This window comes from Pseudescherichia sp. (genome assembly GCF_031987975.1).
Taxonomy (GTDB): Bacteria; Pseudomonadota; Gammaproteobacteria; order Enterobacterales; family Enterobacteriaceae; genus Pseudescherichia.
In genome coordinates this window covers 303247-418589 of record NZ_DALZYX010000002.1, presented here as the reverse complement: position 1 = coordinate 418589, position 115343 = coordinate 303247, and the positions used below count along the sequence as shown (strand labels likewise).

The following is a 115343-nucleotide window of genomic DNA, read 5'->3' as shown; positions in this document are numbered from 1 at the left end:
TTAAAAAAGATGGGCTTTTTAACCATTATTCAAAGAGATATATAACTAAAAATTAATTTCCCGCATATTTTGTAATATAAATATTTTTAATGTAATTTTGTAATGTGTGCTTATTTTCGGGAAGAATTACTGTGCACTTTTATTGCTTGGGGCTTATAAGGTTAAGGCAGTAATGTTGCTGCCAATTATTAAGTTTTTTATATGTCAAATTATTATGTATATGCTGTGCGTTATAATTCGAATCATTCGCATATTGATGTACTTAGAGTTTCTCAAGGTGGAGGTGTTTCCGTTGATCTTAGAAGGCAAGAGGTTGTGTCCAGGATTTTTAATGAAACAGATGTATTTATCACGGCAATACAAAGGAGTGATGGTCAGTATTATCAGGGAGCTAGAGTAATTATTGATCCTGTCGGTGGCAATTTTTATTTAAAAACCGTAGCTGATGGGATCGCGAGGGATAACCTCGAACAACTACCGCAGTTCTAATCCAAAGGGCCGCAGATGCGGCCTTTTTGATGGATACTAAAAATCATATGCACCCCTCTATTAATCAAGGCCGTCGCGAATCCTGCCTAAGCGGAAATATCCGCGTATTGATAATCGCGATATTCACCTCGCAGGGCGTCCCATCATCAAGAAACACCGTTTCCGTAAGCTCGATAACCGCATCATTCTCCTTTAATTTTAATAAGGAGAGCACATCCGCATCGGTCAAATTGATTGCCTCCAGGTTCTGGTCCCGGCGCTGGATCTTCTTACCGGTAATTTGCTCGATATAGGAGAATTTCGACATCTCCAGCCTGCTGAACTCCATGGTGCTAAACATGCTCACCGGCAGGTGGCTATGCTCCAGCGCAACGGGAATATCATCGAAGCACATCAGACGCAGAATTTTATAGACCTTGTCGCTGTTCTTAATACGTAACGCCTGCGCCATATCAGGGGAGGGAACGCGGATAATACTGGCAGAGATAACCTTTCGCACGCCCTTATAGCCATGCTTCTGGGCTTGATAATCGAAAGGTGAGAGCGCATGAAATCGTCCAGAGTGGTTGCTTACCCCAGTTGACCCTACATACAAACCCGAGCCTTTAACCCGGTAAATCCTCTGCTGCTCTATTAAAATGCGCGTGGCTTCGCGCACGGTAGCGCGGGTGATACCAATATTTTTGGCAATGGCAATTTCAGTATCGAGCTTATCGCCAGGCAACAGGCCGTCATCCTTAATTTTCTTCAGGATGTAATCGACTACCTCTCTCTGCTTCTCTGTTATGCCATCAACCATCGATATTCTTCCCGATAAGTGTGAAAGAGCGACTCCCCTGAGCCTGTCTATACATGTATGCCTGATATTCTTCGCTTAGCACCACTTGAGTGGTGTAGAGATGTGATCGGCTTAACGAATTTGCATCCAAATCCCGCGAGTTCGCCGCAATGTGACCGTTACATATTGTATCTGCCCAGATCCCGGTCCACTATCTAGATGACTATACATCTTAAAGATGTCTATACGTATCAAGCAGCCTGAAACAGAGAAACGCGTTTTTTTAGATCAGGGAGAAAAATATGTCGCATCTGGCAACGTGGTTAAATAACGAGAAAATACAGTACGTTGAGAGCGTAGCGGACTGGAAAGAGGCCATCCAGATCGCCGGGCTTCCTCTCCTCAATGAAGGAGCAATATCTCAAAGCTATATCGAGGCTATTATCCGCCTGAAAGAGGAGGTCGGCCCTTACTTCGTTATCGCTCCGCGGATTGCTATGCCGCACGCCCGTCCGGAAGAGGGCGCTCAGGCGCTGGGCTTATCGGTTGTAAAGCTGGCTAAACCCGTAGTGTTTAACGCTGATGAGAACGATCCGGTGGATACCCTTTTCATGTTTGCCGCGCCGGACAGCAACAGCCACATAGAGATGATCTCTCAGTTGGCTGAGCTGCTCTCTGATGAAAGCGAAATGGAAAAGGTCTTCAACGCCCGCAGCAAAGAAGAACTGAATGCAATTTTATTGGCCGATAACGGTATCGCCCAGTAGACGAATAGTGATCAATGATTAATGAGGTGAGTTATGAAAATGATGGCGGTGTGTGGTTCAGGTCTGGGCAGCAGCTTCATGATGGAAATGAATATCAAAAAGGTGCTGAAAACTCTTAACGTGGTCGCGGATGTTGAACACTCCGACCTGGGATCGGTAACCCCCGATGTGGCTGACGTTTTTGTAATGGCGAAGGATATTGCCTATAGCGCCAACCTGCCTGAGGGCAAGATTATCATCATCAATAACATTATCGATCTGAAAGAGATCGAGCAAAAAATACGCGAGTATTTTGAGAAAAATAACGCTTAAACAGAGATGAACATCTTCCCGTAGAGGTTAATATGTTTATTCAAAACCTTTTGCAGTTTGTCGTCGATGTGCTGAAGGTGCCTTCCATCCTTGTTGGACTGGTGGCGCTGTTCGGGCTGGTGGCACAGAAAAAACCTTTCCCTGATGTGATTAAGGGGACGGTAAAAACCATTCTTGGCTTCTTAGTTTTGGCTGGCGGTGCCTCTGTTCTGGTCAGCTCATTAACCCCGCTGGGCGATATTTTTAAAGAAGCATTCGACGTTCAGGGGATCATCCCGAACAACGAAGCGATGGTCTCTATTGCCCTCGCCAAGTACGGTGCACCGACCACGCTGATTATGGCGTTTGGCATGGTGGCTAATATTGTGGTCGCCAGGTTTACTCGCCTGAAATATATCTACCTTTCAGGGCACGTAACCTTCTACATGGCCTGCATGGTAGCGATTATCCTCTCGGTAGCCGGTTTTGAAGGTGTTCAGCTTATCTATACCGGATCGTTAGCGCTGGGTATTTTGATGGCGGCGTTCCCGGCGCTGGCTCAGCCCTATATGCGTAAAATCGTCGGCGGCGATCAGGTTGCTTTAGCGCATACGGGCACGATTGGCTATGTTCTCTCAGGCTGGATTGGTACCCTGGTCGGTAAAGGATCGAAATCCACCGAAGAGATGAACATGCCGAAAAACCTCAGTTTTCTGCGTGACAGCACCATCTCTATTTCCCTGACCATGATGGTTATTTACCTCATCCTGTCAGTATCGGCAGGTAAAGAGTATGTTGAGGCTAACTTCAGCGGCGGTCAAAACTATCTGGTCTACTCGTTTATCCAGGCGATTACCTTTGCGGCGGGCGTATTTATTATCCTGCAAGGGGTGCGCTTAATCCTCGCGGAGATCGTCCCGGCCTTTACCGGTTTCTCTGAGAAGCTGGTGCCTAACGCCGTACCAGCTCTGGACTGCCCGATTGTCTTCCCATACGCGCCCAACGCGGTGCTGGTTGGGTTTATCTCCAGCTTTATTGGTGGACTGGTAGGGCTGTTCATTCTGGGGCAGCTGCACTGGGTGCTGATCCTACCCGGTGTCGTACCGCACTTCTTCTGCGGTGCTACAGCGGGCGTTTTCGGTAATGCTACCGGCGGTAAACGTGGGGCTATCTGCGGGGCGTTTGCCCACGGGATCTTGATCACCTTCCTGCCTGTTGCGCTGCTGCCGGTTCTGGGGGCGATTGGCCTCACCAACACCACCTTCTCCGATACCGATTTCGGCGTAGTGGGGATTATCCTCGGCAATATGGCGCAATTTATGGATAAGGGGATGATTACCCTGACCATCACCGGCATCTTTGCGCTGCTGGTTATCTATAACTTCACGGCTAAAAAGAAAGTGCCGGTGGAAGAGGGTGCAGGTCAGTAAAGCAGGGTCAAGAGGAGCAGAGGGATGATTCCCTCTGCTCTTTTATTTGTATTCGATATATAACAATCGCTACAGCTCCAGCATCTGGAGCCAGCCCCTTGCGCGGGTGGCTGGCTGCGCGACTGCCCTGGCGATGGCCGCACCGATCTCCGCGCAGGCGGTGATGCCCTGCACAAACGGCTGATCATGCATCAGATAGGGAATTGCGCCAAAAGCAATGCGTCCGCGCACGCTGGCTGGCTCATGGAGCGTGTAGTCATCCCCAACGGCGGGGAACTCCTCTCCACTGGCGGCGAGCTGCTGGCGTAGCGTTGGGAATGGTAAATCTGCCGTCTTCAGCGGCTTTTGCCCGCGCGCATCGATAAAGACATCGTACTGATAGCGCTCGCCCTCAGCGAAGATGGTCGTCTGCTGCTCGCCGATCTCCATCTCGTAGTTCGAGCCGAGTGCGAGAACGCTCAGGATCCCAGCCTCGCGCAGAGCTAGCAGGCGGCGAATCGACTGGGAAGGCACGGCGGCATAGTTATCGATAAAGATCCGGGCGAGGCCCGACTCGAAGCGTGCGCTGTCATGCTCGTCAAGCCACGGGACAATAGGTTGGATGGCTTCATGCAGGCGCAGGATCGTATAGCGCCACGGCACCGTCCGCCTGTCGCGCTTGTTACGCTCGACCTCATTCAGGTTGGTCTCTGCCCAGCGGAAGGGATCCTGTTTCTTACGGTCGGCAAACCAGGCTGCGAAAAAGCTGTCGGCATCCAGCGTGCTAAGAGCGATCTGCTCACTCCAGAGCGGATCCGCCAGCGTCAGCTCTTTGACCATCAGCGCAAAAACGCGGTCGAGCAGGCCATCCGGCCCGGCGGCAATCTCTTTTTCAATCGCGCTCTCCGTTACTATGGATAACGGCTCGTAAGGAATAGGGCAGTAGAAGTCCGCTTCTGGCAGGATGCCCGACCGCGACATCAGTACGATCTGTAACGCCTTGCTGTCGGCGTCGAGGTTGAAATGCAGACGCTTATCCTCGGTCTCAAAGAAGGTGCCGTGCTGAATAGCCACGGCCATTGCGGCGTCGATGCCGCTCAGGGAGGTGCCCATCACGCCGACGTTGCAGGCCGGAATGTGTGCCTCCATCAGCCCGGACCAAGGGCTGGGAAAATAGGTGCGCGTTGCGCTGCTCTCTTCCGGCCAGACGTGCCCGGTAGCAACAACGGCAAGATCGAACCGCTCCGCAGCCAGTGTGTTTTCTGTCCACAGCCGAACGCCCTCTGGCGTGGCTTCAATATCGGTCACCCGACAGGACTCATGCACCTCTATCTCAAAGCCGAGCTGTCTCGCCTGCACCACCAGCGCCAGGAACTGGGCGCGGTAATATTCGCCGAGTAGAATACGCGGCAGAAACTGACGGACATGCAGAGAGGAGGCCTGTACGCCGTAGCGGGCCAGATGTTCTTCGCTCAGGCTGCGCAGCCAGTCGATATAGGTTGAGAAAATGGGCGGGATCTCAATACTGGCGATATTGGCCAGCATCATTCTTGAGTTCTCTTCGCTGCTGTAAGGCATGCCGACGCCTGCCTCACTGGACTGCTCATAGATGGAAATGGAGAGTGGTGTGCTGTTTTTCAGCAGGGAAAAAAAGGTATAGATACCCGTCGGTCCTGCGCCGATGATTGCGATTTTTTTCATTTTTGTTCACCCGCTATTCTTGTTTTACCGCCTGTCCGTATGCCAGTCGGGCTGCATAAAACTAGTGTAGACCACGGGGTGGGAACATGAGGCCGGGTAAGCGAAGCAGCTTCCCGGCGCTATGCGGAATTAGAAGCGGTAGCCGACGCCGACGTTAAAGCCGTTAATGGAGCGGCTGCCGTCGATATCGACGTTAGTGCCTTCGTAACCAACGTTAATCGCCAGCTGCTCGGTCGGGTTGAACTGCACGCCCGCACCCCATGCGAAATCGGTCGATTTCTCAGAAATGCTTTCACGCCCGACGTAGTAATCGCCTGCGTTTACCCAGGTGGTATCGCCGTCGGCTTTGGTATGAGCAATGCCGCCCAGCGCATAGAGGGAAACATACTCGTTAATGCGGTATGCCGGGCCGACCATCAGGGAGTAATATTTCACGTCGATGCTGTTATGCACTGCATCGGAGGCCACGTAGTAATCCTGATCGTCATCACCGCTCATGTAAGTGAAAGAGCCGAGCACGCTGAGGGGAGAGTCCAGCTCATAGCGGTATTGCACGTTCACGCCACGAATATCCTTAAACCCTTCCACATCGCTCTGCGCATAGCCAATAGAGAGCGTATTGCTCTCTGCCATTGCTGCGCCGCTTATCAGGCTGGCCACCACTAACATCCCCAGAGTAATTTTTTTCATTTTCCTGTTCCATTTGCCATCAATTACGGTGGCAGAATTGTTGGTTTTTTTAGCAGGGGTTGAAAGGGGGAATAATCTTAAAGCTTTGATAATATGAGTAAATAATACCCCCTAATTTGGTAGTTGCGCATACGTTATCTTCATGAGGCAACCTTCATATCGAAAAAATCGCACTTAACTAAAATCGCTCAAAAAAACTACTGGATATTTGAACAGGGATTAGTATAATAATTACACAACCCAGTCGGGTGCTATAGTAAGTGAGTGGTGAAGCCTATGATGATTCCATTTGAAAGCCTTAATTCTCTGGATCAATCGGCAACGATGAGTAGCCGTGAAATCGCTGCGTTGACAGGCATAACCCACGGTGAAGTAAAACGTATTGTTAAAAGCCTCGAAACGGCGCAGCGTTTATCAGAGCCGGTACGGGTGGCAATGTTTGAGCGGGATGGCGAGAGCTATCAGGAGTTTTTGCTGAACAAGCGCGACTCTCTGCTGGCCGTAGCGCGTTTGTCGCCAGGCTTTACCGCTGCTGCACTGGATCGCTGGCAGGAGCGCGAAAACAAGACCGCGCTGCCCGATTTCACCAACCCGGCGGCGGCGGCTCGCGCCTGGGCCGAGCAGTATGAGCAGCGCCAGAGAGCCGAGCAGCAGCTGGCGCTCTCCGTACCCAAGGCGGAGTTTTTCGACCGTTTCGTGGAGGTGCAGGACTCGCTGGGTTTTCGCCAGCTCTGCAAGATGCTGAAGGTGAAAGAACCGGAGTTCCGTCAGTTCCTGCTGGAGCGCAACATCATGTACCGCGTTAATGGCACGCTGACGCCGCAGCTGCATCATCAGCAGGCGGGCTACTTCACCATGCGATCCGGGGTAGGTGAAAACCAGCACACTTTCTCCCAGGCGCGTTTTACCGCCAAAGGGGTGAAGTGGGTGGCGGGTCTCTGGGCCGGACATATCGCCACGCAGCCAAAGGGTGCGGCAGCGGCATAAGCCTGCGCTAGCCCTTCCAGCCCTTCGTCAGCACGCTGGCGGAGGGCTTTTTTTTTCCAGCCGCATCATCCCTGAATGTGCCTTTTCTGTTCATCTTCTTAGATCTCTTCCCACGTCCAGCCAACCTCGTTACTCCTCTTCAGGCAGATCTGTGGCATAACCCTGTAAAAAGTGACAACGATTCCTAAAGGCAGGGCCATAACAATACGATAACCTGTCTGTGGCAGATGAAGAGAGTGGTTAAGGTGGCTTATAATAACCGGCGGAAAATGAGAATTTCATGCTTTGGCATTATTGTCATTATTAAAAATAACCGTCCTCGGCTAAAGGCAGGCCCAATGTTAAGTAACCCGATCCCTTTTAGCGGGGACAACGTTAGTACTAATCATGAATGATAATAAAAAGCCATCCGATTCCGGCAATGTCGATACACAGCATCTTATTGATCTCCTTGATAACAACTCTGACTGGGTCTGGGAAGTTGATGCCCAGGGGCGCTACACCTGGTCCTCAAAAGTAGTAACCAGCCTGCTGGGCGTCTCACCGGAAGAGGTGATCGGTTGCACCCCTTTTGACTTTATGCTGCCCGGTGAAGCCGAGCGCGTCGGACGCGCTTTTGGCGAAATCGTTGCTAAGCGTATTCCATTCTCCGGGCTGGTTAACCGCAACCGCCGCGCCGATGGTCGGATCGTGGTGCTCGAAACCAGCGGCGTTCCGCTGTTTGATGAGCAGGGTGAATTGCGCGGCTACCGGGGCATCGATCGCAATATCTCAACGCTCGGCGAGCGCGTTATGCAGCTGGAGACTATCTACGACTCGACTCCGGTTGCACTCTGTATGATTGACCGTACGGGGCGTCTGGTGATGTCGAACAAGGCAATGGCCCAGCTGATGGATAACGCCGCTAACGATCCCGCTGAGAGCCATATTGCTGAACAGATGCCCGGCTGCTGGCAACAGTTTCAGGCCGCTTTTGCCCTGGCCGATACCGGTGCGGAGATCCCCTGCCGGGAGATTGTCTGGCGCAAGCGCTGCTACGATACCCACTCCGTACCGGTGCATGATGCCTCTGGTAACGTGGTGGGGCTGTCGGTGACCTGGGTGGACATTACCGAGCGCCGTCGCGCGGAGCAGAAACTGGCTAGTGCCAATGCGATCCTGCAGCAGCATGCCCAGCACGACCATCTCACCGGCCTGTTCAACCGTCGCTATATGGACGAGTGTCTCTCTAACGTCATCACCAACGCCCTTGAGGAGCAGTTTCCGCTTTCGGTCTGCCTGGCTGACATTGACTATTTTAAGCGCTATAACGATACCTACGGCCACCAGGCGGGGGATGAGTGCCTGCGCAGGGTAGCCGACGCACTGGTGGCAGCGCGTCGCCAGTCCGAAGATAATGTCAGCCGCTACGGCGGAGAGGAGTTTTTAGTGATCCTGCCGCGCACCGACAGCGCAGGGGCACTGGCGATGGCAGAAAGAATGCGTGAAAGCATCAATGCGTTACGCATTCCTCTGTCTGCCAGCCCAACCGGCTACCTGACCATCAGCATCGGCATCGCGACCCTTAGCGAATGCAGCATGGTGACCGAAAACCGGCCGCTTCATCTTATCGCCAGCGGCGTCATCCATCAGGCCGATACCGCGCTCTATGCTGCAAAACGGCGGGGACGCAACGGTGTCGTGGCGGCAGCGGCGATGCAGCGGGCGTAGATGCGTTTCGCGATTTAATGTTCAGGGCGGCTATCAGGCATATAGCCCAGCTTGAAGAGCAGTGCGACGATGGCATATTTTACTGCCTGCGCCAGGACTTCGGTACACTCGCCCTCAAAATGCTGAAGAGCTGAATCAACCCTATTACCCGGCAGCGCCCAGCCAAACCAGACGGAGCCGGCAGGCGTGCCGTCTTCGCCGCCGTCCGGGCCGCCGTAGCCGCTAACGGCAATGCCGACATCTTCACCTGATACCCTGACCGCACCTGTTGCCATCTCCTCCACCGTGGCTTTACTGACGGCGGTATGTTTGGCAAGTGTTTCCGGGTTCACATTTAGCAGCGTCATCTTCGCTTCATCCGTAAAGGTTATAAATCCGCTGCCGAAAAAAGAAGGTGTGTCCTTCGCTGCGCACAACGTGGAGCCGAGCAGGCCCCCGGTGCAGGACTCCGCCGTTGTCAGGCGCAGTTTTTTGCTCGTTAAAAGATCACCCAGTTCATTTGCCAGAAAATCCAACGGTTTTTCCATGAATTGCTGGCAAAATTGTTGCTCTGTTGTCATTGTTGGCTATTCCTTCTGTGCATCTTGAATGGAACAAATCTTCTTAAGTATTGCAGCAAAATGTCGGGCCGGTTTTCAGGGCGAGAGAATACCGATTTTTCTGTAAGAAGAGTGCTGTAATGAAGGGCACAGAGAGAGGCGTAAAGCCTTCACCGCAAGGTATACTGATTGCGTCACCTGCCGTAAAGGACCTGAACATTATGATTTCTACACTGATTTACCGGAGCCGCCTGAGTCCCGACTTTGATGCGTCAAAGTTAGGCGATCTGGTATGCCGGGCGCAGAGACGCAACGCAGAGCTGCAGATCTCCGGTATTTTACTTTTCGACGGGACCCATTTTCTTCAGGTGCTTGAAGGTCCGCTGGCGGATGTGAATACCCTGTATGCCAAAATCAATGGTGATCCGCGGCACGATAGCGTAGTTGAGCTGATGCGCGACTATGCCCCCAAGCGGCATTTTGAAGATCCCGGCATGTCGCTGTTCGATCTCCGTTATGACAGCCCACGATCGGTGCTGCGCTCGGTAATTATTGCTGGAGCGCTAAAGTTTAATCTCGCCTGCGACGGGCGAGTCTATAAGTTTATCAAATCATTCCTGCGCGGTAGCTGGCGCGAACAGTATCCCGGGCGGAATGAACCTGAACGCTGGGCCTTTGTGCCCGTCGAGCCGCCGCTGGCGCAAACTTTACCGTTCCTGTTCCCCGATCAGCCGTGCCAGTTCGCCATCCAGCCCATCGTAGAACCGCTGCGTGGGCAGATTAGCTCTTTTGAGGCGCTGATCCGTAGCCCAAACGGCGGTTCACCCCAGGACTACTTTGCCTCTATTCCGCCGGACAAAATTCACGAGGCCGATCTCCTGTCAAAGGAGTGGGCGTTTGCGCTGGCGAAACAGATCGGCATCGGCAGCCATAAGCTCTCTATTAACCTGCTGCCCATGTCGCTGGTCAATATTCCTGGCGCGGTGGATATTTTGTTGGCGCAGATCACCCGGCACGGGTTGGTTCCTGAGCAGGTGATTGTCGAGGTGACGGAGGACGAGGTGATCTCCGGCTACGACGAGTTTACCACCGCGATTATGCAGCTACGTTCGGCAGGTATTGGGTTGGCCATTGACGACTTCGGCGCAGGTTTTGCCGGGCTGTCGCTGCTTACCAAATTTCAGCCGGGCGAACTAAAGATTGACCGCAGCATTGTGACCGATATTCACCTGCATGGCCCAAAGCAGGCGATTGTTAACGCCATCGTCAAGTGTTGCGCCGAGCTGGAAATCAGCGTCGTGGCGGAAGGGGTTGAGCGGGTAGAGGAGTGGTGCTGGCTGGAGGCGGCGGGTATCAAGCACTTCCAGGGCTACCTGTTTGCTAAACCGGCCCTCAACGGCGTCGCGCCGGTCTGCTGGCCGGTAAAGCAGGCGAAACCATCATCTTGACTCAGGCATTGACGCGGAAATTCGCGGCTTAACCCGCCCATGCAGCGCCGGGTTATCACTCTCATCTTTTAGCTTAACGCCGGTCAGGCGGCGTAAAAAGGCCTGCTCCAGCAGCCAGGCAAGCTTAAACGCAGCGGCCTCGTAGCTCAGGCCCTCCGGGCGGATGTTAGAGATGCAGTTGCGCTCTGAGTCCATACGGGCGCGCGCCGGCTGCCAGGTCAGGTAAACGCCCAGGCTGTCCGGGGACGACAGCCCCGGACGTTCGCCAATCAGCATCGCTACCGCTCTACTTTTCAGCGTCTCGCCAATCTCATCCCCCAGCGCCACGCGCGCCTGGTGCGCCAGCACCACCGGCCCGATGTTCAGCCCCAGCGTCCGAAGGTAGGGCAGCAGGGCCGTAATCAGCGCCACCGCCTGGCGGTGCACCGCATGGGAAGATAGCCCGTCGCCAATCACCAGCAGCAGATCGTGGGCGGGTACCCGGCTGGCCTGAAGGATCTCGCGACTTTCGTCGCTCAGCCTGCGCCCCAGATCCGGACGGTTCAGGTAAATATGCCGATCCGCCGCGGCACTGTGGGCGGTCAAGGTTTGCTGGCCCAGCGCCATAAGCTGCTGCGCCAGCCGCTCGCTGTCAAAAGGCTGGTGGACCGCGTCGCGAGCCTGGGCGTGAGCCAGGCCGAAGCTGAGCACCTCCCGGGTTGGCAGGCTTGCACCGCTGCGCCCCAGGGCGATACGAGCATCGGTAAACTCGCGCAGCAGCGACCAGGCGTCAGGATGATTCATACGTTTACCCCCTCAGGCGGCAGCACGCTCAGCAGCGGATGATTGGCTCCGGTGAGCCGCAGCTGGCCGGCGCTATCGATAATCTGCATTTTCGTCAGCCACTCGCTAAACTCCGGGGCATGCTTCAGCCCCAGCAGACGCCGGGCATACAGCGCATCGTGAAAGGAGGTGCTCTGGTAATTGAGCATGATGTCATCCGCTCCGGGGACGCCAATCAGGAAGGTCAGCCCGGCGTTGCATAGCAGCGTCAGCAGGCTATCCATATCATCCTGATCCGCCTCCGCGTGGTTGGTATAGCAGACGTCGCAGCCGATCGGCAGACCCATCAGCTTGCCGCAGAAGTGATCCTCTAGCCCGGCGCGGATAATCTGCTTGCCGTCGTAGAGATACTCCGGGCCGATAAATCCCACCACCGTATTGACCAGCAGCGGATCGAAGTGGCGCGCCACGGCATAGGCCCGCGCCTCGCAGGTCTGCTGATCGACATCATGATGGGCGTTGGCGGAGAGGCAGCTGCCCTGGCCGGTCTCAAAATACATTACGTTGTTGCCCAGCGTGCCGCGCCCAAGGCTCAGGGCGGCTTCCCGGGCCTCCGCCAGCAGCGCCAGGTTAATGCCGAAGCCGCTGTTTGCCGCCTCGGTGCCTGCCACCGACTGGAACACCAGATCGACGGGGGCACCGCGCTCTATCAGCGCCAGGGTATTGGTGACGTGCGTCAGCACGCAGGACTGGGTGGGAATAGCAAAGCGGCTAATGATGTCATCCATCATATGGTTCAGCCGCTCCAGCACCGGCAGGCTGTCGCTGGCGGGATTGATGCCGACCACCGCATCCCCTGCGCCATAGAGTAGGCCGTCGAGCATGCTGGCGGCGATGCCTTTCAGATCGTCGGTAGGGTGGTTAGGTTGCAGACGCACACTCAGGTGGCCCGGCAGGCCAATCGTGTTGCGAAAGCGAGTAACGACCCGGCAACGGCTGGCAGCGAGGATCAGATCCTGGTTGCGCATCAGCTTGCTAACGGCAGCGGCCATCTCCGGCGTAATGGCACGCGCCACACGGCTTAGGGTAAGGGGATCGGTGGCGTCGTCCAGCAGCCAGTCGCGAAAGTCGCCTATCGTCAGATGGCTAATGGTGGAAAACGCGTCGCGATCGTGAGTATCAATAATCAGCCGGGTAACCTCATCCGCTTCGTAAGGGATAAGCGGATTGGCCAGGATCTCGCGCAGCGGCACCTCGGCCAGCGCCATCTTCGCCGCCATGCGCTCTTCGGCAGAGTCGGCGCTGATGCCTGCCAGCACATCCCCGGAGCGGGCCGGGGAGGCTTTCGCTAGCAGCGTTTTCAGGCTGGCGAACCGGTAGGTGCGGTGCGCCAGAGTGGTTTTATACATGTCGCCTCCTCAAGAGAGGGCGCGCAGCTGTGGATCCAGCCCGGCGCGCTCGCGGGCCGTGGCCGTGCTGCGGAACCACAGGTAACCAGCCAGCATCATCGCCGCAAAAATCAGCGCCAGCAGCGGATTGAACCAGACCATCGCTACCAGGCAGAGCACCGCCATGCCGAGGGCAAACGCCGGTGCATAGGGAAATAGCGGTGCTTTAAAGGGGCGGATTAAGTTCGGCTCGCTGCGGCGCAGTTTGAACAGCGCGGCCATCGAGGTGATATACATAACAATAGCGCCGAACACCGACATCGTCACGATGCAGGCGGTGAGCGGCATACCGCTGATGGTAATTACCGAGTCCGAGAAGATAGCCGCGATGCCCACCACGCCTCCTGCCAGAATCGCCAGGTGCGGCGTACGGGTCTTATGGTTCAATGTCGCCAGGCTGGCTGGCAGATAGCCCGCTCGTGCCAGGGCGTAGATCTGCCGTGAGTAGCCCATGATGATGCCGTGGAATGACGCTACAAGGCCAAACAGCCCCAGCCAGACCAGCATATGCAGCCAGCCGCTGTTGTTACCGACAATGACCTTCATCGCCTGCGGCAGCGGATCGTTGATGTTGGCGAGGTTACGCCAGTCGCCGACGCCGCCGGCAAAGATCATCACCCCAACCGCCAGCACGGTAAGGGTCAGAATACCGCCGCCCAGCGCGCGTGGAATGGTGCGCTGGGGATCCTTCGCCTCCTCGGCTGCCATCGACGCGCCCTCAATGGCGAGGAAAAACCAGATAGCAAACGGAATGGCGGCAAACATGCCGGAGAGGGCGAGGCCGCTAAAGCTCTCTGCGCCTGCCCAGCCGTTAGCGGTGAAGTTATCCCATGAGAAGCCCGGCGCGACCACGCCCATAAACACCAGCAGCTCGAAAATCGCCAGCAGGGTGACGATCAGCTCGAAGGTGGCCGCAATGCCGACGCCGAGAATGTTCAGCGTCATAAAGATGACGTACGCGGCGCAGGCGATCCATTTTGCATCCAGCGCCGGAAACTGCACGTTCAGGTAGGCTCCAATGGCCATCGCAATCGCCGGTGGGGCAAAGACAAACTCGATCAGGGTGGCAAACCCGGCAATAAACCCGCCGGTTGGCCCAAAGGCGCGATAGGCGTAGGCAAAGGGACCGCCGGCGTGGGGAATGGCGGTCGTCAGCTCGGTAAAGCTAAAGATAAAGGCGCAGTACATCGCCGCAATGGCCAGCGCCACGACAAGAAAGCCCATCGTGCCCGCCTGCGACCAGCCGTAGCTCCAGCCAAAATACTCGCCGGAGATCACCAAGCCAACGGCAATCCCCCAGAGACGGAAGCTGCCGAGCGTTCTTTTCAGAGTAGTTGTTTGTGTCGTCATCATTTGCTGCCTCGCCGTTACACAGTTAACCGGGAGCCTGCAAAGGCGGTGCCAAAAATTAACCTTAGTTATTTCAATGATATGAAAAGATCACGCTAAAAGCAGTGCACCGAAACGCACGGGGCGATGGTGCAGCCTGCCCCGGCGCGGTGAAAAAGAACTAGTTCGCTTTCGTCAGATGCGCACCGATATAGCGCGCATAGCGCTGGCTTTTTAGATGGGTGAGATCCACCAGCACCAGGCCGTCCACGCAGTGGTTGAAGTCCGGATCGCTACCAAAGTCGATAAACTGGACGCCGCCCGGCGTGCACAGCTCTGAATACTGCTTGTAGAGCGGGGGAATGCCGCAGCCCAGGTTGCCGAGCAGCGACTTCAGGCGGGTAAGATCCTCGGTGTAATCGTCGCCGGTAAACTGGGCCAGCACCTCTGGGAGCGAGGCTGGCCAGGGGCGACGGGAGACGGCCAGCGGATGGATCGGCGGGAACCAAAGGCGGTAGAAGGCCACCAGCAGATCCCGCGCCGCCGGAGGCAGGCCACCAGAGATCGACACCGGGCCGAAGAGATAGCGGTACTGGGGGTAGCGCGCCAGGTAGGCACCAATGCCTGACCAGAGATAGTCCAGCCCGCGACGGCCCCAGTAGCGTGGCTGAATAAAGCTGCGTCCCAGCTCAATGCCCTGCTGTAAAATGTCGTCCATTTTATCGTCATAGTGAAACAGGCTGTAGCTATACAGCCCGCCCAGTCCCTGCTGCGCGACCTGCCGTGCCGTGGGCATAAAACGGTACGCGCCGACGATCTCCAGATCGGCCTCATCCCACAGGATCAGATGCAGATAGTCATCGTCATAGCGGTCGATGTCGCGCCGCTGCCCGCTGCCTTCCCCCACGGCGCGAAAGGCGATCTCCCGCAGACGACCCAGCTCGCGCAGCACCGGTACATCCTCCTCGCCGTTGCGCTGCCAGAGATAGATGGTCTTGCCGTCGGGAGTCTGACCCAGACATTCTGCCTGCGCCAGAGCGCGCTTGAGGACTAGCCGCGCTTCCGGGCGGGCAATGGCGCATTCGGTTTTAAACAGCTCCGGCAGACCTTTGCCCAGGCGGATAACATGCTGGCGGCACCGCTCTGCCGTCTCGCGGGCGCTGATGTGCGGGTTATGCAGACTTTCCCACGGGATACGCTGGCCAAGGGTGATCGGTAGTATGCTGCCCTGGCGACGGAACATCTGCTGCATCAGGAGCAGCATCGGCAGGGTAGGTGAGATCAGCGTGCTGACGTAGAAGAGCGGGCTGTTATGGGCGCGGATGAACACCGGCAGCAGCGGGGTGCGAAATTTCGCCGCCAGCTTCATAAAGCCGCTGTGCTAGGGACTGTCGCCAATGCCGTGGCGAGTCAGGCGCGACACCTCGCCCGCAGGAAAAAAGATCAGCACGCCGCCCTGCTGGAGCTGTGTTTCCATTTGCAGCAGCGAGGATTTGCGCGTGCGCCCACCGAGGTTATCGACGGGAATAAACAGCGAGCTAAGCGGCTCCAGGTGACTCAGCATCCGGTTGGTCACCACTTTAACATCCCGTCGCACGCGGGAGATGGCATGGAGCAGGGCGAGGCCATCCAGGGTGCCGGTAGGATGGTTGGCGACAACAATTAATGGGCCATGCTCGGGGATCTGCTCAAGGTCGTGGGCGGAGAGAGTGCTGCGGATGTGAAGATGCTCAAGGATCTGCTCGACCATATCCAGCCCCTTCAGGTGGCGATGGCGAGCGGCGAACTGTTGAAATTCCTCTTCGTAAAGCAGACGTTTCAGCAGGTTGCGTTGCCAGGGGGCGGGTTTGGCCTGTGGCCAAAGGTCATCAAGAACGCTGTCGAGACTAAACATGGTAGTTCCTCCATCCGTCTTAGGCAGACAGTAGAAGGGCGAGATGGCGTTTCTGTGACAGGGAGGTGAATTTTCGAGAAGCAGCTGCTGTAAATGCAGTTAATTTTTCTTATCTATCAGCACTTATTGTCTCTTTTTCTTTCTGAAATTGGTTTAAAAATAGTTAAACATAACAATAAAAGGAGTGTGGTTATCATGGCGCTTCACGGAAAGTTTGTATTGAACAATGCAGATTACTCACCCTTCACCCTCTACGGTGTTGGTACATTTTTGGCTTTTTCTGGAAATGGAATTTACCGTAATAGAGGTGCTTGTAGTAGCGTTCTCAAAAATGGTCCATTACCCACTGGCAGATATTGGATTGTGGAACGTGGTTCAGGCGGTTTTTTTTCAGGGTTTAAAGCTGATGCGCAAGATACATGGAACCGGGTTTGGAACGGTGCGACGTTCGGGCGTGATGAATGGTTTGCACTTTATAGAGATGAGTGGGGTATAGATGATGGTACATGGATAAACAACGTTCATCGTGGCCTTTTCAGGCTTCATCCCGGTCATATTTCAGAAGGATGTATAACTATTCCTCATAACTCTGATTACGCTCTAATTAGAAATGCATTAATGCGAACCCAGCCTATTCAAGTTCCCTGTATGAAAACGCTGAAGGCTCGCGGCTTTGTAGAGGTGCTAGCAAATGGAAACAATAATAGTTGCTCGCCTTCTTAAAACCTGGGCGCGCAGATTACTAAAAACGGCTTTTTTTATATTAGTTTCAATAGCTGTTGCTCGTTTGTTAGGTAATCCAGAAATTTGGATTAGCTATGATTTTGCAGAGAAAATTGCAAATTATATTTATGCGGACGTGAACGCAGAAACAATATATGACACCTATTTTTATATATCATTCCTAACCGTTATTTTTATCACCATTACAATTTATATTTTAGTTAACAACTTGTTCAAGTTTATAAGGAGTCATTAAATGCCAATCCCCCCTATCTATGGCTTAAGGATGATGGTGGCGCAGACATAAAAGGATCTGTAGACGTTCAAGACCGAGAGGGCAGTATAGAGCTTATCGGGTTTAGCCACGGTATTAATCTTCCTGTGGATAGTGCTAATGGTAAAGTTACTGGAACACGTTCACATTCGCCAATCATGTTTGAGAAAGAATTTGATAGTTCCAGCCCATACTTATATAAAGCTGTTGCCACTGGCCAGACATTAAAAAGCGCTGAGATTCGCTTTTATCATATTAATGACGCTGGTCAGGAAGTGTGTTATTTTATCATTTTAATGGAAAATGTCAAAATAACGGGTGTTAATCCAGGTGTGCCTAATACCAAATTAGCTGGAAACTTGCAATTAAACCATATGGAAGCAGTTTCTATGATGTATGACAAAATAACCTGGAAGTACGTAGACGGGAATGTTCAGTATACTGATGCATGGATAGAGAGGATGACAGCCTCATAATACTCTTGAATATGTTATTGCCCGGCACGTAAAGCGCTACCGGGCATAACGGTTTAACGCAGGAGTTTCCGTTCGGCCAGATCCAGCGCAAAGTAGCTGAAGATCAGATCCGCACCGGCGCGTTTGATCGCACCCAGGCTCTCGAGGATCACTTTATCCTCGTCGATAGCCCCGGCCTGAGCCGCAAACTTGATCATCGCATACTCACCGCTGACCTGATATGCGCCGAGCGGCAGCTCGGTGCGCTCACGGATGTCGCGCAGGATGTCGAGGTACGCGCCTGCCGGCTTAACCATCAGGCAGTCAGCGCCCTGCGCTTCGTCGAGCAGCGACTCGCGGATTGCCTCCCGGCGGTTCAGCGGGTTCATCTGGTAGGTTTTACGATCGCCCTTCAGCGCGGTTCCCGCCGCTTCACGGAACGGGCCGTAGAAGGAGGAGGCGAACTTGGTGGAGTAGGACATGATCGCCGTATCGGTAAAGCCTGCCGCGTCCAGCGCCTGGCGAATTGCCTGCACCTGGCCATCCATAGCGGCGGACGGGGCGATGAAATCGGCGCCGGCGGCAGCGGCCACTACCGCCTGCTTACCAAGGTTGATCAGGGTTGCGTCGTTATCAACGCCGTGATCGCACAGCACGCCGCAGTGGCCGTGGGAGGTGTACTCGCAGAAGCAGGTATCGGACATGACCACCATCTCCGGCACCGCGTCTTTACAGATCCGCGACATACGCGCCACGAGGCCATCTTCACGCCAGGCATCGCTGCCGGTAGCATCGGTATGGTGTGAAATACCAAACGTCATGACCGAGCGAATGCCCGCATTGGCGAAGCGCTCAATCTCACGCGCCAGATACTTCTCTGGAATGCGCACCACGCCCGGCATGGCGTCGATAGCTTTATAGTCGTCCAGCTCTTCTTCAACAAAGATGGGCAGCACAAAATCATTGAGGCTCAGCGTTGTCTCTTCAAACATGGCGCGCAGCGCGGCAGATTTGCGCAGGCGGCGCGGGCGGGAAATTAAATCGGTCATGGTATGCCTGAGGTTGGTGAAACAGGCGGCTAGTATAGCCCAATCAGCTGCGGGATGTTTCGCCAAAACAGGCGTTAACTCACCCCGCAGCGTATAGCGGATCAGGAGGCGGGAATAAGCTGCGGCCTGTTGCCGCTCAGCTCGCTCACCAGGTCGTTAACCCCATCGCTCATGTTTTTAAAGCGGGTCAGGGGAGAGCGGGTCACCACCACGAAAACGCCGACGTTGCTCTTCGGGATCATCGCCATATAGGTGATAAACCCGCCGCCGCCCCCGGTTTTCTGAATAATCCCCGGGCGACCCTCCTTCGGCGACATATAGACCCAGCCCAGTCCCAGCGCGTCGGCTTTACCCGGCACATCCATGCCTACCACGCGAGTCAGCTGGCTGCGCTGGTAGATAAGGGTCTGCATCCGGTCGGCCTGATTACTGCGGGCGTAGAAGTCCGAGGAGAGGAACTGCTGCATCCAGCGCATCATATCTCCCGGCGTAGAGTAGACCCCACCGCTGCCGATGGCCGCCAGGGTGTTATCGCAGGGGCTGGCGCCTTTCTCCGCCACCATCAGACGACGACACTGGTCCGGCGAGGGGGTAAAGGTGGTGTCCTTCATTCCCAGTGGGCGGGCAATCTGCTCGTCAAAGAGTTGGGCGTAGGGCTTACCGGCGGCATTGGCCAGCGCATCCGCCAGCAGGTCGAACGCCAGATTTGAGTAGGAGGCCTGCGAGCCGGGAGCGGTCTTCAGCGTCGCGGTCGAGAGCCAGTTCCAGCGCTGCTGGCGGGTTGGCCAGGTGAAGACCGAGCGGTGCGCCGCGCCACCGGGCTGCTCGCGAGGCAGGGCGCTGGTGTGGGTCGCCAGGTTTACCAGCGTAATGGGCGATCCCTGCCAGCCCGGTACCCGTGCACCAGCAGGGGCGTATTTACTGAGGGGATCGTTGAGCTTTACCACGCCCTGATCGAGCAGCTTCACCAACATTTCGCTGGTCATCAGCTTAGAGATGGAGGCGATGCGGATCAGCGAGTCGAGCTGGGGACGCACGTTGTTGCCCGGACGCGTTTCCCCGAAGCTGCGGAACACGCGCTGGTTGCCGTCTATCACCACCATTGCCATGCCGGTCGCGCCGCTGCCGTAGAAAATATGGTTGGCGTAGCGATCGACAACGTCGGACGCAAATTCCGGATCGGGGGAGGTCTGTGCCGCATTTGCTGATGAAAAGGTCAGGGCGCACAACAGAGTGGATAAGAGCAGGCAACGTTTCAACGACAGCATCCATCAAAAAAGTTAAAGAGATAGAGCGTATTTATACTACTTACCGGCGCGATGCAAAGCCCGAAAAAGCGCTTTATTTTGCCGTCAAGCGTAACGCCGGGTAAACAGACGCTTTTTTCCTGCAACACAATGTCTTCTTTTGACATGAAGCGCTTGTGGTAATCTCACTGGCTTCGGTATTTTCATACCCATAGCGAATCAACAACACAATAAGAGTGAGCTGTCGCAGGAGAATTTCATGTTTAAATCTTTTTTTCCCAAGCCGGGGCCGTTTTTGCTCTCGGCGATCCTGTGGTCGCTGATAGCCGTCATCTTCTGGCAGGCGGGCGGCGGGGAGTGGTTAACCCGTATTTTGGGTGCCTCTAAAGAGACCCCAATAGGCGCGTCACGCTTCTGGTCTGGCAGCTACCTGATCTTTTACGCTTATTACGCCCTGTGCGTTGGCGCGTTTGCCCTGTTCTGGTTTACTTACGCTCCGCACCGCTGGCAGCGCTGGTCGATACTCGGCACCGCGCTGATTATCTTTGTTACCTGGTTTATGGTCGAGGTGAGCGTGGCGATCAACGCCTGGTACGCGCCGTTTTACGATCTGATCCAGCGCGCCCTTAGTGCCCCGCATAAGGTAGCCATCGGCCAGTTTTACCGTGAAACAGGGGTATTCCTCGGTATCGCGATGATTGCGGTGCTGGTGGCGGTATTGAATAACTTTTTCGTCAGCCACTACGTCTTCCGCTGGCGTACGGCGATGAACGAATACTATATGGCCAACTGGCACCGCCTGCGCCATATTGAGGGCGCGGCCCAGCGTGTACAGGAGGACACGATGCGATTCTCCTCGACGCTGGAGGATATGGGCGTCAGCCTGCTCAATGCGGTCATGAAGCTGATCGCGTTTCTGCCCATCCTCGTTGCCCTGTCGCCGCACGTTTCCGAGCTGCCGATTGTCGGCCACGTTCCCTACGGGCTGGTGATCGCCGCCATCCTCTGGTCGCTAGTGGGTACCGGCCTGCTGGCGGTGGTAGGGATCAAGCTGCCAGGGCTGGAGTTTAAAAATCAGCGCGTCGAAGCAGCCTATCGTAAAGAGCTGGTCTACGGTGAAGACGATCCTGAGCGTGCTTCGCCGCCCACCGTGCGCGAGCTGTTTAGCGCGGTGCGGCGGAACTATTTTCGTCTCTATTTCCACTACATGTACTTCAACATTGCGCGCATCTTCTATCTGCAAATCGACAACGTTTTCGGCCTGTTCCTGCTGTTTCCGTCGATGGTTGCCGGTACGATTACGCTTGGCCTGATGACCCAGATCACCAACGTTTTCGACCAGGTACGTAGCTCGTTCCAGTACCTGATCAACTCCTGGACCACGCTGGTGGAACTGATGTCTATCTATAAGCGTTTACGTACCTTTGAGCGTGAACTTGACGGCGAGGATGTGGTACAGGCGACCACCTCACTCGGCTAATGACCGGAGCGGCTATGCAAGCATCACGCAGTTTAACCCTGCTGGCGGGACTGATCCTCGTCGGCTGTAGCACCTCGCGCCCGCCGGCGCTTAAAGAGGGCGAGAAGGCGATCGATGTGGCGAAGCTGGTACGGCAGAAGATCCCCGCCAGCGTAAAGGATCGTGACGCCTGGGCGGAGGATCTTGCCACGACCTTCAAGAGCCAGTCTCTTCCGCCGACGCGGGAGAACGTCTGCTCAGTGCTGGCGGTAGCGCAGCAGGAGTCTAACTATCAGGCCGATCCTGCCGTGCCGGGGCTAAACAAAATCGCCTGGCAGGAGATAGAGAAGCGCGCCGGGCGGCTGCACATTCCCGCTTTTGTGGTGCGTACCGCGCTAAAGGTGCCTTCACCTAACGGCAAAAGCTATGCCGAGCGGCTTGATAGCGTTAAAACCGAGAAGCAGCTTAGCGCAATCTTCGACGACCTGATCAACATTGTTCCGCTGGGACAGACGCTGTTTGGCTCCCTCAACCCGGTACACACCGGCGGGCCGATGCAGGTCAGCATCGCCTTTGCCGAGCAGCATACGCGAGGCTATCCGTGGAAGATGGAAGGCACCGTGCGTCAGGAGGTCTTCTCCCGTCGCGGTGGTCTCTGGTTCGGGACTTACCATCTGCTTAACTATCCGGCCAGCTACAGCGAGCCGCTCTACCGCTTTGCCGACTTCAACGCCGGCTGGTACGCCAGCCGCAATGCTGCCTTCCAGAGCGCAGTCAGCAAGGCCAGCGGCGTGAAGCTGGCGCTGGACGGGGATGTGATCCTCTATGGTAGTCGCGAGGCGGGCAGCACCGAGCGGGCGGTACGCAAGCTGGGGCCAAAGCTGGGACTCAGCGACGCCGAGATCCGTGACCAGCTGGAGCGGGGCGATCGTCAGGATTTTGAGCAAACCGAACTCTATAAAGGGGTTTATCGACTGGCGGAGAAGAACAGCGGGAAGACGCTACCAAAAGCGCTGCTGCCGGGTATTCAACTTGAAAGCCCGAAGATCACCCGCAACCTGACAACTGCCTGGTTTGCGAAGCGCGTGGATGATCGTCGGGCGCGCTGTATGCAAGCGAATTAATTTACTTACGGCGTCACGTTAATAGTGACGCCAGCGCAGCAGCAGGGCGATAACGCCAAGCAGGGCGCTGCCAATGAGAAAAGGAACCAGACCAAAGATCGTGCCCACGCCGAGTCCCATATCGATGCGTGGCCGATTGCTCTCCTGCATCTGCATAAAATTCTCAAACACACCCGGGGCGTGGATCAGCGCATTCAGCAGCTGCGCACCTGCCCAGAAGCAGAGCAACACGAAGACCGCATACGCGATATTGCCTGGCGTGGAGGCGTCTCGTCTCTTCTCGTTGGCAAAGGGCTTCGACATCATAAATTCTGCCATAGTGACCTCCGATACGCGTTATTGAGCTGGCAATGCACCAGTAATTCAGAGTGATTTTGACAGGTCATAACGATTGTCAATATCAGATTGGTGACAATTTACGCATTATTATTAGACTGGTTTAAGGTTTTACATCTCCAGTCACAAAATCATGACTTTTGTTGCGTTTTATTAACGTTTTCGGATTTTCCGCATGCGCCACAGACTCGCTGTCGGTAATATGCCAGGATGCTGTTTTTCTCTGCCGGAGCTGCTATGAAACTGCCTGCCAAAATTCGCCGTGACTGGCACTATTACGCCTTTGCTATTGGGCTGATCTTTATCCTTAACGGCGTGGTCGGGCTGCTGGGGTTTGAGGCGAAGGGCTGGCAAACTTATGCGGTGGGCCTGGTGACCTGGGTTATTAGCTTCTGGCTGGCGGGATTGATTATTCGCCGCCGTCCCGAGGAGGAGACTGCGGCGGAATCGCAGGATTAAGCCATCGAATTTTTCAGGGCGCTGTCAGCCTGATGGCGCTCTACAGCCAGCTCGATCAGGCGGCTAATCAGATCGGTATAGCCCAGGCCACTGGCCTGCCACAGCTTGGGATACATGCTGATATTGGTAAAGCCGGGCAGGGTATTAATTTCGTTAATGATAATGTCGTTATCATCCGTCAGGAAGACATCAACTCGCGCCATGCCCGCGCAGCCCAGCGTCTCGTAGGCGGTCACGGCGGTCTGGCGGATGGCCTCGTTCACCGCCGGATCGATCGCCGCTGGGATCACCACCCGTGCGCCGTTGTCGTCGATGTATTTGGTGTCGTAAGCGTAGAACTCGCTGTTGAGCACAATCTCGCCGCAGGTGCTAGCCTGCGGGTTATCGTTCCCCAGCACGGCACACTCGATCTCCCGCCCTTTAATGCCGGTCTCCACCACTACCTTATGGTCGAATGCAAAGGCGAGATCGACTGCGGTATAGTATTGCGCCTCGCTGGTTACCTTGCTGACGCCTACCGACGAACCCTGGTTGGCCGGTTTGACAAACAGCGGCAGCCCAAGCTGCGCCTGCACGTCGGCAAAGGAGTGTCGCTGACGGTTAGCGCGAGTGAGGGTGATAAAAGGGGCGACCTTTAGCCCGGCGTCGCGCAGCAGGCGCTTGGTGACGTCTTTATCCATGCAGGCTGCCGAGCCGAGTACGCCGGAACCGACGAACGGCAGATTCGCCATCCGCAACATCCCCTGCAGGGAGCCATCTTCCCCCAGCGTGCCGTGAACGATAGGAAAGATGACATCTACCGCTGGCAGAGCCGCGCCACTCTCGGCATTAATAAGCTGCGCCGTCTCTCTGCCTGGAATATGCGCGACGCTAATCGCGGAGGGATTAAGCGCGATACGTGCCGGATCGCTGGCGTTCTGTAAATAGTTAGTTGCGTCGTTGATGTGCCACTGACCCTGCTTATCGATTCCCAGCAGCACCACATCGAAGCGGCTTTTATCAATAGCATCGACAATGTTTTTTGCCGACTGGAGCGACACCTCATGCTCTGCCGATTTCCCACCAAAGACGATCCCTACCCGCATTTTTGCCATCACCGCATCCACTCTTATTGCTCGAAAAAAGATACCTTACCACGTCAAAACGCGTGATTCGCGGCCTTCTGCCATAATGTTTTTAGGTGATTAAAGGGGGAGCGCGTGAGAGGGACAGGAGCGATCGTTTTTTTGCTTATCGTGGGGGCAGGGGTGGTAGGCTATCGCCACCTGCCTTCGTACTACAATCCGTTTGTGCCGCTGCGTCTCGACGATCCGCCAGGTCGCATCACCCAGTTTAAGCTTAAGCGGCTTACGCCCGAGCAGTGCGACGCTCTGCTCGTGGAGGCCAATCAAAAGAAGCTGATTGCTTCCCAGCCGGTTGCCGACAGCACCGGCACCTGTCCGCTGACCAACACCGTACGGGTCCGGGACTTTGGTTCGGTAAAGTTGAGCAGCAGCTTTCTCGCCTCTTGCCCGCTGGCGCTCAGCTCGGCGCTCTTCGTACAGCAGCAGGCCCGACCGCTGACCGAGCGCTACATGTCCACTAAGCTGGTGCGCATCGATCATCTTGGCAGCTACGCCTGCCGCAACATTTATCATCGCGCCAACGCCCGGCTGAGCGAGCACGCTACCGCAGAGGCGCTGGATATCAGCGGCTTTCGCCTGGCGAACGGGCAGCAGGTGACGGTGCTGCGCGGCTGGAAGCAGGACAAAACCCAGCCCTGGCTGCGGGCGATGCTCAGCGCAAGCTGTGGCTATTACGGTAACGGCTTAGGCCCGGACTATAACGCCGCCCATGCCAACCACTTTCACCTTGGGATGCGCGGGTATGGATTATGCCGTTAAGTGCCGCTAAGCATAATCCGCAGTTATGCTATGCTGGAGCCTGCTGTTAAAACCTGAATAATTGCAGATGCTTATGGAATCCTGGAAGGTTAATCTTATTTCGGTATGGTTTGGTTGCTTCTTTACCGGCCTTGCGATCAGCCAGATTTTACCGTTCTTGCCGCTCTATATTGCCGAGATGGGGGTGACCTCGCACGAGGCGCTGTCAATCTGGTCCGGACTGACTTTTAGCGTGACCTTTCTCGTGTCGGCCATCGTCTCACCGATGTGGGGAAGCCTTGCCGACCGTAAAGGGCGCAAGCTAATGCTGCTCCGCGCCTCGCTGGGAATGGCCATTGCCATTCTGCTGCAGGCCTTTGCCACCAACGTCTGGCAACTGCTTTTTCTGCGGGCGATAATGGGTTTAACCTCTGGCTACATTCCCAACGCCATGGCGCTGGTGGCCTCGCAGGTGCCACGCGAGCGCAGTGGCTGGGCGCTGAGCACGCTCTCCACGGCGCAGATCAGCGGTGTCATCGGCGGTCCGCTGCTGGGGGGCTTTCTTGCCGATCACGTCGGCCTGCGGGCGGTATTTTTCATCACCGCCACGCTGCTGATAGTCAGCTTTCTGGTAACCCTGTTCCTGATTAAAGAGGGCGGTCGGCCTAAAGTCAGCAAGGAACAGCGTCTGAGCGGCAAAGCGGTATTTGCCAGCCTGCCCTATCCGAAGCTTATCTTTAGCCTGTTTGTGACGACCATGGTGATCCAGCTCTGTAACGGCTCAGTGGGGCCGATCCTGGCGCTGTTCGTCCAGTCGCTGGCGCCGGACAGCGGCAATATTGCCTTTCTGAGCGGTATGATTGCCGCCGTACCCGGCGTCTCGGCGCTGATGTCGGCTCCGCGCCTGGGCAAGCTTGGAGACCGGATAGGCACGGCGCGGATCCTGATGGCGACGCTAATCTGCGCGGTAGCGCTCTTTTTTGCTATGTCATTCGTGACCACGCCGCTCCAGCTCGGTATCTTACGCTTCATGTTGGGATTTGCCGACGGAGCGATGCTGCCTGCGGTGCAGACGCTGCTGCTTAAATACGCCAGCGACCAGGTGACCGGCCGTATCTTTGGCTACAACCAGTCGTTTATGTATCTGGGCAACGTCGCCGGACCGCTGATGGGAGCAAGCATCTCTGCAATGGCCGGTTTCCGCTGGGTGTTTATTGCCACCGCCGTGGTGGTACTGATCAATATCTGGCAGCTGGCAATTGTACTCAGACAGACCCGCCGTACTGAGCTGGCGCTGCGCAAAAATAACGGCTAAAAATGTTATTTTTGTTAAATGTGCCATGATAAATTTGGCTGAAAACCTTAAAAAATTGTGTATGAGGATAGTACGCGATGAAAAACCTGATTGCAGAGCTGCTGGTTAAGCTAGCGGAAAAGGAAGAAGAGTCTAAAGAGCTGGTGGCACAGGTGGAGGCGCTGGAGATTGTCGTCACGGCTCTGCTGCGTCATATGGCACAACCGGAGCAGCAGGCAGTGATCCAAAGCATCGAAGGGGCGCTGGAGGCGGCCAGTCCGGACTCTCAGGTGCCTCGTCAGGATACCGAGCTGTTGCAGCAGTATCTTAATAAACTCCTGCACCATCCGCGTTCACGATAAGCTTAGCCCTATCGGGTGAGTGTGATCTTCCTCTCACCCGAAATATCATACTTTCTCCCCGCCGCACCTCTCTATAATTTTGGGAAATGTTTCAGAATATTCCCAATAATGATGAATGATAACAATCTTTATTCTAAAACCGCAGTTAACAAGGAGTGGGTTGATACCCCCAATCAGGACCAGCATTTCCTGTCTGGCCAGCTTTTTGCGCGGCGGCTTCGATTACCGCGTATTTTCGGCCTTGGATGCCTTTTCTTCCCCTTAGGCGGTGCCATGACCTCCCAGCCTGTGGCCGGAGGCTGGTGGCTGTTTCTCTTGAGCTGGTCGTTTGTCTGGCCGCATCTCGCCTGGCAGCTGGCGAACCGCTCAAGCGATCCTCATGCTGCCGAGATTAATAACCTCAAGATCGATGCTATCCTGGCGGGGATCTGGATCGGCGTGATGGGCATGAATATCATGCCGTCGGCGGTGCTGGTGATGATGATCAGCCTGATGCTGATGGGCATGGGCGGGCCGCGGCTGTTCGGCATTGGCATTGTTTTGCTGCTGGGAGCGAGCCTGGTGATGCTCCAGCTTACTGGCACGGCGATAAGCTTTACCAGCGCGCCGTTGGAGTGGTGGCTCTGCCTGCCTTTTATCCTGCTTTACCCGCCGCTCTTTGCCTGGGTTAGCTTTCGCACGTTTACCCGGCTTGCGAGGCAGAAACAGCGTCTGCGGATCATGAGTACCCGCGACGGCATGACCGGCGTTTATAACCGGCGGCACTGGGAAATATTGCTGCGCAATGAGTTTGAAAGCTGCCGACGCAACCAGCGGATGGCAACGCTGCTGCTTATTGATGTCGATTATTTTAAAACGATCAACGATACCTATGGCCATGACGTAGGGGATGAGGCAATCATCGCTATTAGCCGCCATCTGCAACTCACCCTGCGCGGGAGCGATATCATTGGCCGCTTTGGCGGGGATGAGTTTGCCGTGATCATGAGCGGCACGCCGGTGGACAGCGCCATTGCAGCAATGAGCCGGGTCCACGATACCCTGGCAGAGATCCGCCTGCCCTGCGCGCCGCATCTGACGCTACAAATCAGCGTCGGCCTCGCGCCCCTCACGCCGGGGATTGAGCACTACCGCGAGTGGCTCAAGGCCGCTGACATGGCGCTCTATAAGGCGAAGAAGGGCGGCCGCAACCGCACGGAGGTGGCCGCCTGAGGTCCGCCACATAATCAAAGCTTGCTCAACGCGTCGGACTTCTCCATGCACTTGGTCATAGCCTCAATCACGGCGGCGCGGAATCCGCGCTCCTCCAGCACCCGCACCGCCTCAATGGTCGTGCCGCCCGGTGAACAGACCATATCTTTCAGTTCGCCAGGGTGTTTACCGGTCTCCAGCACCATCTTCGCTGACCCCATTACCGCCTGGGCAGCAAACTTGTATGCCTGCGCCCGCGGCATACCGCCTAGCACGGCAGCGTCAGCCATCGCTTCAATAAACATAAAGACATAGGCCGGGGCGGAGCCGCTGACGCCCACCACCGGGTGGATCATCGACTCAGCCACCACTTCCGCTTCGCCAAAACTGCGGAAAATAGCCAGCACGTCGGCAACGTCTTCCGGCGTCACCAGCGCGTTCGGGGTGATGGAGGTCATGCCCGCATTGACCAGTGCCGGGGTATTAGGCATGGTGCGCACGATTTTACGATCGTGGCCAAGGGCGCGCGCCAGCTGATCCAGGGTGACGCCTGCGGCAATCGATACCACCAGCGTCTCTTTATTCAGGCTGGAGGTAATTTCGCTCAGCGTTTTGATCATCACGTTTGGCTTCACCGCGCCAAAGACGATATCGGCGATCTGAGCTACTTCCTGCGCGCTCTGCGCCGGGTTAATGCCGTACTGGCTGCTAAGGGCTGCAACCTTCTCCGGCGTCGGGGTGTAGATCCAAACCTGCTCTGGTTGCACCTGGCCGCTGGCAATCATCCCGCCCAGAATGGCCTGACCCATATTGCCGCAGCCGATAAATCCGATCTTTTTCTCCATCACCTTTTCCCTGAATATGTGATTAATGGGGGAGTTATAGCTTATCATAGTGACCATAAACTATTCAGGAGTAGCTATGGCAATTTGGGTGGATGCAGATGCGTGTCCAAATGTAATTAAAGAGATCCTGTTTCGTGCTGCCATTCGTACGCAGACGCCGCTGACGCTGGTGGCGAACCAGACCCTGCGCGTACCGCCTTCAAAATTTATCCGCTCCCTGCGGGTGCCGGCGGGTTTTGACGTTGCCGATAACGAAATTGTGCGCCTGTGCGAAGCGGGCGATCTGGTGATCACCGCCGATATTCCCCTGGCGGCAGAGGTGTTAGGGAAGGGCGCGGCGGCGCTTAACCCCAGGGGAGAACGCTATAGCGAGGCTACGATCCGCGAGAAACTGACGATGCGCGATTTTATGGATACCCTGCGCGCCAGCGGCGTACAAACCGGCGGGCCGGATAGCCTCTCCCAGCGCGATCGCCAGCAGTTTGCTGCCGAGCTGGATAAATGGCTGCTGGCGCGATCGCGGCAGGACTTGTCAAAGGGACGCCCTTTAAAGTAAGGTGGCGCGACAGATGCCATTTTATCTTTACACGCTGAAACGCGCCATTCATCGCAGTGTCATTATAAATTCGTAACGTTTTATTTACGACTTTTTCGTACTAGTGTAATAGTATTGGCGCTTTAACTATTCGTGTTCCGCAGATCGCGGTCCAAGGGAGTACACCAGGTCATGACGTTACCCATCTTTTTAATTGGCGCTCGCGGTTGTGGAAAATCCACCATCGGTGTTGAGCTGGCTCGCGTGCGAGACTGTCGGTTTATCGACACCGACCATGCGCTGCAGGAGCAGGCGCAGACGACCATCGCGACGATCGTTGAAAAAGAGGGCTGGCCCGGTTTTCGTGCCCGAGAAACGGCGACGCTGCAGGCTGTCTCTGCGCCCGGGACGATCATCGCCACCGGCGGCGGGATTATTCTCAGCGAAGTTAACCGCCGCTTTATGCGTGAGACGGGAGTGGTTATCTATCTCTGCGCCCCCGTCGCAGTGCTGGCCGAGCGGCTGGAGGCCTTCCCTGAGGAGGCGCAGCGTCCGACCCTCACCGGCAGGCCGATAAGCGAGGAGGTGAGCGAGGTGCTGGCCCAGCGCGACGCGCTCTATCGCGAGGCGGCGCACCACATAGTGGATGCCGCGCAGGTGCCTGAAAAGGTTGTCGCTGATATCCAGGCGGCGTTGCTACTGGCTCGGGCGAGCTGATTGCAGATTGCAAGCATTGGCTATACTCATAGTTCTACCGATAAAAAAGGAAGCGCTATGCCTACAAGACCGCCTTACCCGCGTGAAGCCCGTATTGTTACCGTTGAGAAAGGAGGCCAACAGGAGACTGTAACCTGGTATCAACTGCGTGCCGATCATCCCGAACCGGACTCGCTGATCAGCGAGCACCAAACTGAACAGGAAGCGCTGGATGCTAAACGGCGCTATGAAGATCCTGATAAAACGTAATTCACACTCTCCCGCTTCATAAAATCAGACTGCACTGAAGAGGCGGGAGGTTGATGGTTACAGAATTGTTATGAGAGCATAGGGCAGTATCATAATTATAAGAACCGACAACCGACGTTAAGAAAGGCGGAAGAAAGATGAGTGCAACCCTGGCTATCCTCACCGTTGGTGTGGTGCCTGTCGATGCTGTGATGCCGCTCCTGACCGAGCATATCGACGCAGAGCAGATTACCCAAATTAGTTTGCTGGGGAAGATGGATCCTCAGGATGTTTATGAGGACTACGCTATCGAGCCGGGGGAGATGCCAGTGCATGCGCTGCTTAATAATGGCGAAGTGGCTCAGGTTTCACGCAAAAAAATAGAGCGCGATTTGCAGGCCGTTATCAGCGTCATGGACAAGCAGAACTACGAAGTCATTTTGTTGATGAGCACCGAACGCTTTACCGGGCTGTCATCGCGTCACGCTATTCTCCTTGAGCCGCAGCGGATCATTCCCCCGCTGGTCTCCTCTATCGTCGATGGTCATCAGGTTGGCGTCATTGTTCCCCTGGCCGGGCTGATCCCTGGTCAGAAGGAAAAATGGCAGCTGTTAGAAAACGCCCCCTATTATGAAGTTGCCTGTTCTCTGCACGGCAGCGACAGCGAGCTTATCGCCGCCGGGCGAAACTTAATCGCGAAAGGTGCTGACGTACTGATGCTGGACTGCCTTGGTTATCACCAGAAACACCGCGACCTGCTGCAAAAAGCGCTGGACGTGCCGGTGCTGCTCTCTAACGTGCTGGTGGCCCGTCTGGCATCCGAGCTGTTGGTATAGTAATTTTGCGTGACAGAGAGGAAGGCTGGCCCCTATAGTGATTTTCCATACACTTATTTATAAGGGCCACCCATGCTTCAGAGTAACGAATACTTTTCCGGTAAAGTGAAATCCATTGGTTTTACCAGCAGCAGCACCGGCCGCGCCAGCGTAGGCGTGATGGCCGAGGGTGAGTACACCTTTGGTACGGCCCAGCCGGAAGAGATGACCGTCGTGAGCGGCGCGCTGAACGTGCTGCTGCCCGGCGAAACTGAATGGAAAACCTACTCTGCTGGCGAGGTATTCAACGTGCCGGGCCACAGCGAATTTCATCTGCAGGTAGCTGAGGACAGCGCCTATCTCTGTCGCTACCTGTAACGCGTTTTGCCTGTCCCCTGCATCTGTCCCCCTACAATGAGGGGACAGTGCCTGCTGCCTTAGCGCTGCGCTTCGCCGCCAAGACCTTCTACCAGATTTTGCACCAGCGCCGCCAGCTCGCCGGTCATCAGGATAAAGTCCGCATCAAAGCGCTGGGCGAAATCATCCCGGTCGATATCCTCATTCTGATCGCGCAGTTCATCGGCAAACTTCAGCCGCTTGATCGAACCGTCGTCGCACATCACAAACTGAATACGCTGCTGCCAGTCGAGAGCCAGTTTGGTGACCAGCTTGCCTGCTTCAATGTGTACCGCGATCTCATCGCTAACCAAATCCTGCTTTTTACAGCGGATCACGCCGCCATCTTCGAGGATCGCTTTCAGCTCCGCCTCGTCCTGGATCTGGAAGCCCTGCGCCGCGCTGCCGCTGCGCACCCACTCGGTCAGGGTTAGTTCAATAGGGTTCTCCAGCGTCAGCGGCACTACCGGCAGCGAACCGAGGCTTTTACGCAGCAGGGCCAGCGTATCTTCCGCTTTCTTGGCGCTGGCGCAGTCAACCATAATCAGGCCGTTAACGGTATCGATCCACATCATGGTCTGGCTGAAGCGGCTAAAGGCGCGCGGCAGCAGAGAGTGAAGCACCTCATCCTTCAGCGAATCTTTTTCGGTCTTCTTCAGCTTGCGGCCCTGATCGGCTTCCAGCTTGGCAATCTTTGATTCCAGCGTCTGCTTGACGACCGATGACGGCAGGATCTTCTCTTCTTTACGGGCGCAAATGATGATTTGGCCGTTGTTGGTGTGGGTCAACGCATCACTGTGTGAGCCCATCGGCGGAACCCAACCGGTTTTTGCCATATCCTGGCTACCGCAAGGGGTAAATGAGAGCGCGGATAACTGTTTTTCCATCTCCTCTGCACGCAGCGCAATATCGCGGCTGAGACGGTAAACCATTAAATTTTTGAACCACAGCATGATATTTTCCACAGCCTTGTCGTTAAATCAGCGGGCATGATAGCGAATTGTCTTGCCGCTTGCATTGCTAATCCCCCGGCGGGGTTCTACTCTCTTGATATTGCTAAAAATAAGGAGATCGCTGTGCGTATAGGTATTGATTTGGGCGGTACCAAGACAGAGGTGATTGCGCTCGGCGACAGCGGGGAACAGCTGTTCCGCCACCGCCTGCCCACCCCGCGCGACGACTATCAGCAGACGATAGAGACCATCGCCACGCTGGTGGATATGGCAGAGAAAGAGACCGGCCAGCAGGGTACGGTGGGGATGGGTATTCCCGGCTCTCTCTCGCCTTACACTGGGGTGGTTAAAAACGCTAACTCGACCTGGCTGAACGGCCAGCCGTTTGATAAAGACCTGAGCAAGCGCCTGGGCCGTGAAGTCCGCCTGGCAAACGATGCCAACTGCCTGGCCGTATCCGAGGCTATCGACGGTGCAGCCGCGGGGGCGCAGACCGTTTTCGCGGTGATTATTGGCACCGGCTGCGGCGCGGGTATCGCCTTTAACGGCCATGCCCACTCCGGTGGCAACGGCACGGCGGGGGAGTGGGGACATAATCCGCTGCCGTGGATGGACGAGGACGAGCTGCGTTACCGGGAAGAGGTGCCGTGCTACTGCGGTAAGCAGGGGTGCATTGAGACCTTTATCTCCGGCACCGGCTTTGCCCGTGATTTTCATCGCCTGAGCGGCCAGCCGCTCAAGGGTAACGAGATTATTCGCCTGGTAGACGAGCAGGATGCCGTTGCCGAGCTGGCGCTGAGCCGCTACGAGCTGCGGCTGGCGAAGTCGCTGGCGCACGTGGTGAATATCCTCGATCCGGATGTGATCGTCCTTGGCGGCGGCATGAGCAACGTTGACCGGCTCTATAAAACCGTGCCGCAGCTGATCAAAAACTGGGTGTTTGGCGGGGAGTGTGAAACGCCGATCCGCAAGGCGGTGCACGGCGACTCCAGCGGCGTCCGCGGCGCGGCGTGGCTCTGGCCGCTGGATAAATAGGTCTGACATAATGCCCGGCGGCGCGCTGCTTGCCGGGCCTACGTTGTTATGACACGGCAAACCTGCCGTCGAGCTTGCTGTAACCCAGACCGTTGATCTTCCTTACCTTAATCTGCACCGGGATCCGCTCCTTCATCGCCTCGACGTGGCTGATCACGCCGATGGTCTTGCCGCTGGCGTTGAGCGCGTCGAGGGCGTCGAGGGCGGTATCCAGCGTTTCGCTGTCCAGCGTACCGAACCCTTCGTCAAGGAACAGCGAGTCGATACGCGTTTTGTGGCTCACCAGATCCGAGAGCGCCAGCGCCAGCGCCAGGCTGACGAGGAAGCTCTCCCCGCCGGAGAGGGTGCGCGTATCGCGTACCGCATCCGCCTGCCAGGTATCCACCACCTCCAGCTCCAGCGCCTCGCTCGCTTTCCGCTTCAGCAGATAGCGACCGTGCAGGCGAGTGAGCTGGTTATTGGCCAGCCAGACCAGATTATCCAGCGTCAGCCCCTGGGCGAACTTACGGAACTTATCTCCCTCTTTGGAGCCAATCAGCCCGTTCAGGTAGCTCCAGTCCGCCAGCTGGCGGGTGGCCTCCTCAATCTGCTGCAGAAGCGCCTGCTGGCGCTGACGGCTCTCGGCGTCCTGTTTAAGCTGCTGGCGGATTTCTCCCTGACGGGTGGTGTTCTCACGCAGTTGCTGTGCCAGGGCGTTTAGCGCCGTCCGTGTCCGCTCAATGCTCGTCTCCTCGCTCAGCCCGGCAGGTGGCTGGGTCTGGTGCGTAGTCAACGCGGCATGAGACTGGGTTAACAGAGCCTGGCTCTGCTGTAGCTTGCTCTCAAGCGACTGCTGAAGCTGCTCAAGTCGCTGGCGCTCGCCATCCTCAAGCAGGGCGGCCAGAAATGCGTTTTGGTCAGAGAAAGGACTCTTTGCCAGCTCGGCGTCAAACTGCGCCTGCTGCTGCGCGACGCGCCCGGCCTCCAGAGCCAGCTGCTGCTGGAACGTTTTAACCTGGCCGTGGAGAGAGACGCAGTCGTGATGCACCTGCTGCCAGCCGTCGAGGCTGATGGACTCTCCTTCAGCTGGCCCATCGGCAGGGAGCGTCTCCAGCAGCGGCTGGAGCTGGGCCGTGCGCTCCTGTAGCGTGGCGGCGTGGGTCTGATTCTGCTGCCAGCGGCGGGACTCTTCCTCACGGGCGGCAAACCACGCCGACTCTTCCTCTTCTGCAGGCGGCGTCAGGCCGAGCTGGGCCAGGCTCTCCGCCAGCGTCTGACGGCGGATATCAATGGCTTGCTGAGCGTGTGCTGCCTGCTGCTTTAGCTCGTTGAGCTGCTCCTCCAGCGCCAGCCGCTGGCTAAACCGGTAGAGCTGTTGCTCCCGGGTCTCTTCAGCCTGTAACCAGCTGCTAACGTCATCTTCAGGGGTAAGAGAGATCGCCAGTGCGGCGCACAGCTCGCGCCACTGCAGGCGTAGCGCACGATCGTTTTGCGCTTCGGCCTCAGCGGCAAGGCGCTCCCTCTCGCTCTGCTTCACCAACGCATCCAGCTGGCCGCGCAGAGCCGCACCGCTTTCTGCCAGCTGCTTGACCTCGCGCTCCAGGGCATCGCGCCGGGCCTGGTTGGCATCCACGGTAATCGCCTGATACTCCGCGACCGCCGGGTGGGCGGTCGATCCGCAGAGCGGACAGGGTTCACCGGCCCGCAGGCGCTCGCGCTCGGCCTCAAGGCCTTTGATCCGCTCTTCCAGGGCGCAAATGGTCTTCACCTCGGTCAGCAGCGCATTCTTCTCTTTGTAATCCTGACGGCGCTGGATCAGGGTCTGGTTGAGCGTTGCCTGCTCCGCCTCGCTCTCGGTCAGTGTCTTTTGCAGCGGTTTGATACGCTGCTGGAGAGGTGCGAAGCTGGCATGAAGCACATGCAGGCGCTGGCGCAGCGGGCGCTGTTGGGCCAGATCGGCTATCGCCTGCTGCAACATCTCGGCGCTGAGATCCAGCGCGGGAGCGTCCAACGCCGTTAGCTGCTGCTGAAGCTTCTCCCGGCGTGCACTGAGCGTCAGGGCGTGCTTTCTCTCCTCAGCCTGCTGAGCAAAGTTAGCCCGCCAGCCGGTCAGCTCACTCTGCCACAGCCGCCAGCGATCGTGGGTGGTAAGCCAGTCGGCCAGCGTTTTCTGCTCCTGCTGAAACGTACTCATCTGTGCTTCGGCGGCGGCGCGGATGCGGCTGCGTTTGTTTAGCACCTGATGTAAGCGAGTATTCACTTCCTCTGCCTGGCGCTGGGTCTGAGCGTGGGTGCGGATCTGCTCCTGCAAGCTCTGCCACACTGGCCGTAGCAGCAGAGCGGGGCGAGCCTGCTCCAGCGCGGCAAGCTGCGGGCGGGCGCTCTCCAGCGCCTGCTGGGCGGTATTCAGCGCGGTCTGTGCCCGGCCAGCTTCGGCATTAAGCTCCTCGCCACGCGTCAGCCAGTGGAGCAGGGACTGCTCGCGCTGTTGGGCGGCAACCAGCGTCTGCTCCTGGTCAGTAAGCACCTGCAAACTGTCATTCAGCGCCTGGGCCTGCTCTGCGCTCAGTAGCTGAATGCCTTCGGCCTGAGCCTGGCGCTGCTCCAGCTCGCTGCGCGCCGCCTTGTGCTTCTCAAACACCATCGCTGAGATCTGGCCGTAGATCTCGGTGCCGGTCAGCTCCTCCAGCAGCTCGGCCCGCTCTTTCGGTTTGGCATTGAGGAAGGCGGCAAACTGCCCCTGGGAGAGCAGCATTGAGCGCGTAAAGCGGCCATAGTCCAGACCGGTGAGAGTGGCGGTCAGCTCCAGCTTATCTTTTACCTTGTCAGCGAGAATTTTGCCGTCGGCGCAAAGCGCCAGCTCCACGCGGGGCACCTGAAGATTTCCCCCGGCCTGGTTGCGGGCGCGGTTCTGACTCCAGAAGGCGCGGTAGGCCACGCCTTTTACCTCAAACTCCACCTCCGCCAGGCACTCGGCAGTGTCGCGGGTCATCAGATCGTTCTGCGACTGCGAAACGTTGCTCAGGCGCGGTGTCTCGTGATAGAGCGCCAGGCAGATTGCATCCAGCAGGGTTGTTTTCCCCGCCCCAGTAGGGCCGGTAATGGCGAACAGGCCGTTGCTGGCAAATGGCTCGGCGGTAAAGTCGATCTTCCACTCCCCCTTCAGGGAGTTGATATTCTTCAGGCGCAGGGTAAGAATTTTCATGCGTCCTGCTCCTGGGTCAGCTCTTCCACGGTGGCGCTAAAGAGGGTGCGGACCCGCTTACTCTGCGCTTCGTCCGGCTCCTCTAGCGCCAGGCGGCGCTCGAATACCTCCTCCACGCGTAGCTCACTGAGGGTTTCCCGCAGCTCGCCCGCCATCATCCGCTGGCGCTGCTCACGGCTGCGGCGTACCAGCAGCACTTCGACCGGCAGATCCTCGGTCATGGCCTGAATACGGCGCTGCATGTCCGTCAGCCAGTCGTCGGTGGTGATCTCGATATCGAGCCACACCGGCGGCGAGGCGGGAGCGTCGCGCCACTGCGCAAGCTGCTGACCAATGGCAGTGAGATCGCCTTTGATCACCGCCAGCTGCTGGGTGACCGGCACGGCCAGGGGGATAATGTCCGTCAGCCTGCCGTCGGCAAAGGTCACCAGGTTAACGCTTTTCGCCTTGCCGGTTTCGTCGAAGCTGAGGGCGATAGGCGATCCGCAGTAGCGAATATGCTGCTGGCCGCCAATGACCTGCGGGCGATGAATGTGCCCGAGGGCGATGTAATCCGCTGGCGGAAAGTTTTGCGCCGGGAAGGCGTCCAGGGTACCAATATAGATGTCGCGCACCGCGTCGCTTTTGCTGGCCCCGACGGTGGTCAGATGGCCGCTGGCGATAATCGGCAGCGCAGCGTCACCGCGCAGGATGCAGGCCTGCTGGTACTGCTGCTGGTAGTAGTCGGTAATGGCCGCCAGCAGGTGCTGCTGCTTCTCGCTGCCGGAAAGCCCCGCCTGGCTGGTGACGATGTCGCGCGGGCGCAAAAATGGCACCGGGCAGAAGACGGCCCCGGGCGTGCCGTCGCGCTGGTTAAGAATAAACGGCGCACAGCCTGCCGCGGCTACCACGGTGGTATGCAGAAAGGCGAGGATCTCCCGCGACTCGTTCAGGGTGGCGACCGAGTCGTGGTTACCCGCCAGCACCACCAGGTGGCAGCCGGTCTGCTGGAGTTGAACCACGAAGCGGTAGTAAAGCTCGCGGGCGTAGCTGGGGGGCGAGCCGGTATCAAAGATATCGCCCGCGACGATAATCGCATCGACCTGCTGGGCCTGTGCCGTCGCGAGCAGCCAGTCAAGAAAGGCGGCGTGTTCAGCGGCCCGGCTTTTGCTGTAAAAGTTTTGGCCGAGGTGCCAGTCAGAGGTGTGGAGGATGCGCATATCTGTTCCGTGGCAAAAAAGCGTAAGGCGGATTATAAACGTTTAGGCACAGCGGGAAAGCGGCGATCGTCTTCCGGGTGTCATCTGTAGTTTTTCAGATTCATAATGCCTTCACGCTTTTCATAAATCTGTCATAAATCTGACGCATAATGCGACGCAACATATTGATTACAACTATATAGGGCAAATCATGGCGAGACGTATTCTGGTCGTAGAGGATGAGGCCCCCATTCGGGAGATGGTCTGCTTCGTGCTCGAGCAAAACGGCTTTCAGCCTGTTGAAGCGGATGATTATGACAGTGCGGTGAACCAGCTCAATGAGCCGTGGCCCGATCTTATCCTGCTCGACTGGATGCTGCCCGGCGGCTCCGGCATTCAATTTATCAAACACTTAAAACGTGAAACCCTGACGCGGGATATTCCTGTTATGATGCTCACCGCGCGCGGTGAAGAGGAAGATCGCGTCCGCGGCCTGGAGACCGGGGCAGATGATTACATCACCAAACCCTTCTCGCCGAAGGAGCTGGTGGCGCGTATCAAAGCCGTGATGCGCCGTATCTCGCCGATGGCGGTAGAAGAGGTGATTGAGATGCAGGGCCTGAGCCTCGATCCCACCTCCCACCGGGTGATGACCGGCGAAAACCCGCTCGACATGGGACCGACGGAGTTTAAGCTCCTGCACTTCTTTATGACCCATCCGGAGCGTGTCTACAGCCGTGAGCAGCTGCTGAACCACGTCTGGGGAACCAACGTCTACGTTGAAGACCGCACGGTGGACGTGCATATTCGCCGCCTGCGTAAAGCGCTGGAGCTGAGCGGCCATGACCGTATGGTGCAGACCGTTCGCGGCACGGGTTACCGTTTTTCGACCCGCTTCTAACAATTGACTGGAGTGTGACGCGTGCTGGAACGGCTGTCATGGAAAAGGCTGGTCTTTGAGCTGTTTTTAAGCTGTATCCCGGCCCTGGTGCTTGGGGCTATATTTGGCTATTTGCCATGGTTTCTGCTGGCCTCGGTCACCGGATTACTGATCTGGCACTTCTGGAACTTACTTCAGCTCTCCTGGTGGCTGTGGGTAGACCGCAGTATGACCCCCCCTCCCGGACACGGCAGCTGGGAGCCGCTGCTCTACGGCCTGCATCAGATGCAGCTACGCAACAAAAAGCGCCGCCGCGAACTGGGCAGCCTGATCAAACGCTTTCGCAGTGGCGCGGAGTCACTACCGGATGCGGTGGTGCTCACCACCGAAGAGGGGGTGATCTTCTGGTGCAACGGCCTTGCCCAGCAGCTGCTGGGGCTGCGCTGGCCAGACGATAACGGCCAGAATATCCTTAACCTGCTGCGCTACCCCGAGTTTACCCAGTACCTGAAGCAGCAGGCCTTTGCTAAACCGCTCAACCTGATCCTGAACACCGGGCGCCACCTTGAAATCCGCGTGATGCCCTACAGCGAGCAGCAGCTGTTGATGGTCGCCCGCGATGTAACCCAGATGCACCAGCTGGAAGGGGCAAGGCGCAACTTCTTTGCCAACGTCAGTCATGAGCTGCGCACGCCGCTGACGGTATTGCAGGGCTATTTGGAGATGATGCAGGAGCAGACCCTGGCCGGTCCGACGCGGGAAAAAGCGCTGCACACCATGCGTGAGCAGACATCTCGCATGGAGGGTCTGGTGAAGCAGCTGCTGACGCTGTCGAAAATTGAGGCCTCGCCGATTCACACGCCTAATGAAGTCATTGATGTCCCGATGATGCTACGGGTCGTGGAGAGAGAAGCGCAGACCCTGAGCCAGCAGCGGCAAACCCTTGAGTTTCATGTCGATAATTCTCTGAAGGTGTTGGGCAGCGATGAGCAGATGCGCAGCGCCATCTCTAACCTCGTCTATAACGCGGTAAATCATACCCCGCCCGCAACCCATATCACCGTCCGCTGGCAGCGGGTCGCAAACGGGGTGGAGTTTAGCGTAGAGGATAACGGGCCTGGCATCGCCGCTGAGCATATCCCACGTCTGACCGAGCGTTTCTACCGCGTCGATAAGGCGCGATCCCGCCAGACCGGCGGCAGCGGGTTAGGGCTGGCGATCGTTAAGCATGCGGTCAACCACCACGACAGCCGTCTGGAAATCGTCAGCGAGCCGGGCAAAGGAACACGATTTAGCTTCACCCTGCCGGAAAGGTTAATTGCCAAATCCACTGAGTGAGGCCTTCGCTGTCAGCATAGCTTTCCACAGGCCGCAAAAAGCGGCCTGTTAGCTTTGCACCATTCAGCACAGCACCTGCTTTTCTGCGGTTGCTGCTTTTTTGTTCGCATGATTAGCCATGTGTTTTTCTTATAATTGGCGTTTTATGCTGCTTATTTACGCCGGTCTACTATAACCATCTGGTTTTGCGATCCCATCTTGCCTTTAAACGTTATAAGCGTTTAAATTGCGCCCCTGTCGATGACAGACAGGCTGGATTTGCGTGGTAAATCGAAAAACTATTCTTCGCCACGCCCGGTGGGAAGCATATCCCGCTGGAATCTAATGATATTACCGCTGTATTGTCCCGTAGGGACTGGCGAAAAAGTCAACACGTTCAACACCACATCCACAGGCAGTTAATACATATGACCCATCGTTTAAAACCACGAGATATCGTTGCTCTGGGCTTTATGACATTCGCGCTGTTCGTCGGCGCGGGTAACATCATTTTTCCGCCAATGGTCGGTTTGCAGGCGGGTGAACACGTCTGGACGGCGGCCTTTGGTTTTCTGATCACTGCCGTGGGTCTGCCGGTACTAACGGTTATCGCCCTGGCGAAAGTGGGTGGTGGTGTGGATAGCCTCAGCACCCCGATTGGCAAAGTGGCTGGCGTGCTGCTGGCGACCGTTTGCTATCTGGCCGTAGGCCCGCTGTTCGCGACTCCGCGTACCGCTACCGTCTCGTTCGAAGTGGGGATTGCCCCGCTGACCGGCGACGGCGCGATGCCGCTGTTTATCTACAGCCTGGTCTACTTTGCGATTGTTATTCTGGTCTCGCTCTATCCGGGCAAGCTGCTGGATACGGTAGGTAACTTCCTTGCACCGATGAAGATCGTCGCGCTGGTGGTGCTCTCGGTTGCCGCTATTGTCTGGCCGGCTGGCCCGATCAGCCATGCGATGGAGGCCTACGAGCACGCCTCGTTCTCCAACGGCTTCGTGAACGGCTACCTGACCATGGATACGCTGGGTGCGATGGTGTTCGGTATCGTGATCGTCAACGCGGCACGCTCTCGCGGCGTGAGCGATGCGCGTCTGCTGACCCGTTATACCGTGCTGGCTGGCGTGATGGCGGGCGTAGGCCTGACGCTGCTCTACCTGGCGCTGTTCCGCCTCGGCTCCGACAGCGCTTCGCTGGTCGATCAGTCGGCAAACGGCGCGGCTATCCTGCACGCCTACGTTCAGCACACCTTCGGCGGCGCGGGCAGCATGATGCTGGCGGTACTGATCTTCCTGGCGTGCCTGGTCACCGCTGTCGGCCTGACCTGCGCCTGTGCAGAGTTCTTTGCCCAGTACGTGCCGCTCTCTTACCGCACGCTGGTGTTTATCCTCGGTGGCTTCTCGATGGTGGTTTCTAACCTCGGCCTGAGCCATCTTATTCAGCTCTCTATCCCGGTGCTGACGGCGATCTATCCGCCCTGTATCGCACTGGTTGTATTAAGCTTTACCCGCAACTGGTGGCATAATTCCTCCCGCGTAATTGCGCCTGCCATGTTTATTAGCCTGGTCTTCGGCGTAATGGACGGCATTAAAGCGTCGGCGTTTGGTGGTATCTTACCGGCCTGGACGACACGTCTGCCGCTGGCGGAGCAGGGTCTGGCATGGTTGATGCCGACCGTAGTGATGGCGGTGCTGGCAATCTGCTGGGATCGCGTGGCGGGACGTCAGGTGACATCCAGCGCACATTAATTTACGGTTGCGTCTTTAACCACGGGGCTTACAATCCCGTGGTTTTTTTATTTTTAAACGGCAGTGGAAACGATGGAAAGTACGAACAAGCTAAAGCGGGGATTAAGCACCCGGCACATCCGCTTTATGGCGCTAGGCTCGGCGATTGGTACCGGGCTGTTTTATGGATCGGCTGACGCCATCAAGATGGCGGGTCCCAGCGTGCTGCTGGCCTATATTATTGGCGGCGCGGCGGCATATATTATTATGCGCGCCCTCGGTGAGATGTCGGTGCATAACCCGTCCGCCAGTTCGTTTTCGCGCTACGCCCAGGAGAACCTCGGGCCGCTGGCGGGCTATATCACCGGCTGGACCTACTGCTTTGAGATTCTGATCGTCGCCATCGCCGATGTCACCGCCTTCGGTATCTACATGAGCGTCTGGTTCCCGACGGTGCCGCACTGGATCTGGGTCCTGAGCGTGGTGATGATCATCTGCGCCGTCAACCTGATGAGCGTTCGGGTCTTCGGCGAGCTGGAGTTCTGGTTCTCGTTTTTCAAAGTGGCTACCATCATCATCATGATTGCCGCTGGTTTCGGTATCATTATCTGGGGCATCGGCAACGGCGGGCAGCCCACCGGCATCCACAACCTGTGGAGCAACGGCGGCTTCTTCAGCAACGGCTGGCTCGGCACGGTGATGGCCCTGCAGATGGTGATGTTTGCCTATGGCGGCATTGAGATCATCGGCATCACCGCCGGTGAAGCCAAAGATCCAGAGAAGTCGATTCCGCGCGCCATCAACTCCGTTCCGCTGCGTATCCTGGTGTTCTACGTTGGCACCCTGTTTGTCATTATGTCGATCTACCCGTGGAATCAGGTCGGTACCCAGGGCAGCCCGTTCGTGCTGACCTTCCAGCATCTGGGGATCACCTTTGCCGCCAGCATCCTGAACTTTGTGGTGCTGACCGCCTCGCTCTCAGCGATCAACAGCGACGTGTTTGGCGTCGGGCGTATGCTGCACGGCATGGCGGAGCAGGGCAGCGCCCCGAAGATGTTCGCCAAAACCTCCCGCCGGGGCATTCCCTGGGTAACGGTGCTGGTGATGACCGTGGCGCTGCTGTTTGCCGCCTGGCTGAACTACATCATGCCGGAGAATATCTTCCTGGTGATCGCCTCGCTGGCAACCTTCGCCACGGTCTGGGTATGGATTATGATCCTGCTGTCGCAGATCGCTTTCCGTCGCCGTCTGTCGCCGGAAGAGGTCAAGGCGCTGAAATTCAAAGTGCCAGGCGGGGTCGCGACGACCATTGTCGGCGTGCTGTTCCTGGCCTTTATCATCGCCCTGATCGGCTACCACCCGGAGACCCGCATCTCGCTCTACGTGGGCTTTGCATGGATTGCTCTGCTGCTGGTGGGCTGGATGTTTAAACGTCGAAAAGCAGTGGCGTAAACCACCGCACATCGCATACTGTTCTCTGGCAGGATCAACCTAAAGGAGAGCAGTTATGCTGAATGCCTGGCATCTTCCGGTCGCGCCGTTTGTAAAACAGAACAAAGACAAGCTGCAGGTTGTTCTGTGGCTGACCGGAGACGCGCTGCCGCTGCGGGTGACCCTGCGGGCGGAAAATGACAATGAAGAGACCTCGATCCGCATGCATCCGCTGCGAAGTGCGCCCAAGCCTGGCGTTACGGCCTGGCGGGCAGAGATCGACTTAGCCAGCGGCCAACCGCGCCGCCGCTATAGCTTCAAGCTGCTGTGGGACGACCGCCAGATCTGGTTTACCCCGCAAGGCTTCAGCCGCTTTCCGCCTGCCCGGCTGGAGCAGTTTGCCATCGACGCGCCGGATAGCGGGCCGCAGTGGGTAGCCGATCAGGTCTTCTACCAGATTTTTACCGACCGCTTTGCCCGTAGCCTGCCGCGGGAGTCCAGTCAGGACAATCTCTATTATCACCACGCCGCCGGGCAAAACATTGAGCTGCGCGACTGGGACGAGCCAGTTACCGCCCACGGCGGCGGCTCCACCTTCTACGGCGGCGATCTCGACGGTATCAGCGAAAAGCTGCCGTATCTTAAAAAGCTTGGCGTCACGGCGCTCTACCTGAACCCGGTCTTTACCGCACCCAGCGTGCATAAATACGACACCGAAGACTATCGCCACGTTGACCCCCAGTTCGGTGGCGATGGTGCGCTGCTGCGCCTGCGGGAGAATACCCGTCGGGAAGGGTTCCGCCTGCTGCTGGACGGCGTCTTCAACCACAGCGGCGACTCCCACGCCTGGTTTGATCGCCACAATCGCGGCACCACCGGGGCGTGCCATAACCCCACGTCGCCCTGGCGGTCGTGGTACAGCTTCTCCGCCGACGGGCGGGCGCTGGACTGGCTGGGCTACCCGAGCCTGCCGAAGCTGGACTATCAGGATCCCTCTCTGGTGGAAGAGATCTACCGGGGTGAGGACAGCATCGTGCGCCACTGGTTGAAAGCGCCGTGGAGCATGGATGGCTGGCGGCTCGACGTAGTGCATATGCTGGGGGAGGCAGGCGGGGCGCGCAATAACCTCCTGCACGTCACCGGCATCAGCCAGGCGGCGAAAGAGACCAATCCAGAGGCTTACATCGTCGGAGAGCACTTTGGTGACGCCCGTCAGTGGCTACAGGCCGACGCTGAAGACGCCGCCATGAACTACCGCGGCTTTACCGTGCCGCTGTGGGGCTTTCTGGCCAATACCGACATCTCCTACGATCCGCAGCAGCTCGATGCCCAGACCTGTGCGGCGTGGATGAATAACTACCGCGCCGGTTTGTCGCACCAGCAGCAGCTACGCATGTTTAACCAGCTCGATAGCCATGACACCGCCCGGTTTATTTCTCTGCTGGGTAAACAGATGGATCGCATGCCGCTGGGCGTGGTCTGGCTCTTTACCTGGCCGGGCGTACCCTGCATCTACTACGGCGATGAGGTCGGACTGGACGGCAACAACGATCCTTTCTGCCGTAAGCCCTTTCCGTGGGATAAAAAACGGCAGGATCTTACCCTGCTGGCGCTCTATCAGCGCATGGCAAAACTCAGGCATAAAACCAAAGCGCTGCGCTACGGCGGTTGCCAGGTGATCCACGCTGAAGGGGACGTTTTTATCTTTATGCGGGTTTATCAGCAGCAGCGTCTGCTGGTGGCGATCAACCGGGGAGCGGCAATTGATGTCACGCTCTCCGCCTCACCGCTAATGGATGTGAAGCAGTGGCAGATCAAAGAGGGTAAGGGAGAGATTGTTGCGGATACCCTGCACCTGCCGGCGGTTTCCGCTTCGGTCTGGTTGGGGAATTAAGCTGTTCTGTAGGCCGGGCAGGCAGCTGCCCGGCGTTAAAAACTACAGGTTTGTCAGGTGTTCGCTGAGGAACTTCGCCACGCCATCCGGAGAGGCGTTCATTCCCTCTTTACCTTTTTCCCACTGGGCCGGGCACACTTCGCCATGCTCTTCGTGGAACTGTAATGCATCCACCATACGCAGCATTTCGTCGACGTTACGCCCCAAAGGCAGATCGTTCACTACCTGATGGCGCACGATGCCTGATTTATCAATCAGGAAAGATCCGCGCAGGGCCACGCCTTCGTCCGGATGCTCAACGCCCCAGGCTTTCTGCACTTCGCGTTTGATATCCGCCACCATCGCATACTTCACCGGCCCAATGCCGCCTTTCTCCACCGGGGTGTTACGCCAGGCGTTATGGACAAACTCAGAGTCAAACGAGACGCCGACCACTTCGACGCCGCGCTGCTGGAACTCTTCGTAGCGTTTATCGAAGGCGATCAGCTCAGACGGGCAGACGAAGGTGAAGTCCATCGGCCAGAAGAAGAGAACCGTAGTTTTGCCTGCGGTGTGCTGTTTGAAGTTAAATTTCTCAACGATCTCACCGCTGCCTAATACCGCCGCGGCAGTAAAGTCCGGAGCCGGACGCGTGACCAGAACCATATTAAATCTCCTTTTAATAATGAGGTTATTTAGCGCAACGCGGCCAGTATAGGAGGGCGAAAAGAGAACGCAATGCTTAAAGCTGCTTATTTTGCGCCTGATCCATCATGCGCGGATAGAACTGCCAGAACTGCTGCTCCAGCGCCGGGTAGTGGGCGTCCAAATCGTGCCAGGAGTCGCGCAGGGCGTCGAGGCGGGGACGGCGGTTAGCCATGCCGTTCAGCACCTGCTGAATAAATGCCATCTCGCGGTAGCGCTCCAGCCAGTTTTCCGACCACAGGTAGCTATTAAGATTGACGAACTGCGGCGGCGATACCGGCAGAATGGTGGCCACCTGAGCGCGGGCGTAACGGACAAACTCCGTCAGCGGCCGATCGGGAGAGATCTGCGCCCAGTGGCGGGAGAGAAAGTGATCCCACATCACGTCCAGCGTAATAGGCGCGACGCGCCGCGTCTCCGGGCGGAACCAGGCCTTGGCTTCACGCACCTCCGGCAGGGCGTCGGTCAGGGCATCAACGCGCCGGTGCATACGAATACCCTCTACCACCTCGTCAGGGTAGGTGCCGTCCGGGTTGCCGCGCACGAAATCGGCGAGCAGGTTGCCTGAAAGCGAGCTGTTCGCTAAATGGGCCAGATGTAAATGAGCAAGAAAATTCATCGTCTATTCTTTATCCACAGGCGGGTAACGGTTGCAGGGAGCACGCCCCGGCACTAGACTACCCGCCTCTTAATTATGTCTTGAGTTAGCGTCATGCGTGTTGCCGATTTTTCCTTTGAACTACCTGAATCCCTGATTGCCCACTATCCGCAGCCTGAGCGTAGCAGCTGTCGTTTGCTGTCGCTTGACGGGCCGACGGGGGCATTGACGCATGGTACTTTCACCGATCTGCTCGATAAGCTCAACCCGGGCGATCTGCTGGTGTTTAACAATACCCGCGTCATCCCGGCACGCCTGTTTGGCCGTAAAGCCAGCGGCGGCAAGATTGAAGTGCTGGTCGAACGTATGCTCGATGATAAACGTATTCTGGCACATATTCGCGCCTCTAAAGCGCCAAAACCGGGTGCCGAGCTGCTGCTGGGAGACGATGAGAGCATCCATGCCACCATGGTAGCGCGTCACGATGCGCTGTTTGAGGTGGAGTTTAACGACGCGCGTCCGGTGCTGGATATTCTCAACGCTATCGGCCATATGCCGCTGCCGCCCTATATTGACCGTCCGGACGAGGACGCCGACCGCGAGCTGTACCAGACCGTCTACAGTGAAAAGCCAGGCGCGGTTGCTGCCCCGACGGCGGGCCTGCACTTTGACGAGCCGCTGCTGGCCGCGCTGCGTGAGAAGGGCATTGAGCAAGCTTTTGTGACCCTGCACGTGGGGGCAGGTACCTTCCAGCCGGTGCGCGTCGACAGCATTAAAGATCACATCATGCACTCTGAGTATGCCGAAGTGCCGCAGGAGGTGGTCGATGCGGTGCTGGCAGCGAAAGCGCGCGGTAACCGGGTGATCGCAGTAGGTACCACCTCCGTACGCTCGCTGGAGAGCGCGGCCCAGGCGGCGAAAAGCGATCTTATCGAACCCTTCTTTGGCGATACGCAGATCTTTATCTATCCAGGCTATCAGTACAAGGTGATTGACGCGCTGGTGACGAACTTCCATCTGCCGGAATCAACGCTAATTATGCTGGTGTCGGCGTTTGCCGGTTATCAGCACACCATGAACGCCTATCACGCTGCCGTGGAAGAGAAATATCGCTTTTTTAGCTACGGGGATGCGATGTTTATCACGTACAATCCTTCCGCTATTGATGAGCGTGTCGGGGAATAAGTCCGCGACACCGGTTTAAACGTCAGACTGTTTTTCTGATGCTGGAGAGTTAAGTGAAATTTGAACTTGATACCACCGACGGTCGCGCGCGTCGCGGCCGCCTGGTGTTCGATCGTGGCGTCGTTGAGACGCCTGCTTTTATGCCTGTGGGAACCTACGGCACGGTAAAAGGGATGACCCCGGAAGAAGTTGAAGCCACCGGCGCGCAGATCATCCTCGGTAACACCTTCCACCTCTGGCTGCGTCCTGGCCAGGAGATCATGAAGCTGCACGGCGATCTGCACGACTTTATGCAGTGGAAAGGGCCGATCCTGACCGATTCCGGCGGCTTCCAGGTCTTTAGCCTCGGCGACATCCGTAAAATCACCGAAGCGGGGGTGCACTTCCGCAACCCGATCAACGGCGATCCGATCTTCCTCGATCCGGAAAAATCGATGGAGATCCAGTACGATCTCGGATCCGACATCGTAATGATCTTCGACGAGTGCACGCCGTACCCTGCCGACTGGGACTACGCCAAGCGCTCAATGGAGATGTCCCTGCGCTGGGCACAGCGCAGCCGCGATCGCTTTGACTCGCTGGAGAACAAAAACGCCCTGTTCGGTATCATTCAGGGCAGCGTTTACGAAGATTTACGCGATATCTCAGTCAAGGGTCTGGTAGAGATTGGCTTTGATGGCTACGCTGTCGGCGGTTTGGCTGTCGGTGAGCCAAAGGAAGATATGCACCGTATTCTGGAGCATGTCTGCCCGCAGATCCCGGCGGATAAACCACGTTACCTGATGGGCGTAGGGAAACCGGAGGATCTGGTCGAGGGCGTGCGTCGCGGCATCGACATGTTCGACTGCGTCATGCCAACGCGTAACGCGCGTAACGGACATCTGTTCGTGACTGATGGCGTAGTGAAAATCCGCAACGCGAAGCACAAAAGCGACACATCGCCGCTGGATCCGGAGTGTGATTGCTATACGTGTCGCAATTATTCACGTGCTTACTTGCATCATCTTGACCGTTGCAACGAAATATTGGGCGCGCGCCTCAATACCATTCATAACCTGCGTCACTACCAGCGCTTAATGGCTGGTTTACGTAAGGCTATCGAAGAGGGTAAATTAGAGAGCTTCGTGACCGATTTCTACCAACGTCAGGGTCGTCCAGTTCCACCTTTGAACGTTGATTAATTTTAATAATGAGGGAATTTAAATGAGCTTTTTTATTTCTGATGCTGTAGCGGCAACAGGTGCACCGGCGCAGGGTAGCCCGATGTCTCTGATCCTGATGCTGGTGGTGTTCGGTCTGATCTTCTACTTCATGATCCTGCGTCCGCAGCAGAAACGCACCAAAGAGCACAAAAAGCTGATGGACTCCATCGCTAAAGGTGATGAAGTGCTGACTAACGGTGGTCTGGTTGGCCGCGTAACTAAAGTAGCGGAAACTGGCTACATTGCTATCGCGCTGAACGACACCACTGAAGTGGTTATCAAACGTGACTTCGTAGCTGCCGTTCTGCCGAAAGGCACCATGAAGGCGCTGTAATCTACTGTTTTCCCAAAGGGAACTGCCGTGTTAAACCGTTATCCTTTGTGGAAGTACATTATGCTGGTCGTCGTCATTGTCGTCGGCCTGCTTTACGCACTTCCCAACCTCTATGGTGAGGATCCGGCTGTTCAAATCACTGGCGCGCGCGGCGTCGCCGCCAGTGAGCAAACGCTGATCCAGGTCCAGAACACTTTACAAGAACAAAAAATCACCGCTAAGTCTGTGGCACTGGAAGAGGGCGCGATTCTTGCCCGCTTTGACTCCACCGATACGCAGCTGCGCGCCCGTGAGGCGATGATGAGCGTATTGGGCGATAAGTACGTTGTCGCGCTGAACCTTGCGCCGGCCACTCCGCGCTGGCTCTCCATGCTGAAAGCGGAGCCGATGAAGCTCGGCCTCGACCTGCGTGGTGGCGTGCACTTCCTGATGGAAGTGGATATGGACACCGCGCTGGGCAAGCTCCAGGAGCAGAACATGGACAGCCTGCGCAGCGATCTGCGCGAGAAGGGCATTGCCTACACCAACGTGCGTAAAGAAGATAACTACGGCATGAGTATCGTGTTCCGCGACAGCGCGGCACGTGACGACGCCATCTCTTATCTGACCCCGCGCCACCGCGATCTGGTTATCAACACCCAGGGCGGCAACGCGCTGCGTGCGGTGATGACCGACGCGCGTCTGAGCGAAGCCCGCGAGTATGCGGTACAGCAGAACATCAACATTCTGCGTAACCGTGTTAACCAGCTGGGCGTGGCTGAGCCGCTGGTGCAGCGCCAGGGTGCTGACCGTATCGTCGTCGAGCTGCCGGGTATTCAGGACACCGCGCGTGCGAAAGAGATCCTGGGCGCGACCGCCACGCTGGAGTTCCGTCTGGTCAACACCAACGTTGACAGCTCCGCTGCTGCCTCAGGCCGCGTGCCGGGCGACTCGGAAGTGAAGCAGATGCGCGAAGGGCAGCCGGTTGTGCTGTACAAACGCGTTATTCTGACCGGGGATCACATCACCGACTCCACCTCCAACCAGGATGAGTACAACCAGCCGCAGGTTAACATCTCCCTCGACAGCGCCGGCGGTAACATCATGTCTAACTTCACCAAGGACAACATCGGCAAGCCGATGGCGACCCTGTTCGTGGAGTACAAGGACAGCGGTAAGAAAGATGCTAGCGGCCGCGCCGTGCTGGTGAAACAGGAAGAGGTGATCAACATCGCCAATATCCAGTCTCGCCTCGGCAATAGCTTCCGCATCACCGGCATCAACAATCCGAACGAAGCACGTCAGCTCTCGCTGCTGCTGCGTGCGGGCGCGCTGATTGCCCCAATCCAGATCGTTGAAGAGCGTACCATCGGCCCAACCCTTGGGATGCAGAACATTCAGCAGGGTCTGGAAGCCTGTCTGGCGGGTCTCGCTGCCTCCATCATCTTCATGGTCTTCTTCTATAAGAAGTTCGGCCTGATCGCGACCTCTGCACTTATCGCTAACCTGGTGCTGATCGTCGGCGTGATGTCTCTGCTGCCAGGGGCAACCCTGACCATGCCGGGTATCGCGGGGATCGTCTTAACCCTTGCGGTCGCGGTGGATGCGAACGTACTGATTAACGAACGTATCAAAGAAGAGTTGAGCAACGGCCGTTCGGTACAGCAGGCGATTGACGAAGGTTACAAAGGCGCGTTTAGCTCCATCTTTGATGCCAACGTCACGACGCTTATCAAGGTCATCATCCTGTATGCCGTAGGCACCGGGGCAATTAAAGGCTTTGCGATTACTACCGGTATCGGTGTGGCGACGTCAATGTTTACCGCTATCGTCGGTACACGTGCCATCGTAAACCTGTTGTACGGCGGCAAACGCATCAACAAGCTGTCTATCTGAGGAGTGCGTTGTGGCACAGGAATATACTGTTGAACAATTGAACCACGGGCGTAAAGTCTATGACTTTATGCGCTGGGATTACTGGGCTTTCGGCATCTCCGGTTTTCTGCTGATCCTGTCGATTATCATCATCGGCGTGCGCGGCTTTAACTGGGGTCTCGACTTCACCGGCGGTACGGTCATTGAAATCTCGCTGGAAAAACCGGCCGACATGGACATGATGCGTGATGCGCTGCAGAAAGCCGGTTTTGAGGATCCGCTCCTGCAGAACTTCGGCAGCAGCCGTGACATCATGGTGCGCATGCCGCCTGCCGAAGGGGCGACCGGCGGTCAGGCGTTGGGCAGCAAGGTGGTGAGCGTTATCAACGAGGCCACCAGCCAGAACGCGGCGGTAAAACGCATCGAGTTCGTGGGGCCAAGCGTTGGTGCCGATCTGGCACAGAATGGCGCGATGGCACTGCTGGTGGCGCTGATCTCTATCCTCGTCTACGTTGGCTTCCGCTTCGAGTGGCGTCTGGCGGCGGGGGTAGTTATCGCCCTGGCGCACGACGTGATCATTACCATGGGCGTGCTGTCGCTGTTCCATATCGAGATCGATCTGACTATCGTGGCATCGCTGATGTCCGTTATCGGTTACTCGCTGAACGACAGCATCGTGGTTTCCGACCGTATTCGTGAGAACTTCCGCAAAATCCGTCGCGGGACGCCTTACGAAATCTTTAACGTGTCGCTGACCCAGACGCTGCACCGTACCTTGATCACCTCAGGCACCACCTTAGTGGTGATCCTGATGCTCTACCTCTTCGGTGGCGCAATGTTGCAGGGCTTCTCGCTGACCATGCTGATCGGTGTATCCATCGGTACGGCCTCGTCAATCTACGTAGCCTCGGCGCTGGCGCTGAAGCTCGGGATGAAGCGTGAGCATCTGCTGCAGCAGAAGGTAGAGAAAGAGGGGGCGGACCAGCCGTCCATTCTGCCGTAATTAAGCTTCTGCCAATAAAAAAGCCAGCGATAAGCTGGCTTTTTTTATGTCTGATGCCGGGCATCAGCAGGCTTAGAAGTTGTAACCTGCCACCAGGTAACCACCCCAGCCGGTAGAGCGGACGTTGAAGTTGCCGCTGCCGAAGTTCAGGCTGGCATCGTCGTTCCACTGGCCGCCGTTGTGCCAGTAACGCGCTACCACAGAGTAGTGCCAGTGATCGTAGTTCAGGGCCAGAATGTGGCTGGAGGCGATGGAGTCGTTGGTACGCGCCTGCATGCCGTTCTGATCGCGGAAATCTTTGTCGCCCAGCTCGGAGCCCCAGTCAAAGTTGGTGAAGCCGATATAGCTCAGCTGGCCGCCCCACAGCTGGGTGATCGGCACAAAGTATTTCACCTTGAAGCGGTAGCCATCCCACTCGTTCTCGTTTGCCGCTTCGTAGTTCTGCCACTGGTATTTGGCATAAACGTTCAGAGAGAGGCTCATCGGCAGGCCGGTATCGATATCCGTACCCAGACCCATGTACCAGGTGCTCTGACGGCCCGCTTTGTTGCGGCCCATGTCATAGATGTAGTTGTTCGCGAAGTACCACTCTTTAAACGGACCAAACGCCAGGCTGGTATCGGTCAGCTTGTCGATAGAGAAGCGCGGTTCAATCTCCATAAACAGCGGGGAGCCGTGGTTCCAGATACCCTGCGCGGTGCTGTTACCACCGAAGAATACTGGTGCATCCATGTAGCCATAGAAGTCAAACCAGTCCTTTTTGGCGAACGCTTCGTACTCCAGGTAGGTATCGTTACGAATGGTCGGTCCGAAACGGGTGTGGTAGCTGCCTACCACGTTAACGCTCTGATGCCACCAGTCGGAGACGAACTCGCTGTTGCTGGTTTCGGCCGCATTAACGGCGAAAGTGGAGGAGAGCGCGAGTGCCGCACCGGCGACGAATAATGTTTTTTTCATATTTATGCCACTGATTGAAGTCCCTGACGGGATCGAAAGAACGCTGTTGATGCTTTTCAAAATGTTTCGTGTTTCTGCGGGCCTATTATAAGTTTCCCTGCTCACAAAAATATGTCTTGTTTCACATATCTATCACGTACGTAATCGATTGCGTTCACGTTTGCATAGATAAAACGGGGCGATTGTACTGGCATTCCGATTTGTTGCCAATATTTGAGGTAGGGAAGAGGCGCTAAAAAGAGGTGATAACAGCAAAGTAAAAAGCGAAGGGCGACGCTGCGCCCTTACAGAAAGTAACCGAGTGTGACGCTATTGCATATTGGCAGGCTGAATATCGTGAATGCGGATAAAGCCAAGCTGCTCCGGGGTAATACCGTTGAGCTGTAGCGGGACGCTGACGTCGCTGGGTGCAAGCGTGCTGGCGGGGGCGCTAATGAGCTGATTCTGCACGTTAACTTCCTGATAATTCTCCGTCGTGCCCTGAATCTGACCCCATTCAACCGTGCCGCTAAAGGCTGGTAGCGGCGTATTCGACTCACCCTGAATAAGCAGCGTCAGGCGCGTTCCGCCTGCGTTCGGCGCAATATCCTTCAGTGACATGCGCAGCATACCGAGCTGGCTGTTCAGTCGCGCCGGGGTATTGGCTCCCGGTAACAGGTAGACGCCGCTCTCAGACTTCGCGTTCAGGCTGTTCTGCTGAGTGATTTTCACCGTCTCCTGGTTGAGCTTAGTCATCTCTTTGTTAAGCGTGCTCACGCTCTGGTGCAGCTGGCGCACCTCACTCTGCTGGGCGCAGGCGCTAAGGGTAAACAGGCTCCCCAGCAGGGCGAGTTTCAGATAACGTCTTGTCATGATAACGGTTTCCTTAAACGTTTTATTGCCTGTAAGGGTAGATCGTTCGGACACGCTTGCCATCGATCCTTTATCCCAAAAGTGCTGATGCCTTTGTTGTCGCGGCATATCAGGTTAAAATAGATTTCAGTTAATTTTATCTTCAGGACGCCGTATGCATTGCCCATTCTGTTTCGCCGTGGATACCAAAGTAATTGACTCTCGCCTGGTGGGCGAAGGCTCCTCCGTGCGCCGCCGCCGCCAGTGCCTGGTATGCAACGAGCGCTTTACAACCTTCGAGGTGGCCGAGCTGGTGATGCCGCGCGTCGTGAAGAGCAACGAAGTTCGCGAGCCGTTTAACGAAGACAAATTACGCAGCGGCATGCTGAAGGCGCTGGAGAAACGCCCGGTCAGCGCCGATGACGTCGAGATGGCCCTCAATCACATTAAATCCCAGCTGCGGGCCACCGGTGAACGCGAGGTTCCCAGCAAAATGATCGGCAACCTGGTGATGGAGCAGCTTAAAAAGCTCGATAAAGTGGCCTATATCCGCTTTGCCTCCGTCTACCGCAGCTTTGAAGATATCCGCGAATTTGGCGAAGAGATCGCCCGCTTACAGGACTAGGCCGATGCTGGAAAATAAGCAGGACGAGATCTACATGGCCCGGGCACTGAAGCTGGCGCAGCGCGGGCGTTACACCACCCATCCTAATCCAAATGTCGGCTGCGTCATTGTGAAAAATGGCGAAATCGTCGGGGAGGGGTTTCACTTTCGTGCCGGCGAACCCCATGCGGAGGTGCACGCTCTGCGCATGGCGGGTGAGCGCGCCCGAGGGGCAACCGCCTATGTCACGCTGGAGCCGTGCAGTCACCACGGCCGCACGCCGCCCTGCTGCGAAGCGTTGATTAATGCCGGCGTTGCCCGCGTGGTCGCGGCGATGCAGGATCCCAACCCGCAGGTGGCAGGACGGGGGCTGTACCGTCTCTCTCAGGAGGGGATCGAGGTCAGCCACGGCCTGATGATGAGCGAAGCGGAGCGGCTTAACCGCGGCTTTCTCAAGCGCATGCGCACCGGCTTCCCCTGGATCCAGCTCAAGCTTGGTGCGTCGCTGGACGGGCGTACGGCGATGGCGAACGGCGAAAGCCAGTGGATCACTTCGCCCGCGGCGCGCCGGGACGTTCAGCGCCTGCGCGCCCAGAGCCACGCGATATTAACCAGCAGCGCCACGGTGCTGGCGGACGATCCGGCCCTGACCGTACGCTGGGACGAGCTGGGTGCCGATACTCAGGCGCGCTATTCCGAGGCCGATCTACGCCAGCCGGTGCGTATCGTCGTCGACAGCCAGAATCGCGTGTCGCCGGCGCAGCGCCTTGTTCAGCAGCCGGGTGAAACCTGGTTTGCCCGTACCCGCGCCGACGATCGTCAGTGGCCGGACGGGGTGCGCCAGATTTTGGTTCCCGAGCATAATGGCCATCTCGATCTGGTCTCGCTGATGATGCTGCTGGGACGCGAGCAGATCAACAGCATCTGGGTAGAGGCGGGCGCGCAGATGGCTGGCGCGCTACTGCAGGCCGGGCTGGTGGACGAGCTGATCGTCTATCTGGCGCCGAAGCTGTTAGGCAGCGAGGCGCGTGGCCTCTGCGTGCTGCCGGGGCTTGAGAGCCTGGCGGCCGCGCCGCAGCTAAAATTCACTGAAATACGTCAGGTAGGCCCGGATTTATGCCTGCATCTGACCCCCGCGTAGTGCGCTCGTAAAAGGGAAGCAGTGCGTAAAATAGTATGATAAAATCCGCCCCCCTGCGGGGGCTATATGAGAACCCTAAGGTAAGTTTATGAACATTATTGAAGCTACTGTTGCTGCCCCGGACGCTCGCGTCGCCATCACCATTGCGCGTTTCAACAACTTCATCAACGACAGCCTGCTGGAAGGTGCTATCGACGCCCTGAAGCGTATCGGCCAGGTTAAAGATGAAAACATCACCGTTGTTTGGGTTCCAGGTGCTTATGAGCTGCCTCTGGCGGCGGGCGCGCTGGCAAAAGCCGGTAAATACGATGCGATTATTGCGCTCGGCACGGTGATCCGTGGCGGTACGGCACACTTCGAATACGTGGCGGGCGGCGCAAGCAACGGCCTGGCGCACGTTGCCCAGGAGAGCGCCATTCCGGTAGCCTTTGGTGTGCTCACCACTGAAAGTATTGAACAAGCCATCGAACGCGCTGGCACGAAAGCGGGTAACAAGGGTGCTGAAGCAGCACTGACCGCGCTTGAAATGATTAATGTATTGAAAGCCATCCAAGGCTGATTTTTGTAAGGGGAATTCCGTGAAACCTGCTGCTCGTCGCCGCGCCCGTGAGTGTGCCGTCCAGGCGCTTTACTCCTGGCAGTTGTCCCAGAACGACATCGCCGATGTTGAATACCAGTTCCTGGCGGAACAGGATGTCAAAGACGTTGACATCGCGTACTTCCGCGAGCTGCTGTCCGGGGTGGCGACTAACAGCGCATATCTCGACGGCCTGATGAAGCCCTATCTGTCCCGCCTGCTTGAAGAGCTGGGCCAGGTTGAGAAAGCGGTACTGCGTATCGCGCTGTTTGAACTCTCCAAACGTGATGACGTGCCGTATAAGGTTGCCATCAACGAAGCCATTGAACTGGCGAAGACGTTTGGCGCAGAGGACAGCCACAAGTTTGTGAATGGCGTGCTGGATAAAGCCGCACCCGCGATCCGCCCCCACAAAAAGTAATCTCAAGGCCGGTACGGCGGAGCGCAGTTGCCGCTTCGCCCCGGCCTTACTCATTTATTCTGCTGAGGCATAACGTATGGCATGCGGCGAATTTTCCCTTATTGCCCGTTACTTTAACCGTGTCAGACGCGCGCGCCTGGATGTTGAAACCGGCATCGGCGATGACTGCGCGCTGCTGAACGTTCCGGAAAAACAGACCCTGGCAATCAGTACCGATACGCTGGTATCGGGCATTCACTTTCTCCCGGATATCGATCCTGCTGACCTGGCCTACAAAGCGCTGGCGGTTAACTTAAGCGATCTGGCTGCGATGGGCGCTGACCCGGCGTGGCTGACCCTTGCGCTGACCCTGCCGGAGGTCGATGAACCCTGGCTGAAAGCGTTTAGCGATAGCCTGTTCGAGCAGCTTAGCTACTACGATATGCAGCTCATCGGCGGGGATACCACCCGTGGGCCGCTCTCCATGACGCTGGGTATTCACGGCTATGTTCCCGTGAGCCGGGCGCTGAAACGCTCAGGCGCGAAGCCCGGAGACTGGATCTACGTTACCGGCACGCCGGGGGACAGCGCCGCCGGGCTGGCGATCCTCCAGGATCGTTTGCAGGTAGACGATCCTAAAGACGCCGACTGGCTGGTTAAACGCCACCTGCGTCCAACGCCGCGTATTTTGCACGGTCAGGCGCTGCGCGATCTGGCTAATTCCGCTATCGATCTCTCCGACGGGCTGATCTCCGACCTTGGGCATATTTTGCAGGCCAGCGAGTGCGGCGCGATTATCGATGTTGATACGCTGCCGTATTCGGATGCCCTGCGTCGCCACGTGGATCCAGACCAGGCTCTACGCTGGGCGCTGGGCGGCGGTGAGGATTACGAGCTGTGCTTCACCGTGCCCGAGCTTAATCGCGGTGCGCTGGAGGTGGCAATTGGTCAGCTAGGCATTCCCTATACCTGCATCGGGCGGATGAGCGCCGATATTGACGGTATCAGCTTTACCCGCGAAGGCAGGGCCGTGACGTTTGACTGGAAAGGATATGACCATTTTGCCGCGCACTAAAGATATCGCTAAAAGCCGCCTGAACTTGCGTAATCCGTGGCACCTGCTGGCCACCGGTTTTGGCAGCGGCCTGAGTCCGGTGGTGCCAGGCACCATGGGCTCGCTGGCGGCGATCCCGTTCTGGTATCTGATGACCTTCCTGCCGTGGCAGCTCTACTCCATGGTGGTGATGCTCTCTATCTGTATTGGCGTCTACCTGTGTCATCAGACGGCAAAAGATATGGGCGTGCACGACCATGGCAGCATTGTCTGGGATGAGTTCATCGGAATGTGGATCACCCTGATGGCGCTGCCCACTAACGACTGGCAGTGGGTAGCCGCTGGCTTTGTGCTGTTCCGCATCTTTGATATGTGGAAGCCCTGGCCGATCCGCTGGTTTGACCGCAACGTGCACGGTGGGATGGGTATCATCGTCGATGATATCGTTGCCGGGATTGTGGCGGCAGGGATCCTCTACGTTCTTGGCCATCACTGGCCCATTGGTATTATTTAATCAGTTTTTATCCGGCCCATAGCGGGCCGGATGCCTACCTCTATTTAAATCCCACTACCGGATGCTGTTTATACGGTGTTTCCAGCTCGGCAATCTGCTCCGGCGTCAGGGTTAACTCTACTGCCTGAATCAGGTCTTCAAGCTGCTCTTCGCGCGAGGCACCGATAATCGGGGCGGCCACGCCGGGCTTGCTCAGCAGCCAGGCAATCGCCACCTGCGCCCGGGTCGCGCCGGTCTCTTCCGCTATGGCCGCCAGCCGCTCGGCAATCTGCGCGTCTCCGGCATCGCTCTCGTTGTAGAGGGTTTTACCGAACTCATCCGACACCGAGCGGGCGGTGGTTTCCCCCCACGGGCGGGTCAGGCGGCCACGCGCCAGCGGACTCCACGGGATCACCGCTACGCCTTCTCGATAGCAGAGCGGCAGCATCTCGCGCTCCTCTTCACGGTAGATAAGGTTGTAGTGGTTCTGCATGGTCACAAAGCGCGCCCAGCCGTTTTGATCCTGAAGCGCCAGCGCCTGGGCAAACTGCGAGGCGTGCATGGACGATGCGCCGATGTAGCGCGCCTTACCGGCCTTTACGACCTCGTCCAGCGCCGCCAGCGTCTCTTCGATAGGGGTGTTATAGTCCCAGCGGTGGATCTGCAGCAGGTCAACGTACTCCATGCCAAGGCGGCGCAGACTGTCATCAATGGAACGCAGGATCTGCGCCCGGGAAAGCCCTTCCGGCAGATCGCCCACCTGATGATAAACCTTGGTCGCTACTACCACCTCTTCGCGACGGGCGAAATCCTTCAGCGCCCGGCCAACGATCTCTTCGCTGCTGCCGTCAGAGTAGCTGTTTGCGGTGTCAAAAAAGTTAATGCCGCCTTCAAGGGCGTGCTTGATAATGAGGCGGCTGCTCTCTTCCGGCAGGGTCCAGGCGTGATTGCCACGATCCGGTTCGCCAAAGGTCATACAGCCAAGACAAAGACGGGAAACCTTAAGATCCGTTGTTCCTAACGTGTTGTATTGCATGGTTCCACTCCTGCATAAGGGTACAAGTACCCTTAAGCATAGCAGGAGCGGAACCGGAGGCTCAGGCCAGCCAGGTCTGAATTTTTGCGGTGATACCGGCGGCATCGAGGCCCAGCTCGATCCGCGCCTCCTCCTGAGTACCCTGCGGAATAAAGTAGTCCGGCAGGCCGAGGTTGAGAACCGGAGCCGGTTTACGGTTAGCCATCAGCACCTCATTTACGCCGCTGCCCGCACCGCCGATAATGGCGTTCTCTTCCAGGGTCACCAGCGACCCGTGGGTTGCCGCCAGCTCGAGGATCAGCGCCTCGTCGAGGGGCTTCACAAAACGCATATCTACCAGCGTGGCGTTCAGCGTCTCGGCGGCTTTTTCCGCCTCCGGCAGCAGAGTACCAAAGTTGAGAATGGCTACCTCTTTACCCTGACGTTTCACCACCCCTTTACCAATAGGCAGCTCGGCCAGCGGCTCAAGCGTCACGCCTACGGCGTTGCCGCGCGGGTAGCGGACGGCGCTCGGGCCTGCGCTGTAGTGGTAGCCGGTGTAGAGCATCTGGCGACACTCATTCTCGTCGCTCGGGGTCATGATCACCATCTCCGGCACGCAGCGCAGGAACGAGATATCAAATGCCCCCTGGTGCGTCTGCCCGTCCGCGCCGACAATTCCTGCCCGGTCGATAGCAAACAGTACCGGCAGCTTTTGGATCGCCACGTCGTGGATCACCTGATCGTAAGCACGTTGCAGGAAGGTGGAATAGATCGCCACCACCGGCTTGTAGCCGCCGATCGCCAGCCCGGCAGCAAAGGTCACCGCGTGCTGCTCGGCAATCGCCACGTCAAAGTACTGCTGCGGATATTTGCGTGAAAACTCCACCATGCCGGAACCTTCGCGCATGGCGGGCGTCACGGCCATCAGCCTGTTGTCTTTCGCCGCCGTTTCGCACAGCCAGTCACCGAAGATTTTTGAGTAGGAGGGCATGCCGCCGCTGCTTTTTGGCAGCGTTCCCTTGGCCGGATCGAATTTCGGTACGGCGTGGAAGGTGATCGGATCCTTTTCGGCTGGCTCGTAGCCGCGCCCTTTTTTGGTCATGATGTGCAGGAACTGCGGGCCTTTCAGGTCGCGCATGTTCTTCAGCGTCGTAACCAGGCCCAGCACATCATGGCCATCAACCGGCCCAATATAGTTGAAGCCCAGCTCTTCAAACAGCGTGCCGGGTACGACCATGCCCTTGATATGCTCTTCGGTGCGTTTCAGCAGCTCTTTGATCGGCGGCACATTGGAGAAGACCCGCTTCCCGCCCTCGCGCAGGGTCGAGTAGAGCTTGCCCGAGAGCAGCTGCGCCAGGTGGTTATTCAGCGCGCCGACGTTCTCGGAGATCGACATCTCGTTGTCGTTGAGGATCACCAGCATATCCGGCTTGATATCCCCGGCGTGGTTCATTGCCTCGAAGGCCATACCGGCGGTGATCGCGCCGTCGCCTATCACGCAGACGGTGCGGCGCTGTTTGCCCTCTTTCTCTGCCGCCACCGCAATGCCGATCCCGGCGCTGATAGAGGTAGAGGAGTGGCCCACGCTCAGCACGTCATATTCGCTCTCGCCGCGCCACGGGAAGGGATGCAGGCCGCCTTTCTGGCGGATGGTATCGATGCGATCCCGGCGGCCGGTCAGGATTTTGTGTGGGTAAGCCTGATGGCCGACGTCCCAGATAAGCTGATCGAACGGCGTATTGTAGACATAGTGCAGCGCCACGGTCAGCTCAACCGTGCCAAGCCCGGAGGCGAAGTGGCCGCTGGAGCGGCTCACGCTGTCGAGAAGATAGCGGCGCAGCTCGTCGCAAAGCTTCGGCAGGCTCTCTTTGGGCAGCAGGCGCAGATCCTGGGTGGCGTTAACCAGCGCCAGGGTCGGGTATTTGGCAGTATCAAAACTCATCAGAGACTCATTGTTGTTTATTTATCACGCTGAATTATAAAATCGGCCAGCGCTTCCAGGGTCGAGGTGTCCAGAGAGTAGGCGGCCAGCTGCGCTAACGCGCTGCGGGCGTCGTCAATCAGGTCTCGGGCTTTCGTCCGGGCTTGCTCAAGGCCCAGCAGTGCAGGATAGGTGCTTTTACCCAGTTGCTGATCGGCCCCCTGACGTTTGCCGAGAGTTGCAGTATCGCCCACCACATCCAGAATGTCATCCTGTACCTGGAATGCCAGGCCGATAGACTCGGCGTAGCGATCGAGGATGGGCAGCACCTCACGTCCTCTCTCGCCAGCACTCAATGCGCCCATGCGCACCGCCGCGCGGATCAGCGCCCCGGTTTTGTGACGGTGTATGCGTTCCAGCTCGGCAAGCTGAACCTGTTTACCTTCGGCCTCCAGATCCAGCGCCTGTCCGCCGCACATGCCTGCTACGCCGCTGGCCTGTGCCAGCTCGGCAACCATCGCCAGACGATCGCGATCGGCGACTTCCGGCATCGGCGCATCGGCGAGAATAGAGAACGCCAGCGTCTGCAAAGCATCTCCAGCCAGAATTGCACTGGCCTCACCATACTTAATATGGCAGGTGGGCTGGCCCCGGCGCAGATCGTCATTGTCCATGGCCGGTAGATCGTCATGGATTAGGGAGTAGGCGTGAATGCACTCCACGGCGGCGGCTGGAGCGTCCAGGGTTTGGGCGCTGACGCCAAACATGTTACCGGTCGCATAGACCAGAAATGGACGCAGGCGCTTGCCGCCTAATAGTGCGCCATAGTTCATAGCCTCAACCAGAGGAGTGTTCTGAAAGGGCAGGGGGGCGATGAAACGTCGCAGCGCGACGTTGGCCTGTTCAACGCAGGTTTCTAATTGTGTTGTAAAATCCATATTACTCGGCGTCCGGGGTAAAGGGGGTGAGCGGGGCCTCTTCCTGCTCTGAGAGCAGGATCTGCACGCGCTGCTCCGCCTGCTGCAACTTAGTTTGTCCCTGACGCGCCAGCTGCACGCCGCGTTCAAATTCGCTCAGCGCCTCTTCAAGGGGCAGATCGCCACTTTCAAGACGGGTCACTATCTGTTCCAGCTCGGTAAGTGCCGTTTCAAAGCTGGCCGGTGCGTCGTTTTTCTTTGCCATAAGGATGTCTGACTCTCGTTTTATTCATCTGCGCTATGGTAGCGAAGTCGTGCTGCCTGTTAAATAACGCGCAATGGTCATGCAGTGTGCAAGGTAGACCCCGATGGTGGTATACTTGCGCGCCTGGAAGCAGCCGCGGTTAGGGGCTGCTGTATTAATCCCCCACAAGTCCACTATGCGACTTGCCAAAGAACCTTTGCCGCCATGAAGTTTATCATTAAATTGTTCCCGGAAATCACCATCAAAAGCCAATCCGTGCGTTTGCGCTTTATTAAAATTTTAACCGGAAACATTCGTAACGTTCTGAAGTACCATGACGAAGAGATTAAAGTCGTTCGTCACTGGGACCACGTGGAAGTTCGTACTAAAGACGAGACCCTGCGTCCTGCTATCCGCGATGCGCTGACCCGTATTCCCGGTATCCACCACATTCTGGAGGTAGAAGATGTGCCTTATACCTCCCTGCATGACATCTTCGAGAAGGCGCTGGCACAGTATCGCGAGCAGCTGGAGGGGAAAACCTTCTGCGTGCGCGTGAAACGTCGCGGTAAACATGAGTTTAGCTCTATTGAGGTAGAACGCTACGTCGGTGGCGGCCTGAATCAGCACATTGAGAACGCCCGCGTAAAACTGACCCATCCGGATTACACGGTCCATCTGGAAATTGAAGACGATCGCCTGCTGCTGATCACGAACCGCTCGGAAGGCATCGGCGGTTTCCCTATCGGTACCCAGGAGGACGTCCTGTCGCTGATCTCCGGCGGCTTCGACTCCAGCGTCTCCAGCTATATGCTGATGCGCCGTGGCTGCCGCGTACACTACTGCTTCTTTAACCTCGGCGGCGCGGCCCATGAGATCGGCGTGCGTCAGGTAGCCCACTACCTGTGGAACCGTTTCGGCAGCTCGCACCGGGTACGCTTTGTGGCGATCAACTTTGAGCCGGTGGTTGGCGAGATCCTCGAAAAAGTAGACGACGGTCAGATGGGCGTGGTGCTGAAGCGCATGATGGTGCGTGCGGCCTCGAAAGTCGCCGAGCGCTACGGCGTGCAGGCTCTGGTAACGGGTGAAGCGCTGGGCCAGGTCTCCAGCCAGACCCTGACCAACCTGCGCTTGATCGATAACGTCTCCGATACGCTGATCCTGCGCCCGCTGATCTCCCACGATAAAGAACACATTATCGACGTGGCGCGGGCGATCGGCACGGAAGACTTCTCCCGTACTATGCCGGAATACTGCGGCGTAATCTCTAAAAGCCCGACGGTAAAAGCGGTGAAGGCGAAGATCGAAGCCGAAGAGCAAAACTTCGATTTTGCGATCCTCGATCGAGTAGTAGAAGAGGCCACCAACGTTGATATTCGTGAGATCGCCCAGCAGACCGAGCAGGAAGTGGTTGAGGTAGAGACCGTTACCGGCTTTAGCCCAAACGACGTTCTGCTGGATATCCGCTCCCCGGACGATCAGGAGAGCAACCCGCTGGTGGTCGAGGGGATCGATGTAGTCACGCTGCCGTTCTACAAGCTGAGCACTAAATTTGGCGACCTCGATCAGAGCAAAACCTGGCTGCTGTGGTGCGAGCGTGGAGTCATGAGCCGCCTGCAGGCGCTCTACCTGCATGAACAGGGCTTCACTAATGTGAAGGTCTATCGCCCGTAGTCAATGAAACGCCCGGCGGCACAAAGCTGCCGGGCGTTTTATCTCTTACGCTTCGTAAAAGTTATAGATCCCCGCCGCCATCACCAGCTGCGATGCGACCTCATGCGCTTTTTCGCGTCCGACCAGCAGGTCAATAATCTTTAATGCAAAATCAATTGATGTACCAGGCCCCTGGCTGGTGAGCAGATTCACTCGTGGATCCCAGACCACGCGCTTATCCTGCCACTGCTCCTCGGGGATGCGATCCTTCAGCGCCGGAAAGCCGGTCATGTTGCCGATAGGGAAAATATTGTGCGGTACCAGCACGGTGCCTGCCGCCGCGCAGATAGCGGCCACGATCCGGCCCGAGCGGTGAAACTGTTTTACCGTCTCCACCAGCAGGGGGCTATCGCGAAAGCACTCCGCGCCCTTAACGCCGCCGGGCAATACAATCACGTCATAGTCGCCGTCGGCAACCTCTACCAGCGGGGCGTCGGCCAGCAGCTTAACGCCACGGGAGCAGGTCACGGTCAGATTGCCGTCGCTGGCGACGCTGGCGGTGGTGACCTTAATCCCGCCGCGTACCAGCAGGTCGATGGTGGTCACCGCTTCGGTCTCTTCGCTACCAGGGGCGAGGCAGATCAGTGCCGATGCGCTCATACTCACTCTCCTTACGTTTAATCTGTTCATAGAGCCGGGTATTTTCCGGCACCGCAATGCCGTGGGCGCGGGCGCGCCGGAGCAGATAGCCGGTGATGTAATCCGCTTCGGTACGGCGCTGGGCGCGGACGTCCTGCAGCATGGATGAGATGTTTTCTGAAGTATTTTCAATAACCTGATTAACGTAATACAGCAGGTCATCCGCCGAGGTGTGGTGCCCTTCTCGCTCCATCACCGCTGCAACCTCATTACAGATGGTCTCTGTCAGCGCAGGATGCGCCAGCAGCTCGCCGTTAGGGCAGTTCCACAGGGCAGTCAGCGGATTAATCACGCAGTTCACCGCCAGCTTGCGCCACAGCTGCGGGCGGATCGTATTATGCCAGGCAACGTCCGGCAGAACTTCCTGCAAAATGTCCGCCAGATAGCTATAGTCGCCGTCCTGCTGCCGGGCGGGGCCAATATGGGTGGTGCCGCTGGCAACATGAATAATGATATTGCCGTCCCGGCGGGCAGCGTGGGTGGTGATGCCCATCAGCAGCGGGTGGGGAATAGCTTTTAGCTCCTCAACCGTGCCCATGCCGTTGTGGATCAGCAGCACTGGGGTGGTCGTAGGCAAAATGGAAGCCAGGCTTTTTACCGCATCGGAAACCTGCCACGCCTTGAGCGTGACCAGCAGCAGATCGCTCTGGGCCAGAAAGTCGGGATCGTTCGCCGTCAGGGATTCATTGAACACGCTGCCGTCTTCGTCAATCACATTGACGCTGCAGTAGGGCTGGGCTACACGTAGCCAGCCTTGCACCTCATGGCCACGCTTACATAGCGCAGTCAGCCACAGTTGCCCTAAAGCTCCGCATCCAAGCACGGTAATTTTCATTGTTCCTCCTCACCTGCAACAGCGCCAGGTGGCAATGCGTTAAGTATAGCGCCGTCGGCTAAGCTTCTCGTTATGTCCGGTTGCGGGTATTATGCATCGCAACAAAAGTGAAAGGAGAAGAAAAGATGCCATCTTTCGATATTGTTTCTGAAGTTGACCTTCAGGAAGTGCGTAACGGCGTAGACAATGCCAGCCGTGAAGTTGAGTCACGTTTCGATTTCCGTGGCGTTGAGGCAACGTTTGAGCTGAACGATGCTAATAAAACCATTAAGGTACTGAGCGAGTCTGATTTCCAGGTCAATCAGCTGCTGGATATCCTTCGCGCCAAGCTGCTGAAGCGCGGCATTGAAGGAACCTCTCTTGATGTGCCGGAAGAGTTTGTGCACAGCGGTAAGACCTGGTTTGTCGAAGCCAAGCTGAAGCAGGGAATTGAGAGCGCGGTACAGAAGAAGATCGTGAAGCTTATCAAGGACAGCAAGCTGAAGGTGCAGGCGCAGATTCAGGGTGAGGAGATCCGCGTAACCGGTAAATCCCGCGACGATCTGCAGTCGGTGATGGCGCTGGTGCGCGGCGGCGACCTGGGGCAGCCGTTCCAGTTCAAAAACTTCCGCGATTAATAAAAATGCCCGGTTATCCGGGCATTTTTTTAGGCTCTGAGCGCCTGCTCAACCTCAAAGCGATTCGTTACTTTGCTGTCAATTTTCACATAAGCGCTGCGCTCTTCAGGGACGATCAGCACCTCGCTAACGCCCGCGTTGCTCTCCAGCTGCTGCTTAAGCGTATCGGTAATCACCACATCGTCCGGGATCTCTACGCGCAGGCTGCTGACGTAGGGCGGCTCCTGCATAGTACTGGCTACCAGCAGCCAGACGGTGGCCAGCAGCGCGCCTGCCAGGAATACCGTCTGGGAGTCGAACAGGCCGTCAACCCAGCCCCCCAGTGAGCCACCAATGGCCACGCCAATAAACTGGCTGGTGGAGTAGATGCCCATCGCCGTACCCTTATAGCCCGCCGGGGCCTCTTTGCTGATCAGCGAGGGGAGGAGAGCCTCCATCAGATTAAACGCGAGGAAGAAGAGCTGGACGCCCGCGACCAGCTCCCAGAAGTGCGGCCCGGCTCCCCAGAGCACAATCTCAGCAATCAGCAGGACGATGACGCAGAAGACGAAGACCCGCTTCATATGGCGCTTCACTTCGGCATAGATAATAAACGGCACCACGCTGACGAAGGAGATGAGCATCGTAGCCAGGTAGATTTTCCAGTGCTCTGCCGCCGGGAAACCTGCGGCCTCCATCTGCCCCGGCAGGGCAACGAAGGTGGACATCAGCAGGATATGCAAGCACATGATGCCGAAGTTAAGCTTCAGCAGCGGCGGGCTGGCGATCACTTTGCTAAAGCATCCTTTCACCATTCCCGATTCACGATTCAGCACGTGATTTTTGCTGTCCGGAACCACCCACAGCGTCAGAATAATGCCCGCCGTGGCCAGGCCTGCAATCATCCAGAACAGGGCGTGCAGGCCGAGCCGATGGGTAACGATCGGGCCAAGCACCATAGCAATAGCAAAGGTGATACCGAAGCTGACGCCAATAAAGGCCATCGCCTTGGTGCGGTTCTGTTCGCGGGTTAAGTCAGAGAGCAAGGCCATAACCGCGGCGGCGATCGCCCCGGAGCCTTGCAGGGCGCGGCCAAGAATAATGCCCCAGATAGAATCTGAGAGGGCGGCAATCACGCTGCCAATAACAAAAATGACCAGCCCGCCGACGATCAGCGGCTTGCGGCCAATGCGATCCGACAGCAGGCCGAAGGGGATCTGGAATATCGCCTGCGCCAGGCCGTAAATACCAATGGCGAAGCCGATCAGCGCTTCGCTGGCCCCCTGTAGCGCCATGCCATAGGTGGTCAGAACGGGCAGGACCATAAACATGCCGAGCATACGCAGCGAGAATACAGTCCCTAAACCCCAGGTGGCGCGCAGCTCGCCCGGCGTCATTTTATAGTCGTTCATTACTACCTCAATCAAAAAACCGGACACAGTATAGTGCAGGGGAGGGCGGGGCAGATTATCCCGTGGTGCGCAAATAGTACATTAATGAGTTATTGATTTAATAAATAAAAAAGGGCGCCGTAGCACCCTTTTTGTAACATCTTTTTTAAATTACCAGACGTAAGTCAACAGGTTATGCGAGTCCGGGACCATAAAGTCCACGGACATCATCACCGAGAGGGAGGTGATTGCGACGATAGAGAAGACGAACAGCTTACGTGCCCATACTCTATCATCTTCGACCTTATATCCCTTCAGCGCCATGCCCAGCCACCAGACGCTGACCGCTGCAGCTACCGCCAGATATTTGTATCCGGCATAGCCGCCCAGCGAGAGCATCAGCGTAGCCACGGCGAAGGCGATGATATAGAGCGTAATGTGGTTTTTCGCAACCGAGATCCCTTTCACCACCGGCAGTACCGGGATGTTCGCCGCCTGATAATCCTTGAAGCGGAAAATCGCGATGGCGTAGGAGTGCGGCATCTGCCACAGGCTAAAGATAGCCAGCAGGATCAGCGCACCGCTGTCGAAATCACCCGTTACCGCGCAGTAGCCAATCACCGGCGGCGCAGCGCCGGAGAGAGAGCCAATCAGCGTGCCATAGACGGAGTGGCGTTTCATGTACAGGCTGTAGACGCCGACATAAACCACGAACCCCATCACCCCCAGCCAGCAGGCCAGCGGGTTAGCACCAAACCACAGCAGCATAAAGCCAGCAATACCCAACAAGGTGGCGTACACCAGCGAAATTTTCGGGGAAATCAGGCCTTTGACCAGCACCCGGTTCTTCGTACGCTCCATTTTACGGTCAATGTCACGGTCGATGTAGTTGTTAAATACACAACCCGATGCCACCACCAGCGACACCCCGATCAACGTATAGGCGAAGAGGGGATAGTCGATGCTGCCCTTGGAGGCCAGCAGGAACCCCCCGATCACGGAGATCAGGTTGCCGAAAATGATGCCTGGTTTCGTTACTTGCAGGTATTGCTTAAACATCATACTCGCCGCTCTTAGTGAACCATCATGTTGTAATTCAGGTTCCACATAATCCAGATTGAGCCTACCACCAGAATGGCGATGATCAGCACGGTAAAGACAAAGGCCACCAGGTTCCAACGCTCCTCAGAAGAGTTGTTCATGTGCAGGAAGCACACCAGGTGAACCAGAATCTGTACTACTGCCGTCACCAGCACGACCCCAAGAAGGGTGCCGTGCGAGGCGGAGCCGTTCATCACCATCCAGAACGGAATTGCGGTCAGGATGATCGACAGGATAAAGCCTGTCATGTAGGTTTTTACGCTGCCGTGAGCGGCGCCGCTATGATCGGTAGAATGACTCATTACATCGCCCCCATCAGGTAAACTACAGAGAACACACAGATCCAGACCACGTCCAGGAAGTGCCAGAACATGCTCAGGCACATCAGACGGGTGCGGTTCATGCTGGTCAGCCCGCGACGGGAGACCTGGAACATCAGAACCGCCATCCACACCAGGCCAGAGGTCACGTGCAGACCGTGGGTACCGACCAGGGCAAAGAAGCCTGACAGGAAGCCGCTACGATCCGGACCAAAGCCCTCAGCGATCAGGTGATGAAATTCATAGATTTCCATCCCGATAAAGCCCGCACCGAACAGGAAGGTCAGCGCCAGCCAGGAGAGAACCTGGCTTTGACGACCGTTGTTCATGGCGATAATCGCCATGCCGTAGGTGATGGAGCTGAAGAGCAGCAGGGCAGTTTCAACCAGCACAAACGGCAGTTCGAAAATATCTTTCCCGCTCGGGCCACCTGCCGTGCCGTTCACCAGAACGGCATAGGTAGCAAACAGACATGCAAAGAGAATGCAGTCGCTCATCAGGTAGATCCAGAAGCCGAACACTTTGTTCGACCCTGTATCGTGGTGGTGCTCATGCTCGTGGGCATGAGCGTTAGCGTGAGTTAGAGTCTCAGTTGACATTTTTCAGTCCTGCCTTGCTAATTTCGTCGAAGTGCTGGTTTTCCAGTTTTTCAACGGTGGCAACCGGTACGTAGTAATCCACGTCCTCATCAAAGCTTTTCACAATCCAGCTCACGATCATGCCGGCAAAGCCGAGGATCGCCATCCACCAGATATGCCAGATCATGGCAAAACCAAAGACAAGGCTGAAAGCACAGATAATCACGCCTGCGCCGCTGTTTTTCGGCATATGAATCTCTTCATAGTGCTTCGGCTGGATGTACGCTTCGCCTTTATCTTTCATTTCCCAGAATGCATCACGCTCATGAATGTGCGGCACAACGGCAAAGTTATAGAACGGCGGCGGAGAGGAGGTTGCCCACTCCAGCGTACGGCCACCCCACGGGTCACCCGTCAGGTCGCGGTTCTGGTCACGATCGCGTACGGAGGTGTAGATCTGCATGATGATGCAGAAGATACCGATAGCAATCAGCAGGGCACCAATCTCAGCCACAATCATCAGCGGCTGGAACATCGGATCGATATTCTGGCTTACGCGACGGGTCATACCCATGAAGCCCATGGCGTACAGCGGCATAAAGGTCACGAAGAAGCCGATGATCCAGAACCAGAAGGCGCGTTTGCCCCAGGTCTCGTTCATGGTGTAACCAAAGGCTTTCGGCCACCAGTAGGTCAGGCCTGCGAAGCAACCAAATACTACACCACCGATGATAACGTTATGGAAGTGCGCAATCAGGAACAGGCTGTTATGCAGAACAAAGTCCGCGCCCGGCACCGCCAGCAGTACCCCGGTCATACCACCGATGGAGAAGGTGATGATGAAGCCGATGCTCCACAGCATTGCTGAATGGAACTGGATACGACCCTGGTACATGGTAAACAGCCAGTTGAAGATCTTCACCCCGGTCGGGATGGCGATAATCATCGTGGTGATACCGAAGAAGGCGTTTACGTTCGCGCCGCTGCCCATAGTAAAGAAGTGGTGCAGCCATACGATAAACGACAGAACGGTAATCGCGATGGTTGCCCACACCAGGGAGGTGTAACCAAACAGACGCTTTTTAGAGAACGTTGCAACTACTTCTGAGTACACGCCGAACACTGGCAGAACGAGAATGTACACTTCCGGATGGCCCCAGGCCCAAATCAGGTTGATGTACATCATCATGTTGCCGCCCATATCGTTGGTAAAGAAATGGGTGCCCAGATAACGGTCAAGGGTTAGCAGCGCGATGGTTACCGTCAGGATTGGGAAAGAGACGATAATCAGCACGTTAGTACACAGTGACGCCCAGGTAAATACCGGCATTTTGAACATGGTCATGCCAGGGGCACGCATGCGCAGAATGGTCACAAAGAAGTTAATACCGGTCAGGGTCGTACCAATACCGGAGAGCTGGAGACTCCAGATCCAGTAGTCAACGCCTACGCCAGGACTGTACTCAATACCCGATAGCGGCGGATAGGCCACCCAACCGGTCTGAGCAAATTCGCCCACGCCCAGGGAGATGTTAACCAGCACCACGCCCACAACGGTGAACCAGAAGCTCAGGTTGTTCAGGAATGGGAAGGCAACGTCACGGGCGCCGATTTGCAGCGGCACGACCAGGTTCATCAGGCCTACCACGAACGGCATCGCCACGAAGAAGATCATGATAACGCCGTGAGCGGTAAAGATCTGGTCGTAGTGGTGCGGCGGCAGGAACCCGGCTTCGCCCGACGAGACGAGCAGCTGCTGGGTACGCATCATGATGGCGTCGGCAAAACCACGCACCAGCATCACGATAGCAACGAGGATATACATAATCCCCAGGCGTTTGTGGTCCACGGAGGTGAGCCACTCATTCCACAGATATGACCACTTACCGAAGTAAGTGAGCGCTGCAACTAACGCCAGACCTCCGACGAGAATTGCTGCCACCGTAACCATGATAATCGGCTCATGGTACGGCACTGCATCCAGTGTAAGTTTTCCGAACATCGTATTATTCCTCGGCCCCTTAGTGAGAGGTTTCCGCGTGATTCATGTTCATGCCTTCCATGCCTTCATGCGAGTTCTGTTCGCCTTCAGCCTGAGTCACGTCCATGCTCTTCCCAGGTCCCATAAATTTGTTGATAACATCAACAAACAGATTGGGTTTAACACTGGAGAAGTATTCGACTTTATTGTATTCGCTTGGTTTTGCCAGCAGGTTGTACGCGTCCATGTCATTCATGACTTTTGACGACTGCTTCGCTTTCGCCACCCACTGGTTGAAGGTCGCGGCATCCGGCGTTGCGATTGCTTTGAACTTCATGCCGGAGAAACCAGCACCACTGTAGTTAGCAGAAATACCATCGTAGGTACCAGCTTCGTTGGCAATGAGGTGCAGTTTGGTCTGCATCCCGGCCATTGCGTAGATCTGGCTACCCAGTCGCGGAATAAAGAAGGAGTTCATCACCGAGTTCGAGGTGATTTTGAATTCCACAGGCGTATTCGCCGGGAATGCAATCTCATTGACCGTTGCGATGCCCTGCTCCGGGTAAATAAAGAACCACTTCCAGTCCATTGCAATGACTTCGATGGTCACCGGCTTCGCATCGTGCACCAGCGGACGGCTGGGTTCGAGCGAGTGCGTGGTTTTCCATGTCAGTACCGCAAGGAAAATGATGATAAGGATGGGAATCGTCCAAACCACAGCTTCAACTTTGTTCGAGTGCGACCAGTTGGGGCTGTATTTGGCTTCCTTGTTCGACGCCCGGTACTTCCAGGCAAAACCGATAGCCATCACGATGGCGGGAATCACGACAATCAACATCAGCCCAAGAGCCGTCAGTATCAATGAACGCTGTTCCAGTCCAATCTGTCCTTTTGGATCGAGAAGTGCAGAATCACAGCCGCTCAGTAACGCCGCGCCTGTGATTAATGACAACATTCCCAAAATTTTATTGTATTTCCTGAGTCTCATTTAACGACCTCAATTCCACGGGGGTCTGGTGGCGTTTAAAGTGTGCGGGCATTTTACGGGAAGGTTACATTACTGTAAACATGCGTAGCGGGCTGTCAGTAGGGTGTTACTGGGTTCTGCCGCGTATGTCACACAGAATGCAACAATCTGTAAAATCTCACAATCGCCGCGTTCGGCCCCAAGGTTATAACCAAAACCGGGACTAATACTTATAGACCAGGGGAAATGGTATAACCAATCCATTTTGTGAACATTTAATTAACATTAATTCAGCAATTATCAAACATTGCGCGAAGCTTAATTTGATAACTATGCTGAATCATTAAAGCGTAGTCGCAAACCTATACCGCACAAAATAATTAAACAAAAAGAGAGATTAAGCCAGAATTAAACAAATATATCCTGAAATTAAATTCTTTAATTATTTTGCGCAATTATTACCTGCAGTAACTAACGGGTTATTTTTCCTGCGCAGTTTTGCGCAGGGCAAGGTAGTCCAGCAGGCCGCCGTAGAGGATGCCCCCTAATGCCAGCAGCGCACCCCCCTCCAGCAACCGCAGCGCGAAATCCCATGAGGTCAGCCCAAGGGCATTAAGCGTAATGATGACCAGCCAGGCCGCCAGCAGCAGGCAGCCCAGGGCCAGCGCGCGCAGCGCAAGCCGGTAGGCGTCGGCGTAGCGGCTACGAGGCAGAAAATCGTCGGTGCGCTGGGTATAGGCCAGCGTCTCTTTACATACCAGCAGCAGGACAAGCCCCGGCACGGCGGCGATGACCGAGAAGAGATAAAAGGTTGACCAGCCCCAGCTATCAACAAACCAGCCGGCAATGGGTCCCACGTAGACGCGCCCGATAGCGGAGAGAGCAGAGAGTAAAGCAAACTGGGTGGCGGAGAACGACTTATTGCACAGGGTCATTAGCAGGGCAACAAAGGCCGCCGTACCCATTCCGCCGCAGAGGTTTTCAAAGAATACCGCCGCCGCCATGCTGTAGAGATGCTTGTCAGTTACCGACAGCAGCCAGTAGCCCGCGTTAGAGGCACCCTGCAGGATGCCAAAGATCAGCAGGGCGCGAAACAGCGACAGGCGCTGCATCAGCACGCCGCCGTACAGCGCGCCGAGGATGGTGGCAATCAGCCCAAGGGTTTTATTTACTACACCAACGTCGCCTGCATCAAAGCCCACGCCGCGGATCAGAAAGGTAGTGGTCAGGCTCATGGCAAACGCGTCGCCCAGCTTATAAAGGACGATAAGCAGCAGGATCAGCCAGGCGTTGTTGCGCCCAAAGAAGTCGCGTAGCGGGGCAACCACCGCCTGCTCCAGCGATTTGGGTACCGGCACGGCATCGTCCGGCTCAGGGGCGAGGAGGGTGGCTATAATGCAGGGCAGCATCAGAGCCGCCATCAGCCAGTACATCCCCTGCCAGCCCAGCCAGCGATCCGCCAGCCACAGCGCCAGACCGCCGGAGACCAGCATCCCGAGGCGGTAGCCCAGCACGCTGATAGCTGCGCCTGCACCGCGCTCTTCGGCGGGCAGCACGTCCGTCTTCCAGGCGTCAAACACAATATCCTGCGAGGCGGAGCAGAAGGCGATGATCACCGCCAACCCGGCCATCCAGCGCAGTTGCGAGGTGGGTTCCAGGAAGCCCATCCCTGCAATAGCGATCAGCAGCAGGATCTGAGTAGTCAGCAGCCAGCCGCGACGGCGGCCAAAGAACGGCGGCGTATAGCGATCCATCACTGGCGACCATAAGAACTTAAATACGTAGGCCTGCCCGACAAGCGAAAAGAAGCCGATGGTCTTCAGGTCAATGTTTTCGACGGTCATCCACGCCTGCAGCGTACCGGAGGTCAGGGCGAGGGGGAGGCCAGAGGCAAAGCCAAGGATCAGCAGGATAGCTGACTTAGGTTGCTGGAAGATGCGTAGATAGCGGCTGGGCATAAGAGACGGGCTGACCCGGCGCAAACCGGGTCAGCGGGCAGAATTAACGCGCGTTCTGCTTGATAAAATCGTGGATGCTGGTGTCCTGAGACATATCAGCAATGGTGTCGGTCAATACGCTGTTCACGCTATCGGCAATGTTTTTATTCGACGCCTGTAGTGCCCCTTCAACCGAGTAGTTGGCACGGTAGTTTTTGGTCATCTTGTTACCGTTCGGGGCGGTAGCGATGATAGCAATATCGGCCTTGGTGGCGATGTTGTAGCGCACGTTGCCCTGGGAGACGTCAGCGTAGAGCTGGCTTACGATGATCTGCAGATTCACGGCGCCGTTCGGGCCAATCATGTAGCCGCGAGCGGTCATCTGTTTCTCCAGCACTTCCTGCAGCAGGAAGCGCAGGTCGCGAGAGGCGGTCAGGGTCACCAGCTGGTTATCACGGGTCACTTTTGCCAGCGCCTGGTCCTGGCGTTGATCGGCACCGTTAATGCTTACGGTCACGCCCATCAGGCTCGGATCCTGCTGTGGCAGGGTAATCTTCGGTGATACATCAATGGTTGTAGGGGGCGTAGCACAGCCAGCCAGCATAAACAGCGCAACCAGCGGGAAAAGGACTTTTTTTAACATATAAGAGATCTCTGTGAATCTTAAGCTTATAAAGGAGTAATTCGCGCCATCATAACATTGCCAACGGCCGGGGCAACCCGGCAATGCATGTAAATTCATCGCCTTGTGCATTTTGTGCTCACAAACCGATTTTAACCGACCATAAAGGAGGCCTGAATGAGAATTTTCAAGGTTGGTTCATGCCTTTGAATGATAAAACGAGACGAACGCTAAATATTTGTTGTTTTCTTGTTATGGAAGCGGTAAAAGCGGCTAATATTTAAAGGGATGGGTTACATCTGAACGCTGTCTGAGGAGTCTTTTCATGATGATACGCGAACAAATAGAATCAAAATTAAGGGCAACGTTTGAACCCGCGTTCCTCGAAGTTGTTGATGAAAGCTACCGTCACAATGTTCCGGCCGGTTCCGAAAGCCATTTTAAGGTGGTGCTGGTAAGCGATCGCTTTGCAGGCGAACGTTTTCTTAACCGCCATCGCATGATTTACAGTACGTTAACGTCTGAGCTTGCCACGACGGTGCACGCGCTGGCCCTGCATACTTATACCCTGAAAGAGTGGGAAGGGTTGCAGGATACCCTGTTCGCGTCGCCGCCCTGTCGAGGTGCAGGCACCATTGCATAATAAATGAGGTTTGCAACAGCGAGAACTTTTCCAGTATGTTGCGTACAGAATATGTGAAAACGGCCTACGGGCCGTTTTATTTTGTCTGAGTTTTGTTCGATGAGTCCAAAATTCAGACAAAAATTAGCCGTGAATTGTGAAAAAGGCCGCAACAGCGTGCAATAACCGTTCTCGACTCACAAAAGTGATGCCGCTATAATGCTGCGTCCTATTTTTTGAACGTCTTCGGGATGATTCTGGTGACAGGGAATGTGTATCTGATTCAAGAGAGCATCCCGGTTCTGCGCAGCCACCATAGCGGTCTGCGGGTAGAGTTGACCGAGCACTCTGATTTTTTGAGGTAACAAGATGCAAGTTTCAGTTGAGACCACTCAGGGCCTTGGCCGCCGTGTAACGATCACTATCGCTGCTGACAGCATCGAGACCGCTGTAAAAAGCGAGCTGGTCAACGTAGCGAAAAAAGTTCGCATTGACGGCTTCCGTAAAGGCAAAGTACCGATGACCGTTGTTGCTCAGCGTTATGGCGCATCCGTACGCCAGGACGTGCTGGGTGAGCTGATGAGCCGCAACTTCATTGATGCGATCATTCAGGAAAAAATCAATCCGGCCGGCGCGCCGACCTACGTACCGGGCGAGTATAAGCTGGGCGAAGACTTCACCTACTCCGTAGACTTCGAAGTTTACCCGCAGGTTGAACTGACCGGCCTGGAAGGTATCGAAGTTGAAAAACCGATCGTTGAAGTCACCGACGCTGACGTTGACGGCATGCTGGACACCCTGCGCAAGCAGCAGGCGACCTGGAAAGACAAAGACGGCGCGGCTGATGCAGAAGATCGCGTAACCGTAGACTTCACCGGTTCCGTTGACGGCGAAGAGTTCGAAGGCGGCAAAGCGACTGACTTCGTACTGGCGATGGGCCAGGGTCGTATGATCCCGGGCTTCGAGGACGGCATCAAAGGTCACAAAGCGGGCGAAGAGTTCACCATCGATGTGACCTTCCCGGAAGAGTACCACGCTGAAAACCTGAAAGGTAAAGCGGCCAAGTTCGTCATCAACCTGAAAAAAGTTGAAGAGCGCGAGCTGCCGGAGCTGACCGAAGAGTTCATCAAACGTTTCGGCGTAGAAGATGGCTCCATCGACGGCCTGCGCGCTGAAGTGCGTAAAAACATGGATCGCGAGCTGAAAGGCGCGGTACGTAACCGTGTTAAAACTCAGGCGATCGACGGTCTGGTAAAAGCGAACGAAATCGACGTGCCGGCTGCCCTGATCGACAGCGAAATCGACGTGCTGCGCCGTCAGGCTGCTCAGCGTTTCGGTGGCAACGAGAAACAGGCTCTGGAGCTGCCGCGTGAGCTGTTCGAAGAGCAGGCTAAACGCCGCGTTGTTGTAGGTCTGCTGCTGGGCGAAGTGATCCGTACCCACGAGCTGAAAGCGGACGAAGCGCGCGTGAACGAGCTGATCGAAGAGATGGCTTCTGCTTACGAAGATCCGAAAGAAGTAGTTGAGTTCTACAGCAAGAACAAAGAGCTGATGGACAACATGCGCAACGTTGCGCTGGAAGAGCAGGCTGTCGAAGCCGTTCTGGCGAAAGCGAAAGTGACTGAAAAAGCCACTTCCTTCAACGAGCTGATGAACCAGCAAGCGTAAGTTACGTTTCCCGCCTTTACGCGGAAACGAAAGCCCGTCACCTGCTGGTGGCGGGTTTTTTTTTAACAATCTGCAGCGATCGGAAGAGTGCTAAAAGCACGTTTCAGTGTTAGCGTTAAGCCAAAAGATTGTTATGCTTGAATTAAGATGATGCCATCCCCATAACAGGGAGACTATCAAGAGCAACGCTTGCTGCAGATCCGTCCACGGTGGTCGTAGTCAGACCAGACAGAGTCAAGTAGAATCGGGACAGCAGGTATATTTATTTTTATCCAGGAGACGGACATGTCATACAGCGGCGAACGAGATAACTTTGCACCCCATATGGCCCTGGTGCCAATGGTTATTGAGCAGACTTCACGCGGTGAGCGCTCATTCGATATCTACTCTCGTCTTCTTAAAGAGCGCGTCATTTTCATGACCGGCCAGGTCGAAGACCATATGGCAAATCTGATCGTGGCGCAGATGCTGTTTCTGGAAGCAGAAAACCCGGAAAAAGATATTTACCTGTATATTAACTCTCCGGGTGGGGTGATTACCGCCGGGATGTCAATCTATGACACCATGCAGTTTATCAAGCCTGACGTCAGCACCATCTGTATGGGCCAGGCGGCGTCAATGGGCGCATTCCTGCTGACCGCAGGCGCAAAAGGCAAACGCTTCTGTCTGCCAAACTCACGCGTGATGATTCACCAGCCGCTGGGTGGCTATCAGGGCCAGGCAACGGATATCGAAATCCATGCGCGTGAAATTCTGAAAGTGAAGGGGCGCATGAATGAACTTATGGCACACCATACGGGTCAATCATTAGAGCAGATTGAGCGTGATACCGAGCGTGACCGCTTCCTCTCCGCTGCCGAAGCGGTAGAGTACGGGCTGGTTGACTCAATCTTGACCCATCGTAATTAATGCCCAGGCCTGACGAGTACCGCTATAATCATTGAGAGCGGCACGACGCTGTATAGCGTCCTGCGCCTGGAGTGGCATTTGCGTCGTCGTGTGCGGCACAAAAAACAGAAAAGAGGTTTTGACTCATGACAGATAAACGCAAAGATGGTTCGGGCAAACTGTTGTACTGCTCTTTTTGCGGCAAAAGCCAGCATGAAGTGCGTAAGCTGATTGCCGGGCCGTCCGTGTATATCTGCGACGAGTGTGTCGATCTGTGTAACGACATCATTCGCGAAGAGATTAAAGAAGTTGCCCCGCATCGTGAGCGTAGCGCGCTCCCGACGCCGCACGAAATTCGCCATCATCTGGACGACTACGTTATCGGCCAGGAGCAGGCCAAGAAAGTGTTGGCGGTTGCGGTTTACAACCACTACAAGCGTCTGCGTAACGGTGACAGCAGCAACGGCGTTGAGCTGGGTAAAAGTAACATTCTGCTGATCGGGCCGACCGGTTCCGGTAAAACGCTGCTGGCTGAAACGCTGGCGCGCCTGCTCGATGTGCCGTTTACTATGGCCGATGCCACCACGCTGACCGAAGCGGGCTACGTGGGCGAGGATGTTGAGAACATCATCCAGAAACTGCTGCAGAAGTGCGACTATGACGTACAGAAAGCGCAGCGCGGCATCGTTTATATTGACGAAATTGATAAAATTTCCCGCAAGTCTGATAACCCGTCGATTACCCGTGACGTTTCCGGTGAGGGCGTTCAGCAGGCGCTGCTGAAGCTGATCGAAGGTACTGTGGCAGCTGTACCACCGCAGGGTGGACGTAAGCATCCGCAGCAGGAGTTCTTGCAGGTTGATACCTCGAAAATTCTCTTTATCTGCGGTGGGGCCTTTGCTGGCCTCGACAAGGTGATCTCTCACCGTGTGGAAACCGGATCAGGTATCGGCTTTGGCGCGACGGTGAAGGGCAAGTCCGAGAAAGCAAAAGAGGGTGAACTGCTGGCACAGGTTGAACCAGAAGATCTGATCAAGTTTGGTCTGATCCCTGAGTTTATCGGCCGTCTGCCGGTGGTCGCGACGCTCAACGAGCTGAGCGAGGAAGCGCTGATCCAGATCCTGAAAGAACCGAAAAACGCCCTGACCAAGCAGTACCAGGCGCTGTTCAATCTGGAAGGTGTCGATCTCGAGTTCCGCGACGAAGCGCTGGACGCCATTGCTAAGAAAGCGAACGCCCGTAAAACCGGCGCTCGTGGCCTCCGCTCCATTGTAGAGGCGGCCCTGCTGGATACCATGTATGACCTGCCTTCCATGGAAGATGTGGAAAAAGTGGTCATTGACGAAGCGGTTATCGCCGGTCAAACCAAACCGCTGCTGATTTATGGTAAATCGGAAGCGCAGCAGGCTTCTGGCGAATAATTAACCTATCCATACAAGCGGTTAACCAAAAAGGGGGGATTTTATCTCCCCTTTTATTTTTCCGTACTCCCGACGTTGAATGTAAGGGAAACATCCCCATATACTGATTTACATGTTAACGGTCGCATGACGCACAGACCTGCGGCCGGGTTACCAGGCGGACATTAAACTTAAGAGAGAGCTCTATGACTTCTGAGCGTTCTGAACGCATTGAAATCCCCGTATTGCCGTTGCGCGATGTGGTGGTTTATCCGCACATGGTCATCCCCTTATTCGTAGGGCGGGAAAAATCGATTCGTTGTCTCGAAGCGGCCATGGACCAGGATAAAAAGATCATGCTGGTGGCGCAGAAAGAGGCGTCCACGGATGAGCCGGGTGTTAACGATTTGTTCACCGTCGGGACCGTGGCTTCTATTCTGCAGATGCTCAAGCTGCCTGACGGTACGGTTAAAGTACTGGTCGAGGGTCTGCAGCGCGCGCGTATCAGCACCCTGTCTGATGACGGCGACTACTTCTCTGCGAAAGCCGAGTACCTGGAATCGCCCGCGATTGACGAGCGTGAGCAGGAGGTGCTGGTTCGCACCGCTATTGGTCAGTTTGAAGGCTACATCAAGCTCAACAAAAAAATTCCACCGGAAGTGCTGACGTCGCTTAATAGCATTGACGATCCAGCACGTCTGGCTGACACCATTGCCGCCCATATGCCGCTGAAGCTGGCGGATAAGCAGTCCGTGCTGGAGATGTCAGAGGTTAATGAACGTCTGGAGTATCTGATGGCGATGATGGAGTCGGAGATCGACCTGTTACAGGTTGAGAAACGCATCCGTAACCGCGTTAAGAAACAGATGGAGAAATCCCAGCGCGAGTACTATCTGAATGAGCAGATGAAGGCCATTCAGAAAGAGCTGGGCGAGATGGACGATGCGCCGGACGAAAACGAAGCGCTGAAGCGTAAGATCGACGCGGCGAAAATGCCGAAAGAGGCAAAAGAGAAAGCGGAAGCTGAGCTTCAGAAGCTGAAGATGATGTCTCCGATGTCGGCAGAAGCGACCGTGGTGCGCGGCTATATCGAGTGGATGATCCAGGTTCCATGGAACGCCCGCAGCAAGGTCAAAAAAGATCTGCGCCAGGCGCAGGAGATTCTGGATACCGATCACTACGGTCTGGAACGCGTTAAAGACCGTATCCTTGAGTACCTTGCGGTACAGAGCCGGGTTAACAAGCTTAAGGGACCGATCCTCTGCCTGGTAGGGCCGCCAGGGGTAGGTAAAACCTCTCTGGGGCAGTCTATTGCCAAAGCCACCGGACGTAAATACATCCGTATGGCGCTGGGCGGCGTGCGTGATGAAGCGGAAATTCGCGGTCACCGTCGGACCTACATCGGCTCTATGCCGGGCAAACTGATCCAGAAGATGGCGAAAGTCGGGGTGAAAAACCCGCTGTTCCTGCTGGATGAGATCGACAAGATGTCCTCGGATATGCGTGGCGATCCGGCTTCGGCGCTGCTGGAAGTGCTTGATCCAGAGCAGAACGTGGCTTTCAGCGATCACTACCTTGAGGTTGACTACGATCTCAGCGACGTGATGTTCGTTGCGACGTCAAACTCGATGAATATCCCTGCGCCGCTGCTGGACCGTATGGAAGTGATCCGTCTGTCGGGCTACACCGAAGACGAGAAGCTGAACATCGCCAAACGTCACCTGCTGCCGAAGCAGATTGAACGTAACGCCCTGAAAAAAGGCGAAATCACGGTAGACGATAGCGCCATTATCGGCATTATCCGCTACTACACCCGTGAAGCGGGCGTACGTAGCCTTGAGCGTGAGATCTCCAAGCTGTGCCGCAAGGCGGTGAAACAGCTGCTGCTCGATCCGGCACTGAAGCAGATCACCATTACCGGCGATAACCTCAACGAGTACCTGGGCGTTCAGCGCTTTGACTATGGCCGTGCAGACGATGAGAACCGCGTCGGTCAGGTAACCGGTCTGGCGTGGACCGAAGTGGGCGGCGACCTGCTGACCATCGAAACCGCCTGCGTGCCGGGTAAAGGCAAGCTGACCTACACCGGCTCGCTGGGTGAGGTGATGCAGGAGTCCATTCAGGCAGCGCTGACTGTGGTGCGCGCGCGTGCAGAGAAGCTGGGCATTAATGGCGACTTCTATGAAAAACGCGATATCCACGTTCACGTTCCGGAAGGGGCAACGCCGAAAGATGGTCCGAGTGCCGGTATTGCGATGTGTACGGCGCTTGTCTCCTGTCTGACCGGTAACCCGGTGCGCGCCGATGTAGCGATGACCGGTGAGATCACCCTGCGCGGTCAGGTGCTGCCGATTGGCGGTCTGAAAGAGAAGCTGCTGGCAGCGCATCGTGGCGGTATCAAAACCGTGCTGATCCCCTACGAGAACAAGCGTGACCTCGAAGAGATCCCGGAGAACGTGATTGCCGATCTCGACATTCACCCGGTGAAACGCATTGAGGAAGTGCTGACCCTGGCGCTGCAAAACGAGCCTTCAGGCATGCAGGTCGTTAGCGCAAAATAGTGACCCCGCGCAAAGAGCGTCGATAAAAACAAGGCTGGCAGCGCATTTCGGGCTTGCCAGCCTTTTTTTGTATAGCTAATTTAGATGGCTGGTTTGCTGTATCATCAACAACGGGTGTTGTAAGGGCATGACAGGCCTGATATAACTGCTGCGCGGTCGCACTTCGATGGATTAAGGTGCGATATAAATTATAAAGAGAGGAAGAGAAGAGTGAATAAATCTCAACTGATAGACAAAATTGCTGCAGGGGCTGATATCTCTAAAGCTGCGGCTGGACGTGCGTTAGATGCTTTAATTGCTTCTGTGACTGAATCTCTGCAATCCGGAGACGAGGTAGCGCTGGTAGGTTTTGGTACTTTCGCGGTTAAAGAGCGTGCTGCCCGTACTGGTCGCAACCCGCAAACCGGCAAAGAGATCACCATTGCTGCCGCTAAAGTTCCGGGTTTCCGCGCGGGTAAAGCGCTGAAAGACGCGGTAAACTGATAGCGATCCCTCTCAGGATTGTGACAAAGTACAAGGGCGCATCACCAGATGTGCCTTTTTTATTTGCGATGCCGGAATTAATCGGGCCTGCGGGCTGACAACGCCCCCGGTTTCTTGTCACAATACGGCTTTACGCGCAGCACCCAGGATTAATGGCGCTGCGTGAGACAGACAGTCACCTACAGCGGAGTGTTGTTACACCATGATGGACAATTTACGCGCGGCGGCCAACCACCTCGTGCTCAAGATCATTCTGGGTTTGATTATCGTGTCATTCATTCTGACTGGCGTTGGTAACTACCTGATTGGCGGTAACAATAATTATGCCGCAAAAGTTAATGGCCAGGAAATTGGCCGCAGCCAGTTCGAAAATGCGGTGGCGGCTGAACGTAACCGTATGCAGCAGCAGCTGGGCGAACAGTTCTCTGAACTGGCCGGTAACGAAGCCTATATGAAGAACATGCGCCAGCAGGTGCTAAGCCGCCTGATTGATGAAGCCTTGTTGGATCAGTACGCTCACCATCTGGGCCTTGGCATCAGCGACGAGCAGGTGAAGAAAGCGATCTTCTCGACTCAGGCTTTCCAGAACAACGGCAAATTCGACAACGCGCGCTATAACGCGCTGGTCAATCAGATGGGCATGACCCCCGATCAATATGCTCAGGCGCTGCGTAACCAGCTTACCTCCCAGCAGCTGATCAACGCCGTTGCCGGTACCGATTTCATGCTGAAAGGTGAAACCGACGAGCTGGCAGCGCTGGTCGCCCAGCAGCGTCTGGTACGCACCGCGACCATCGACGTTAACACCCTGGCGCAGCAGCAGACCGCCTCCGATCAGGAGATCGCCAGCTACTACGAGCAGAACAAAAACAGCTTTATCGCACCGGAGCAGTTCCGCGTTAGCTACATCAAGCTGGATGCAGCCAGCATGCAGCAGAACGCCAGCGATGAAGAGATCCAGGCCTACTACGATCAGCATCAAGATCAGTTTACCCAGCCGCAGCGTAATCGTTACAGCGTGATCCAGACCAAAACCGAAGATGAAGCGAAAGCGGTGCTGGATCAGTTAAGCAAAGGTGCTGATTTTGCGACGCTGGCAAAAGAGAAGTCTGCCGACATTATCTCTGCCCGTAACGGCGGCGACATGGGCTGGCTGGAAGACTCCACCACTCCTGAAGAGCTGAAAAATGCCGGTCTGAAAGAGAAGGGTCAGCTCTCCGGCGTGATTAAGTCTTCCGTTGGTTTCCTGGTGGCGCGTCTCGACGACGTTCAGCCTGCTCAGGTTAAGCCGTTCAACGACGTGCGTGACGAGCTGGCGGCGAAGGTGAAGCAGGAGAAGGGCCTTGATGCCTATTACGCGCTGCAGCAGAAGGTGAGCGATGCCGCAAGCAACGACAACGAGTCGCTGGCGGGTGCAGAGCAGGCCGCAGGTGTGAAAGCGGTAGAGACAGGCTGGTTTGGCCGTGACAACCTGCCGGAAGAGCTGAATTTCAAACCGGTTTCTGACGCTATCTTCGGTGGCGCGCTGGTGGGTGAAAACGGTACGCCGGGCAATAACTCTGACATCATTACGGTCGATGGCGATCGTGCGTTTGTGTTGCGCGTGAGCGAGCATAAGGCCGAAGCCGTGAAGCCGCTGGAAGAGGTGAAGACCCAGGTTGCTGATATTGTTAAGCACAACAAAGCCGAGCAGAAGGCGAAGCTGGATGCCGATAAGCTGCTGGCCGATCTGAAAGCCGGTAAAGGCGACGACGCGCTGAAAGCCGCAGGCCTGAGCTTCGGTGAGACGAAGACGCTGTCGCGTACCGGTCAGGATCCGCTGAGCCAGGCGGCCTTTGCGCTGGCCCTGCCGGCGAAGGATAAACCGGTCTACGGCGTGGCTAACGATATGCAGGGCAACGTAGTGCTGCTGGCGTTGGACGAAGTGAAAGCGGGCACCATGCCGGACGCGCAGAAAAAGGCGATGGTTCAGGGGATCACTCAGAACAACGCCCAGATCTCTTTTGAAGCGCTGATGAGCAACCTGCGTAAAGAAGCCAAGATCAAAACGGGCGACATCGTCGATCCGCAGCAGTAATTTCTCCGGGCGTCTCGCAGACTTTTGCAACGTCCTGCAACAATCAAAGGCCGCTTTCGCGGCCTTTTCCATTTCTGCAATCTGCCGTTTGTCTCCTGTTACCGCTCTGTTTATTGTGCAGGGGCTGTCAACAAACAAGGAGAAAGCAGCATGAAACGTGGAATCAAAATAGCAGTAGTGACCCTGACACTTGCCTGTGCCGCCATGGGCCAGCGTGCGCTTGCCGCTGATGCGCCGGTGAAATCCCCTCAGGCCCAGACGGCACAACATAAATCCGCCGCCGCGCCTGCGGCCAAAGCAAAAGCGCCGGAGGCGGCGAAGGGCGACGAGGAGACAACCCGAGTGAGCATCAACGCCGCGTCGGCAGAGGCCCTGGCCCAGGCCATGAACGGCGTGGGGCTGAAGAAAGCGCAGGCGATCGTCAGCTACCGCGAGGAGTATGGGCCATTTAAGACGCTGGAAGATCTGCAGCAGGTTCCGGGAATGGGAGCCTCGCTGGTGGAGCGTAACCTGGATCGTTTAACCCTGTAATTTTTGCTTGCGTCGTAGCCATTTTTTGCCATGCTAAAGAGGTCATACCAGTTATGACCTCCGATCCTACATAACATAAGAAAAAAGGCTAATGCGCTATGCAGACTGAGATTAAAGTTCGTGGTTATCATATCGACGTGTACCAGCATGTAAATAACGCTCGCTACCTGGAGTTTCTTGAGGAGGCCCGCTGGGAAGGGCTGGAGAGCAGTGAAGGTTTTCAGTGGATGACGGCTAACCACATCGCGTTTGTGGTGGTAAACATCAATATCAACTATCGCCGCCCGGCGGTGCTGGGCGATCTGCTGACAATTAGCAGTAAAATAGAGCAGCTGAACGGCAAAAGCGGCGTGCTGAGCCAGGTCATCACCCTGACGCCGGAGGGCGAAGTGGTGGCTGACGCGTTGATCACCTTTGTCTGCATCGATCTGCGCAGCAAAAAAGCGCTGGCGCTGGAAGGGGATCTGCGGGAGAAGCTGGAGTTGATGATGGAGTAAGCGTTCACGCCCGGCGGCGTTGGCGCTTGCCGGGCCTACAAACCGCACTGTGCTACCGTAGGCCGGGTAAGCGTAGCGCCACCCGGCGTCACGTAACTTACTTCAGGCCGGTCTTCTGCTTCATTGCCGCCATCACCGCGGGCTTCTCTGCCAGGTAGTGATTGAGACCGTTGGCGCGCAGGTTACAGGCGGCGCACTGGCCGCAGCCGTCGCCCTTGATGCCGTTGTAGCAGGTCAGCGTCTCCTCACGTACCAGCTTCAACTGCTGCCAGTAGTCGGCCAGCGCCCAGGTTTCCGCCTTATCGAGCCACATCAGCGGCGTCTCAAAGCGAATATCCTTCGCCATACCGAGGCTTACCGCATGGTTGAGCGCCTTAACAAACTCGTCGCGGCAGTCCGGGTAGCCGGAGAAGTCGGTTTCGCAGACGCCGGTGATCACCGCTTCGGCCTGCACCTGATAAGCGTAGATCGCCGTAAGGGTCAAAAAAAGAATATTGCGGCCCGGCACGAAAGTGTTAGGGATACCGCTGGCGTCCGGCTCGTAGTCCGGCACCGGGATGCTGTCGCGGGTCAAGCTACTGACCGCCAGCTCGTTAAGCAGGGTAACGTCCAGCACCTTGTGCGCCCGTGCGCCCAGCTTTAGCGCCAGCTCACGCGCGACGTCAATCTCGGCCCGATGACGCTGGCCGTAATCGAAGGTGACGCAGTGGACTTCATCATAGTGATGCAGCGCCTGCACCAGGCAGGTGGTGGAGTCCTGGCCTCCGCTAAAGACGACAACGGCACGTTTCATAGATTTTCCTGACAGTTTCAATAGCAATAAAGCCGCTATGGTAGCGCCTGATAGCGAGCACGACCAGTATCCATTTGCTATCGCAGCAGTTGGGCAATCTCTGCGGCATAAGGCGCGGTATCGCCTATATTGGCGCTTACCCACGTCGGGTTGTAATAGGTATCGAGATAGCGCTCGCCGCTGTCGCACAGCAGGGTAACAATCGAGCCGGTACGCCCCTCGTCACGCATCCTGGCGGCAAGCTGCAAGGCGCCCCACATGTTGGTGCCGGTGGAGGCCCCGACCTTACGCCCCAGCTGCGTCTCCAGCCAGTGGGCAGTGGCGACGCTGGCGGCGTCCGGGACGCGCAGCATCTCATCCACCACGTCCGGAATAAACGACGGCTCTATGCGGGGGCGGCCAATACCCTCGATTTTGCTGCCGACCGGGCTGCGCAGGTTGGTATCCCGCTGCTGCCAGTAGTCATGAAAGACAGAGTTTTGCGGATCGACCACCGTGAGCCGGGTATCGTAACCCTGGTAGCGAATATAGCGCCCGATGGTCGCCGAGGTGCCGCCGGTTCCGGCGCTCATCACGATATGGTCAGGCACCGGGTACGGCTCATAGCGCATCTGGCGATAGATGCTGTCGGCAATATTGTTGTTACCGCGCCAGTCGGTGGCACGCTCGGCGTAGGTGAACTGATCCATATAGTGACCGTGCAGCTCCTGCGCCAGCGTCTCCGAGGCGGCGTAGATCTCGCAGGCGCTCTCGACGAAGTGGCAGCGGCCGCCGTAAAACGCGATCTGCTCAACTTTACGCTTTGCGGTACAGGCGGGCATCACGGCAATAAACGGCAGCCCCAGCAGCCGGGCAAACCAGGCCTCCGATACCGCCGTCGAGCCTGAAGACGCCTCAATAATCGGCGTGCCTTCGCGGATCCAGCCGTTGCACAATCCGTAGAGGAACAGCGAGCGTGCCAGGCGATGCTTCAGGCTGCCGGTCGGGTGCGTGCTCTCATCCTTCAAATAGAGATAGATCCCCGGAAAGGCGGGCAGGGGGAGGCGAATCAGATGCGTATCCGCCGAGCGCTGGGCATCGGCATTAATTTCACTGATAGCATGTTTGGTCCAGGCGTTGTTCATCCGGGGGCGATCCTGTTTGTCAATTTGTGCCTAGCTTAACGGAAAGCGCCTAAAAAATTGTTGCTATTCCGCCTTTCAAATAGAATGTTGAGAGAAAAAAATTCTCCCGGAGACCGGTTATGTTAGATAAAATTGACAAAAAGCTGCTTACTTTGCTGCAACGAGACAGCTCTCTCTCTTTGCAGGCATTAGCCGATGCCGTTAATCTGACGACTACCCCCTGTTGGAAACGGCTTAAGCGACTGGAGGATGAAGGGATCCTGCTGGCACGCGTGGCGCTGCTGGATGCCGAAAAGCTGGGCCTCGGCCTGACGGCGTTTGTACTCATCAAAACCCAGCAGCACTGCAGCGAGTGGTATCATCAGTTTGTCAGCGTGGTCTCCGCCATGCCGGAGGTGTTGGGCTTTTGGCGCATGGCCGGTGAATATGACTACTTAATGCGCGTTCAGGTCGCCGATATGAAGCGCTACGACGATTTTTATAAACGTCTGGTCAATAGCGTGCCAGGCTTGTCCGATGTGACATCGAGTTTTGCGATGGAACAGATAAAATATACGACAGAGTTACCCATTGAATAACGCTTCTGGCCCTGCAGTCAGGGGCCGAATAAAGACCTTCAGGATATAACCGCGTGCGATTATTTGCTCAACTAGGCTGGTACTTTCGCCGGGAATGGCGACGCTATCTCGGTGCCGTAGCCCTGCTCATCATCATTGCTCTTCTGCAGCTGATCCCCCCGAAAGTGGTGGGATACGTGGTCGACGGCGTGACCGAAGGCCGCTATCAGCCGCAGGATGTGATGATGTGGGTCGGTCTGCTGGTACTGGTGGCGGTAGTCATCTACCTGCTGCGCTACGTCTGGCGCGTGCTGCTGTTTGGCGCGTCTTACCAGCTGGCTGTAGAGCTGCGGGAAGACTTCTATCGCCAGCTTAGCCGCCAGCATCCGGAGTTTTACCTGCGTCACCGCACCGGCGATCTGATGGCCCGCGCCACTAACGACGTCGATCGCGTGGTCTTTGCCGCCGGGGAGGGCGTACTGACCCTGGTGGATTCGCTGGTGATGGGCTGCGTGGTGCTGATCGTGATGTCAACCCAGATCAGCTGGCAGCTTACTCTGCTGGCGCTGCTGCCGATGCCGGTTATGGCTCTGGTGATCAAACGCTATGGCGATCAGTTGCATAACCGATTCAAGCTGGCGCAGGCGGCGTTCTCCTCTCTTAACGACCGTACCCAGGAGAGCCTGACCAGCATCCGCATGATCAAAGCCTTTGGCCTTGAGGATCGGCAGTCTGGCCTGTTTGCCGAAGATGCCGCCGATACCGGCAGAAAAAACATGAAGGTGGCACGGGTTGATGCCCGCTTCGATCCGACCATCTATATTGCCATCGGCATGGCAAACCTGCTGGCGATCGGCGGCGGTAGCTGGATGGTGGTTAACGGCAGCCTGACGTTGGGGGAACTCACCAGTTTTACTATGTACCTCGGGCTGATGATCTGGCCGATGCTGGCCCTCGCCTGGATGTTTAATATCGTTGAGCGCGGCAGCGCTGCCTACAGCCGTATTCGCGACATGCTGGCGGAAGCGCCGGTGGTGGACGATGGCAGCGAGCTACTGCCGGAAGGGCGTGGCAACCTGAATGTGGCGATCCGTGAGTTCCGCTATCCGCAGGCGCCGCATCCGACTCTGGAAAACGTCAGCTTTACGCTGACGCCAGGACAGATGCTGGGCATCTGCGGGCCGACCGGGGCAGGGAAAAGTACGCTGCTGTCGCTCATCCAGCGGCACTTTGACGTGACTCAGGGAGAGATCCGCTTTCACGATCGGCCTCTGCCGCGCCTGAAGCTAGACGCATGGCGCGGGCGGCTGGCGGTGGTTAACCAGACGCCGTTTCTCTTCTCTGACACCGTAGGCAATAACATCGCACTTGGTCATCCTGGCGCAACCCAGCAGGAGATTGAGCACGTCGCCCGGCTGGCCAGCGTCCATGAAGATATCCTGCGCCTACCGCAGGGGTACGATACCGAGGTGGGTGAGCGCGGGGTGATGCTCTCCGGTGGGCAGAAGCAGCGTATCTCGATTGCGCGGGCGCTGCTGCTCAACGCCGAGATCCTGATCCTCGACGATGCTCTGTCGGCGGTAGATGGCCGCACCGAGCACCAGATCCTGCATAACCTGCGCCAGTGGGGCGAAGGGCGTACGGTAATTATTAGCGCGCACCGGCTCTCGGCGCTCGCCGAAGCGAGCGAGATCCTGGTGATGCAGCATGGGCACATTGTTCAGCGCGGGCAGCACGAAACCTTAGCCCATCAGCCGGGCTGGTATCGCGATATGCACCGCTACCAGCAGCTGGAAGCCGCGCTGGATGACGAAGAGAAGGAGAGTGCTGATGCGTAGTTTTGGACAGCTTTGGCCAACCCTTAAACGCCTGTTAGCCTACGGTAAGCCGTGGAAAAAACCGCTGACCAGAGCGGTAGTCATGCTGTGGGTCGCGGCGGCGGCTGAGGTCGCCGGTCCGGCGCTGATCAGCTATTTTATCGATAACATGGTGGCGAAGAGCTATCTGCCGCTCGGCCTGCTGGTGGGGCTGACTGTGGCCTATATTGGCCTACAGCTGCTGGCTGCCGGGCTGCACTACGCCCAGTCGCTGCTGTTTAATGAGGCCGCCGTCGGGGTAGTGCAACAGCTGCGTACCGACGTAATGGACGCTGCTCTGCGTCAGCCGCTAAACGCCTTTGATACCCAGCCGGTAGGGCAGCTTATCTCCCGCGTTACTAACGATACCGAAGTGATCCGCGATCTCTACGTGATGGTGGTTTCCACGGTACTGCGCAGCGCGGCGCTGGTGGGTGCGATGCTGGTGGCAATGTTCAGCCTCGACTGGCGCATGGCGCTGGTGGCGCTGGCTATCTTTCCGGCGGTGCTGTGTGTTATGGCGCTCTATCAGCGCTACAGCACGCCTATCGTACGTCGCGTCCGTACCTACCTCGCAGATATCAACGATGGCTTTAACGAAGTTATCAATGGCATGAACGTGATCCAGCAGTTTCGTCAGCAGGCGCGCTTCGGTGAGCGGATGGGCGAGGCCAGCCGCTCCCACTACTCTGCACGGATGCAGACCCTGCGGCTCGATGGCTTTCTGCTGCGTCCGCTGTTGAGTCTCTTCTCGGCGCTGGTGCTCTGCGGGCTGCTCATGCTGTTTGGCTTTACCTCGGTAGGTACCATTGAGGTAGGTGTGCTCTACGCCTTTATTAGCTATCTTGGCCGCCTTAACGAACCGTTGATTGAGCTGACAACTCAGCAGTCGATGCTGCAGCAGGCCGTGGTAGCAGGGGAGCGCGTATTTGAACTAATGGACCGACCGCGCCAAACCTACGGCGACGACGAGCGCCCGTTGGCCAGCGGCGCTATCGACATTGAGAATCTCTCTTTCGCCTATCGCGACGATAATCTTGTGCTGCAGGATATCGATCTCTCCGTGCCGCCACGCAGCTTTATTGCGCTGGTAGGGCATACCGGTAGTGGCAAGAGCACCCTCGCCAGTCTGCTGATGGGCTACTATCCCTTGACGAAAGGGGAGATCCGTCTTGATGGTCGGCCGCTCTCCACCCTCAGCCACGGCGTGCTGCGCCAGGGCGTGGCGATGGTTCAGCAGGATCCGGTAGTGCTGGCGGATTCCTTCTTCGCTAACGTCACCCTCGGGCGGGATATTAGCGAAGCCCAGGTTTGGCAGGCGCTGGAGACCGTGCAGCTGGCGGAGCTGGCCCGGAGCATGCCCGACGGTATCCACACCAGCCTGGGGGAGCAGGGGAATAACCTATCGGTGGGACAGAAGCAGCTGCTGGCCCTGGCCCGCGTGCTGGTCGCCACCCCGCAGATCCTGATCCTTGATGAGGCAACCGCGAATATCGACTCTGGCACCGAGCAGGCCATTCAGCAGGCGCTGGCGGCTGTACGCCAGCATACAACCCTGGTAGTGATTGCCCATCGCCTCTCTACTATCGTCGAGGCTGACACCATTCTGGTCCTGCATCGCGGTCAGGCAGTAGAGCGCGGTAACCATCAGGAGCTGCTGGCCGCCGAGGGGCGCTACTGGCAGATGTATCAGCTGCAGCTGGCGGGTGAAGAGCTGGCCGCCAGTGCGCAAGAAGAGTCGCTAATCGCCTGATGCACCATAATCAGGCAAGCTACTAACAGGATCGTCTGTTGGTGCAAAAATACCGCGCACCATGCACTGTCATGGTGCGTTTTTCTTTCCCAGGAACAATCTGAATCCCCATCACACTTTTCTACGAAACGCGCTTCCCTGTGCTGGCGGCTTAAGCCGCTGAATTTTTCCCTTTTTCCAATTCTGGCACACCCCTTGCAACACTCATCCTGTGTTAGCTGCGGCCATTACCGATTTTCGACTGAGGGGGATTTATGAAGCTGGTTACCGTGGTCATTAAGCCATTTAAACTCGAGGACGTCCGAGAAGCGCTGTCGTCTATTGGTATTCAGGGGCTGACCGTGACCGAAGTGAAAGGCTTTGGTCGTCAGAAGGGGCATGCTGAACTGTACCGCGGAGCTGAATACAGCGTTAACTTCCTGCCGAAGGTGAAGATTGACGTGGCTATTGCTGACGATCAGCTTGATGAAGTGATTGATGTCATTAGCAAAGCGGCCTACACCGGAAAAATTGGCGACGGCAAAATTTTCGTTGCCGAACTGCAACGCGTTATCCGCATTCGTACCGGCGAAGCCGACGAAGCGGCACTGTAACGTCAGACACACAGTGATTGGGATGGTAAAAATGAAAAAAGTAACCTTAAAAACGGCGATGGCCGCACTGGCAGCGTTACCGGGTCTGGCGATGGCGGCTCCGGCCGTGGCCGACAAGGCAGATAACGCCTTTATGATGATCTGCACCGCACTGGTGCTGTTTATGACCATTCCGGGGATTGCGCTGTTCTACGGCGGCCTGATCCGTGGCAAAAACGTGCTCTCGATGCTGACTCAGGTCACCGTGACCTTTGCGCTGGTCTGCGTGCTGTGGGTGGTCTACGGCTACTCGCTGGCGTTCGGCACGGGCAACAACTTCTTCGGTGACTTCAACTGGGCGATGCTGAAAAACATCGAGCTGACCGCCGTGATGGGCAGCTTCTACCAGTATATTCACGTTGCGTTCCAGGGCTCATTCGCCTGCATCACCGTCGGCCTGATCGTCGGCGCGCTAGCCGAGCGTATCCGCTTCTCTGCGGTACTGATCTTCGTGGTGGTGTGGATGACTCTCTCCTACGTACCGATTGCCCATATGGTCTGGGGCGGCGGCCTGCTGGCGTCCCACGGCGCGCTGGACTTTGCCGGCGGTACGGTTGTGCACATCAACGCCGCGATTGCGGGCCTGGTGGGTGCCTACCTGATTGGTAAACGCGTTGGCTTCGGCAAAGAGGCGTTTAAACCGCACAACCTGCCGATGGTCTTTATCGGTACCGCAATCCTCTACATTGGCTGGTTTGGCTTCAACGCCGGCTCAGCCGGTGCCGCCAGCGAAATCGCTGCCCTGGCGTTTGTGAACACCGTTGTTGCCACCGCTGCCGCTATCCTCGCGTGGGTATTCGGTGAGTGGGCAACCCGCGGCAAGCCGTCTCTGCTGGGTGCATGCTCCGGCGCGATTGCTGGTCTGGTTGCCGTCACGCCAGCCTGTGGCTACATCGGCGTGGGCGGTTCGCTGATTGTCGGTATCGTGGCAGGCCTGGCCGGTCTGTGGGGCGTGACCATGCTGAAACGCTGGCTGCGCGTTGACGACCCGTGTGACGTGTTCGGTGTGCACGGCGTCTGCGGTATCGTAGGCTGTATCCTGACCGGCGTGTTTGCCTCTACGTCCCTGGGCGGCGTCGGCTACGCCGAAGGCGTGACCATGGGGCATCAGGTGCTGGTCCAGCTGGAAAGTATCGCTATCACCATCGTCTGGTCAGGCGTCGTCGCCTTCATCGGTTACAAGCTGGCGGACATGATTGTTGGCCTGCGCGTACCGGAAGAGCAGGAGCGCGAAGGCCTGGATGTGAACAGCCATGGCGAAAACGCTTACAACGCGTAGTCTGGTTTAACCCTCTGGAAAACCTCCCGCCTGCGGGAGGTTTTTTTATTTATTCGTTACGGTTGCGCATCACCCCTTCCTGCACGCTGGACGCCACCAGCACGCCATCCTGGGTATAGAACTCGCCGCGTACAAAGCCGCGTGCGCTGGAGGCGGAGGTACTCTCCACGCTATAGAGCAGCCACTCGTTCATATCAAACGGACGGTGGAACCACATCGAGTGATCGATAGTGGCAACCTGCATGCCCCGCTCCAGAAAACCGACCCCGTGCGGCTGTAACGCTACCGGCAGGAAGTTAAAGTCAGAGGCGTAGCCCAGCAGGTACTGATGGGTGCGAAAATCCGCCGGCATCGTGCCGTTGGCGCGGATCCATACCTGGCGGGTTGGTTCAGCCACGTGACCCTTCATGGGGTTATGAAACTCAACCGGGCGGATCTCCAGCGGCTTATCGCAGAGAAACTTCTCTTTTACCTGCGGTGGCAGAAGATGGGCCAGCGAACGGGCAATGTCCGTTTCCGACGGCAGATTATCCGGGGCAGGGGCGGCAGGCATGGTTTTCTGATGCTCATAGCCTGGCTCGGGTGCCTGGAAGGACGCCGTCATATAGAAAATAGGTTTACCGTTCTGGATGGCGGCGACCCGGCGGGCGCTAAAGCTGTTGCCGTCGCGTAGCACCTCTACGTCATAAATAATCGGTTTTTGGCTGTCGCCGGGGCGTAAAAAATAGCTGTGGAAAGAGTGAACGAGGCGATCTGCCGGAACGGTCTCCTTTGCTGCATAGAGGGCCTGTCCCACGACCTGGCCACCAAAGACCTGGCGCAGGCCCAAATCCTCGCTTTGACCGCGAAACAGACCCTCTTCGATTTTTTCCAGATTAAGCAACGTCAGCAGATTATTCAGCGCTTGACTCATAGGTGTCCTCAATAAAATAAAAGCGACCGGAGCGGATACAGGCAGAGTATAACCCAGAATTGCAAGTGGTCCGATGGGTGCAAAAATCTGAATACACGGCTGTTTCCAGGCAAAAATCAGTGATGTGTGCCACACTTACTGGCGTTCGATACGATTTAAGTATTAACCACTGATTCTGGCGGGCGTCATACCTGCTGGTGCATTGAAGATAAGGAGAACTCAATGAAACTCGTGCACATGTTAAGTGGTTTAGCGGTTGCCGTTTCTCTGGCTGCCTGTGCCGACAAAAGCGCAGATATCCAGACGCCCGCACCAAACCCAAATACTTCCATTGCCTCAACGCAGTCCGTGATTAAGCAGCCTAACGTCTCTGGTACGATCTGGATCCGTCAGAAGGTGGCTCTGCCGCCGGATGCAGTACTGACCGTGACCCTGGCCGATGCTTCCCAGGCCGACGTGCCGTCTAAAGTCATCGCCCAGCGTGCCGTTCGTACCGAAGGTAAACAGGCTCCGTTCAGCTATGAACTGCCGTTTGACCCGGCGCTGGTGCAGCCGGACGCGCGTATTCTGCTAAGCGCCGCGATCACCATTGATAATAAGCTGGTGTTTATTACTGATGGCATCAAGCCAGCGGTTAATCAGGGCGGTACCCGTATCGACCTGACGCTGGTGCCGGTTCAGCAGACCGCTGTGCCGATGCAGCAGAGCGGTGGGGCAGCAACCACCGTGCCGTCTACCTCGCCAACGCAGGTTAACCCTTCGTCAGCGACTCCCGCACCAACGCAGCTGTAACGATCAAACCCTCTCCCCGGAGAGGGTTTTTCAATAGTTCCAGCGATAGCGCGCTAAATCGATTATGCCATTACCCGATACCTGTACGCCGTCGGCGAGCAGAGCCTGACGCTGGCGCTGCAGATCCGGCCCGGTGAGGGAGATATGCCCCTGACGATTCACTACCCGATGCCACGGCAGCGTACTGCCTTCCGGCAGGCGTTTGAGCACGCCGCCCACCTGGCGTGCCGCACGCGGCGAGCCAGCCAGCCGTGCCACCTCGCCGTAGGTGGTCACTGAACCGGGCGGTATCGCGGCGACGATTTGCCACACCCGTTGGGGAAAAGAGTCGTTGTCTGCCATAACGGTTTCCTGAAAAGTCTCTCACCAGCATAATCAGCGCTTGCTGGCCTGTGAAGAGGCGGTTGCGCAATAAACCAGCATCCAGCAGGCTGCGGCTTGCAATTGCCGGGCCATACGGTAATAATGCGTCCGCGCGTTGGTTAACAACGCTCTCAATGGGGGCCCTGTTGGTTCTCCCGCAACGCTACTCTGTTTACCAGGTCAGATCCGGAAGGAAGCAGCCAGAGCAGATGACGTGTGTGCCGGGATGTAGCTGGCAGGGCCCCCACCCATTTCTGCCCTTCGCTATGCCAGTCTCTTCACGTGCAGTTTGCTTCCTGCTTAAGATCATCTCTCTGTCGTATTGCCTGAGATCTATTTGTCATTAAACTGAAATGCTATTGTCATTTTTATGTCATATATTCCTGCCACAGTAATATTACAGTAATGTGATCGATAACGCGCCAGGAAAACTATTTCTGGATCAACGCATAAAGCTGGTGTATTAATTACTCGTCTCATTTATACCGAAAGGGATAATCATGGTCAGCGCAGTATTAAATGTTAAAATTGACGAAGCAGTAAAAGAGAAACTTCGCCAGTATGCAGAGGCGAATAATGAGAACTTAAGCACGGCAACCGAAAAGCTTCTTCAGCTGGCCTTTGAGTCCAACGGCGACGGCATCTCAGAAGATGATATCGACAGCCAGCATACCGAAGAAGAGAACGCTTCTGCACTAAGCGTTAAAGAGATCAAAGCGTTACGTAAACTGCTGAAGAAGAAAAAATGAAACCGCTACAGTCAACCGCCAGTAACTATGCTGAAGCCTGCGAACAGCTGCGCTCCGGCTATGTAAAACAGGTTCGTCTGAACTGGAATGTCGGGACAGATGAGTTTTTTCGTATTGCATCAGAGTGGTGTGATGCAGGCGCAAAAATAAAGAAACAGGGCGAGAGTTTTATTATTGCCTTGAAAGGTTTTCCCATTCCCCGACAATAGCAATATCGCGATCGGAATGCCGATCGCTGTCACATTAAATAGACTTGCGCTGCCGTATAAGCGGCGGCTGGTTAATTAACGAAGACCATATTGGCTGTAAGGCCATAAATGCCTCTTGTAATACTGTCTCCGGCTGAGTAAACGGCATACGCAAATAGCGTTCAAACGCCCCCGCCAGACCAAAACGTGTACCCGCCCCCAGATGAATACCAGCGCTCTCTGCACCGGTAGCAAATCGCGTTGCCAGCGCTTCCGGCAACTCTACCCAGAAAGAGAGTCCACCCTGTGGGCTTTGCGTCTGCCACTGCGGAAAAAACGTCTGCATCAGACGCAGACAGGCATCCCGGCGAGCGGCAAGCATCTGCCGATGGGCGGGCAAAAACGACTCCCCATTTTCAATCAGCCAGCGGGCAGCAAGCTGCTCCAGCACCGGGGTTCCTAAATCGAGCGTGTCACGCGTCTGTACCAGCGAGGCGATGGTGCGGGCCGGGGCGCGGATCCAGCCCAGCCGCAGTCCCCCCCAGAAGCTTTTAGCGGCGGAGCCGAGGGAAATTACCGAGGCATCAGGACTGAAAGCCGCCAGCGGGGGAGGCGGCGGCGCGTCATACCAAAGATCGGCCATGGTTTCGTCTACCACCAGCGTTGTGCGCGTACGGGCGGCAACCTCTGCCACGGTTTGCCGGGTGACAGCATCCATACAGCGGCCGGTAGGATTGTGAAAATCCGGCATCAGATAGGCGATCCTCGGTGACGTCTGGGCGATTGTTGCCGCCAGCCCATCGCTATCCCAGCCCTGCGGCGGCAGCGCCACGCCAACCGGGCGGCAGGATGCTCCCTCAATCGCCGCTATCGCCAGCGGGTAGGTAGGGTGATCGACCACGACCCGGTCGCCCGGCCCGGTCAGCAGGCGCAGGATCAGCGCAAATCCGCTGAGCGCCCCGTTAACAATCATCACTTCATCAGGCCGGGTCGGCAGGCCGCGCGCAGCGTAGCGGGCCGCTATCGCTTCACGTAGCGTCAGCAGCCCTTGCTGATCGTAGCCGGTGGAGGCGAAGTGCTGCGGCATAGCGATCAGCGCCTGCTGGTACGCCTGATGGATCTCCGGGCTGGCCCCCAGCGAGGCGGTGGAGAGATCCAGCGCACTGCCTGCGTTTGTCCGGGTAGGCACCGTGCGGCTGCTTTCTGGCAGCATCACGACCGAGCCGCTGCCGTGGCGGCTGAGAAGAAAACCCTCGTCACGCAGCTGCGCCAGCGCGCTGGCCACGGTGGTGCGGCTGATGCCGAGCGCAGCAGCCAGCTCGCGCTCTCCCGGCAGGCGGGTCTCCAGCGCCAGCCGACCGTCGAGGATCAGCATCCGCAGCGCCTGGGAGAGCTGCTGCCACAGCGGCGTGCGTGACGCGGTGTGTTGCCACTGGCCTAGCAGGCGCACCAGCGACTGGCTTCCAAATCGACGTGATGACATAGGCAGTCCACTTTTTTAAAACTGGTCATTAATGATAATGCCAGTAAGAGAGAGGATGTCACTCTCTTTGATTGAATGAGGTGAACTATGCTGCGGCGTCTTCTGCAACTCTATATCGGCCTGACGTTCTACGGCGTCTCTACCGCCATGTTTATCCGGGCGGATCTCGGGGCCGATCCGTGGAATGTGTTTCACCTCGGCGTAGCGCAGCTTCTTTCACTCAATATTGGCGTTGTAATGATTGCCGTCGGCGCGCTGGTGCTACTGCTGTGGATCCCTCTGCGCCAGCGTCCGGGCCTGGGCACTATCAGTAACGTGGTGATCATTGGATTAGCCGCAGATGCTGCGCTGACGCTAATGCCCCCCCTGGCGTCGTTGCTGGCACGCAGCCTGGTGTTGATAGCCGCCGTGGTAGTCAACGCGTTGGCGACCGGGATGTATATTGGTGCCGGGTTCGGTGCCGGGCCGCGTGATGGCCTGATGACCGGCATCACCGCCCGCACCGGTTGGTCGGTGCGCGCGGTGCGTACCGCCATTGAGGTGAGCGTTCTGCTGCTGGGCTGTGTAATGGGCGGCAACTTTGGCGTGGGAACGGTGCTCTACGCGCTGGCGATTGGCCCGCTGATCCAGCTCTGTTTGCCATGGTTTCGCCAGCCGTCCCGCGTTGCGCCGGTCAGCCAGCCGCAGGAGCGTGTGTTGTAAACCCGCGAAGCGCTCACAGCAAGGGGGAGCGGTTTAGGGTACACTGGCGGCACGCCAGCTGCCAGGGTAACACCATGAAATCCATTACGCTTTACGATGTTGCCCGTCACGCGGGCGTCTCCTATCAGACCGTCTCCCGCGTTATTAACCAGGCGGAACACGTCTCGGTGCGTACCCGCGAAAAAGTGCTCTTTGCCATGCGCGAGTTGAACTACGTTCCCAACCTTGGCGCGCAGCAGTTGGCGGGCAAGCGTAGCCGCACTTTGGGGCTGCTCACCAGCGATCTGGCTCTTCACGCCCCGTCCCAGATCGCCTCGGCAGTGAAAAACCGCGCCGCGCAGTCCGGGGCCGGCGTGATCATCGCCATGCCCGAGCAGGCGACCCAGGCGGCCTGTCTGCTGGCGTTACAGGAGCTGCTGGCCCAACGGGTTACCGGGCTGCTGATCAATCTGCCGCTGGAAGATGACCAGGCCGAGGCGCTGGCGGCGCTGGCTCATCCGACGCCAACCCTGTTTCTCGACGTTAGCCCGACGGCAAAGGTCAATAGCCTGGTGTTTGATGCCGCACAGGGGGCGAGGCTGGGGGCCGGGCGCGTTTTGACGCTGGGTCATCGCGTTGTCGCCTTGCTCGGTGGGCCGCAAAGCTCGGTCTCAGCGCGGGCGCGTCTTGCGGGCTGGCTGGAGACGTTGGCACAGGCAAACGTCACCCCAGCGGCCTGCGTCCACGGCGACTGGAGCGCGGCCTCAGGGTATGAACAGGCTAGCCGGCTGCTGGCCTTACGTCCGTTGCCCGAGGCTATCCTGGTGGCAAACGATCAGATGGCGCTTGGGGTGCTGCGCGCCTGTGCGGAAAAGGGGATCGCGGTTCCCGGCCAGATCTCGGTTATCGGCTATGACGATACCGCCGATAGCGCATGGTATACGCCGCCACTGACGACGGTACGTCAGGCCTTTAGGGAGGCGGGGGAGCGCAGCGTGGAGTGGCTGCTCCAGCCGCCCGCGGATGCTGAGCTTAGCCAGACGCTGCTGCCGGTCACGCTGGTTATCCGCAGCTCGGCCTGAAAGCCCAGTCGCTTTTGTGATCGACCCCGCTTATGGCGATGGCGATCCTTTACCTTTATCCCTCGTCGGGGCATCGTAAAGGAAATTGTGAGCGCTTCGCAAAAATAATGAGGTCGATATGTCCGCTGCTGCACTGAACACCCTGCTTGCCCGCCGCGACTGGGAAAACCCGGTTGTGACCCACTGGAATCGCCTGCCGATGCACGTTCCCTTGCGCAGCTGGCGTGACGCCGCTGCGGCGGCTCAGGATAGCCACTCCTCCTCATGGCGGCTGCTCAATGGCGAATGGCGGTTTAGCTTCTATTCCGCTCCGGAAGCTGTGCCAGCGTCGTGGATAGAAGCGGATTGCGCCAGCGCCGTTGCCATGCCGGTTCCTTCCAACTGGCAGATGCAGGGATTCGATACGCCGATCTACACCAACGTCACCTACCCGATCCCGGTTAAGCCGCCGTTTGTCCCTGCGGAGAACCCTACCGGCTGCTACTCGCTGACGTTTAACGTGGACGCGGAGTGGCTGGCAAGCGGCCAGACGCGAATTATCTTTGAAGGGGTCAACTCGGCTTTCTATCTCTGGTGCAACGGGGAGTGGATTGGCTATTCGCAGGATAGCCGCCTGCCCGCGGAGTTCGATCTCAGCGCGGTGCTGCGGCCCGGCGCTAACCGCCTGGCGGTGATGGTGCTGCGCTGGTGTGACGGCAGCTATCTTGAGGATCAGGATATGTGGCGCATGAGCGGTATCTTCCGCGACGTGGTACTGCTGCATAAGCCTGCCACCCACATTAGCGACTTCCAGGTTGAGACCGCGCTGAACGCAGATTATAACCATGCCCGGATAAGCACTACCGTCCAGCTTGCCGGTGAGCTAGCCGACTGCCGGGTGGCCATCACCCTGTGGCGCGGCGAGGAGCAGATCGCCAGCGCAGAGCAGCGCCCCGGCAGCGCGATTGTGGACGAACGTGGCGCATGGGCCGAGCGGCTGAGCGTCGATCTCTCTGTCGATAAGCCAGATCTCTGGAGCGCCGAGACGCCGCATCTCTACCGGTTGACCATCGCGCTGCTGGATGCGCAGGGCAGGCTGCTGGAGGCCGAAGCCTGCGACGTGGGCGTGCGGAAGGTAGAAATTAGCAACGGCCAACTGAAGGTCAACGGTAAGGCGCTGCTGATCCGCGGGGTTAACCGCCATGAGCATCATCCGGAAAACGGCCAGGCGGTAGACGAGGCCACCATGCGCCGGGATATTGAGCTGATGAAGCAGCATAACTTTAACGCCGTGCGCTGCTCCCACTATCCGAACCATCCCCTCTGGTACCGCCTGTGCGATCGCTACGGCCTGTATGTAGTCGATGAAGCCAATATTGAAACCCACGGCATGGTGCCGATGAGCCGCCTGGCGGACGATCCCCAGTGGTTCCCCGCCATGAGCGAGCGCGTTACCCGCATGGTGCAGCGCGACCGCAACCATCCCTCGATTATTATCTGGTCGCTGGGGAACGAGTCCGGCCATGGGGCGAGCCATGACGCGCTCTACCGCTGGGTGAAGTCCAGCGATCCCACCCGCCCGGTGCAGTACGAGGGCGGCGGGGCGAACACGGCGGCGACCGATATTATCTGCCCGATGTATGCCCGCGTGGATATGGACCAGCCTTTCCCCGCCGTGCCGAAATGGTCGATTAAGAAGTGGATTGCTCTGCCGGATGAGACGCGCCCGCTGATCCTCTGCGAATACGCCCATGCGATGGGCAACAGCTTTGGCGGCTTTGCCAAATACTGGCAGGCGTTTCGCGATAACCCTCGTCTGCAGGGCGGCTTTGTCTGGGACTGGGTCGATCAGGCGCTGACCAGGCGTGATGAAAACGGTAACGCCTTCTGGGCCTACGGCGGCGATTTTGGTGATACCCCGAACGATCGCCAGTTCTGCATGAACGGGCTGGTCTTCCCGGATCGCACCCCGCATCCGGCCCTCTATGAGGCCCAGCGCGCGCAGCAGTTTTTCCAGTTCCGCCTGCTTAGCACCACGCCGCTGGTGGTTGAGATCCATAGCGAGTACCTTTTCCGCCAGGCGGATAACGAGGTGCTGCGCTGGCACATTGCCCGCGACGGTGACGTGCTGGCCGAGGGCGAACAGCGGCTAGAGATCCAGCCCCAGGGCGTACAGCGGCTGGAGATTGATGCGCCTGCGCTGTCTGCTGTGCCGGGTGAGGTATGGCTTAACGTTGAGGTTTACCAGCCGCAGGCTACCGCGTGGTCGCCAGAAAATTACCGCTGCGCGTGGGATCAGTGGCGGCTGCCTGCGCCGCTGGCTATTCCACCACAGGAGGAGGCAGGTCCGGGCGCAACGCTGGCAACCAGCGACGAGGCGTTTAGCGTCAGCTGGCAGGATCGGCGCTGGCACTTCTCGCGCCGCAGCGGCGATCTGGAGCAGTGGTGGTGTGGGGAAACGCCGACCCTGCTGACCCCGGTTCGGGATCAGTTTACCCGCGCGCCGCTTGATAACGATATTGGTATCAGCGAGGTGACGCGAATCGATCCCAACGCATGGGTCGAACGCTGGAAGGCGGCGGGCATGTACGCCATGACGCCGCGCCTGCTGCACTGCGCGGCGCAGGAGAGTGCCGGAGAGGTAGTGGTTACGACCCGCCACGTCTGGGAGCATGGAGATAAGGTGCTGTTTATCAGTGATAAGCGCTGGCGCATCGACAGCCACGGCGTGCTGCATGGTGAGGTTGAGGTGCAGATTGCCACTGACGCGCCGCCACCGGCAAGGGTAGGTCTCTGCTGCCAGCTGGCTGCGGTGGAGGAGTCCGCGAGCTGGCTGGGTCTGGGGCCGCATGAGAACTACCCGGACCGCAGGCTGGCGGCAAGCCAGGGATGTTGGACGCTGCCGCTAAGCGCGCTGCACACGCCCTATATCTTCCCCAGCGATAACGGGCTGCGCTGTGATACGCGGCAACTAGAGTACGGCGCGCACCGGCTGAACGGGCATTTTCATTTCTCTCTCAGCCGCTACGGCCAGAGTCAGCTCCATGACACGACCCATCACCATCTGCTGCGCGAAGAGGGGGGCTGCTGGCTTAACCTCGACGCGTTTCATATGGGGGTAGGCGGCGACGACTCGTGGAGTCCGAGCGTGTCACCGGAGTTTATTCTGACTGAGGAGCGAGTGCGCTACGCCTTCAGCTGGCGTCAGGCGTAGCCTGATAGGGCTGGAGATTCTCTTCGGCCCACACTATAAACGCCTCCTTTGGCAGCGCCTTGCTGTAGAACCAGCCCTGGGCAAACTGCACCCCGTGACTGCGCAGCCACTCAAGCTGGCCTTTGGTCTCAACCCCTTCTGCGACCATCGCCAGCCCCAGCGCTTTTGCCATCTCGATAATGTGCGGGGTGACGTTTTTGTACTCCAGCGCGTCAACAAAGGATTTATCGATCTTCAGAATATCGACCTCAAGATTTTGCAGGTAGCTCAGGCTGGAGTAGCCGGTGCCGAAGTCGTCGATATAGATCGCGTGCCCCGCCCGGCGAAGCTCGGCAATGGCCGGGGAGCTGACTTTTGGATCGGCAAAGCCGCGCTCGGTGATCTCAAGGGCAATCTGCGAGGCGCTGAGCTGCCAGCGGGTCAGCAGCGTGCTGAGCAGAGGGGGGAGGCGCTTCGACACCAGATCGCCGGGATCGAGATTGATCGAGACGTGTTGATCCGGATGACGCTGTAGCCATGGTCCCAGATCGCTGAATACCGTCTCAATAATCAGCTGCGTGAGCTGCGGCATCAGGCCAGACTGCTCCGCCAGCGGAATAAAGATATCCGGTGTGAGAAAGCGACCGTCGGCCTGCCGCCAGCGGGCCAGCGCCTCGGCCCCGACCACTTTTCCGCTGCCCAGAGCGACAATCGGCTGGTAGTAGGCCTCGATTTCGCGGGCGTTAATGGCATCCAGAATGCGATAGTGGGGCGACTGGAGACGGCGAAGCATCCGCAGCAGGAAGAACGCGATCAGCAGGCTCATCAGCACGCCGATCGGAAGCCAAATCAGCAGCTGCCGGTGCAGGTTTTTCCCCAGTGGATCGAGGGAGGCAGCGGTAATAATGGCTAACCCCAACTCGGGGAAGCGGCGTACATCATACAGGATGCCTTTCTGCTGGAAACGTGTCAGCGTACTTTGCCGCGCCTGCTGCCAGATCGCAGGATTGAACCCGCCGCTGCTGGCAATCAGTCGGTTGGTCGTCATGCTCACCAGCGACACGTCAATGGGCCATGCCCCAAAGGGCAGGACGTCAATAAACGACAGGGGATCGATCATTACTACATGGCGCTCGCTGCCCAGCGCAGCCATGATGCGGTTTAAGCCGATATCGTTTTGGGTGGTGAGCCAGGCCTGGTAACCGTCCGGGGTGATCCTCTCTGGCGGCGGGAGCATACCTTCCCGGCTATGGTTTTCCAGCGACGAGCAGACGGGTTGCAGGTGGTCAACGTAGATCATCTCCTGCACGTAGTGGTTAGCAAAGGCAACCCTGCGCATTGCCAGCAGATGGGCGGGGCTACAGGGCGTGCCCGTAAACTGGTCAATCTCTTTGAGGGCTAATTTGGCTTGCTGAACCACTTTTTGGGTGCGCATCACAACCCGACTGGCGTAAGCGTCCAGCTCTTTTATAAAGGTCTCCTGCGCCTGGCGGTGCGCCAGCCAGATGCTCAGTCCCACCGGGACGAGCACCGCAAGGATCAGGACAACGGTAACAACGCTTACCAGCCGTCGGCTTGTCATCATCAAACGTTCCTTTTTGATATATGGCGAAAGAGAGTCAGCAGCAGATGTGTGTAATCTTTATACCATTCTCTGCGGCGATCCTCTGCTATTTCACGCCAAAATTCCTTGATGCAAAAAGCGTTTAATGAAAAAAGCGTAGCGCTAGCGGCGGTGGGCCAGCCGACGTACCAGACGATCGCCGGTCATCTGCACCCCCTGAACCAGCGCCACTAAAATGACTACCGTGCCCACCATCACCTGGTCGTTAAAGCGCTGGTAGCCGTAGCGAATGGCCAGATCCCCCAGCCCGCCGCCGCCAATGACCCCAGCCATTGAAGAGAAACCAATCAGCATCACTACGGTGAGCGTGGTCCCCGCCAGCAGCGTCGGCAGCGCCTCCGGCAACAGCGCTTTAGCAATGACGTGCCAGACGCTGCCCCCCATCGACAGAATGGCTTCGATTCGCCCATAGTCCACCTCGTCCAGCGCGTTCTCCGTCAGCCGGGCAAAGAAGGGGAACGCGCCGATGGTGATGGGGACCACCGCAGCGGTGCTGCCCAGCGTGGTGCCAATCAGCAGCCGTGTAAAAGGGATCAGCGCAATCAGCAGCACGATAAACGGCAGCGAGCGGCCAAGGTTAATAATGGCCCCCAGCACGGCGTTGGTTTTAGGCATCGGCAGCAGGCCGTTTGCCCGGGAAATATAGAGTACAACGCCGATGGGCAGGCCGATCAGCACGGTAAACAGGGCGGCCAGCGCCACCATGTAGACGGTCTCCAGGGTACCGTTCAGCAGCATCGGCCACAGCTCATCCCAGCTCATGCTACGCATAGCGGCCTCCCGTTAAAGCCATGTCGTTCCAGGAAGAGGCGTTCCGCCTGCGGATCGGGCAGCAGCGCCTGGCGCAGGCGCGACCACGGCGTCACCAGCAGATCGGCAATCTTGCCGCTTTCGACAAGCTCGCCACTCTCCAGCAGCGCCGCATGATCGCAGAGGCTTTTTACCACCTCCAGCTGATGGGTAATCAGCACAATCGTCAGGCCGAGCTGGCGATTGATATCCGCCAGCAGGCTAAGCACCGACTGGGTGGTCTCTGGATCCAGCGCGCTGGTGGCCTCGTCACAGAGCAGCACCTGCGGGCGCGCCGCCAGCGCCCGGGCGATGCCGACGCGCTGCTTCTGCCCGCCGGAGAGCTGCGAGGGGAAGGCCTGCGCTTTGTCGCTCAGTCCTACCAGATGCAGCAGCTCCTCGACCCGCGCCCGGCGCTGCGCTTTAGCGACGCCGGCGATCTCCAGCGGCACGGCGACGTTGTCCGCCACGCTGCGGGCATGCAGCAGATTGAAGTGCTGAAAAATCATGCCGGTTTTCAGACGGTGCGCGCGCAGCGCCGCTTTATCGAAGCCGGTGATGTCGTGCCCGTTGACCAGAATACGGCCCGTAGTCGGCCGCTCCAGCAGGTTCAGGCAGCGGATCAGCGTGCTCTTACCCGCGCCGCTGCGCCCGAGGATACCGTAAATAGCGCCTTCAGGAACGGTTAACGAGATGTCATTCAGCGCCGGTCGGCCTGCTCCGGCATAAGTTTTACTCAGCCCTTCAATCACAATCATGACTGCGGCGCGACCGGAATAACCGATCCGTTGTAGTTTTTACGGATAAATTCGGCTACCTGCGGCGAGGTGAGATCCTTTGCCAGCTCCTTAATACGCGGATCGTTGGCCAGCGCCGGATTGGTCACCAGAATATTGGCGTAGGGATTATGCTCGGCGCTCTCCAGCCCCAGCGCGTCTTTAGCAGGCGTCAGGCCCGCCTCCAGCGCATAGTTGCCGTTGATTACCGCCAGATCGACGTCGTCCAGCGAGCGCGGGATTTGCGGGGACTCGATCTCAAGAATTTTAATGTGCTTCGGATTCTCGGCAATGTCCTTCGGCGTGGCGAGGGTGGTAGCCGGATCGGTAAACTTCGCGTTGAGCTTAATCAGCCCCTGGCTTTGCAGCAGGAACAGAGCGCGGCTCAGATTGGTCGTGTTATTCGGTACTGCCACCGTGGCGTTGTCAGGTACCGACTTGAAATCTTTATACTTACGTGAGTAGATGCCCAGCGGCTCAATATGAACCGTCGCCGCCACGGCAAAGGTTTTGCCCAGCGCCTTTTCCTGATCTTTTAGATACGGAACGTGCTGAAAGTAGTTGGCATCGACGTCGCCGTTAGCTAGCAGTTCGTTGGCGTTGACGCCGCTGGTCAGCTCCACCACCTTGATGTCCAGCTTCGGATCGAACGTTTTGATGTAGTTAAGAATTTCCGCGTGTGGCACGGCGTCCGCCGCAATGCGCAACGCTTCCGCATGGGCGGAACCCCATGCCAGAGACAGAGAAAGTGCCAGGCCAGCCAGTTTAAATGCTGCAGGTTTCATGATTTTTATCCTTTATCGTTATGACGGTAGGTTTGATCAGGCAATCAGCTGTTCGCTGCGCTCGCGCAGCACGTCCCGGTAGTAACGCTCGGCCACGTCCGGATGGGATCGCAGCCGACCTTTCAGGTAGTTCCAGCCCACGTCACGCAGCAGTGGGTTCTGCGGATCGCTCTCTGGCCCTAGCGCCTCCTGCGCCAGCTGCTCGGGCAGGGCGTAGACCGGCACCACCGCGTCCAGCTGTGCACCGAGGAAAAAGGCGATCGATAGCCGCTCCTGCCCGGCAGCGGGGGAGACCACCCGGTGCACCGTGGCGCGCAGATAGCCGTTGGTGGCCAGCTCCAGCAGCTCACCAATGTTCACGACGAAGCTCCCGGCCAGCGGGGCGGCATCCAGCCAGCGGCCCGGTGCCACTTCTACCTGCAAGCCTCTCTGTTCATCCTGCAGCAGGAAGCTCAGGAAGCCGGAGTCCTTATGTGCGCCGACGCCTTGCTGGCTCTCGGTTGCCGGCTGGCCTGGATAGCGGATCAGCTTGATGTGCTCATTAGGCTTATCGCCATACAGCGCATCAAAGGCGTCCGGAGGCAGATCCAGTGCCTGGGCGAAGGCGCGCAGCAGGTTGAGTGCCATGCTGGTCATCGCTTTTTGCCAGGCGAGCAGGGCAGGCTTCAGGGTCGGCTGCGCCTCTGGCCACAGGTTTGGTCCCTGCAGACGCCGCCAGCGCGGATCGTCCCCGGCAACGTTCAGGGCCGGACGCTCAGCGCCAATATCAAATTGCTCGCGCCAGTCAGGCTGGCCGCGCGTTAGCTCAGAGGCCGCCCGGTTATAGCCGCGAAAATGGGGAGAGTGGATCATCGCCACCTGTTGCTTCTCACCGTCGGGAAGGGCAAAGAAGCGGCGCGCCTCCTGCTGGACGGCGCGTTGCAAGGCGTCATCGACGCCGTGATTCACCAGATAGAAGAAGCCGATATCCCGTGCGGCATGGCGCAGCTGTTCCAGAAAAACGGGACGAGCAACGGGATCGGAAAAGTGCGACAGATCAAGAACGGGCAGGCGGGTAGCGGTCATGGCTGACTCCTCATATTGGCTTTCTGGCAGAGTGCCTTAACGCCAAATTTTCAACCAATAACCTTCTTTTCTAATTTATGACCGGGTGGGATCAAGTGCTTTTGCGAAAAATAGATAAGGCAGGGGATGCGGTTCGCGGCAGGCCAAAATGATAAGAGCCCTGACCGGAGAAGTCAGGGCTCTTAGGGTACTGCTGATATTGCATTTAACATTAAGGAACTTAACTACATGATACTGCTTATGATACTGCTTTAAATGTACACGCTAAGGTCTTAGACCTCGATACTTAAGTACACACCCTTCGCGATATAGACTTTTTGATGCGTGGCCTTACTTCCATTGCGTTTTAAAACATGACGTTTCAACACGCAACCCATACTACATACAACGGGGCCTTACATCATCGCGATTTTCGTTCACACCCTGCGATTGTAGATACTGACTACGTGGCCTTAAAGCGTCATCGGGTAGACTTACAACATAGTTACGCTACGCCGATTCTCCCATACAACAATACTTCGTGGCCTTTATCGCATTCATACATTACATCTTACTGCTTAACAGCGCTCTCAATAAGCAACGCTGTTATCTATAAATGTAATACTTTTTTTTGGAATGTCAATTCAGATTGAGAGAGCGGTTTGGTAGCCGTTTCGTTGATAATCAACGAGCTACGTTCGTAGCGAGGCCAGTGAGTGGCGCTGCTTGCCGTCGGTGGTGAAGTTATCCGGGGACAGCCAGCGTTGCATGGCGGCGTCAATGTCTGGCCACTCACCGTCAATGATAGAGAACCAGTCGGTATCGCGGTTGTGGCCCTTGACGACTAATGCCTGGCGAAAGCGGCCCTCATACTGAAAGCCTAAGCGCAGCGCGGCCTGCCGAGAGGGTTCATTAAGGCTGTTACATTTCCACTCGTAGCGGCGGTAGCCAAGCGTCATAAAGGCGTAGCGCATCAACAGCCATTGGGCCTCGGTCGAGGCGGGGGTACGGCTCAGCAAAGAAGAGAAGTGGACATGGCCGACTTCGATGACGCCGTTGCTGGCGTCAATTCGCATCAGCGCAAGGGTGCCTACCGGCCTGTCGGTTTGCGTATCAATGACGGCAAAGTGGAGCGGATCCGTTAGCTGCTCTACGCTCTCAACCCACGCCGCATACTGTTCTATGCTCTCTTCCGGTTCGCGCGCCAGCCATGTCCAGCTGCGCCCATCGCCGCTGAGCTGATACGCGGCAAAGAGCGCATCGGCATGAGAGCGCGTCAGCGGCTCAAGGCGGCAGTAGCGTCCATGTAGAACAACGCGCTGTGGCAGCGGGCGAGGTTGCCAGCCGGGAAGGGCATCGCCAACCGGCTGTCCGTAGTGATTATACTGACTCAAGAAGCGACCTGCGGCTGGGCATGTGGCCCGGCTTTGGGCTTCGTCAGCGAGTAGACGTCATAGAACGAAAGCTCGCCTTTTTTCTGCACCATCTGCTGCAGCTGGCTCTTTTGCGCTGCGTCTACCGCAGGCGATTGCATAATGGCATCGATTAGCTCAGGCGGCACAAAGCGTGTGTTGTACCACTCACCGTTATAGCAGACGCGGAAATCGAGCACGTCAATATCCTCATAGCGGTAGCGCGGATAAACGTCAAAGAAGAAGAAACCGTTCAGCAGGGCGAAAAGCACTACCAGCAGCCAGACGGAGCCGGCCAGGGTTTCGGACTGGAGCATCACCGCCAGGGTAGCAAACCAGCCAACGTACATGCCGATAAACAGCCAGGGATGGTTGCGAATAAAGCTAATGCTGAAGCGCGGCCGATTGTCACGCTTCTCGCGGATATTTAGCTCATTAATAGTTTGGGTAAGCAGTCGCTCTATTTCTGTCATTTTTTACCTTTGGAGATCGGACAAAACGCAGGTGAAACAGCCTATTTTACGATCCGTGGCAGTGATAAAAAAGTAACAGACAGGCGACAAAAAACCATAACAGTTAAGCCGAGGCCAGCGGCAGCTTTTTAATGATCCGCGCCGGGTTACCTGCCACCACTACGTCATCGGGAATATCGCGAATAACCACGCTGCCGGAGCCAATCACCACGTTATTACCAATGGTCACGCCAGGGTTTATCACCGCCCGACCACCGATCCAGACATTATTACCAATAGTGACGGGGGCACCAAACTCTAATCCGCTGTTGCGTTCGGTCGCATCAAGCGGGTGGGTAGCGGTATAAATATGCACGCCTGGGGCAAGCATGCAGTTATCGCCAATATGGATCGGACAGACATCCAGCATTACGCAGTCAAAGTTAGCGTAAAAATCATTGCCGAGAAAAATATTGTAGCCATAGTCGCAGCGAAAGCTCGGCTCTATGTAGCCATTACCGCTTTTACCGAGCAGCTCGGCAAGCAGGGCGCGCCGTTCGCTCTTTTCTGATGGGGCGGAGTGATTATACTGATGCAGCAGTTCCCTGGCACGCAGGCGATCTGCCCGTAATGTCTCATCGCCAGACCGGTAAAGCTGGCCGGCAATCATTTTCTGCTTTTCTGTACTCATGGCTATCTCACTGTTAAACATAACAGGAGCATCCTGGAGTGAGATAGCCTGAAAGAGTATAACGGCGGTTGTAGTATGTGAAGTAGTTCACATTACTTTACGAGACAAGTGCCCGACCCTGGGATCCACCAAAACGCGTCTGATAAAGGCAGCGAGAAATCGCAATAGAAGCGTGCGCGATCTAGCGAACAAATTTCCACACGGAGGAGGGAATTTTGTCGTAAAGCTTATTCATTGTCAGCTCAGCCAGACGGTGATCGGCTGCGGAATAAAATACTGTCAGCTCATTGTCAGAAAGTTCGTATTTATTTTTTTCAATCACGCGTTCAAGCGTATCAATTGTCTGACAGCGCCGCAGGCGCATCAAATAATCTACTTTTGTTAATGGTTTATCAGACATAAATTCACCTATGTATTTGTAATAGTTTTAACAGGACAAGCTAACAGGGTTAGCCTTGCTCACATTAACGAAACAGCGAAACAGGCGGTTGCCGGATTTGCGCCATTTCTGCAAGTCTTCTGTACTAATGCCATAGCTACTGAACAGCATGAACGTGTCGTCCAGGTATTCGTCAATCTGGGCAATCAGTTTATTATCTTCATTGTACTTAATTTTATAATTAAGTGCGAAGGTCGCAATATGCTCAATCAGCTCATTTAACTGCAAATTGATTGCCGACGTGGGATCGTTAACCCAGCCATGGTGGCTCTCTTCAAGGTTTGAGAGGCAATCATGGTACAACGTTTCGCAAAGAAATTTCAGCTGCGCGACATCATGCCTTTTTGGCGAGTATTCGTCCATAACGTATCCCCTTTAAAGTGGCTTTTTTTTCACATGGAACACTGTTTCGGGATGGATACCTCCTTGAGGGCGGCGTCTAAGCTGCTCTTGCGCCTCAATTTAACTATAAGTCACTCTGAAAAAGTTTTCCTGGAGCGATTACGAAAAATTACAATTATCATCTTTTGCTTTCGATTTACCCTCCATCAAAGGGGTGAACCTCTCTCGTCTGCTCACGCATGGTTAAGAATATTCTTACGTGAATGTATCTTTACTATTAATTAAGAATATCTTCACTTCTTAAGATAATCCTTTAAGCTATAGGAATTATGCGACATATATCTACTACAGAAAATAATGCAATAAACAATAAGTCGTCATGATGATTTTCAGGCAGAAAATGAAAAGGCCGCTTGCGCGGCCTTTGATTTACAACTCGTTAAGATTCAGAGTGGATTAGTGATGTTCAACGGCATGGCTGTGTTCAACATCTTCTGATTTGCGGCTAAAGCGGCGGCGTACCACCACAAAGAAGACCGGTACGAAGAAGACGGCCAGCACGGTTGCCGTTACCATCCCGCCCATAACGCCAGTACCTACTGCATTCTGCGCGCCGGAGCCTGCGCCGGTGCTGATTACCAGCGGCATAACGCCGAGGATAAACGCCAGCGAGGTCATCAGGATAGGACGCAGACGCATACGTACCGCCTCGAGCGTTGCCTCAATCAGCCCTTTGCCCTCTTTATCCATCAGATCCTTGGCGAACTCGACGATAAGTATCGCGTTCTTCGCCGACAGGCCAATGGTAGTCAGCAGACCTACCTGGAAGTAGACGTCGTTGCCCAGCCCGCGGAACGTCGCCGCCAGCAGTGCACCGATAACTCCCAATGGAACAACCAGCATAACCGAGAACGGAATCGACCAGCTCTCGTACAGTGCCGCCAGACAGAGGAAGACCACGATCAGCGAGATGGCGTACAGGGCAGGGGCCTGGTTACCGGAGAGGCGCTCCTGATAGGACATGCCCGTCCAGTCATAGCCTACGCCCGCAGGCAGCGTACCCGCCAGCTGCTCCATCAGATCCATCGCTTCACCAGTACTCTTGCCTGCACCCGCTTCACCCAGGATCTCCATCGATGGCAGACCGTTATAGCGCTCCAGACGCGGAGAACCATACTCCCAGTGCGACGTAGAGAACGCCGAGAACGGCACCATCTGGCCATCGCTGCCGCGCACGTACCAGTTATTGATATCGCTTGGCAGCATACGGTACTTAGCCTGTGACATCACGTATACCTTCTTCACGCGACCGCGGTCGATGAAGTCGTTTACGTAGCTACCGCCCCAGGCCGTACCCAGCGTGGTATTGATGTCGCTGATGGAGACACCCAGCGCCTGCGCTTTCTCCTGATCGATATCGATCTTGAACTGCGGCGTATCTTCCAGGCCGTTAGGACGGACGCCCACCAGCATGTCAGGGTGTTTCGCCACTTCGCCAAGCAGTTGGTTACGCGCCTGCATTAGCTTGTCATGGCCAAGGTTGCCCTGGTCAATTAGCTGGAAGTCGAAGCCCGTTGCCGTACCCAGCTCAACAATTGCCGGCAGGTTAAAGGCGAAGACCATCGCATCTTTAATCTGTGCGAAACGCGCGCTGGCGCGGCCCGTAATGGCCGGAACTTTGTTCTCTTCCCCTGCACGCTCTTCCCAGTTTTTCAGGGAGACGAATGCAATACCGGTGTTCTGGCCACGGCCCGAGAAGCCGAAGCCGTTAACGCTAAACACGGAGTTAACGTTCGCTTTCTCTTCTTTCAGGTAGTAATCCGTTACCTCATCGAGCACCTTCTGGGTACGCTCCTGGGTTGCCCCTGCCGGCAACTGTGCCATGGTGAGGAATACACCCTGATCTTCATCTGGCAGGAACGAGGTTGGCAGACGGACAAACAGGAACGCCATGCCCGCAACAATAATGATATAAAGCAGCAGATAACGACCGGTACTGCGCAGAATATTCCCTACGCTGTCGGTGTAGTGGTGCGTGCTCTTATCAAACATGCGGTTAAACCAGCCGAAGAAGCCTTTTTTGCCTTCGCCGTGGTCGCCTTTAGCGATCGGCTTCAGCATAGTGGCACAGAGGGCTGGCGTCAGGATCAGCGCCACAATCACCGACAGCACCATCGCCGAAACGATAGTAATCGAGAACTGGCGATAGATCGCCCCGGTAGAACCACCGAAGAAGGCCATCGGGATAAATACCGCTGACAGCACCAGGGCAATACCCACCAGCGCGCCCTGAATCTGTTCCATCGATTTCCGCGTCGCCTCTTTGGGCGGCAGACCCTCTTCGGCCATAACACGTTCGACGTTCTCTACCACCACGATGGCGTCATCCACCAGCAGGCCGATAGCCAGCACCATACCAAACATGGTGAGGGTGTTTATCGAGTAGCCGAAGGCATTGAGGATCGCGAAAGTTCCCAGCAGCACCACCGGAACGGCAATCGTTGGGATCAGCGTCGCACGGAAGTTCTGCAGGAACAGGTACATCACCAGGAACACCAGTACGATCGCTTCGACCAGCGTTTTCACCACTTCGTTAATAGAAATTTTAACGAACGGCGTGGTGTCGTACGGGTAGACCACCTGCAGGCCCGCCGGGAAAGTCGGCTTGAGAGACTCAATGGTTGCGCGTACCGCTTCAGCTGTATCCAGCGCGTTGGCACCGGTTGCCAGCTTGATCCCCAGACCCGACGCCGGTTGACCGTTGTACTTGGCGATGACGTCGTAGTTCTCACCGCCCAGCTCAATCTCTGCCACGTCGCGCAGGCGAACCTGAGAGCCATCCTGGTTCACTTTCAGCAGAATTTTACCGAACTCTTCCGTTGAGGTGAGACGGGTTTGAGCAATGATCGAGGCGTTCAGCTGCTGGCCTTTCACCGGCGGCGTACCGCCGAGCTGGCCTGCGGCGACCTGGGCGTTCTGCGCTTTAATCGCATTAATCACGTCAACCGGGGTGAGCTGGAAGTTGTTCAGCTTATTCGGATCCATCCAGATACGCATCGCATACTGGGCACCAAACAGCTGCACGTCACCGACGCCCGCGGTACGGCTAACCGGATCTTTCACCGTCGCGCCCACGTAGTCGGCAATATCTTCCTGGGTCATCGAGCCATCGGTGTTAATCATCCCCAGCACCATCAGGAAGCTGCTGGATGACTTCTCAACGCTGACGCCCTGCTGCTGTACTTCCTGCGGCAGCAGCGGCATGGCCAGCTGCAGTTTGTTCTGCACCTGAACCTGCGCGATGTCCGCATCGGTACCGGAGTTAAAGGTCAGCGTGATCTGCACCGTACCCGACGAGTCGCTGGTGGAGGACATATAGAGCAGGCCATCGATACCGTTCATATTCTGTTCGATAACCTGCGTCACGGTATCCTGCACCGTTTTCGCATCTGCGCCAGGGTAGGTAGCTGAGACCGTCACTGCCGGTGGCGCGATCGAAGGATACTGCGCTATCGGCAAGTTGAGGATCGAAAGCGCCCCCGCCAGCATGATAATGATCGCGATAACCCATGCAAAAATGGGGCGATCGATAAAAAACTTAGACATGTCTTAACGGCTCCTGTTTAAGTTAAGACTTCGTTTGTTCTGACTGGGCGCCAGCTGCAGCTTGCTCTTTCTTGTCAGAAGCCTGCTCGGTATTCACTTCCTGCACTTTAACCTGCGCGCCCGGCCGAACTTTCTGCAGTCCGGTGACAATCACGCGATCGCCATCTTTCAGACCGCCGGTGACCAGCCACTTATCGCCAATCGCCTGCGAGGTCTGCACCTGGCGACTTTCAACCTTATCGCCTTCGCCCACGACCATGGCAGATGCCTCACCGCGCGGCGTGCGGGTGATACCCTGCTGCGGAACCAGCAGCGCATTCGGGTTCAGCC

109 protein-coding genes, 1 other RNA gene and 2 pseudogenes (1 of these 112 running past the window's edge) are annotated in these 115343 nt (G+C 56.7%); 61 read left to right on the top strand and 51 right to left on the bottom strand.

Annotation, left to right across the window (positions count from 1 at the left end):
• Positions 1-201: 201 nt before the first annotated feature.
• Positions 202-489, top strand: a complete 288-nt coding sequence (locus tag RTN40_RS20985) for a DUF3892 domain-containing protein (RefSeq protein WP_409418510.1) — start codon at positions 202-204, stop codon at positions 487-489.
• A gap of 64 nt (positions 490-553) precedes the next feature.
• Here RTN40_RS20985 and RTN40_RS05370 read toward each other — a convergent pair whose 3' ends face one another.
• Entirely contained in the window at positions 554-1288 is a 735-nt protein-coding gene (locus RTN40_RS05370) for a GntR family transcriptional regulator (protein ID WP_312227548.1), read from the bottom strand.
• Positions 1289-1569: 281 nt separating this feature from the next.
• On the opposite strand from RTN40_RS05370, the gene RTN40_RS05365 reads away from it, so the two are divergent.
• Genes RTN40_RS05365 through RTN40_RS05355 form a run of 3 tightly spaced genes read left to right on the top strand, consistent with a single transcriptional unit; the run spans position 1570 to position 3755 of the window.
• On the top strand, positions 1570-2034 hold the full coding sequence (locus tag RTN40_RS05365; protein ID WP_312227547.1) for a PTS sugar transporter subunit IIA: 465 nt from the start codon (positions 1570-1572) through the stop codon (positions 2032-2034).
• 33 nt (positions 2035-2067) lie between these two features.
• On the top strand, positions 2068-2346 hold the full coding sequence (locus tag RTN40_RS05360) for a PTS sugar transporter subunit IIB (RefSeq protein WP_312227546.1): 279 nt from the start codon (positions 2068-2070) through the stop codon (positions 2344-2346).
• A gap of 32 nt (positions 2347-2378) precedes the next feature.
• Positions 2379-3755, top strand: a complete 1377-nt coding sequence (locus tag RTN40_RS05355; protein ID WP_312227545.1) for a PTS ascorbate transporter subunit IIC — start codon at positions 2379-2381, stop codon at positions 3753-3755.
• A gap of 69 nt (positions 3756-3824) precedes the next feature.
• Here the strand turns inward: RTN40_RS05355 and RTN40_RS05350 are convergent, their stop codons facing one another.
• The gene (locus tag RTN40_RS05350) at positions 3825-5435 is read right to left on the bottom strand and encodes an FAD-NAD(P)-binding protein (protein WP_312227544.1); all 1611 of its coding nucleotides are present in this window, start codon (positions 5433-5435) and stop codon (positions 3825-3827) included.
• 129 nt (positions 5436-5564) lie between these two features.
• Entirely contained in the window at positions 5565-6125 is a 561-nt protein-coding gene (locus RTN40_RS05345; protein ID WP_312227543.1) for an Ail/Lom family outer membrane beta-barrel protein, read from the bottom strand.
• A 276-nt stretch (positions 6126-6401) separates the two neighbouring features.
• On the opposite strand from RTN40_RS05345, the gene RTN40_RS05340 reads away from it, so the two are divergent.
• Positions 6402-7112 (top strand): phage antirepressor KilAC domain-containing protein, encoded by a 711-nt coding sequence (locus tag RTN40_RS05340; RefSeq protein WP_312211090.1) that lies wholly within the window; start codon positions 6402-6404, stop codon positions 7110-7112.
• Between the two features lie 387 nt (positions 7113-7499).
• Positions 7500-8822, top strand: coding sequence for a diguanylate cyclase (locus RTN40_RS05335; protein ID WP_312227542.1), 1323 nt, complete (start codon positions 7500-7502; stop codon positions 8820-8822).
• Between the two features lie 14 nt (positions 8823-8836).
• Here RTN40_RS05335 and RTN40_RS05330 read toward each other — a convergent pair whose 3' ends face one another.
• Positions 8837-9382, bottom strand: a complete 546-nt coding sequence (locus RTN40_RS05330) for a 2-oxo-tetronate isomerase (protein ID WP_312227541.1) — start codon at positions 9380-9382, stop codon at positions 8837-8839.
• Between the two features lie 200 nt (positions 9383-9582).
• On the opposite strand from RTN40_RS05330, the gene RTN40_RS05325 reads away from it, so the two are divergent.
• Entirely contained in the window at positions 9583-10809 is a 1227-nt protein-coding gene (locus RTN40_RS05325) for a diguanylate phosphodiesterase (RefSeq protein ID WP_312227540.1), read from the top strand.
• Here the strand turns inward: RTN40_RS05325 and eutC are convergent.
• The 4 genes and pseudogenes from eutC to RTN40_RS05305 all read right to left on the bottom strand — a co-directional run bounded on the left by eutC (position 10801) and on the right by RTN40_RS05305 (position 16242).
• Positions 10801-11592, bottom strand: a complete 792-nt coding sequence (gene eutC / locus RTN40_RS05320) for an ethanolamine ammonia-lyase subunit EutC (protein ID WP_312227539.1) — start codon at positions 11590-11592, stop codon at positions 10801-10803. The genes RTN40_RS05325 and eutC overlap by 9 nt on opposite strands.
• Positions 11589-12980, bottom strand: a complete 1392-nt coding sequence (locus RTN40_RS05315) for an ethanolamine ammonia-lyase subunit EutB (RefSeq protein ID WP_312227538.1) — start codon at positions 12978-12980, stop codon at positions 11589-11591. Before RTN40_RS05315 ends, eutC begins: the two co-directional genes overlap by 4 nt.
• A 9-nt stretch (positions 12981-12989) precedes the next feature.
• The gene (gene eat / locus RTN40_RS05310; RefSeq protein WP_312227647.1) at positions 12990-14369 is read right to left on the bottom strand and encodes an ethanolamine permease; all 1380 of its coding nucleotides are present in this window, start codon (positions 14367-14369) and stop codon (positions 12990-12992) included.
• A gap of 160 nt (positions 14370-14529) precedes the next feature.
• Positions 14530-16242, bottom strand: a pseudogene (locus RTN40_RS05305) (lysophospholipid acyltransferase family protein).
• A 195-nt stretch (positions 16243-16437) separates the two neighbouring features.
• On the opposite strand from RTN40_RS05305, the gene RTN40_RS05300 reads away from it, so the two are divergent.
• Positions 16438-16965 carry a DUF2778 domain-containing protein gene (locus RTN40_RS05300; protein WP_312227646.1) on the top strand — a complete coding sequence of 176 codons (528 nt, stop codon included), beginning with the start codon at positions 16438-16440 and terminating at the stop codon, positions 16963-16965.
• A 264-nt stretch (positions 16966-17229) separates the two neighbouring features.
• Positions 17230-17715 (top strand): annotated as a pseudogene (locus RTN40_RS05295) (Hcp family type VI secretion system effector); the annotation flags it as partial.
• A gap of 53 nt (positions 17716-17768) precedes the next feature.
• Here the strand turns inward: RTN40_RS05295 and hemB are convergent.
• Together hemB and ampH are read right to left on the bottom strand one after the other, a co-directional pair.
• Positions 17769-18743 carry a porphobilinogen synthase gene (hemB, locus tag RTN40_RS05290; RefSeq protein ID WP_312227537.1) on the bottom strand — a complete coding sequence of 325 codons (975 nt, stop codon included), beginning with the start codon at positions 18741-18743 and terminating at the stop codon, positions 17769-17771.
• Between the two features lie 101 nt (positions 18744-18844).
• Positions 18845-20002 (bottom strand): D-alanyl-D-alanine-carboxypeptidase/endopeptidase AmpH, encoded by a 1158-nt coding sequence (ampH, locus tag RTN40_RS05285; protein WP_312227536.1) that lies wholly within the window; start codon positions 20000-20002, stop codon positions 18845-18847.
• A 247-nt stretch (positions 20003-20249) separates the two neighbouring features.
• Here ampH and sbmA point away from each other — a divergent pair, with 247 nt between their 5' ends.
• Complete coding sequence (gene sbmA / locus RTN40_RS05280) at positions 20250-21470, top strand: peptide antibiotic transporter SbmA (protein WP_312227535.1); 1221 nt, start codon at positions 20250-20252, stop codon at positions 21468-21470.
• Between the two features lie 14 nt (positions 21471-21484).
• Positions 21485-22573: a DUF1615 domain-containing protein gene (locus RTN40_RS05275; RefSeq protein WP_312227534.1), complete on the top strand. Its 1089-nt coding sequence runs from the start codon at positions 21485-21487 to the stop codon at positions 22571-22573.
• Positions 22574-22591: 18 nt separating this feature from the next.
• On the opposite strand, the gene RTN40_RS05270 is transcribed toward RTN40_RS05275, so the two are convergent.
• Positions 22592-22891 (bottom strand): DUF2755 family protein, encoded by a 300-nt coding sequence (locus tag RTN40_RS05270; protein ID WP_312211110.1) that lies wholly within the window; start codon positions 22889-22891, stop codon positions 22592-22594.
• A 255-nt stretch (positions 22892-23146) separates the two neighbouring features.
• Between RTN40_RS05270 and RTN40_RS05265 the strand changes: the two genes are divergently transcribed.
• Positions 23147-23368: a DUF2754 domain-containing protein gene (locus tag RTN40_RS05265; RefSeq protein WP_268108935.1), complete on the top strand. Its 222-nt coding sequence runs from the start codon at positions 23147-23149 to the stop codon at positions 23366-23368.
• Here the strand turns inward: RTN40_RS05265 and ddlA are convergent.
• Entirely contained in the window at positions 23365-24462 is a 1098-nt protein-coding gene (gene ddlA / locus RTN40_RS05260) for a D-alanine--D-alanine ligase (RefSeq protein WP_312227533.1), read from the bottom strand. The genes RTN40_RS05265 and ddlA overlap by 4 nt on opposite strands.
• A 105-nt stretch (positions 24463-24567) precedes the next feature.
• On the opposite strand from ddlA, the gene RTN40_RS05255 reads away from it, so the two are divergent.
• From RTN40_RS05255 to adrA, 4 genes are all read left to right on the top strand, one after another.
• Positions 24568-25251, top strand: coding sequence for an extensin family protein (locus RTN40_RS05255; RefSeq protein WP_312227532.1), 684 nt, complete (start codon positions 24568-24570; stop codon positions 25249-25251).
• 73 nt (positions 25252-25324) lie between these two features.
• Positions 25325-26545, top strand: coding sequence for a multidrug efflux MFS transporter (locus RTN40_RS05250; RefSeq protein ID WP_312227645.1), 1221 nt, complete (start codon positions 25325-25327; stop codon positions 26543-26545).
• Between the two features lie 77 nt (positions 26546-26622).
• Entirely contained in the window at positions 26623-26886 is a 264-nt protein-coding gene (gene iraP, locus RTN40_RS05245; protein WP_312227531.1) for an anti-adapter protein IraP, read from the top strand.
• Between the two features lie 96 nt (positions 26887-26982).
• Positions 26983-28098, top strand: a complete 1116-nt coding sequence (gene adrA / locus RTN40_RS05240; RefSeq protein WP_312227644.1) for a diguanylate cyclase AdrA — start codon at positions 26983-26985, stop codon at positions 28096-28098.
• 14 nt (positions 28099-28112) lie between these two features.
• On the opposite strand, the gene proC is transcribed toward adrA, so the two are convergent.
• Positions 28113-28922, bottom strand: coding sequence for a pyrroline-5-carboxylate reductase (proC, locus tag RTN40_RS05235; RefSeq protein ID WP_312227530.1), 810 nt, complete (start codon positions 28920-28922; stop codon positions 28113-28115).
• A 76-nt stretch (positions 28923-28998) separates the two neighbouring features.
• Here proC and RTN40_RS05230 point away from each other — a divergent pair, with 76 nt between their 5' ends.
• The 5 genes from RTN40_RS05230 (at position 28999) to ppnP (ending at position 31595) form a co-directional block, all read left to right on the top strand.
• Positions 28999-29478, top strand: a complete 480-nt coding sequence (locus RTN40_RS05230; RefSeq protein ID WP_312227529.1) for a YaiI/YqxD family protein — start codon at positions 28999-29001, stop codon at positions 29476-29478.
• A gap of 171 nt (positions 29479-29649) precedes the next feature.
• Positions 29650-30174, top strand: a complete 525-nt coding sequence (gene aroL / locus RTN40_RS05225; RefSeq protein ID WP_312227528.1) for a shikimate kinase AroL — start codon at positions 29650-29652, stop codon at positions 30172-30174.
• A gap of 57 nt (positions 30175-30231) precedes the next feature.
• A complete protein-coding gene (gene yaiA, locus RTN40_RS05220; RefSeq protein ID WP_312211123.1) occupies positions 30232-30423 on the top strand; it encodes a protein YaiA in 192 nt (63 codons plus the stop codon).
• Between the two features lie 137 nt (positions 30424-30560).
• On the top strand, positions 30561-31238 hold the full coding sequence (locus RTN40_RS05215; RefSeq protein ID WP_312227527.1) for an AroM family protein: 678 nt from the start codon (positions 30561-30563) through the stop codon (positions 31236-31238).
• Positions 31239-31310: 72 nt separating this feature from the next.
• Positions 31311-31595 (top strand): pyrimidine/purine nucleoside phosphorylase, encoded by a 285-nt coding sequence (gene ppnP / locus RTN40_RS05210; protein ID WP_268108926.1) that lies wholly within the window; start codon positions 31311-31313, stop codon positions 31593-31595.
• A gap of 59 nt (positions 31596-31654) precedes the next feature.
• Here the strand turns inward: ppnP and rdgC are convergent, their stop codons facing one another.
• Positions 31655-32566, bottom strand: a complete 912-nt coding sequence (rdgC, locus tag RTN40_RS05205) for a recombination-associated protein RdgC (RefSeq protein ID WP_312227526.1) — start codon at positions 32564-32566, stop codon at positions 31655-31657.
• Between the two features lie 123 nt (positions 32567-32689).
• On the opposite strand from rdgC, the gene mak reads away from it, so the two are divergent.
• Positions 32690-33601: a fructokinase gene (gene mak / locus RTN40_RS05200; RefSeq protein WP_312227525.1), complete on the top strand. Its 912-nt coding sequence runs from the start codon at positions 32690-32692 to the stop codon at positions 33599-33601.
• Positions 33602-33647: 46 nt separating this feature from the next.
• Here mak and sbcC read toward each other — a convergent pair whose 3' ends face one another.
• Both sbcC and sbcD read right to left on the bottom strand, forming a co-directional pair.
• A complete protein-coding gene (gene sbcC / locus RTN40_RS05195; protein WP_312227524.1) occupies positions 33648-36785 on the bottom strand; it encodes an exonuclease subunit SbcC in 3138 nt (1045 codons plus the stop codon).
• Positions 36782-37984, bottom strand: coding sequence for an exonuclease subunit SbcD (gene sbcD / locus RTN40_RS05190; RefSeq protein WP_312227523.1), 1203 nt, complete (start codon positions 37982-37984; stop codon positions 36782-36784). The genes sbcC and sbcD overlap by 4 nt, the downstream gene beginning before the upstream one ends.
• A gap of 190 nt (positions 37985-38174) precedes the next feature.
• On the opposite strand from sbcD, the gene phoB reads away from it, so the two are divergent.
• The 5 genes from phoB (at position 38175) to malZ (ending at position 45212) form a co-directional block, all read left to right on the top strand.
• A complete protein-coding gene (gene phoB, locus RTN40_RS05185) occupies positions 38175-38864 on the top strand; it encodes a phosphate response regulator transcription factor PhoB (RefSeq protein WP_312227522.1) in 690 nt (229 codons plus the stop codon).
• Between the two features lie 21 nt (positions 38865-38885).
• On the top strand, positions 38886-40181 hold the full coding sequence (gene phoR / locus RTN40_RS05180; protein ID WP_312227521.1) for a phosphate regulon sensor histidine kinase PhoR: 1296 nt from the start codon (positions 38886-38888) through the stop codon (positions 40179-40181).
• Between the two features lie 407 nt (positions 40182-40588).
• On the top strand, positions 40589-41908 hold the full coding sequence (gene brnQ / locus RTN40_RS05175) for a branched-chain amino acid transporter carrier protein BrnQ (protein WP_312227520.1): 1320 nt from the start codon (positions 40589-40591) through the stop codon (positions 41906-41908).
• Positions 41909-41980: 72 nt separating this feature from the next.
• Positions 41981-43339 (top strand): proline-specific permease ProY, encoded by a 1359-nt coding sequence (proY, locus tag RTN40_RS05170; RefSeq protein ID WP_312227519.1) that lies wholly within the window; start codon positions 41981-41983, stop codon positions 43337-43339.
• A gap of 55 nt (positions 43340-43394) precedes the next feature.
• Complete coding sequence (gene malZ / locus RTN40_RS05165) at positions 43395-45212, top strand: maltodextrin glucosidase (protein WP_312227518.1); 1818 nt, start codon at positions 43395-43397, stop codon at positions 45210-45212.
• A 42-nt stretch (positions 45213-45254) separates the two neighbouring features.
• On the opposite strand, the gene RTN40_RS05160 is transcribed toward malZ, so the two are convergent.
• Positions 45255-45857 carry a peroxiredoxin C gene (locus RTN40_RS05160; RefSeq protein WP_312227517.1) on the bottom strand — a complete coding sequence of 201 codons (603 nt, stop codon included), beginning with the start codon at positions 45855-45857 and terminating at the stop codon, positions 45255-45257.
• Between the two features lie 76 nt (positions 45858-45933).
• The gene (gene acpH, locus RTN40_RS05155; protein WP_312227516.1) at positions 45934-46515 is read right to left on the bottom strand and encodes an ACP phosphodiesterase; all 582 of its coding nucleotides are present in this window, start codon (positions 46513-46515) and stop codon (positions 45934-45936) included.
• A gap of 93 nt (positions 46516-46608) precedes the next feature.
• Here acpH and queA point away from each other — a divergent pair, with 93 nt between their 5' ends.
• From queA to secF, 5 genes are read left to right on the top strand one after another with little or no spacing between them, the layout of a single operon-like run.
• The gene (queA, locus tag RTN40_RS05150) at positions 46609-47679 is read left to right on the top strand and encodes a tRNA preQ1(34) S-adenosylmethionine ribosyltransferase-isomerase QueA (protein ID WP_312227515.1); all 1071 of its coding nucleotides are present in this window, start codon (positions 46609-46611) and stop codon (positions 47677-47679) included.
• A gap of 53 nt (positions 47680-47732) precedes the next feature.
• A complete protein-coding gene (gene tgt / locus RTN40_RS05145; RefSeq protein ID WP_312211140.1) occupies positions 47733-48860 on the top strand; it encodes a tRNA guanosine(34) transglycosylase Tgt in 1128 nt (375 codons plus the stop codon).
• A 22-nt stretch (positions 48861-48882) separates the two neighbouring features.
• Entirely contained in the window at positions 48883-49215 is a 333-nt protein-coding gene (gene yajC, locus RTN40_RS05140; RefSeq protein ID WP_012904809.1) for a preprotein translocase subunit YajC, read from the top strand.
• A gap of 27 nt (positions 49216-49242) precedes the next feature.
• On the top strand, positions 49243-51090 hold the full coding sequence (gene secD / locus RTN40_RS05135) for a protein translocase subunit SecD (protein WP_312227514.1): 1848 nt from the start codon (positions 49243-49245) through the stop codon (positions 51088-51090).
• 10 nt (positions 51091-51100) lie between these two features.
• Positions 51101-52072, top strand: a complete 972-nt coding sequence (secF, locus tag RTN40_RS05130) for a protein translocase subunit SecF (protein WP_312227513.1) — start codon at positions 51101-51103, stop codon at positions 52070-52072.
• A 72-nt stretch (positions 52073-52144) separates the two neighbouring features.
• Here secF and RTN40_RS05125 read toward each other — a convergent pair whose 3' ends face one another.
• On the bottom strand, positions 52145-53029 hold the full coding sequence (locus tag RTN40_RS05125) for a nucleoside-specific channel-forming protein Tsx (RefSeq protein ID WP_312227512.1): 885 nt from the start codon (positions 53027-53029) through the stop codon (positions 52145-52147).
• Positions 53030-53338: 309 nt separating this feature from the next.
• Complete coding sequence (locus RTN40_RS05120) at positions 53339-53881, bottom strand: DUF3251 domain-containing protein (RefSeq protein ID WP_312227511.1); 543 nt, start codon at positions 53879-53881, stop codon at positions 53339-53341.
• A 154-nt stretch (positions 53882-54035) separates the two neighbouring features.
• On the opposite strand from RTN40_RS05120, the gene nrdR reads away from it, so the two are divergent.
• The 6 genes from nrdR (at position 54036) to pgpA (ending at position 58150) form a co-directional block, all read left to right on the top strand.
• Positions 54036-54485 (top strand): transcriptional regulator NrdR, encoded by a 450-nt coding sequence (gene nrdR, locus RTN40_RS05115; protein WP_042391575.1) that lies wholly within the window; start codon positions 54036-54038, stop codon positions 54483-54485.
• 4 nt (positions 54486-54489) lie between these two features.
• Positions 54490-55605 carry a bifunctional diaminohydroxyphosphoribosylaminopyrimidine deaminase/5-amino-6-(5-phosphoribosylamino)uracil reductase RibD gene (ribD, locus tag RTN40_RS05110; protein ID WP_312227510.1) on the top strand — a complete coding sequence of 372 codons (1116 nt, stop codon included), beginning with the start codon at positions 54490-54492 and terminating at the stop codon, positions 55603-55605.
• An 88-nt stretch (positions 55606-55693) separates the two neighbouring features.
• Complete coding sequence (gene ribE / locus RTN40_RS05105; RefSeq protein WP_042391577.1) at positions 55694-56164, top strand: 6,7-dimethyl-8-ribityllumazine synthase; 471 nt, start codon at positions 55694-55696, stop codon at positions 56162-56164.
• Between the two features lie 19 nt (positions 56165-56183).
• Complete coding sequence (gene nusB, locus RTN40_RS05100; protein WP_042391578.1) at positions 56184-56603, top strand: transcription antitermination factor NusB; 420 nt, start codon at positions 56184-56186, stop codon at positions 56601-56603.
• 76 nt (positions 56604-56679) lie between these two features.
• On the top strand, positions 56680-57657 hold the full coding sequence (gene thiL, locus RTN40_RS05095) for a thiamine-phosphate kinase (protein ID WP_312227509.1): 978 nt from the start codon (positions 56680-56682) through the stop codon (positions 57655-57657).
• The gene (gene pgpA / locus RTN40_RS05090) at positions 57635-58150 is read left to right on the top strand and encodes a phosphatidylglycerophosphatase A (RefSeq protein ID WP_312227508.1); all 516 of its coding nucleotides are present in this window, start codon (positions 57635-57637) and stop codon (positions 58148-58150) included. Before thiL ends, pgpA begins: the two co-directional genes overlap by 23 nt.
• A gap of 40 nt (positions 58151-58190) precedes the next feature.
• Here pgpA and RTN40_RS05085 read toward each other — a convergent pair whose 3' ends face one another.
• The 4 genes from RTN40_RS05085 to xseB all read right to left on the bottom strand — a co-directional run bounded on the left by RTN40_RS05085 (position 58191) and on the right by xseB (position 62250).
• On the bottom strand, positions 58191-59165 hold the full coding sequence (locus RTN40_RS05085) for an aldo/keto reductase (protein ID WP_312227507.1): 975 nt from the start codon (positions 59163-59165) through the stop codon (positions 58191-58193).
• Positions 59166-59226: 61 nt separating this feature from the next.
• Positions 59227-61089: a 1-deoxy-D-xylulose-5-phosphate synthase gene (gene dxs / locus RTN40_RS05080; protein WP_312227506.1), complete on the bottom strand. Its 1863-nt coding sequence runs from the start codon at positions 61087-61089 to the stop codon at positions 59227-59229.
• Between the two features lie 17 nt (positions 61090-61106).
• The gene (gene ispA, locus RTN40_RS05075) at positions 61107-62006 is read right to left on the bottom strand and encodes a (2E,6E)-farnesyl diphosphate synthase (RefSeq protein WP_312227505.1); all 900 of its coding nucleotides are present in this window, start codon (positions 62004-62006) and stop codon (positions 61107-61109) included.
• A 1-nt stretch (position 62007) separates the two neighbouring features.
• A complete protein-coding gene (xseB, locus tag RTN40_RS05070; RefSeq protein ID WP_042391585.1) occupies positions 62008-62250 on the bottom strand; it encodes an exodeoxyribonuclease VII small subunit in 243 nt (80 codons plus the stop codon).
• Positions 62251-62454: 204 nt separating this feature from the next.
• Here xseB and thiI point away from each other — a divergent pair, with 204 nt between their 5' ends.
• The gene (thiI, locus tag RTN40_RS05065) at positions 62455-63903 is read left to right on the top strand and encodes a tRNA uracil 4-sulfurtransferase ThiI (RefSeq protein ID WP_312227504.1); all 1449 of its coding nucleotides are present in this window, start codon (positions 62455-62457) and stop codon (positions 63901-63903) included.
• 45 nt (positions 63904-63948) lie between these two features.
• On the opposite strand, the gene yajL is transcribed toward thiI, so the two are convergent.
• Together yajL and panE are read right to left on the bottom strand one after the other, a co-directional pair.
• On the bottom strand, positions 63949-64542 hold the full coding sequence (gene yajL, locus RTN40_RS05060) for a protein deglycase YajL (protein WP_312211164.1): 594 nt from the start codon (positions 64540-64542) through the stop codon (positions 63949-63951).
• Positions 64505-65416 (bottom strand): 2-dehydropantoate 2-reductase, encoded by a 912-nt coding sequence (panE, locus tag RTN40_RS05055; RefSeq protein ID WP_312227503.1) that lies wholly within the window; start codon positions 65414-65416, stop codon positions 64505-64507. The genes yajL and panE overlap by 38 nt, the downstream gene beginning before the upstream one ends.
• A 125-nt stretch (positions 65417-65541) precedes the next feature.
• Between panE and RTN40_RS05050 the strand changes: the two genes are divergently transcribed.
• Positions 65542-66033, top strand: a complete 492-nt coding sequence (locus RTN40_RS05050) for a YajQ family cyclic di-GMP-binding protein (RefSeq protein WP_312211167.1) — start codon at positions 65542-65544, stop codon at positions 66031-66033.
• A 29-nt stretch (positions 66034-66062) separates the two neighbouring features.
• On the opposite strand, the gene RTN40_RS05045 is transcribed toward RTN40_RS05050, so the two are convergent.
• The 8 genes from RTN40_RS05045 to RTN40_RS05010 form a co-directional block, all read right to left on the bottom strand.
• Entirely contained in the window at positions 66063-67424 is a 1362-nt protein-coding gene (locus RTN40_RS05045) for an MFS transporter (protein ID WP_312227502.1), read from the bottom strand.
• A gap of 150 nt (positions 67425-67574) precedes the next feature.
• Positions 67575-68465 (bottom strand): heme o synthase, encoded by an 891-nt coding sequence (gene cyoE / locus RTN40_RS05040; RefSeq protein ID WP_072015238.1) that lies wholly within the window; start codon positions 68463-68465, stop codon positions 67575-67577.
• An 11-nt stretch (positions 68466-68476) separates the two neighbouring features.
• Positions 68477-68806: a cytochrome o ubiquinol oxidase subunit IV gene (locus tag RTN40_RS05035; RefSeq protein ID WP_312227501.1), complete on the bottom strand. Its 330-nt coding sequence runs from the start codon at positions 68804-68806 to the stop codon at positions 68477-68479.
• Positions 68806-69423: a cytochrome o ubiquinol oxidase subunit III gene (locus RTN40_RS05030; protein WP_312227500.1), complete on the bottom strand. Its 618-nt coding sequence runs from the start codon at positions 69421-69423 to the stop codon at positions 68806-68808. The genes RTN40_RS05035 and RTN40_RS05030 overlap by 1 nt, the downstream gene beginning before the upstream one ends.
• The gene (gene cyoB, locus RTN40_RS05025; protein ID WP_312227499.1) at positions 69413-71404 is read right to left on the bottom strand and encodes a cytochrome o ubiquinol oxidase subunit I; all 1992 of its coding nucleotides are present in this window, start codon (positions 71402-71404) and stop codon (positions 69413-69415) included. The genes RTN40_RS05030 and cyoB overlap by 11 nt, the downstream gene beginning before the upstream one ends.
• A 19-nt stretch (positions 71405-71423) precedes the next feature.
• A complete protein-coding gene (gene cyoA, locus RTN40_RS05020; protein WP_312227498.1) occupies positions 71424-72371 on the bottom strand; it encodes a cytochrome o ubiquinol oxidase subunit II in 948 nt (315 codons plus the stop codon).
• A 458-nt stretch (positions 72372-72829) separates the two neighbouring features.
• Positions 72830-74308, bottom strand: a complete 1479-nt coding sequence (gene ampG / locus RTN40_RS05015; RefSeq protein WP_312227497.1) for a muropeptide MFS transporter AmpG — start codon at positions 74306-74308, stop codon at positions 72830-72832.
• Positions 74309-74351: 43 nt separating this feature from the next.
• Positions 74352-74930 (bottom strand): lipoprotein, encoded by a 579-nt coding sequence (locus RTN40_RS05010; protein ID WP_042391597.1) that lies wholly within the window; start codon positions 74928-74930, stop codon positions 74352-74354.
• A 304-nt stretch (positions 74931-75234) separates the two neighbouring features.
• Between RTN40_RS05010 and bolA the strand changes: the two genes are divergently transcribed.
• The 9 genes from bolA (at position 75235) to RTN40_RS04965 (ending at position 85636) form a co-directional block, all read left to right on the top strand.
• Entirely contained in the window at positions 75235-75552 is a 318-nt protein-coding gene (bolA, locus tag RTN40_RS05005) for a transcriptional regulator BolA (protein WP_042391598.1), read from the top strand.
• A gap of 348 nt (positions 75553-75900) precedes the next feature.
• Entirely contained in the window at positions 75901-77199 is a 1299-nt protein-coding gene (gene tig, locus RTN40_RS05000; protein ID WP_103821544.1) for a trigger factor, read from the top strand.
• A 285-nt stretch (positions 77200-77484) separates the two neighbouring features.
• The gene (clpP, locus tag RTN40_RS04995) at positions 77485-78108 is read left to right on the top strand and encodes an ATP-dependent Clp endopeptidase proteolytic subunit ClpP (protein WP_042391600.1); all 624 of its coding nucleotides are present in this window, start codon (positions 77485-77487) and stop codon (positions 78106-78108) included.
• A 125-nt stretch (positions 78109-78233) separates the two neighbouring features.
• Positions 78234-79508, top strand: a complete 1275-nt coding sequence (clpX, locus tag RTN40_RS04990) for an ATP-dependent protease ATP-binding subunit ClpX (RefSeq protein ID WP_312227496.1) — start codon at positions 78234-78236, stop codon at positions 79506-79508.
• A gap of 185 nt (positions 79509-79693) precedes the next feature.
• Positions 79694-82048 (top strand): endopeptidase La, encoded by a 2355-nt coding sequence (lon, locus tag RTN40_RS04985; RefSeq protein ID WP_312227495.1) that lies wholly within the window; start codon positions 79694-79696, stop codon positions 82046-82048.
• A 210-nt stretch (positions 82049-82258) separates the two neighbouring features.
• Positions 82259-82531 carry a nucleoid-associated protein HU-beta gene (hupB, locus tag RTN40_RS04980; RefSeq protein WP_312211184.1) on the top strand — a complete coding sequence of 91 codons (273 nt, stop codon included), beginning with the start codon at positions 82259-82261 and terminating at the stop codon, positions 82529-82531.
• Positions 82532-82733: 202 nt separating this feature from the next.
• Positions 82734-84608 (top strand): peptidylprolyl isomerase, encoded by a 1875-nt coding sequence (gene ppiD, locus RTN40_RS04975; protein ID WP_312227494.1) that lies wholly within the window; start codon positions 82734-82736, stop codon positions 84606-84608.
• A gap of 150 nt (positions 84609-84758) precedes the next feature.
• Positions 84759-85139 carry a helix-hairpin-helix domain-containing protein gene (locus RTN40_RS04970; protein ID WP_312227493.1) on the top strand — a complete coding sequence of 127 codons (381 nt, stop codon included), beginning with the start codon at positions 84759-84761 and terminating at the stop codon, positions 85137-85139.
• 98 nt (positions 85140-85237) lie between these two features.
• Positions 85238-85636, top strand: a complete 399-nt coding sequence (locus RTN40_RS04965) for a YbgC/FadM family acyl-CoA thioesterase (RefSeq protein ID WP_312227492.1) — start codon at positions 85238-85240, stop codon at positions 85634-85636.
• A 97-nt stretch (positions 85637-85733) separates the two neighbouring features.
• Here the strand turns inward: RTN40_RS04965 and queC are convergent, their stop codons facing one another.
• Both queC and RTN40_RS04955 read right to left on the bottom strand, forming a co-directional pair.
• Positions 85734-86429 (bottom strand): 7-cyano-7-deazaguanine synthase QueC, encoded by a 696-nt coding sequence (queC, locus tag RTN40_RS04960; RefSeq protein WP_312227491.1) that lies wholly within the window; start codon positions 86427-86429, stop codon positions 85734-85736.
• Between the two features lie 77 nt (positions 86430-86506).
• Positions 86507-87553, bottom strand: a complete 1047-nt coding sequence (locus tag RTN40_RS04955; protein WP_312227490.1) for a PLP-dependent cysteine synthase family protein — start codon at positions 87551-87553, stop codon at positions 86507-86509.
• A 119-nt stretch (positions 87554-87672) separates the two neighbouring features.
• On the opposite strand from RTN40_RS04955, the gene RTN40_RS04950 reads away from it, so the two are divergent.
• From RTN40_RS04950 to amtB, 5 genes are all read left to right on the top strand, one after another.
• Positions 87673-88131: an Lrp/AsnC family transcriptional regulator gene (locus RTN40_RS04950; RefSeq protein WP_312227489.1), complete on the top strand. Its 459-nt coding sequence runs from the start codon at positions 87673-87675 to the stop codon at positions 88129-88131.
• Positions 88132-88184: 53 nt separating this feature from the next.
• Entirely contained in the window at positions 88185-89948 is a 1764-nt protein-coding gene (locus RTN40_RS04945; protein WP_312227488.1) for a SmdA family multidrug ABC transporter permease/ATP-binding protein, read from the top strand.
• A complete protein-coding gene (locus RTN40_RS04940) occupies positions 89941-91719 on the top strand; it encodes a SmdB family multidrug efflux ABC transporter permease/ATP-binding protein (protein ID WP_312227487.1) in 1779 nt (592 codons plus the stop codon). The genes RTN40_RS04945 and RTN40_RS04940 overlap by 8 nt, the downstream gene beginning before the upstream one ends.
• A 254-nt stretch (positions 91720-91973) precedes the next feature.
• On the top strand, positions 91974-92312 hold the full coding sequence (gene glnK / locus RTN40_RS04935; RefSeq protein ID WP_002891893.1) for a P-II family nitrogen regulator: 339 nt from the start codon (positions 91974-91976) through the stop codon (positions 92310-92312).
• 31 nt (positions 92313-92343) lie between these two features.
• Entirely contained in the window at positions 92344-93630 is a 1287-nt protein-coding gene (amtB, locus tag RTN40_RS04930; protein ID WP_312227486.1) for an ammonium transporter AmtB, read from the top strand.
• A gap of 49 nt (positions 93631-93679) precedes the next feature.
• On the opposite strand, the gene tesB is transcribed toward amtB, so the two are convergent.
• On the bottom strand, positions 93680-94543 hold the full coding sequence (gene tesB / locus RTN40_RS04925; RefSeq protein ID WP_268108885.1) for an acyl-CoA thioesterase II: 864 nt from the start codon (positions 94541-94543) through the stop codon (positions 93680-93682).
• 222 nt (positions 94544-94765) lie between these two features.
• Between tesB and RTN40_RS04920 the strand changes: the two genes are divergently transcribed.
• Positions 94766-95335 carry a YbaY family lipoprotein gene (locus tag RTN40_RS04920; protein ID WP_312227485.1) on the top strand — a complete coding sequence of 190 codons (570 nt, stop codon included), beginning with the start codon at positions 94766-94768 and terminating at the stop codon, positions 95333-95335.
• 30 nt (positions 95336-95365) lie between these two features.
• Here RTN40_RS04920 and RTN40_RS04915 read toward each other — a convergent pair whose 3' ends face one another.
• Positions 95366-95677 carry an MGMT family protein gene (locus tag RTN40_RS04915; RefSeq protein WP_312227484.1) on the bottom strand — a complete coding sequence of 104 codons (312 nt, stop codon included), beginning with the start codon at positions 95675-95677 and terminating at the stop codon, positions 95366-95368.
• Between the two features lie 165 nt (positions 95678-95842).
• Here RTN40_RS04915 and ffs point away from each other — a divergent pair.
• From ffs to RTN40_RS04900, 3 genes are all read left to right on the top strand, one after another.
• Positions 95843-95939, top strand: an RNA gene (gene ffs, locus RTN40_RS04910) — signal recognition particle sRNA small type.
• A gap of 259 nt (positions 95940-96198) precedes the next feature.
• The gene (locus RTN40_RS04905; protein ID WP_312227483.1) at positions 96199-96447 is read left to right on the top strand and encodes a hypothetical protein; all 249 of its coding nucleotides are present in this window, start codon (positions 96199-96201) and stop codon (positions 96445-96447) included.
• On the top strand, positions 96444-96656 hold the full coding sequence (locus RTN40_RS04900; protein ID WP_238083401.1) for a hypothetical protein: 213 nt from the start codon (positions 96444-96446) through the stop codon (positions 96654-96656). The genes RTN40_RS04905 and RTN40_RS04900 overlap by 4 nt, the downstream gene beginning before the upstream one ends.
• A 34-nt stretch (positions 96657-96690) precedes the next feature.
• Here RTN40_RS04900 and RTN40_RS04895 read toward each other — a convergent pair whose 3' ends face one another.
• Positions 96691-98118 (bottom strand): PLP-dependent aminotransferase family protein, encoded by a 1428-nt coding sequence (locus RTN40_RS04895; protein ID WP_312227482.1) that lies wholly within the window; start codon positions 98116-98118, stop codon positions 96691-96693.
• A gap of 87 nt (positions 98119-98205) precedes the next feature.
• On the opposite strand from RTN40_RS04895, the gene RTN40_RS04890 reads away from it, so the two are divergent.
• From RTN40_RS04890 to RTN40_RS04880, 3 genes are all read left to right on the top strand, one after another.
• A complete protein-coding gene (locus tag RTN40_RS04890) occupies positions 98206-98820 on the top strand; it encodes a hypothetical protein (protein WP_312227481.1) in 615 nt (204 codons plus the stop codon).
• A gap of 74 nt (positions 98821-98894) precedes the next feature.
• A complete protein-coding gene (locus tag RTN40_RS04885; protein WP_312227480.1) occupies positions 98895-99881 on the top strand; it encodes a LacI family DNA-binding transcriptional regulator in 987 nt (328 codons plus the stop codon).
• A gap of 118 nt (positions 99882-99999) precedes the next feature.
• Positions 100000-103074 carry a beta-galactosidase gene (locus RTN40_RS04880; protein ID WP_312227479.1) on the top strand — a complete coding sequence of 1025 codons (3075 nt, stop codon included), beginning with the start codon at positions 100000-100002 and terminating at the stop codon, positions 103072-103074.
• Here the strand turns inward: RTN40_RS04880 and RTN40_RS04875 are convergent.
• From RTN40_RS04875 to acrA, 12 genes are all read right to left on the bottom strand, one after another.
• The gene (locus RTN40_RS04875) at positions 103055-104635 is read right to left on the bottom strand and encodes an EAL domain-containing protein (protein WP_312227643.1); all 1581 of its coding nucleotides are present in this window, start codon (positions 104633-104635) and stop codon (positions 103055-103057) included. The genes RTN40_RS04880 and RTN40_RS04875 overlap by 20 nt on opposite strands.
• Before the next feature lie 144 nt (positions 104636-104779).
• The gene (locus tag RTN40_RS04870) at positions 104780-105439 is read right to left on the bottom strand and encodes a methionine ABC transporter permease (protein WP_312227642.1); all 660 of its coding nucleotides are present in this window, start codon (positions 105437-105439) and stop codon (positions 104780-104782) included.
• Complete coding sequence (locus RTN40_RS04865; RefSeq protein WP_312227478.1) at positions 105436-106224, bottom strand: ATP-binding cassette domain-containing protein; 789 nt, start codon at positions 106222-106224, stop codon at positions 105436-105438. The genes RTN40_RS04870 and RTN40_RS04865 overlap by 4 nt, the downstream gene beginning before the upstream one ends.
• Complete coding sequence (locus tag RTN40_RS04860; RefSeq protein WP_312227477.1) at positions 106221-107027, bottom strand: MetQ/NlpA family ABC transporter substrate-binding protein; 807 nt, start codon at positions 107025-107027, stop codon at positions 106221-106223. The genes RTN40_RS04865 and RTN40_RS04860 overlap by 4 nt, the downstream gene beginning before the upstream one ends.
• Before the next feature lie 36 nt (positions 107028-107063).
• The gene (locus tag RTN40_RS04855) at positions 107064-108092 is read right to left on the bottom strand and encodes an isopenicillin N synthase family oxygenase (protein ID WP_312227476.1); all 1029 of its coding nucleotides are present in this window, start codon (positions 108090-108092) and stop codon (positions 107064-107066) included.
• A gap of 671 nt (positions 108093-108763) precedes the next feature.
• The gene (locus RTN40_RS04850; RefSeq protein ID WP_312227475.1) at positions 108764-109465 is read right to left on the bottom strand and encodes a GNAT family protein; all 702 of its coding nucleotides are present in this window, start codon (positions 109463-109465) and stop codon (positions 108764-108766) included.
• Positions 109462-109956: a YlaC family protein gene (locus RTN40_RS04845; protein WP_312227474.1), complete on the bottom strand. Its 495-nt coding sequence runs from the start codon at positions 109954-109956 to the stop codon at positions 109462-109464. Before RTN40_RS04845 ends, RTN40_RS04850 begins: the two co-directional genes overlap by 4 nt.
• A 103-nt stretch (positions 109957-110059) precedes the next feature.
• Positions 110060-110626 (bottom strand): maltose O-acetyltransferase, encoded by a 567-nt coding sequence (maa, locus tag RTN40_RS04840; RefSeq protein ID WP_312227473.1) that lies wholly within the window; start codon positions 110624-110626, stop codon positions 110060-110062.
• 181 nt (positions 110627-110807) lie between these two features.
• On the bottom strand, positions 110808-111026 hold the full coding sequence (locus RTN40_RS04835; protein WP_042391642.1) for an HHA domain-containing protein: 219 nt from the start codon (positions 111024-111026) through the stop codon (positions 110808-110810).
• 27 nt (positions 111027-111053) lie between these two features.
• Positions 111054-111428 carry an Hha toxicity modulator TomB gene (gene tomB / locus RTN40_RS04830; RefSeq protein ID WP_042391644.1) on the bottom strand — a complete coding sequence of 125 codons (375 nt, stop codon included), beginning with the start codon at positions 111426-111428 and terminating at the stop codon, positions 111054-111056.
• A gap of 435 nt (positions 111429-111863) precedes the next feature.
• Positions 111864-115013: a multidrug efflux RND transporter permease subunit AcrB gene (acrB, locus tag RTN40_RS04825; RefSeq protein ID WP_312227472.1), complete on the bottom strand. Its 3150-nt coding sequence runs from the start codon at positions 115011-115013 to the stop codon at positions 111864-111866.
• A 22-nt stretch (positions 115014-115035) separates the two neighbouring features.
• Positions 115036-115343, bottom strand: the 3' portion of a protein-coding gene (gene acrA / locus RTN40_RS04820) for a multidrug efflux RND transporter periplasmic adaptor subunit AcrA (protein WP_312227471.1). Its footprint extends 898 nt past the window's final position; only the last 308 of its 1206 coding nucleotides appear in the window; its start codon lies off the right edge, out of view; it ends in the stop codon at positions 115036-115038.

Coding starts and splice junctions, on each gene's coding strand:
- RTN40_RS05250 (WP_312227645.1), top strand. CDS start 25,325: ATGGAATCCTGGAAGGTTAATCTTATTTCGGTATGGTTTGGTTGCTTC.
- RTN40_RS05360 (WP_312227546.1), top strand. CDS start 2,068: ATGAAAATGATGGCGGTGTGTGGTTCAGGTCTGGGCAGCAGCTTCATG.
- clpP (WP_042391600.1), top strand. CDS start 77,485: ATGTCATACAGCGGCGAACGAGATAACTTTGCACCCCATATGGCCCTG.
- acrB (WP_312227472.1), bottom strand. CDS start 115,013: ATGTCTAAGTTTTTTATCGATCGCCCCATTTTTGCATGGGTTATCGCG.
- ampG (WP_312227497.1), bottom strand. CDS start 74,308: ATGCCCAGCCGCTATCTACGCATCTTCCAGCAACCTAAGTCAGCTATC.
- RTN40_RS04880 (WP_312227479.1), top strand. CDS start 100,000: ATGTCCGCTGCTGCACTGAACACCCTGCTTGCCCGCCGCGACTGGGAA.
- RTN40_RS04865 (WP_312227478.1), bottom strand. CDS start 106,224: ATGATTGTGATTGAAGGGCTGAGTAAAACTTATGCCGGAGCAGGCCGA.
- thiL (WP_312227509.1), top strand. CDS start 56,680: ATGGCATGCGGCGAATTTTCCCTTATTGCCCGTTACTTTAACCGTGTC.
- cyoA (WP_312227498.1), bottom strand. CDS start 72,371: ATGAGACTCAGGAAATACAATAAAATTTTGGGAATGTTGTCATTAATC.
- ppnP (WP_268108926.1), top strand. CDS start 31,311: ATGCTTCAGAGTAACGAATACTTTTCCGGTAAAGTGAAATCCATTGGT.
- RTN40_RS05160 (WP_312227517.1), bottom strand. CDS start 45,857: ATGGTTCTGGTCACGCGTCCGGCTCCGGACTTTACTGCCGCGGCGGTA.
- RTN40_RS05270 (WP_312211110.1), bottom strand. CDS start 22,891: ATGGCAGAATTTATGATGTCGAAGCCCTTTGCCAACGAGAAGAGACGA.
- RTN40_RS20985 (WP_409418510.1), top strand. CDS start 202: ATGTCAAATTATTATGTATATGCTGTGCGTTATAATTCGAATCATTCG.
- rdgC (WP_312227526.1), bottom strand. CDS start 32,566: ATGCTGTGGTTCAAAAATTTAATGGTTTACCGTCTCAGCCGCGATATT.
- ppiD (WP_312227494.1), top strand. CDS start 82,734: ATGATGGACAATTTACGCGCGGCGGCCAACCACCTCGTGCTCAAGATC.
- RTN40_RS04920 (WP_312227485.1), top strand. CDS start 94,766: ATGAAACTCGTGCACATGTTAAGTGGTTTAGCGGTTGCCGTTTCTCTG.
- aroL (WP_312227528.1), top strand. CDS start 29,650: ATGACGTTACCCATCTTTTTAATTGGCGCTCGCGGTTGTGGAAAATCC.
- iraP (WP_312227531.1), top strand. CDS start 26,623: ATGAAAAACCTGATTGCAGAGCTGCTGGTTAAGCTAGCGGAAAAGGAA.
- ispA (WP_312227505.1), bottom strand. CDS start 62,006: ATGGATTTTACAACACAATTAGAAACCTGCGTTGAACAGGCCAACGTC.
- RTN40_RS05120 (WP_312227511.1), bottom strand. CDS start 53,881: ATGACAAGACGTTATCTGAAACTCGCCCTGCTGGGGAGCCTGTTTACC.
- RTN40_RS04965 (WP_312227492.1), top strand. CDS start 85,238: ATGCAGACTGAGATTAAAGTTCGTGGTTATCATATCGACGTGTACCAG.
- eat (WP_312227647.1), bottom strand. CDS start 14,369: ATGACGACACAAACAACTACTCTGAAAAGAACGCTCGGCAGCTTCCGT.
- RTN40_RS04890 (WP_312227481.1), top strand. CDS start 98,206: ATGCTGCGGCGTCTTCTGCAACTCTATATCGGCCTGACGTTCTACGGC.
- proC (WP_312227530.1), bottom strand. CDS start 28,922: ATGGAGAAAAAGATCGGATTTATCGGCTGCGGCAATATGGGTCAGGCC.
- lon (WP_312227495.1), top strand. CDS start 79,694: ATGACTTCTGAGCGTTCTGAACGCATTGAAATCCCCGTATTGCCGTTG.
- RTN40_RS05050 (WP_312211167.1), top strand. CDS start 65,542: ATGCCATCTTTCGATATTGTTTCTGAAGTTGACCTTCAGGAAGTGCGT.
- brnQ (WP_312227520.1), top strand. CDS start 40,589: ATGACCCATCGTTTAAAACCACGAGATATCGTTGCTCTGGGCTTTATG.
- cyoE (WP_072015238.1), bottom strand. CDS start 68,465: ATGATGTTTAAGCAATACCTGCAAGTAACGAAACCAGGCATCATTTTC.
- nrdR (WP_042391575.1), top strand. CDS start 54,036: ATGCATTGCCCATTCTGTTTCGCCGTGGATACCAAAGTAATTGACTCT.
- proY (WP_312227519.1), top strand. CDS start 41,981: ATGGAAAGTACGAACAAGCTAAAGCGGGGATTAAGCACCCGGCACATC.
- RTN40_RS05230 (WP_312227529.1), top strand. CDS start 28,999: ATGGCAATTTGGGTGGATGCAGATGCGTGTCCAAATGTAATTAAAGAG.
- RTN40_RS05085 (WP_312227507.1), bottom strand. CDS start 59,165: ATGCAATACAACACGTTAGGAACAACGGATCTTAAGGTTTCCCGTCTT.
- thiI (WP_312227504.1), top strand. CDS start 62,455: ATGAAGTTTATCATTAAATTGTTCCCGGAAATCACCATCAAAAGCCAA.
- pgpA (WP_312227508.1), top strand. CDS start 57,635: ATGACCATTTTGCCGCGCACTAAAGATATCGCTAAAAGCCGCCTGAAC.
- RTN40_RS04855 (WP_312227476.1), bottom strand. CDS start 108,092: ATGACCGCTACCCGCCTGCCCGTTCTTGATCTGTCGCACTTTTCCGAT.
- RTN40_RS05340 (WP_312211090.1), top strand. CDS start 6,402: ATGATGATTCCATTTGAAAGCCTTAATTCTCTGGATCAATCGGCAACG.
- RTN40_RS05035 (WP_312227501.1), bottom strand. CDS start 68,806: ATGAGTCATTCTACCGATCATAGCGGCGCCGCTCACGGCAGCGTAAAA.
- sbcC (WP_312227524.1), bottom strand. CDS start 36,785: ATGAAAATTCTTACCCTGCGCCTGAAGAATATCAACTCCCTGAAGGGG.
- RTN40_RS04940 (WP_312227487.1), top strand. CDS start 89,941: ATGCGTAGTTTTGGACAGCTTTGGCCAACCCTTAAACGCCTGTTAGCC.
- RTN40_RS05350 (WP_312227544.1), bottom strand. CDS start 5,435: ATGAAAAAAATCGCAATCATCGGCGCAGGACCGACGGGTATCTATACC.
- RTN40_RS04870 (WP_312227642.1), bottom strand. CDS start 105,439: ATGAGCTGGGATGAGCTGTGGCCGATGCTGCTGAACGGTACCCTGGAG.
- RTN40_RS05315 (WP_312227538.1), bottom strand. CDS start 12,980: ATGTATAAAACCACTCTGGCGCACCGCACCTACCGGTTCGCCAGCCTG.
- cyoB (WP_312227499.1), bottom strand. CDS start 71,404: ATGTTCGGAAAACTTACACTGGATGCAGTGCCGTACCATGAGCCGATT.
- malZ (WP_312227518.1), top strand. CDS start 43,395: ATGCTGAATGCCTGGCATCTTCCGGTCGCGCCGTTTGTAAAACAGAAC.
- RTN40_RS05325 (WP_312227540.1), top strand. CDS start 9,583: ATGATTTCTACACTGATTTACCGGAGCCGCCTGAGTCCCGACTTTGAT.
- RTN40_RS05125 (WP_312227512.1), bottom strand. CDS start 53,029: ATGAAAAAAACATTATTCGTCGCCGGTGCGGCACTCGCGCTCTCCTCC.
- yaiA (WP_312211123.1), top strand. CDS start 30,232: ATGCCTACAAGACCGCCTTACCCGCGTGAAGCCCGTATTGTTACCGTT.
- tomB (WP_042391644.1), bottom strand. CDS start 111,428: ATGGACGAATACTCGCCAAAAAGGCATGATGTCGCGCAGCTGAAATTT.
- yajC (WP_012904809.1), top strand. CDS start 48,883: ATGAGCTTTTTTATTTCTGATGCTGTAGCGGCAACAGGTGCACCGGCG.
- RTN40_RS04915 (WP_312227484.1), bottom strand. CDS start 95,677: ATGGCAGACAACGACTCTTTTCCCCAACGGGTGTGGCAAATCGTCGCC.
- RTN40_RS05330 (WP_312227541.1), bottom strand. CDS start 9,382: ATGACAACAGAGCAACAATTTTGCCAGCAATTCATGGAAAAACCGTTG.
- RTN40_RS04885 (WP_312227480.1), top strand. CDS start 98,895: ATGAAATCCATTACGCTTTACGATGTTGCCCGTCACGCGGGCGTCTCC.
- sbcD (WP_312227523.1), bottom strand. CDS start 37,984: ATGCGCATCCTCCACACCTCTGACTGGCACCTCGGCCAAAACTTTTAC.
- RTN40_RS05045 (WP_312227502.1), bottom strand. CDS start 67,424: ATGAACGACTATAAAATGACGCCGGGCGAGCTGCGCGCCACCTGGGGT.
- RTN40_RS04905 (WP_312227483.1), top strand. CDS start 96,199: ATGGTCAGCGCAGTATTAAATGTTAAAATTGACGAAGCAGTAAAAGAG.
- phoB (WP_312227522.1), top strand. CDS start 38,175: ATGGCGAGACGTATTCTGGTCGTAGAGGATGAGGCCCCCATTCGGGAG.
- acpH (WP_312227516.1), bottom strand. CDS start 46,515: ATGAATTTTCTTGCTCATTTACATCTGGCCCATTTAGCGAACAGCTCG.
- ribE (WP_042391577.1), top strand. CDS start 55,694: ATGAACATTATTGAAGCTACTGTTGCTGCCCCGGACGCTCGCGTCGCC.
- RTN40_RS04895 (WP_312227482.1), bottom strand. CDS start 98,118: ATGTCATCACGTCGATTTGGAAGCCAGTCGCTGGTGCGCCTGCTAGGC.
- bolA (WP_042391598.1), top strand. CDS start 75,235: ATGATGATACGCGAACAAATAGAATCAAAATTAAGGGCAACGTTTGAA.
- RTN40_RS04860 (WP_312227477.1), bottom strand. CDS start 107,027: ATGAAACCTGCAGCATTTAAACTGGCTGGCCTGGCACTTTCTCTGTCT.
- dxs (WP_312227506.1), bottom strand. CDS start 61,089: ATGAGTTTTGATACTGCCAAATACCCGACCCTGGCGCTGGTTAACGCC.
- RTN40_RS05370 (WP_312227548.1), bottom strand. CDS start 1,288: ATGGTTGATGGCATAACAGAGAAGCAGAGAGAGGTAGTCGATTACATC.
- tig (WP_103821544.1), top strand. CDS start 75,901: ATGCAAGTTTCAGTTGAGACCACTCAGGGCCTTGGCCGCCGTGTAACG.
- RTN40_RS05345 (WP_312227543.1), bottom strand. CDS start 6,125: ATGAAAAAAATTACTCTGGGGATGTTAGTGGTGGCCAGCCTGATAAGC.
- RTN40_RS04845 (WP_312227474.1), bottom strand. CDS start 109,956: ATGACAGAAATAGAGCGACTGCTTACCCAAACTATTAATGAGCTAAAT.
- ddlA (WP_312227533.1), bottom strand. CDS start 24,462: ATGGCAAAAATGCGGGTAGGGATCGTCTTTGGTGGGAAATCGGCAGAG.
- RTN40_RS04835 (WP_042391642.1), bottom strand. CDS start 111,026: ATGTCTGATAAACCATTAACAAAAGTAGATTATTTGATGCGCCTGCGG.
- RTN40_RS05030 (WP_312227500.1), bottom strand. CDS start 69,423: ATGTCAACTGAGACTCTAACTCACGCTAACGCTCATGCCCACGAGCAT.
- maa (WP_312227473.1), bottom strand. CDS start 110,626: ATGAGTACAGAAAAGCAGAAAATGATTGCCGGCCAGCTTTACCGGTCT.
- hemB (WP_312227537.1), bottom strand. CDS start 18,743: ATGACCGATTTAATTTCCCGCCCGCGCCGCCTGCGCAAATCTGCCGCG.
- RTN40_RS05265 (WP_268108935.1), top strand. CDS start 23,147: ATGAAACTGCCTGCCAAAATTCGCCGTGACTGGCACTATTACGCCTTT.
- RTN40_RS04875 (WP_312227643.1), bottom strand. CDS start 104,635: ATGACAAGCCGACGGCTGGTAAGCGTTGTTACCGTTGTCCTGATCCTT.
- glnK (WP_002891893.1), top strand. CDS start 91,974: ATGAAGCTGGTTACCGTGGTCATTAAGCCATTTAAACTCGAGGACGTC.
- RTN40_RS05300 (WP_312227646.1), top strand. CDS start 16,438: ATGGCGCTTCACGGAAAGTTTGTATTGAACAATGCAGATTACTCACCC.
- tesB (WP_268108885.1), bottom strand. CDS start 94,543: ATGAGTCAAGCGCTGAATAATCTGCTGACGTTGCTTAATCTGGAAAAA.
- RTN40_RS04955 (WP_312227490.1), bottom strand. CDS start 87,553: ATGAACAACGCCTGGACCAAACATGCTATCAGTGAAATTAATGCCGAT.
- amtB (WP_312227486.1), top strand. CDS start 92,344: ATGAAAAAAGTAACCTTAAAAACGGCGATGGCCGCACTGGCAGCGTTA.
- clpX (WP_312227496.1), top strand. CDS start 78,234: ATGACAGATAAACGCAAAGATGGTTCGGGCAAACTGTTGTACTGCTCT.
- RTN40_RS04970 (WP_312227493.1), top strand. CDS start 84,759: ATGAAACGTGGAATCAAAATAGCAGTAGTGACCCTGACACTTGCCTGT.
- RTN40_RS04900 (WP_238083401.1), top strand. CDS start 96,444: ATGAAACCGCTACAGTCAACCGCCAGTAACTATGCTGAAGCCTGCGAA.
- panE (WP_312227503.1), bottom strand. CDS start 65,416: ATGAAAATTACCGTGCTTGGATGCGGAGCTTTAGGGCAACTGTGGCTG.
- ribD (WP_312227510.1), top strand. CDS start 54,490: ATGCTGGAAAATAAGCAGGACGAGATCTACATGGCCCGGGCACTGAAG.
- RTN40_RS05215 (WP_312227527.1), top strand. CDS start 30,561: ATGAGTGCAACCCTGGCTATCCTCACCGTTGGTGTGGTGCCTGTCGAT.
- RTN40_RS04950 (WP_312227489.1), top strand. CDS start 87,673: ATGTTAGATAAAATTGACAAAAAGCTGCTTACTTTGCTGCAACGAGAC.
- RTN40_RS05365 (WP_312227547.1), top strand. CDS start 1,570: ATGTCGCATCTGGCAACGTGGTTAAATAACGAGAAAATACAGTACGTT.
- queC (WP_312227491.1), bottom strand. CDS start 86,429: ATGAAACGTGCCGTTGTCGTCTTTAGCGGAGGCCAGGACTCCACCACC.
- RTN40_RS05010 (WP_042391597.1), bottom strand. CDS start 74,930: ATGTTAAAAAAAGTCCTTTTCCCGCTGGTTGCGCTGTTTATGCTGGCT.
- yajL (WP_312211164.1), bottom strand. CDS start 64,542: ATGAGCGCATCGGCACTGATCTGCCTCGCCCCTGGTAGCGAAGAGACC.
- RTN40_RS05275 (WP_312227534.1), top strand. CDS start 21,485: ATGCAAGCATCACGCAGTTTAACCCTGCTGGCGGGACTGATCCTCGTC.
- RTN40_RS05335 (WP_312227542.1), top strand. CDS start 7,500: ATGAATGATAATAAAAAGCCATCCGATTCCGGCAATGTCGATACACAG.
- RTN40_RS05355 (WP_312227545.1), top strand. CDS start 2,379: ATGTTTATTCAAAACCTTTTGCAGTTTGTCGTCGATGTGCTGAAGGTG.
- eutC (WP_312227539.1), bottom strand. CDS start 11,592: ATGAATCATCCTGACGCCTGGTCGCTGCTGCGCGAGTTTACCGATGCT.
- sbmA (WP_312227535.1), top strand. CDS start 20,250: ATGTTTAAATCTTTTTTTCCCAAGCCGGGGCCGTTTTTGCTCTCGGCG.
- queA (WP_312227515.1), top strand. CDS start 46,609: ATGCGTGTTGCCGATTTTTCCTTTGAACTACCTGAATCCCTGATTGCC.
- xseB (WP_042391585.1), bottom strand. CDS start 62,250: ATGGCAAAGAAAAACGACGCACCGGCCAGCTTTGAAACGGCACTTACC.